Raw genomic sequence first — 115,343 nt, 5'->3', positions numbered from 1 at the left:
TTGCTATGGCAAGCAGAGTGTTAAGTGAATTACCAACATTTACCGCAAAAGCAAATGAATATAAGCAGGCCGCAACTGCCGCTTATCAATGGGCAATGTCTCACCCAAAAGCTATTTATAAGCAACCTGAAGATATAAAGACCGGTGAATATGGCGATTCAGAACTAAAGGGTGAATTTGCATGGGCAGCCGCTGAATTATTTTTACTAACCAAGGATTCAAATTACTTAGATAATTTTCAACAATTTGCCGATGAACTTACTACTCCTGGTTGGCAAGACACTATGACACTGGCTTATATTTCTTTGCTGTCAGAAGGAAAAACAGTAATGAAAGCACCTGACTACGACGTAATTGTTGAGAAAGTGCTTGAATATTCAGATGAACTTGTAGGACTAAAAGAACAGTCTGCCTATGGTGTACCCATGGTAAAGTCCGATTTTGTATGGGGTAGTAATTCGGTTGCATTGAATAAGGCATTCGTTTTATTGCAAGCTTATCGGCATACGTCAATCGAGAAGTATAAAACTTCAGCGTCTAGTTTAATAGATTATGTAATGGGCAAAAACCCGACGGACTATTCTTACATTACCGGCTTTGGATCAAAATCACCGATGGATCCGCATCATCGAGTTTCCTATGCTGATGACGTCAATGACCCCGTGCCTGGTTTTTTAGTAGGCGGGCCGCATACTGGAGAGCAAGATAAATGTACTTACGAAGGCTCGTTTGCGGCGACTACTTTTCTTGACGATTGGTGTAGTTACTCTACTAACGAAGTCACTATAAACTGGAATGCCCCTTTGGTTTACACTTTAGTTGCTTTACATAGCATGCAATAAAACGCGCAGATTAAAAGAAAACCCCGTGCTATTTAAACACGGGGTTTTTAGTTATCGATACCAACTAATTATTTTTTACGCTGGCACTTTCATATCAATTTCAGCTTCAATTACGGTCGCCGCGACGGGTCTACCCAAGTAAAAGCCTTGACCATGGTCGATGTTCAAGCTTTTGCACATATCGAGATGATCTTGGGTTTCAATCCCTTCAGCAACAATCGTCATATTCAAACGCTTTAGCATTTCAGCAAGCGCAACAAATACTTCTTTGCGTTTTTGCTTACCATGCTCTAACGAAAATAAAGATTTGTCCAATTTTACGATACTAATAGGATATTCAATTAAGTGCGAAATCGAAGAATAACCAACCCCAAAGTCATCTAGAGAAATTAAAAAACCATAGTTAGACAAGCGTTCAATTGACTGCTTGATTACCGCTTGTTTTTCGAACAAAGCCGTTTCTGTAATTTCTAGTACGATATTATTTGGATTTACTTTGTAGGCTTCAGAGCAGTCAATAATATATTGCGTTACTTCCAAATTTTGCAATTGGATAGGCGAGATATTAATCGCAATGAAGCGTTCTTGAGCATGCAATTTTTGCCATTGAGAAATCTGTTGGATAGCTTTATCTATTACCCATTCTCCAATAGCATGGATATCACTATTTTTCTCTGCAATTGGAATAAACTCATCAGGTACTATTTGTTGCTCTTCATCGGGCCAACGAATAAGTGCTTCAAAGCCAATTTTCTTATTATTATTTAAGTCAACAACTGGCTGAAAATGAATATTAAAACTAGATTCTTGTATATGCTTTTTTAAACCAACTTGTATATCAAACTGGCGGCTATACTGGTCACTCATTGACTGATCATACAGTCTTATTTCGCCCTTGCCGTCTGCTTTCGCTTTGTACATTGCAACATCAGCGCATTTAATTAATTGGTCCTTTTCTTGGGCTTGACTGGGGTAAATCGCGGCACCAATACTCGCTTTACAATATACTTCAGAACCACCTATATGAATTGGCTCTTGCATTGCTTGTTGAATGCGTTGGGTTACCAAGCGTACTTGCTGTGTTGACTTTATCCCCCCCAAAATAATAGCAAATTCATCACCGCCCAATCGGGCAAAACTTTCATGGCGGCGCAGTTGCTTTTTCACGCGTTTCGAGAATTCAATTAACAATCTATCACCTGCATCATGACCTAAAGTGTCATTAACATATTTAAAATCGTCTAAATCCATCAGAAGTAGTGCCACATCTGCTTTTCCGGAATTAGGACGAGCTAATAAAATGTCCATTAATTGATTGAAGTGGTGGCGGTTGGATAAACCTGTTAAGGGATCTTTTTCAGCTAAGTGTTTTACATTTAAATAATTTTGGTGCAGTTTGTGTTCTAATTCAAAACGTTTTTGAGAATGTATAATTGCACGATGCAAATTGAGGCGTTCAAGATCTGCTTTTTGAATAAAATCTTGAGCACCTGCTTCAATGCATTTCACGGCTAGTGATTCGTTTTCAGACGCACTCATCATTACAATTGCAGTGCTGCCTAAGTCAGGTCGCGAACGTAGTTCTTGAACCATTTCAATACCGTTCATTTCAGGCATTCTGTAGTCGAGTAACACCACATCAAATGTCTGACCTTGCATAATAGCAAGCCCCTCATTTACTGAAGAGGCTTCTACTACCTTAACCTCTGCGGCATTTTCAGCGAGTGTGCGACGAATTATTTTGCGATCTGCAATATCGTCGTCGACCAACAGTACATTGAGTCTTCTTCTCAGTTCCATTTTTACTTCTCTAAACAGCGATAAGCTGTGGTAAGTTAAAAATCAAAATCATTTGTTTACATTCGCTAGAATTGGTCTGGCTAAATTGGTAATTGGCCAATTTATCTCAAACTTTGTCCCTCTTGGTAAGTTATCGCTTACCTTTATACTGCCACCATAGTGTTCGACAATTTTTTTCACTACACTAAGGCCCATACCACTGCCTTCAACTTCGTCTCGTGGCTTAAGTGTTTCAAACAACTGAAAAATACGCTCTTTATTTTTTTCTGCGATACCAGGACCATTGTCTTCGATACTAATGATACTAGCGCGTTTTGTAACTTTTGCTTTTATTTGTATTTTTGCGTTCCCTGAATCGTGATGTTTTATAGCGTTGGAAACTAGGTTTAACATTACAACGTTAAAAGGCACCACTGGAACATGTATATCGACGTTATCGCAATTCACAACAAAGCCCATGGGTAAATCAAGTAGGGATAATAATTCAACTACCAGTTCACGCAGGTTAGTCTTGCTTGATTCTTGATAGTCTTTACCAATTCTGGAATAACTTAATAAATCTACCAGGAGTTTTTCCATACGAGCAACGCGATTTAATGTTAATTCTAGGTTGTCTTTGCTGTCTGGAGGTAAAATGTCGGCACAGTCTTCTGCGACCCACGATACCAAGCGTTTAATGACATTAAGCGGGGAACGTAAATCGTGTGACGCCACGTAGGCAAAGTTATCTAAATCGCTATTTGAACGTTTCAAATCGTTAATTAGAATTTCTTTTTCTGTTACATCACGCGATACGGACATTAAGTAAGTATTGCCATCTGAGGCGCTAAAAGCCTTTTTAGTGACATGTAAAATTTTCTCTTCGCCATTTGCAAAGATCATATGTTGATTTTTTGAGTATAAACCGTCTTTTAATGCTTGTAGATCGCTGTCGATCATTTGTGCACTTATTTCAGGCTCGTAATACTCAAAACTTGTACTTCCCAATATCATCGGTCTAAATTTAACAGGAAAAGTGTCAAGCATGGCTTGGTTGGCATAAACGATATGGTGATTGATATCTTTCACACAAATATAGTCTTGATTAAGCTCCGAAATTTGCATGTGACGTTCATCCAATTCTCGGGTTTGGATGACTTTTTGTCGTAGCCTATTTTCAATCTCAAACTGGCTCGCAATCAGCTTCAGCATCTCTATGGTTTGTTTGCTTATTGGCTTATTTGTATGGTCAAGCTTACTACCAATTAAGGCCAGAGGGCTATTATTTTCATGACTCGTTAATGCCAAAACTATGGGCTTATCTTGGGTATATATATCGTTTATTTGCTTGTCTAGAATGACAAAACTGCTATTTAAAGTAAGTATATGTTGAAGCAAAGCTTCAAAGTCTAGCGTTTCTATATGTGTTGAATTTCCTACACTTAAAAATTGCTTTTCGCTAATTAAGTATACAAAAGCGTTATCGCTGTTAGAGGCATGTGCAAACATTTGCATTTGATTATGAAAAAGAGAAGATGCGTCTTCATCGAGCACTAACAAGTCATGAGACGCATGATTACTAGCCAGACCATTATTTTCTGCGAACTTCAACTGCATGTAAAATCTCTAGGAAACGTTTACATCCGTGTTTTTAGGCTTTTTACTCAAATAGTCCGTGAGCTAAGCTTTTTATTATTATGTTATACAATGTAGCAGGAAGGATAGTGATGTCAACAACTAGGGGCGTTAACCCCTATATTGCTCAAATTATGATCATTAATAATTAGTTATTGACCTCAAATAATGCTGCCGCGCCCATGCCACCACCAACACACATGGTCGAGACAACATACCTAACACCCCTACGCTTGCCTTCTATTAATGCGTGAGCGACGGTGCGAGCGCCGGTCATTCCATATGGGTGGCCTATTGAAATTGATCCGCCGTTAACATTATAAATTTCCGGGTCAATATTAAGGTAATCGCGACAATATAACGCTTGGCATGCAAATGCTTCGTTTAATTCCCACAAACCGATATCTTGAATATTCAAGCCATGTACTTTCAACAATTTTGGTATTGCATAAATTGGCCCTATTCCCATTTCTTCTGGCTCATTGCCTGCAACCATCATGCCTCTGTAAGTACCAAGAATATCTAAATTACGCTGTTCCGCTAAACTGCGTTCCATTACTACGCATGCTGATGCGCCGTCCGAAAGTTGACTCGCATTACCAGCAGTTATACAACCACCTTCAACAACTGAATTTAACCCCTGTAAACTCTCTAAAGTGGTTGATGGTCTGTTTCCCTCATCCTTGCTTAATGTGACTTCTTCAAAACTAACTTCTTTTGTTTCTTTATTAAAATTAGCCTTCGTTGTGGTAATCGGAACAATTTCTTGATCAAAGCGCCCCGCCTCTTGTGCAGCGGCGGTTCTCATTTGCGACGCAAATGCATATTCGTCTTGAGCATCTCGGCTAATATTATATTTTTTAGCAACATGTTCAGCGGTATAAAGCATAGGCATGTAAGCATGCGGGGAGTTTTTGGTGACGTTTTTATCTAGGCACTTGCTTGCCCATTCAAAGTACTTCGCTTGAATTTCTGAAATGTTATCTTGCCCACCAGCAACCACTATATTCATGCCGTCTACCATGATTTGTTTTGCGGCAGTAGCAATCGCCATCACGCCAGAAGAACATTGACGATCAATTGTTTGACCCGACACTGTATTGGGCAACCCTGCAGCTAAGCCACTTAATCGACCAATATTTCCCCCTGCACTGCCCGCACACAAAACAGACCCAATAATAACATCGTCTACTTCGCCGCCTTCAACACCTGAACGCTCAACTGCATGCTGAATAGCGTGCGCAGTCATGGTAGGTGATTTAGTATTATTTAGTGCGCCTTTAAAAGCACGGCCAATGGGAGTTCGTGCTGTTGAAACAATCACGGCTTCTTTCATGAGATTTCCTTTTTACTGGTATATAAGTTGTGTCTAATTAGCATAACGAAGCTAATTATTAAGTGTACTTTATAATTCTTATGGAACACCATCTTGTTAGTGAATATACAGCCTACTACCCACCCGCTAGCAAAAGTTGTCCGGCGCAATTTCAATCGCAATATAAAGCACCTATTGTGAGGAACTGTTAATCTTGTTACAGTTTTTAGAAGGAAGTGTTTAAGGAGTCATACGTGTTTATAAGAATGCTAAGAATAGGGATAGTCGTTTCTTCACTATTGTTTGTTGTTACAACAGCAACGGCAGGTGATTTTTCGCGATATAAACACCATGAAGATTACGACGATTATTTTAGAAAATATTCCAAACGTTTTTTTGGGCCGGCATTTGATTGGCACTATTTTAAAGCGCAAGCCGTTGCAGAGAGTAATCTAAATCCTACTGCAAAAAGCCACGTAGGCGCAAAGGGTATTATGCAAATCATGCCGCGTACATATAATGAAATTCGTACCAAAAATAAATACATTTCAGGTAACTCAACCGAACCGCGTTGGAACATCGCCGCCGGAATTTGGTACAACAAACAGCAGTTCGAGTTTTGGCAGAAAGGCCGCGCATTAGAAGAGCGGCTCAAGTTCATGTATGGCTCATACAATGCTGGTCGTGGAAACATTTTGAAAGCTCAACGAAAAGCTATAGATGCAGGTTTAAACCCACGTGAGTGGCACTCTATGTACATCGCTTTACCTGAAGTCACAGGCAAGCATTCAAAGGAAACCTTGAATTATGTGGAGAAAATTTTTGATATTAAAGAGGACATTAAGTAATGGATTGGACGATTGTATTAGTTAATTTTGTATACGCAGTTTTAGGATGCTCAGTAACGCTTTTTTTTATGGTAGCGGGGTATAAATTATTCGACAAAATTACGCCTTTTAATACTCATGATGAATTGGCAAAAGGAAACCAAGCTGTAGGTATTGTTGTTGCGGCTATGATCGTTGGCCTCGGTATAGCAGTAGGTTTGGTGATTGGAATGGGTTTAAATTAATTTTAATAAATCTGTCTTAGTTATCAGTATTCCGTGATCTAAGGAAAACACCTTAGCTAATGTATTATGTGAGCAAAAAACTATATTGACCTATAAGGTGTACCATGAATAAATATTTACTTTTTATTTCAAGCTGTCTTTTTGTGATGAGTTGGCATGCAAATTCACAACAAGCGAATAGTATCTCCTCTCAAGATGCACAAATAATGCTACCCATAAACTCACTTTTTGATGGTATGAGAGAAGGTAATGTACAAAAAGTACGTTCAGTGTTTGTCCCTCAAACCCTTATTCATCGTGCACATGCCAGTTTAAGAGAAGATACTACAGTGGAGAATTTTGTCCAAGCTCTTGCATCAAAAGGAGATGCCGTGTGGGATGAGAAGATATGGGATATCCAAATCAATAGCGCAGACAAACTTGCGTCAGTGTGGACCAAATTTGCGTTTGTGTTAAACGGAAACCTTAGTCACTGTGGTGTAAATTCTTTTCAACTATATAAATTTGAAGACGGCTGGAAGATTATTTATTTGGCCGATACCTTCCAAAAAGAAGCCTGTAAAATGCCACCAGGAGTCCAATAAACCGACGGCAAACAAAAAAGTAAATTAAATAAGCATAAAAAAACACCGCAAGTTTATTAAACTGCGGTGTTTTTATTAATCGCTTAAGTCGCTATGTATATTGTCGAAATTATGCTTCTGCAATAATCGCCAATGTCACATTAGCCGTTACCTCTGAGTGGATTTGAATATCAACTTCAAACTCACCAATTTCACGGAGAGTTCCGTCAGGTAATTTAACTTCTGCTTTGGTGACTTCAACGCCAGCATCAGTAATCGCTTTAGCGATATCACGAGTACCAACAGAACCGAATAATTTACCTTCGTCTCCAGCTGGTGCTGCAATTGTCACGTTCTCAAGAGCATTGATTTTTTCAGCACGCGCTTCAGCAGCTTTAAGCTCTTCTGCGATTTTAGCTTCTAATTCAGCTCTACGTTGTTCAAATTTCTCTAGATTAGCCTTGGTTGCTGGTACTGCTTTTCCTTGCGGGAATAAGAAGTTACGAGCATAACCAGACTTAACAGTGACCTTGTCACCCAATCCGCCTAAGTTGGCGATTTTGTCTAGTAGAATGATGTTCATCTTTGCTACCTCTTTAAATTGCCAATCTTATTTATGTGAATCAGTGTACGGAAGCAATGCTAAAAAGCGCGCACGCTTTATTGCAGTTGACAACTGACGCTGATATTTAGCACTAGTACCGGTAATACGGCTAGGCACTATTTTACCACTTTCGGTGATGTAGTTTTTCAACAAAGCAATGTCTTTGTAATCTATTTGGCTTACGCCTTCAGCAGAAAAACGACAAAATTTACGACGTCTAAAAAATCGAGCCATTAGTTGTCTCCTTTTTCTTCAGTTGGTGCTGCTTCTGCCGGGGCAGTTTCTTGAGCAACAGGTGCTGCTGGTGCTTCAGTGCGAGCTGGTCTTTCTTTGCGCTCTTCACGACGTTCTTCTTTCGCCATAGGAGATTGCTCAGTTACTGCACCTTTAGTGCGCATAATCATATTGCGAAGAACGATGTCGTTGAAGCGGAAAGCAGTCTCTAATTCTTCAACGGCTTCTGCAGATGCTTCAGCGTTAATAAGAACATAGTGTGCTTTGTGAAGTTTCTCGATTGGATAAGCCAATTGGCGGCGGCCCCAATCTTCTAAACGATGAATAGTTCCACCGTCGGTTTCTAGAATACCTTTGTATTTTTCAATCATACCAGGTACTTGTTCACTCTGATCAGGGTGAACCATAAATACTATTTCGTAATGACGCATTACTGCTCCCTACGGTTAAAGTCTCGGATAGTGCAGCCGGCTATCATAAAGACAAGGAGGTTTGATGTAGCTGCAAGGGCGCGCATATTACAGAAAATTAGCGCGTAGAGCAAGCGTTTTTGTACTAAATTACTCGGTTTAATAAAGCACAGAAGATTAAGCACTTAAAAAAGTGTTAATTTGATTTGATTTCCAGTAAGTCAGCATAGTTCATGGTGTTTGGTGTTAATTCATTTTTTGCTGAGTGCAAGGTTAGATCAACTACTTGAAAAATACTCTTGGCATCAATACTGGTTTCAGCAGAATCTTGCACGAACATACCAATGTGTACTTTTAAATGAGCAAACCGGGATTCTATTGCCCGACTAATATTTTTGCATTGCTGTTTTGCTTTGTGTTCGTCAGTAGCACTAAAACATAATAAGAATTGCTTGTTTTCATTAAGGCCTAACATATCGGTTGCTGGGTGCAAAAAAACATGTATCAATTTGGCAAAAGATATTAAATTTTCTTGCTCAAGACATTGCTCAGAATTTTCAATAAATGAAACTTCTAATTTGGCTAAACATACAACAAGATCGCTACTTTTAGTATTTGAAAATTTATAAATTATTCTGTCGGCAAATGAGACAATTTTATGTTCAGAATATACTCGATTTAGATTTTCTACTACGTCATTTTCAGAGCCACTATTATCTAATTGAATCGTTGATTTAGCATTTATATCTTCAAATATTAAAGCAAAGGTAAGGCCTAAAACGATCGCAAGATTAAGCCAAAGAACTTTTGGAAAGAATTCATTTGAATTGGCTTCTTGATACGTGTAGTCAATTATGTGTTCGCGTAAATAACTGATTAATAACAAAAATCCTATCAAGAGTAATGTATAAATGATGGCCTTTTTCTTTCCAATTAGCAAACACGCCATAATGGGTAATATTGGAATTAAGCCAACAAAACGACTATAAACGCCGCCGGTAACCGTTGTTGCCAGTAAGATGGCAATAGTCATACCTATCATGAGTATTAAGGGGTTAGATGAACGATAAGAATATATGTGTATATAGATTGCTTGTACTAATAATAAAATACACACCAACAGGGCAATTAACGACATTTGAATAGGCTGTTGACCAAAAACATACATTAGGGTGGCACCCAAACATCCAATACCGGCCGACACCCAAGCGGTTTTTTTGACTATACCTAAAATGTAAATAGCACTGCTATGCACCGAGAACTCCCTTGTTATCCAAAGTAAATATCGGCTAACGCAATTAAGACTTAATAAGAAAGGAATTAAAAATCAGGAAACCATGCATAGCTCAGTTTTAAAAATATTGACTGATTATCAGGCCTAATTTTATCTAATGAATCGTCGTCAAAAGCGCTATGAGAATATCCAACAAAAAATTTCGTTAAAGGGTTTAGCTTATATGAATACAAAAGTTGGACACCTAAGTTTTTGCTATTTGCGTCGACATCAAAAGTATAATTTTGCTGATTTCTGTCTACATCTGAATAAGTCAAAATGAGTCTTACAAATTGCAAGGGGTCAAACTGATAAGTTGCTCGGACATCATATAAGTCAGCAACAAACAAAGCTTGTTCATCAACATCTAAACGGCTTCGAGTTTTTTCGATTTCAATGCGGGCATGTGTTCCTAAATTGAGCGTTACCTCATGCTCTAAAAAGACCTGATCGCCCAAACGATTATTGGCTAAGTCAACCCTATCGCCGATGCGAGCAAAAAATTCATAGCTAATAATTTGATTTGGCGTGGTTGTAAAGTAGAAGGAATTAGACAACTCATCAAAACGAGATGTATTGCCATCAATGCTTAATATCGAGTTATCAAATCTTAGGCCTACTCTGTTACGCTCAGTAAAACCAACCCTAGCGAAGGTTTGGTAGTCTCCCCTAACGCTAAAATAGCCCTCTAGCTCTTTTTCAATCAATTCGCCATTATCGTTGTGGGTAATATCCCAGTCGCCATTCACACGAATTTCATTCCACCACGAATTTTCATTACGCCAATTATAGCCGCCACCAAACACATATCGGGCCCGGTCAACGTTAGACACAAAACCCAAGTCCGCCCGAAAATCTGATTGAGTAGCACTGCGGCGTGCATTAAGGTAATAATTTTCAGTTTCCCGATTGTAGTCTATTCGATATGAATAACCTGAAAAGCGATCGGTCAAAGCCGTTCTTAATGCTGCCTCTGATAAATCTTCGTCTTCGCTACAATTGTTGTCACAAAACTCTGCTTGTAGAAATTCCGGATATTCAGTTTGAGAGCGTACATATTGAGCTCTAATGGTATCTTGTTCACTTAATCGATAGCGAAGGTCAATGCTGGCCACTGCATTTTGATATGAATCCGATTTACGAAAGGTTGTTAACCCTCCGATTGAAAAGTCATCGGAATAATCGTAGCGATATCGGCTTGCAATATTAATTGATTTTTCTTCAATAAATGCGACTTCAGAACCTAAATTACCCGGCACTAAAAATTGAGTAGTATTGTCGTTAGCAACCACCAAACCGAATGAATGCTCATCAACTCGCCCCGTTATTTTTGTACCGTAGTCTGGTTGATTAATATTTCGAGTATAAATAAGATTGAGATTTGAAGAAAAATATTCTGCATTTTCAACAAAAAAGGGCCGGCGTTCTTCAAAAAACAAAGCAAAAGTATTATTAATATTTAGCTGTGCGACATCAGCTTCTACCTGAGAAAAATCTGGATTCAAGGTACCCGACAAGTTTACTTCTGGTGTAAGGCTCCAATTAACGTCAAGACCAAACTCTTGGTTGTTTTGATATTCCCAATCGTTTGTCTCTACTGGGTCTCTGGTGCGCCCCGAACCGACCACTAAAGTAGGAACAAAAACAAAATCGTTAGCCTGCTTTGCATCCTTAAAACCATTGGCCTCGCCCATCTGACATAAACCACAAGAATTATTTCGGTCAAATGGTACATGCGATAAGCGGTACCTATCGCTACGTGGATAAAATCTAACAAATTCTATAGCCCACGTTTTGATGTCATCACTTTCTACAAAATTCATTAGCCTCAGCGGAATTTTCATTTCAACCACAAAGCCGGTTTCGGTAAGTTGGCCTGCAGATTCCCAAATGCCGTTCCAACTTGCGCTTTCGCTACCCGTCATTTCGTTTTCAATAGAATCGTTTTGCACCCCCAATGGATTGGCATAAAACTGGTAAGCTAACCGCCCATCGTTATATGGATCGAGTTTAATGCCCACTAGATCATTACCAAAACTGCTATCACGGTCGCGTAAAAATGCTCTAATCTGTTCTGGTTCTGGGTCAAATGCTTCAAAAAGTACATATAACTCACTGCCGTTTTCAAATACGCGAACATTGGTTTTAGCAGGCGGTGGGAGATTTTCGAAGGGTCTAGAAATATAAGCAAGCTCAACTAATTGCGAACCTTGCCATTCATCTTGAGAATAATTTCCATCAATTTCTATTTGGTTTTGTAAATTTGGAATATTTATGGAGGCTACATCCAACCCTTTTGCTTGATCATTGCCGGTTGATTGAGACGCCACACTTGTCGAAAGCAGAAGGCATAAGATTGTAAATAAAACATATATCGTTTTAGTGCCACTGAGCCTTGAACCATAGGAGCTTGGAGTCATAAAGAAATACTAATGCCATGTTAAAAACTAAAAAAAGAAACTAGAGCTGGTAAAACCGGTCAAGTGTAAATTCATTATTGTAGCCAAGCAAATTAAAAATGTTACACAATTTGTCGGCAAGTATAGGCCAAATTCAGAATTTGACATAAATACTTCCTTGAAAATCTTAGCGTCAAAGTTTAGGGTGGCGTTATGAATAAAATTTTACTCAGTATTGTTATTTTTCTCTATTGGTTTGCTGTTGTTTGCTCAGTAAGCACTGTAAAGGCAGTTACGGTGCAAAATGAACCTGAACAACCAGAAGTAAAATCTGGAAATTTAGGTAATCAAAGCACAGATAAATTTCCAAAAGCAGCATACGACATATACAAAGAACTTAACAAAGCTCTTGAGCTTGGCGAACTAGCAGAAACTTCAAAACAAAAAGTAATAGATAATTTTGCACCAGCACTTATAGGTGAATGGAGCCATTTCGCTATTGACAATGCAATATTGGCCGACAGTAAATTTATTGATAATCCGGTCAAAATTTACGATTTGACCATCGCTAATGAACAAAGAATTTATAACGTTTCTTTTACGTATTTTCCGACAGAAAAACAAATTTATTTCACGCGAAAAGAATATATAAACAGCAGTGCAGAAAATGTCCTGTTAGCACTTGATGAAGCGAAAAAAGATGACGAGCTGAATTTAAAGTTTGAGTCTGCCGCTACCCATTTTTTTGAGCGCGAAAACTACGCAGACTATTTAACAGTCAAAATAGCGGATGTTTCAGGCATGATTAGTTTTGTAAACAGTGGCATTATTAACGTAATAACTAAGGCTGAACTCAACAAAGAAACAGTCGAAGAAGATACGCGTGAAGATAAATCCAGCGAATCTGTCGCTGAAGGCTCCGCATCATTTTAATAATCGCCATGACAACTCTGTGTATAACAAACGATATTGATGGCTAAATCGTGAATACTCTTCTTGACCCATCGCTTTAGCTAAGGTTCTGATCTGATTTTTTGCTTTTGCGGCTTTGGTTTGCCATAAATCCAGTCTTTTTTCTGCCCTATCGCTAAAATCTTCAGCGCTAATACTTTCTGCTTTTTCTTTCGCTACAAAAAAATTTAAGGCCCAAGCTAGCAATTTTGTTTGAATACCTAATATTTTTTTTGACCCAATCGCGCGACCTAACTCTACGTTATCTAGTTCTTGGCTAAAGTCGAACTCAGAAAAGCCTGCAGCTTGCTCTAAAATGGCGTGTATTGCGTCGAGACACTGACTCAAAAGCTTTGCATGCTGTTCAGAAATTTCACTAAGTAACTCTCTGGACACACTTAAATCCTCAAGCTCTTGCTTAAGCATATCGAACGATATTAAACAACGCACTAGGGTAGACAACTAATTCCTACTTTTTAAATTGCGACATATTGCTATACTCAAATCCATACAAGAAAATACAGAGCTATGTCAAAGATGAAATTATACACCGTATTCGTTCTTTTTGTTTGGAGTTTTTTATCTCAAGCAAACACACTCGTAAAAGCCGACGCCATGCTAGACGTGAATAATGGCAAACTCATTAAAAACCCCTTACTTGTTATACAAGATGGGAAAATAGCCGCAATTGAAAATCACAAAAAATATGTTGTCGCTGACGGCGATACCTTAATTGATTTAAGTGGCCATACAATAATGCCAGGCTTGATGGATATGCACGTGCATTTAACCTCAGATGCCACTCAGCACGGTTATCGACGCTTAACTTCATCCTTACCTAGAGTAACACTTACCGGGGTGAAACATGCTGAACAAACCTTAATGGCTGGATTTACTACCGTCAGAAATGTTGGTGCACCCGGTTTTGCCGATGTTGCTTTAAAAGATGCGATTAACGATGGTGACCTTGTAGGGCCTCGTATGTTTGTTGCGGGTCGTTCAATTGGAGTTACTGGAGGGCATTGCGATAACAATTTTCTACCTTTTGAATACAAAGCAAAATCAGGTGGGGTAGCAGATGGTCCGTGGGAAGTGCGTGCAAAAGTGCGTGAAAACATAAAATATGGCGCTACTGTGATTAAGTTTTGTGCCACTGGTGGTGTGTTATCAAAAGGCACAAAAGTAGGCGTGCAACAATATACTTTTGATGAAATGAGCGCGCTTATTGAAGAGGCACACATGCGCGGTTTGACAGTTGCCGCTCATGCTCATGGTTTAGAAGGTATTAATACGGCCATTAGAGCAGGAGTGGATTCTGTTGAACATGTCAGTTTTGTTGATGATGAAACAATAAAATTGGCGAAGAAAATGGGCACATATTTTTCAATGGACATATACGTCACTGAATATATTTTAGGTGAAGGTGAAAAGGCAGGCATACTAGAAGAAAGTCTGAATAAGGAACGAAAAGTCGGTTCTATCCAGCGTGAAAACTTTCGCAAGGCAGTAAAGGCCGGTGTAAATATGGTTTTTGGAAGCGATGCTGGTGTTTATCCACATGGTGACAATCCTAAGCAGTTTTCACGTATGGTGCAATTTGGCATGACCCCCTTACAGGCTATCCAAGCCGCTACTATTAACTCTGCGTCCTTACTCAAACAAAATGAAGTGTTAGGATCACTTGAAGAAGGCAAAATTGCAGATATCATTGCAGTGAAAGGCAATCCACTAGACGACATCTCCGTGCTAGAAAGCGTGAGTTTTGTGATGAAAGAAGGTCGGGTATTTAAACAGCTCAACTAATATCGGTTGAGTCTTAATTTTAGAGTGCTAGAGGCACTTGGGTAATCGATTTAACTTTGAGTGAAAATTCGCCGGGGGTTTTGTCGGCTAACATAAAGCCTAGTTGAGAAACATCATCAAAAGTTAGCGCCTCGGCTCCTCTAACATAGCGACCGCGCCATAATGGCTCAAAGTCTGATGGCTCAAATGTAAACGATTGGCTTTTCCCTGCGACTGTTTGAAAGCCAACAACGTAAGCAACACCATCCATGCGGCGGTTGGTTCGAAGCCTAAATTGGTAAGCCCTACCATCACCTTCAATTGTTATCTGAAATGCTTGTTTTGGGTCCCACTCAACAGGTTTATACACTCGCCTTGTCGAAGCAAAGCCACCGTTATTCTGCAAAGATAAACTGCCGCTGAATATTAGCATGTTTTTCACGATATCAAGTTGTGCTTTAGAACGCCCACCCATAACAGTGTCATTTACTATAACCCAATTGTCTATTTCGTTTGTGAGAGAAAATTGAATATGTGAGTTTTGCATGTGTTGTTCCGTCGACTCAAGTGAAAATACAACAGGGCTATATGTGAATAAACAATATGCAAAAATAGGTAACAAAAAGCACAATGACGCGCGACTTAAAAGGGTGTTGTTCTTAATCATATATTAAAAGAAAAAATAAACATGATTATGCATATGCTTTAAGAGTACATTTTGATCACCTTTTGCTGGTGAAGTCTTTAATTCGCATATTATAGAGCTTAAATTTGAAATACACCTTAATGCTTAGCCAAGCAGCACTAGACTCCGCCCATTGCTTTTGGCTTCGTACAATAATTTATCGGCGCGTTTGTACATATCTTGTAAGTTATCGCCTTGCACATATTCAGTAATTCCTGCACTAAAACTTTGTGAAAACGTTGTTGATTTTGCTTCTGGGTAACGTGTTTCTTTGCATTTGCTCAGCAAATTATTAGCAACAACCATAGCGTCTTCTCCTTTAGTATCTTTCAAAAGGATAGCAAACTCCTCACCTCCCAGTCTTATGGGTAAATCAAAAGGCCTACGAGATGATTCAGTCAAAAGTTCTGAAAATCGAATTAGCACCAAATCACCAAACTCATGACCTTCCCTGTCGTTCACTTTTTTAAAGTGATCAAGGTCAATAATCACTAAACTAAAAGACTTATTTGTTCTGATTGCATCTTCAACAAGTTTATTCCCAAAAGAATTAAAATAACGTCTATTCCCTAGGTCTGTCATCGGATCTGTAAAGGTTTTTAGTTCCAATAATTTGAGGGCTACAAATGCTGCTTTAAACACTTTATCCAAATAATATGAGCCCGCTGCTCCCGATATCATGCATAAAACGAGGCTTGCCAAAAACATATTGGGGCTATGATCAGGCAAGTCTTTGAGCATAATATAATGACTTGCTCCAATGATTATCAATACCGATAAACCGAGTCTTATGGCTGAAGCGAAAGTCATTCCAATAGGTAACGTAAATAAAGGTACTACAATAACAATAGGCAACCAGGCTGATTGATATTCGCCTTGTTCATGATAAATATTGGAAAGGATTGCTGTTGCAGTGGCAAGCACAAAGTACGCAACCCACAAATAACCCACCTTGTATGTAACAGCGGCTCGTTGTAACCAAGCAAATAAACCTACAAGATAAAGTAAAACTAAAGAGCGAACACTCACAACGATGTCTATCATTGGCATGTTGCGATACTCAAATTGCTGGCCATATAGACGAAAAAAATCGGCGAGCCAAAAAATAGACCAGAAAAACAGCATAATCAATAATACATTTCTGGCTATGGATTCGTTCTTGCTTATCAACCAAGCCTTATACTCAGCATAAAGTCCAACGCTGAACCGCAGTTTTCCAGAAGTATTAAGTTGATGTCGCTTAAGTTCATCAACTGTGCTTAAAAAGTCCATAACGAACCCACATTCTCAAAATTTAAATACAAAATCGCGCAGAATAAAGCAAACAAGTAAATCGTTAAGCTTGCCTCATCATCACTTAAACATACTTATCGGCAAATATGATAGAACATGTTGCCAATAATTAAATTTTTACCATTTAAAACGACGAAAATATATAAGTGGTAACAACAAAAACAGACCCAAATTCAGCCCCCCGCCTCCCGAGGCGTTTTCAACCGACGCAGGCGGTGGCGTCACTACGGGTGCTACAACACTAATGCCAATGGTGTCACTAGCACTGACACCAAACTCGTCTGTAGCGGTTAAACGCAACTCAATATTACCTGACTGACTAGGTGCAACAAAGCTTATTTGTAAACTGTTTGGCGCATCTAAGGTGACGTTTGTGCCGGCAATTTGTTCCCAAACAAGCGATAAAGTCTCATCTTCATCACTTACATTAGCGGTAGATAATTGTACTGTTTGACGAGTATTAACTTGAATATCGCTTCCTGCATCTACTATTGGTGCTTGATTGGAATCATCATCTTTGATATTCACTTCCAGCACACTAAATTGGCCTAATAATGCCTGATTATCCGACAATAAAACAATTCTAAAGCTCTCTAAAGACTCGGAAAGTTCGTCATCTATTAGGTTTATACCGATACTACGGCTTGAAGTATCTCCCTCTGACCAGCTAAACTGACCTTGAGTAAGTGTTGTAAGAGTAAAATCTGCTTGCTCGTCTGCACTAACAGACTGCACGACATAGTTAACATTAATTGTTTGTTCTGAGCCGCCCAACCGATTGAGCTCTACGTTTACTGAATCTTGATTTTCAAGCAGAGTTAACTCATTGGTTTCAAAACTAATTCGTCCTGTTCTTGGCGCTGTTCCGCTAATAGTAATAAAAGCATTTGATTTGCCGTTGTATAAACTGCCACCTTGGGGGTTACTAAGGATGACTGCAAATTTTTCATCGCCTTCAACAATGTTGTCACCCAATATCTCAAGAAAAATACTTTGATCATCACTATCGTTTGCAGCCCAACTTAATTGGCCTTTTTTCACTTCAACATCGCTGGCATCAGCCGACAATAACAAGACTTCGTAATCAATTGTTTGGGCGCCATTGCCTTGTTTTTTTACCGGAATATTAGCCAGTGAATTCTCTGGAATAGTCAATGAGGTTTCTATAAAACCAACAGCATCTTGATCTGCGCTGATAGTATTATCTTTGAATATATACAAACCACCTGCAATATCACTGACCAAAATAATCCCACTGGGTAAAAAGGGATAAGCACCCCAAGCACCATTAAACACGGCATTATTAGAACCAGTCACAGTGTCGAAAAAACCGGCTTCTGAAGGATTAACAGGGTCGCTAATGTCTAATATAGTTAAACCTCGTTCATAGTTAGACATATAATATTTGTTGCCTCGAACAAAACCATTATGATCAACGGCTCGAGTTGGCCCTGTCCAAGTATTAGCCAAGAAAGGATTTCGTAAATCACTTATATTAAAAATATTAATAGTGGTGTTTAGTCTAAATGTGGTTTCGTCTAATTCATCATGCACATACACAAATTGTTTGTCTTCTGTCCACCAACCAGAGTGAACATAGTCAGCATTAGGATAAGTAGAACGACTTAATTCGACCGCACTATTAGAACGTGTATGATCCCACAAACGCATTTCATTTTCGTTAAAATCAATAATAACATTGCAAGTCTCGCCAGGGTCTTCGCCACAATCAGTTTGCGCTCGAGCATCACTAATTGGTAAGGAAGAAGCATCATGTGCATAATCTTGACGATTAGCCCCCTGATCATTATATGCTCTTAACAATGAAGGTGGGTTTTCAATTAAAAAAGTTCGCAGCGAACCTCCCAAAGATGCCCCTCCCATTACATGTAAAAAAGGACGAGTATTGTTCAGCGAAGTGTTGGTGGTGTAATTTACATTACTGATATAAACATTATGCGATGCTTCACCGTCAATCAAATCGCGCTCTACCAATGTGACTTCGTTTGGTAAATTATTCAAATCTAGAATAGTTAAACCTTCTGATACCGCATCAGCGCCAGAAATAGCATAAGACTGAAATTGTTGTATTTCTTCGTTATAAAATTGAACGACTTTAATATCACGCCAAATTGTTGCTTGGCCTTCGACTCTGCCCACCACAACTGGGTTTTCGGGGTCCGTTACATCAATAACAGATACCGCATCGCGAATACCTAAAATGGCATATTCGCGCATATTATTTAAATCAACATGGCCCCATACATCGTTCGCTCTTGTAGCAGAGCTCGATATTTGGCTAATAGGAACTCGGCCTAACAAATCGACATTGCGACACGAAAACCCGGCAGCTTCTCCGTCAATACATTCACTCGATGTCTGCGCGGTTTCGGCTTGTTGGCTAGCTCGAATACGGCTTTCTATAACAGTTTCGTCAATACTGCGAGCACCAAACCCCTTTGTATCCTGTATGACTGTGAACCCTTTACTATAGAGGGTTTGCAAGTACTGTTTAGGCACGGCTGTTAAGGTAGTAATAAATTGGTCAGGGGATTGTTGCTGGTAATTATCAAGCGTGTTAAATCCAGCTAACACCGGATTGATCTCTGAAATTAAATAACTAAGTTCTTCGTCACTCGAAACTTCGTAAAGTCCCATTGCTACTAATATTTTGTCGCCTTTGTTAGCGCGTCTCGCTGCAAAGCCAATTGTTTTGCATGGGCGAAATCTGTTTTTACAGTCGCCTTGGTCGGAGCCGTTTACAGACACAAAGCGAGCATTTTCTTCTTCGCTATGTGCTTGTGCTTTTTGCAGCAGCAATACTTGACTAAGCGTGACACTCAGGGTCATTATGAACACAGATGCAGCTAACAAGTGTTTTGTGAACACAAGGGTAAATAATTGCGTTAACCAACGATTGCACACAGAGACTGCTTGAGAACACTCTGTTTTATGAAATTGCATTATCGATTTCCTAAATAATCATTGCTAAACCCATGGCCTGCTAGATGCCTGCTTTTAATGGTGCATGTATGTTACTGCGTCACATTATCAGTTTAGACGCTTGTAAAATGAGTGTAGCAGACAATTATTATCAGGTGTTATTCATAGAGGAAAATGTGAACAAAATTTTATATTTACCATCTGCTTTAAGTTTACAAAAGCTGAGTAAATCGATACTAATCGGAATGACCGCTATGGTGCTTATGTCATGCGCTGAAGACACTACGCAAGACCATTTATCAAAACAAAAAAGTATTCAACAGCAATTGTTAACCAAAGTTGTTTACGGTGAACATGCGCTAACTTGCGATAATGAATTTATACATCACAATATACTCTGGCAGGCAAATTCTTTAGGCTTTTTCTTATCGAATTTTGAAATGCGAGAAGAGCAATCGGATACTTGGAAAAAGATAAGCTTAGAGGTAAACGATTGGCAAACACCAGACACTGCCTTACTATGGTTTGTTGCTAATTGTGGCGCCAAGGAGGGGTTTAATAAAACCTTAACTTTAAACTTACCTCTACAAGATAAACAATCATTTACCAACATCGCTCAACTGAGATTTAGCATGTCGGTGCCGTTTGAGGTCAATCATGCTAATCCGCTAACTCAGCCTAGTCCAATTAACTTGGCAGAAATGTTTTGGTCTTGGCGTTTAGGCCACAAGTTTTTTCGTATCGACATGTCCACAATGGATCAACCTAATAAGACCGCAATTTGGAATTTTCATTTGGGAAGCACAGGTTGTAGTAGCGCCTCAAGTTTAAGAGCCCCGGTAAAAGAATGCGAGCAAAGCAATCGTAATACGTATACGGTTAATGTAGGTGATAACGCCTCCAACTTATTAATGTTAGATTTGAAAATCTTGCTTGAAGGCATTAATGCAAACCGAGAAACTTCATGCATGTTCAAAGCTGAACAACTTAGTGCTTGCAACAATTTATTGAGCAAGCTCCGCCATTCGTCACTTTTCCGTATTGCGGCAAAGAAAAGTAAGGATTTATCAAATACTAGCCAAGAATCAGGTCAATAATTGTGTATATTGGCCGTTTTTTGCTCTTGACATTAATTATCGCGATTGCGTTTTTGTCACAAACTTCTTGTACGCCAAAACAGCAACAGTTTGAATGGCAAATCCCCCCAGGTTTTCCACTGCCCGAGGTACCAGCAAATAATCCAATAACGCAAGCCAAAGTCAACTTGGGCAAAGCGCTGTTTTATGAACCGGCTCTGTCGGGCAATAGGGCTATGTCATGCGCGACTTGTCATGATCCAGCTCATGCATTTAGTGAACCAAAAGCATTATCATCTGGGTCCACCGGTAAAATATTGCAACGCAATGCATTAGCACTGGTAAATGTGGCTTACAATAGCAATTTCACATGGGCACATAGCGGTTTAAGTAGTATTGAGCAGCAAATGATGATCCCTCTTTTCAGCGAAAGCCCCATTGAAATGGGCTTAAGTGGCCAACAATATGAAGTAATAAAACGCTTCCAAACCGAAGACTATGAAACACTATTTGAACAAGCTTGGGGAGACAAAACCATTACGCTTGATCGAATGGTTAAATCAATCGCCAGTTTTGTTCGTTCGCTTACTTCTTTTGATTCGCCTTTTGATGAGTATGCCTATCGGGCAAACGACGACGCCCTAAACGAGTCCGAATTACGGGGTTTAGATTTATTTTTCTCAGAGCGATTGGAGTGTTTTCATTGTCACGGTGGATTTAATTTTACTCAATCTAGCAAACATGAATTTCAACCACTTGATTTACGTCCGTTTCATAATACTGCCTTGTATAATGAAGATGGTGTAGGCAGCTATCCATTACGCGACCAGGGCCTTTATGAGCAAAGCTTAAACGCTAACGATATGGGAAGATTTAGAGCGCCTACCTTGCGTAATATTGAGTATACTGCTCCCTACATGCACGATGGAAGTGTTGCAACATTGCGTGACCTCATACAAATCTACGCAGATGGTGGTAGAGAAACAGGAGTAACGAGTCCGATAAAAAGCCCATTTATTAGTGGTTTTGAACTGACACAGCAAGAAAGTGATGATTTACTCGCTTTTTTGCATAGTTTGAGTGACAAAAAATTTATCAATAATCCTTCACATCATGCACCCATCAACCCACCTAAGGTGAATTGAACGCAGGTCTGTTTAGTTTCAAATCGACTAACAAATGGCGAGTTTAATCACTCGTTTTCCTTTTGCACATTAGCCAATTTAAATTAACATAATGAATACAAAGACTTAAGAACTGGCATCAATATTGATATAGAGATTTAATATAAACTAACAATCGATCATTTTTCGTAACTATCACATAGGGTTTTGGAATGAACAAAATAACAAAAATCGTTATCGCAGCAACATCAATATATGCATTGGGCGGCTGTGTCGTTGTTGTCGGCGCAAATAATATCGACGCCGATATTACGCTTGAGCAAGATTTATCACTTAGCGCTTCTGGCATTGATACAATGCGCATTGACGCCGGTGCAGGTAAGTTAGATATTGTCGGAGTTGAAGGACTCAATGAAATTGAAGTACGAGCAGATATTCGCACTAGCGATGAGGTTGACTATACACTTTCATTAGTAAAGAAGGGCGACACCGCTGTTCTTATTGCCAAGCATGACGAATATAAGGGGAGTTGGGGAAGTTGGAGCAGCAACTACCCAAAAATTGATGTTCAGGTTTCGGTACCTGCTAAGCTTTTGCTGAGAGTCAAAGATGGTTCTGGTGATTTAACAATAAAAGACATTGCAAGCGATGTATTCTTGGACGACGGTTCTGGAGATGCAAAAGTATCTAATGTCGAAGGCGACTTAAATGTAGAAGATGGCTCTGGCGACTTAATGATAAGTAATGTCGGAAAAGCACTCAAGATAGACGATGGTTCGGGTGACCTCCGTATTTCTGACATAGATGGAACTCTTGATATAGAAGATGGTTCAGGTGGTTTAACAGCTAAAAATGTTGCTGGCGATATCGTTGTGGATGACTCATCCGGAGACATTACCATTACAAACGCTGGTGGTAACCTAAATCTTGAAGATAGTTCTGGCGACATTGTCGTGACAGATGCAAGCGGTGATGTTGTGGTAGATGACAGCTCCGGCGACATTAGAGTCAACGGAGCAGAATCTGTACATATTACTGACGATGGTGGCGGCAGTACTTCGTTTAAAAATATCCGCGGTAATATTAGAAACGACGATTCATAGGAGCTTTAAATGAAGAAGTTGTTAATCAGCCTTGTTGGTGGTCTATTGGTTTTGCTGGGCCTAATATTTATTATTGTTCCAGGACCATCGTTGTTATTGCTAATACCAGGATTATTTATTTTAAGCTACGAGTATCCTCTGGCTAAAGTATGGTTACGCAAATGCCAACGTTTATTAAGAAAAGGGGCAGTATACCTAGATAAATTCTTTCGAAAACTTCGCTACTCGCGTTAGAACAAGTAATTAGTGTAAAAAAAGACTCAGAAGAGTCTTTTTTTATGCTTATCAACCTTTTTAAAGTTTACTTCCTTGCACAAGCGGAACATTGTGTCTTATCTCAAGTTCAGGTTATGATGCTGCTAAGAATGCTTTACCCTCATTAATAAAGCTTTGCGACAAAACAATAACAACAGCGACATTTAACTATGAAAAAATATGCCAACTACCCCAGTTTAGAAGGGAAAGCAGTATTTATTACCGGCGGTGCCACCGGCATAGGAGCCGTCATGGTAGAAGCTTTTTGTAAACAAGGTGCTAAGGTTTTATTTGTTGATATTGCCGAAAAAGAAGGTAGAGCTGTTTGTCTAGCAATAGAAAAAAAATGCGGCAACGCGCCCCAATTTCAACATATTGATGTGACCAACATTGATGCCTTAAAAACGTCAATTGAAAATTTTGCTAAGGCCGCTCATAAAATTGATGTTTTAATTAACAATGTTGGCAACGACAATCGCCATTCTCCTCTCGATATAGATCAAAACCAATGGCGAAAATGCATGGCAATTAATTTAGATGCTGCATTTTTTGCTTCGCAGGCAGCGATTCCCTTTATGCAAAAACAGTGCAAAGGCAATATCATAAATATGAGCACTATTAATGTCATAATCGCTCCTGAGCAAATGCCCGGCTATGTTGCGGCTAAATCTGCCTTGAATGGTTTGAGCAAGTCTTTGGCAAATGAATATGGTGTCGACGGTATTAGAGTAAATAGTATAATGCCAGGGTGGGTCGCAACAGAACGGCAAATCGAGAGTTATTTAACCCCCAAAGCCCAAGCCGATTGGCAAAAATCACTCGCGTTAAAAGAAACCTTAAGACCTATACACGTGGCCAATATGGCGTTATTTTTAGCCGCTGACGATAGTGAAATGGTCACTGGCCAAGCCTTTATTGTTGACGCAGGAAGAACCTAAAATGCGAAGTGATGGCATGTTAATACTTGGAGATTGGGGTACCACGTTCAACCGACTATACTTGTGCAAGTGGCAAAACGCTTCTCTTACAATTATTGATAGAATAGAAGGTTTAGGCACAAAAAATAACCCTGATCCAGAATCTTCTTTTTTTAATTTGGCAAAGCCATGGTTTGCGCAATTTGGAGATATGACGGTCTATTTAATTGGTACAGTCGGATCAAATATTGGCTGGAAAATGGTTGACTATGTCCCTTGCCCTACTGACCACTCACCCTCGTTAGAAAAAGCATTACGATTCAACGCCCGAGGTATAGATTTTGTCATTTTCCCAGGTTTATCATGCACAAATATGCATGGCCTACCCGATAGTATGCGCGGAGAAGAAACGCAAATTTTTGGCTTTTTAGCCACTCAAAAAAACCCGCCTGAGAAACAAATTTTATGCCTACCGGGTACACATACCAAATGGGTGCTTGTTGAAAATGGCCTAGTAAGTACTTTTTTAACAAGCCCTATTGGTGAGTTATATGAGGTATTATGCTTGCATTCTGTTTTACTAAAGTCAGCTACGGTAAAGGACTGGGATGACGATGGCTTTGTACAAGGTTTACACTTATCAAAAAGGCCTAGTAGCAGTTTATTGCACACTATATTTGCCACTCGTTCTCAACAAGTAATAGATGGCTATAATAATGCGCAGGCGGCAGGTTTTTTATCGGGCTTATTGATTGGCGCAGATGTCAAATCAGCTCAACGCAGTTTTGACTCATTTTCCCATGTAGTGTTAATCGGTACTTCTCATGTTAATTCGTTATACGAAGAAGCTTTTCATTTCAACGATATCACAACTGAGATTTGCTCAAGTGAAATAGCGACTACAAAAGGCATTATAAGAGTTGCATCTGAAGAATGGTCATAAAAATTTAATAACTTTTTTCTTAGCCAATTGGACAGATTATTGATTGTATCCGATACTTATTCGCATCTTTATGATAAACAATTTAAAGGAAACACGATGACCTCTAGACAGGCCCTTAAAACCAATAAACGCACATTATATGCATCAATTTTACTTGGAGCGACTTTATTTAGTGGATTATGTGCACAAGCATATGCACAAGCAGATCGCTTTGCTAATGTTCAAGTTTCAGCCGAAAAAGTTGCTGACTCTGTATATATGTTAGTCGGCTCTGGCGGCAATATTGGTGCTTCAGTTGGCCAAGATGGGCTTTTGATCATTGACGACCAGTACGCCCCTCTTGCCGAAAAAATTGCTACAACACTTTCTGGATTAACAGAAGAATCAGCAAAATATGTTATCAACACTCACTATCATGGTGATCATACTGGCTCTAATGCTTTTTTTGCAGAGAATCAGGGAGCCACTATTTTTGCCCATGACAACGTACGTATTCGCCTAGCTTCAAACGAAGAAGTAGCAAAGAGTGCACTCCCAGTTGTCACCTACGATACCGGTATTAAGTTCCATTTTAATGGCGATACTATTCATGTGTTTCACTTATCGGACGCGCATACTGACGGTGACAGCGCTATCTATTTTGAAAAAGCCAATGTACTACACACCGGTGATTTAATGTTCAATGCAATGTTCCCTTATGTTGACCTTAATGGGGGCGGTGATGTAAAAGGCTATATTGCAGCAAGCCAAGCCATGCTTGATATGATTAACGACAATACAAAAGTGATTCCCGGTCATGGGCCTTTAGCAAGCAAAGCCGATTTACAAAAATCAATGGATATGATTAAAGAAACTTACGCCTTTGTGCAAGCAAAGAAAAAAGCCGGTATGAGCGAAGAGCAAGTATTAGCTGAAGGTTTAGATGAGAAATGGGCTAGCTGGTCATGGCGTTTTATTACTGAAGAATTTTGGATTAAAACGCTATATCAATAAGCACAATTTAACAGGAAGCACTGTATTTAACCGGGAAGCAACGCGTGCAAATTGACGCAATCTTATTCGACAAAGACGGCACTATATTTGATAGCGAGCGCGTATGTTGTGATGCATGGGAACAAAGCGCAAATGAATTTGGCTATGAATTCGACCGCGAGTATTTTCTAAACTTTGTCGGCTTAAGTGCACCTGAAAGTCAAAAACTCGTTTACGCCTATTTTGGTGCTGATTTTCCCATACAAGATTTCTTGCAGAGAGCAAGAACACTCATTCATACTGAAAAAGCAAAAGGTTTACCTATTAAAAAAGGCTTCGATGCTTTTTTTACCCTTGCAAAAACCTTAAATATTCCTATGGCGGTTGTCACCTCATCTAATACCGAATCAGCTGAAAAAAGCTTTGCTAAAACTGATTATTGGCAGTCCTTAGCATTTGTGATCACCTCTGATGACGTTGACCACCCCAAACCCAATCCACAACCGTACTTGCGTGCTTGCAAGCGTATTGGGGCAAAACCACAACACACTTTGGTATTTGAAGATTCTAATATAGGCATCACAGCGGCGCTAGCAGCAGCTTGCCAAACTATTGCCATTCCCGATTTACTGCCCATTCAGAGCAAACTTGCGGAACAATGTTTAGCGGTGGTCGAGTCATTTGACGATGCTCAAAAGTTTTTGAACAAGCTTTAATGTTCCTAAAAAATAGTCATTAACGCGAACGCCAGCTACCTATCTTTTGGCAGTATATGCTGCTTAGCCTTTCTTGAGACTTCAAACGTGCTGAGATCTATTGGTTTATAAATGACTTCTGTAGACGCTGGATATTTAACTAAGTGTGCTTTTGGCCTAATTGGGCGTTTTTCAAACCCACCCCCACAGTTAGGGCAAACATTGAACAATACATTATTAACGCAATCTACACAAAACGTGCACTCAAAGGTACAAATCATTGCATCGTTAGTGAGTGTTTTGTTGCAATTTTCACAGTTTGGTCTTAGCTCTAACATACTCAATCCTCTACACCGTCATTTAGTTTGAATATTGGCGTTCTATTTTAGCCACTTCAACCGAATATTCGCTATACCATTTCGTCTTTCCATGCTGTTGAGCCAATAAGTGCTCAGCATCATTTCGCCAAGCCACAATATCTTCTTGTTTGTGCCAATAAGAAAGTGCAATTTCTTGTTTCCCCTCGGTTAAGGCCACAAAGTCAACGCAATTGTATTTTTTGAAGGCAAGAGATCTCATTTTTTCAACTGTATCTAAATAAAGCTGGTTTTGCTGCTTTGCAGTTGCTTTAAATATAACTACATACATCAACCTTCCCCTTGGCCTATTTGTTTATTGAAATACATTGCCACGTCACACCTTTCATAGCTTTTTCCATACTTTTGCATGATCAGCTTACTGTGTTCAAAGCCCAATTTTTCGTACAAGTGTATGGCGGCTTCGCACTTTTTATTTGTCAATAAAAACACCTCATGTATGTGTGGCATCTGACAAAACTCGAGCACATGGTGTAATAGCTTTTCACCAATTTTCAAGCCACGCACATCAGAACTAACCCCCATTTTAGTCAATTCAAACCAGCCCTTACCTTTGTTTACCAAAGCGCAAGCACCAACAATACCGAGCCTTGCATGCTTAACAAACCAAATATATCCTCCAGCATCTATTACATACATTTGTGGATTACTTAAGACTTGTTCATCTATAGATTCAAGTACAAACATGTCGTCAATCCACTCTTTATTAATGGTATAAAAGTAATGGGCCAATTCTGGTGAATAATCAACTATTGTGAGTTCATTCTCGTTCATACATCTGTACCTTGACTTGCTTGTTGTTATGACCTGTTCGTAAGTGATTTTTTATCTAAGGCTTTTTCTTTTTTAGCAATAGATAGTGTGGCAATTTACCTAGCGGCAATAAGGCAAAGTACATATATCCGGAAATAGTAACCAAGTTTTCTGGTAAAAAATAAGCTAATGTCATAGAGACCGCAGCGAAACCAATAGCGATTGTCCACGAGTACATTTCTGCTTTTGTCTTAAGGCGTTCAAAGTTATCTAGTAGCAATAGATCTGCACTTTTACTAGCTGCCCTATACAATAAAGCTATCATAAGCGACATGGCGCAAAACCCTGCTGAATAAAATATGAACATCCAACGAAATTCAGCATAGGTATTAAACTGATAGCTAGACGCTAAATATCCACTACTCAAATTAGTGAACATCCCCTCAAAAAGCATTCGTAGCGGATACACATAAACTAAGACGATAAAGATTAAAAGCAAGCTATATAAAATAGTTTGAGAATTTTCTAAACCGTAGCGCCGACTCCAATTTCGATGTTGACGCCAAAACATCATTAACACGGCAAAGCTAGCAGCAAATGCCGGAATACGTTTTATTGCGTCTAACATTTCTGTGTAGTTTGATGGGATCTCATCAAAAGAGATGACAAGTAAGGTCAACACAAAAGCAAACGCGGCATCTACAAAAGTATCTAAGCGAGTTACTTCCAAACCACGTAAGCGAAATCCTTGCTCAACGATGAGCGAATCTACCTCTTTTGGCGTCCATGTTCTGCTAGCACTTGCGTGTGTTGCCATTGTTGTTCCTTAAAAAGATGATTAAACATTCGAGAATGAATACACAAACAACTATTATTAGTAAATAAGTCCACGTTACATAAAGCAAAAAGTCCTAAAGAAGAATAGTCTAAAAATCATTTTTTTGCCGTCAAATTAAATCAACCAAAGTTTGGTTTGACTATAGTAAATATGTGTTTTAGTCTATTTTTGCGTTGACATGAACGTGATAATTTTTGTGTTGTCGCCACATTTACTTCTAAAAATAACGAGAATAAATCACATGAAATTGCTGCAAAAGATTTCCTGCCTATTGATTGCAGTGGGCCTCCAAGCCTGCGTCACAGGGCCAAAATATACACCTCTAACACAAGAAACTAAAGCCAACATTGGGACTGCTAGCACTTACAACCTTATCGTACAAGATGAAATCAAACCAGACGTAGACTTGATTAATACCACTGCTGCTCTTGGCGGCGGACTGATTGGGGCAATGATAGACTCGTCGGTTAATGACGATCGTGCTACAGAAGCGCGTTCTGGTCTGCAACCCTTATATGATGAAATTGTTGACCTCGACCATAGGAAAACTATCGCCGATAAGTTTAATCAAGCACTGGCTAGTTCGCTACCACTATCAGATATTAAAGATACTGCGGAATCTATCATTTTAGGTGACAAAGAGCTTGTTGCTAAAATTAAGAAATTGGCAAAAGGTGAAGCAATGGTGCTGACAAATACTTTTTATCAATTTCGTATGCAATCGAAAATGCTGCAAACTATTAGCACTGCATTTATTTTCTTAAATTCAGAGAATCCTAAAATTAGCAAACCGCATTATTTCAATACGTTCTATTATCAAAGCCCGTTAATAGGTAGTGGCGGACAAAATTCAATCAATGAGTGGGCTGCGGATGGAGCTGATTTATTTAGAAGTGAATTAGAAAAAAGCGCACAACAAACTGCAGACTGGATGCAGTACGACATGCAAACTATACGTGATGAAAAATGCATTGCCGGCGGAGTGATTACAGTACCAATGAATCAAGGTTCTTTAAAAGTCAAGGGCAACGTAATCAAAGATGAAAACGAAAATAAGGTACTACGTGGAAACAATGGACACCTCTACATTGTTGCATCAGAGTCGGTTACAAAAGCAAAAGTTAAAACATGTCAGGTTGGAGAATAATCATGAAAATAATCGTTGTAGTATTCCTTCTCATTAACTTTGCTTTCAATGCAAAAGCTGGACTTATCCTTGACGAAATTACTTTGGATGGTTTAACTGCTAAAGCTCAACAGAGAATAGCCAAAAAAGCACCTAGTGCTGATTCGTCTTGTTCATTTGTAATTAACGAGATTGGCGATGATAGGCAAAATAAAGAAACAGCAGCAATTTTAGGAAGAAATAGTTTAGGTATTACTAACTTACCAACCTACTTTGACGAAATAAAAGAGCTTGTTAACAATTTCACAATAGTTGAAAGTGCTGCAATCAAAGTCGAGGTTAGACCCAAACTTATCCGCATGTATACTTATTTTGAGTCTTTAAACATTCTCGGAGTTACCGCCTTTACAACTGATTTTGTTGTTAATGGGGAAGTATTAGAATCTCGTCAATATAGGGGATTTTACGCTAAAACTAATTGGGCCAATGGTCAAGGAGAACATCTGACGACTATAAACGATTCTATCGAGAATTGGATAGAAGTATATGTGTCTGATTTAAATAGAGTATGTAAGGAAATAAGTAAGCAAACTTTGTAGCAATTCATTAATATCAAAAGCCCCGAACTTTTCTGTTCAGGGCTCTCAGAGGTTTGGTAATGCGCCTTATATCCAAAGCGAACTTGCCCACTTCAAGATTAGCTATATATGAAGTAAAATAGCGGTCGTAGAAGTTAGTGTGTATAGCACTCTCTGCAATTACCAGTCACTTTTCCAATAATACTGTTACAGCCAATTTCAAACTAGAGTATTTTCATCAGAATGACTACCCATCAACAAAGAAAACGTTGCATAAGTTTGTTTTTAAAAGTAAGCCTTACGCTATTGCTTTTGAAAAATTCCCACTTGTTTGCTCAAATCGAAGAGGAACAAAAACTAGATACCACTGTGACTTATAGCGAAGAATACTTTGCTCAATATCAGGTCGTTACCCTTATAGATATGATTAGCTTAATACCCGGTGGTATCAGCATATTAAATAGCCTTGATGATAATCAACAATCTAGGGGACTAGGCGCTACGGGCGCTCAAATACTGATAGATGGCAAGAGAATGTCTGGTAAAGCAAATGACATGGAAACAAGGCTCGCTCGCATTCAGGCAAATCAAGTACTACGCATCGATTTAATTCGTGGCAATGCAGAAGGTCTCGATATTCGTAGTCAAGGCGTGCTGATCAATGTGATTTTAAAACCGAGTGTTAATGATTCAGTGAGTTACTTGTCAGAAATTAGACTTACTCATAATAACCAACAAAATACTTCACCTGAGTTTTTAATTACGGCTTCAGGGCAATACGGCCGATTTGAATACAACATTAGCCTAAACCATGATGTTTTTCCGAGGGTAACTGATTTTGTAGAAGATCGTATGGATGCTAACCGATTACTAGAAGAAACAAGGTTGATAAATACTGAATTATTAAGGAAAAACAATAGTATTACGACTAATTTGCAGTATAACTTGGAGAACGGTGATGTGTTTAGAATTAACGGTCTCTACAGTGAAGTTAGAAGCGACGAAGAAAACCTTGAAGACCAATTTGACGTTGACACAAATAACTTGCTTGCACAAGAATTATTGAATGTTAATCGGAACGATGACACGTGGGAAATTGGCGGGGACTACGAAACAACATTAGGTGATTTTGGCAAGTTCAAAACTATCTTTGTTGTTAACAAACTGTCCAACAATGACATTATTATTCAAGATGAAATTAGGAATGATGAAGGCAGACGCCTTTTTACATTCGCTGAAAACTCTGACGAGATCGAGAAAATTATCCGCAGTAACCTTAGCTTTGATATCTTTGGCGAGCAGAATGTGGAACTTGGATTTGAGGCCGCATTCAACCAATTAGATGCATTACAGTCATTTAATAATAGTTCCTTTGAATCATCAGATGTACAAGAAGACCGCTACGAAATTTTTGCAACTCATTCTTTTGATTTAAATAAGTCGCTGCATTTACAATCAGCGATTATTCGAGAAGCATCGACAGTGAAGCAAAATTTTGATGGCGAACAAAATGAGCGCTCTTTCAACTTTTGGAAACCACGATTTGAATTGCGCTATGACATGGACCAATCAAACCAATTTCGCTTTGTCGCCGACAGAAGCGTTTCTCAACTCAACCTCAGAAACTTTATTGCGTCGCGGAATACAAACGACGATACCATTGACTTTGGTAACCCTGATATAGAACCTGAAAAGGTCTGGCAATATCTTATTGCCTATGAACATCGGCTACCTGATGATGCTGGCACCATTGAGATCGAACTCTTCAAAGACAAGATAAATGACTTTATTACTAATACTCGACTTGCTGATGGCAGTTCAGGTATAGGTAATATTGGCGATGCAAGTCGGCTTGGTCTTAATTTTGAGGCCAGTGGAAAGCTAAGTTTCATTGGATTGGATAATGCCCAAGTGACCTTTACTTACCAAGTTCGTGATACCGAAATGATAGACCCATTTTTAAACACTCAAAGAAGCCTGAATGGGATACCGAAGGAAGCGTTTTTGTTGGATTTTCGCCATGATTTGCCAAAGTGGGGGATTGTCTATGGATTCGATGTTAACAAAAGAACTTATCGATTTAGCCAAAACAGAACCGTGACAGAGGTTCGCACCAACATTATCGATATCGACGAAGCCTATATTGAATATACCCTTAACCCAAATACACGGCTTAGATTCGAAATCTGGCGACCTTTCAAAGATAGAGAGAATTATGACCGAACGTTTTATGATGGCGACATAGCAAACGATATCGTCGACCGAGTAGAATATCGAGAGCGCAAAATTCGACCTACCTATTCCTTAATGATTCAGTCTACGTTTTGATTTTAATTGACTCAATTAAAACCAAAAAAGCCCCGCAATCTCTTGCAGGGCTTCAGAATAAATGGTGCCTCGACCCATCCTCGAATAAGTAAATTTAACTTATTGTTTTTATTGAATTTTGTTATATTTTTTATTTAATGATATCAACTTGTGTATCTACCTGTGTATCTAAAAATAATATTGATGTAGTAACGTTTAAACTTTTGTTAGAGCATATTGTTAGAATATACAGGAAAAAACATTGTCCGCTTTTGTCCTAACTTGCCCTTAACAACTGAGAACTTAGCGGACTACTCTTAGAGGCCGGACTTGAATAAACATAGTAACTAATTGTTAATAATAAATTCTTTATCTTTTGATTGTTTATGGTGTGACAATTGCGTGTTAGGCTCTAAAATTTTTATTGTCACCTGTCAATAACATTGTAGGAGCAAATCATTTTAAATCTAGTCTTATGCACATCATAGATGTTTTTAGTTGAGTTTCCGTCCCTAAACTGAATTTTATGCTTAAGTTCGAAGTTTGAAGTTTGAACGAGCAACTAAAAAGGTAATTGCATCGATATCTATAATAGACTGTTATTAATGAGTTTCTCTTGACGCATTGAAATATCTTCACTAATCAGTGCGCAATTTTGAAGTTCTTTAGCTAAGCAAGTGTCTAAATCGCAGATGTGCCTAATTACTGAGGTAAATTTTTTCTGTAACAATTCATTGTTATTGACCTCATAAAACTCATCTAAACATATCCAAGTGTTTTTCTTTAAATAGCAGGTGTTTACAGGTAAATAAAAGTTATGAAATCTGTCGTTTGGTTGGCAACCATATTCTATGTTTTTCCCATAACCGCTAGATGTGGTTTTGGCTACTACAGTTATGCTATTTTTTGTTCCAAGTACTACAAATAGCTTCTCACCAGACTCGCCATCATGAAAATGAAAATTAGTGTCAAAAAATATAGCACCTACTTTCAACCTAAAGCTTCTCGTACATCTTTTTTTTCCTTCGATATCTTCAGCATTTCATCAAACTCACCGCTTTTTAGTGCATACTCGTATGGAATTTCACCTTTTTTATTATTTTCCTTATTAAAAACTCTATCCCATGGAGAGTTTTCTAAATGAGTAGCTTCAATCATTTCTTCTGCATTTTTGTCGGCATATAGTTTTGCCATATTCACAATAATTTTAAGCTCTCGCTTAGTAAAATGTTCATCATTAAAGTGTGTCATAGGTTTAATAGTGAGCATTGGACGCCCAATATTCGTCGGCACCAAAGAGAACTCTAAAGCTTCAGCCATGTCAGGTTCAGGTTTATCTATTTCTTCAAACAGCTCAGTAGGGACAGGTCCCATCTTCCAAGCAGCGTATTTTAAACCAGTTACACTTCGACCGTTTATTTTGAAATGTTCGAAATCTATAAAATACAGGAGTTTGAATAGTTTGATTTTTCCACAGTTGTTAGTGTTATTAGACAAAAAAATAATTAAATTAATCAATTTTTCTCGTTCGTGATTAATCAGCATATTATGTTTCTCTCCCTAACATTTTCGGTGTATTACTCAATTGTACTCTTAATTTATGAACAACATAAAGCAACACATAGGTCATAGATAATATAGTGGTATCGGCCCAATTACCAATTTCTCACATATATTTTATAAATTCCAAAAAAGTTTTGAATATTGCGGGTGTATAAAATTTCTTGGGCGGCGGTACTATGTTACTAAAGCTATAGACTTTCGACCCACCCCTACCTAATGAACACACGTAACATCTTCAACCTAAGTATATCCAACAACATTCATTTATTTTTGTTTTAAGAAAGAATGTCTGCAAAATAAATATCAATGAACTTATCAAATGCTCGATGCTGTTCAAAGACTTCACAGCAATAGTTATAGTCGTGAGCTCTATTTAATTTTAAATTTGTGTCCTACCCATCCTTAACGCTCTTGTTAATTTCTTTACTTCGTTTTTTATGAAATTCGATAGCTTCAGGAATAGTTTTGTCGCAATTTTCTTTTACTTTAAAGCACTCTCCAGCGTGCACCACATTTTTTACATACTCTGAAAATAAGGGATCTAGCTTATAACAATCATTTTCTTCTATGGATAATGCGCAAGCGACAGCAATGATTTTATCATATTTCGGGTCTCCTAAACTCAATTCTTCAACCGTTAACCACGCAGCGTTAGCGGCTATGTAACTAATACGTTTCACATATGGTTGGCCTTTCATTGCGTATTTTGCTAAAGCTAAGGCAGATTCTATTTCCTTATCGTAAGCTTTCATATGGTAACTGTAGGCATCTCCATATGATTGTTTTACACCATAGCCATGTTCATATAGATAACCTAATAAGCTATAATTTTCTTTTAAAGTACTTTTCGCCCAACGAGGAGTTTCTTTTATATCTTTTCGCAACCAAGTATAAGCCTCTTTATAAGAGTCTGTACCACCAAGTTCAATTAGCGCTTTCGCAAGAGACACATATGCAACTCTAGAGTCTTGGAGAGCAGCCATTCTATAATAATGACTTGCTTTTTTGAGGTCTTTTTTAACTTGCTTACCTCTATAGTAAATTAGTCCAACCAATTGTTGGGACCCAAGGTCCCCTAGTTCGGCTCCTAGTTCATAAAAATAAATACTAACTTCTATATTTTTTGTTACTTTTCCAATATCTTGATAACTACCGTAATTGTATGCATTTCCTAGCATGCCAGCCATTTTGCCATCACCTTTTTCAGCTTGAAGCACTTTTGAATGTAATCTTTTGGGAATGAACTGAGCATATTTATGTGAAAAATCTTTTTCAATGCTTTCTGAAGTGGCTTTTTTTTCAGCGACCAAAGTTTCTAAAAGTATCTTTGCTTTTTTGTGACCTTGTAAAGCAGAATTTTTGAGCCATTTTATTGCTAGATCTTTGTTTTTCTCAACACCATAACCGCGAAGATAACTTAGACCAATTGCATATTTTGCACTTACATTTCCCGATCTAGCTGCTTTGGAAAACCATGAGAAAGCTTTTGGTAAGTCTGGAGCTGTTCCTTTACCTAGTTGCAACATATAACCAACAGAAAATTGCGCTTGTGATAAACCTTTATTTGCCGCTTTGAGGTACCATCTCAAAGCTTCACTGTCACTTTGACTTACTCCACTCCCGTAGTAATAGATGTTACCAACTCCATACATTCCCATAGGAAAGCCTTGCCCAGCGGCTGCTAGATACCACTTTAAAGCTTTAACATCATCTTTTTGTACACCATATCCATTTTGGTAAGTTGCTCCTAGATTACTCTGTGCAAATGCAATTCCTGCATTGGCTGCTTTTAGATTCAATTCTAGCGCTTTATCGTAAAATTTTTCTTTAAGCAGCGCTCGTGCGAAATATGCGCCTATTAAAGGGTCATTTGGCGCCACATTGTAAGCTTTTTCACAAGATAGTATCGCTGCATTCGAGTCAAGCTTAACGAATGGAACTGCTTCAGGAGAGGCAAGTCTGAAACATTCATCATCAGCTGTGGTTTTAAAAGCACTTAATAGTACTAAGAAGGTGAGGATTAATCTGATACCTTGCATTTAACGTCCTTATTTAACATCTACACTTATTAAATTACCATAACAAAAGTAAATCGAAAAATAATTGGTTAGAAATAGCGATATACTCTTTTTTCCTCAACCCATTAATACTGAATCTGCTTTATGCGCTTACTATTAGTAAGAACCTTGAAAACGTGATGTGCGTCAGGTCATTAGTTTGGTTTTATTGCTTTCTATTTGTGAATTGTTAACAGTGGGCTTACTCGGAATTAATTTTCATTTCGGATTAATTATTTAGGTAATCGATATTGTCGTTTTACGGCATTCAAAAATGCACTCTACGATACACACAACCAAGACGATAGAAAGACCTATTTTTCTATTGCAGAGGGTTGGGCATATGAAAAGTCTGCAGGTTTAAAAATATAGTACCGCTGCATAAGTTTATCTTTTCACCCGAGAAATTAAAAACTTTTTTCTGCTCAATAAAGAATCGTTATTCGTATTTTGCAAACTACTTGTGGTGGATCATCTATAGAATTTACAGCTAGAAAATAAACGAGGTGCGTATTACCCATATTTGTCAATAATGGGAAGGACCCAATTGCAGATTTATAAACATTTTAATCAGTAAGTTAATAAGTATTGTTCGTTTCTAAACAAAATATCTGTGATTAAATAACTTAAAACTAAAAAGAAAAATCCTACCGTAGCCAAAACTAATCCAGCATTCACTAATTGTTGTATAGAAAATCGATATATTAATTCTCTATTATAAATATCATCTAGGTTAAAATGTAATTTTCCATCATTTAGTGTCAATGACCTAACACATCTCAAGCAAAGCAGTAATAAAACCATGTATAAAAATATCTCTATTATCACTGCTATTTTAAAGAAAACATTTAGATCAACGTTTAATGCTAAAATTATCGTCATACTCATCATTATTGAAACATGACCTATTGCGGCTGCAGCTCTAGCATGAATTGCACCTAACATTGTATTTATATAATTTACTTTATTGGAGCCATCTTGCTTTTCAAAGAATGTTCTTTCAATTCTAATTGATGTGGTTACCAATTGTTGATTGACACAAACAGCAACTAACCAGCGGATAGGAGGGTCAAACAAAATAAAAATAAAAGTTGTAGGATCATATCTCTTCATTAAGCAGCATCACTGTGGTTTTTAATCTTTACTCTGAATTAATTTAAAAGCAATAGCAATGCTATTGTGCTTGAACATTAATCAAATGCCTTAAAGTCGAAACTTCATGCTAATGCACTGTCAGCAATAAGACACTCTCTAATCAATTCTAAGAGCATCATTACGTCATCATGAGGAAGTGCGAACCTATCTTCGTATTGTGTCTCTCTGCCGCTGTTTAAAAGTATGTTTAGCATTGTTTCTGCTTGTTGTTGATTGCTTAGTTTCATTTGATTATCCCAGTTAATGATTTGGGTAAAAGATATCAATGTTAGTCCAATAGCAAAACTGTACTTGGGTACGGTTTTTATATTTCCGTTTGGCTAGCGCTTTGTAATATGCAAGACTAAGTAAAAATAAAAACAAATTTAAAACCAATGCAAAAACTAACCTCGATACTTTGTCTAATATCAATCATCGGTATTACTGCTTGTGAACCAAAACAAGATTCAACCGCCAGCAAGCCAATAACAGCAAACGATTCTCAAGCAATCGAACCTGTTGTAAAACAATCCAATTCCGGCCTTTGCCATGATGCTAATAGCGGCTCATTTAAGCGCACAAAGAACTTTACTCCTTATGATTCCATGCCAAGTTGTATTGCGGCTGGTGGAAAGGCTTACAAAGGCTACCAGAGTGACTTTGATAAGGCAGAAGAGGAAGCTATTGAAGAAGGGCGTTCTTTTGTCTCTTTATACAATCGTAACGACTGGCCTCACTGGATTGATTCAGATAAAGATTGTCAAAATACTAGGCATGAATTGTTGATAGCAACATCAAAAAAGCCAGTGAAGTTTAAAACTGATAAAGACTGCAATGTGTTGTCGGGTGAATGGTTTGATTTTTACTCAGGCGAGACTTACAATGATTCCAAAGACTTAGACCTCGATCACGTTGTGCCGCTCAAATTTGCACATGGTCATGGTGGTGACAAATGGAGCAGGGAACGCAAGCAGGCCTTTGCTAATGACTTGGATAACCTTTTGCTAGTTCAAGCCTCATTAAACCGTCAGAAGGGCGCTAAGGGTTTAACAGAGTGGTTACCGCCTAATCATTCTTATCGTTGTGATTACATCGCACACTTTAATAAAGTAATGACCAAGTATGAATTGGATTTTATACCAAGTGAACGACGAATTGTTAATCGAATGGTTCAAGCGTGTGAGAATTAATTTATATTGTCTTTATTTTACAAATATAATAACCAGTAACCCGAAAAGGCATACTCCAATTAGACCAAAATAAGACGCTTTAAAAATAGGCTCATTCCATTTAGATGTGCCAAAATTCTTCCAGTTATCTGGAAAAAGTGTAGCGCCTTTTGCATAGACATTAACTTCAAATACACCGTAGATATTATCTATTTTGTGGACAACGCCAGCGACTTCTAGAAAATATATTTCTAACTTTCGGGTCATGTAAATAAAAAATACGATAAGAAGAAAGAAACCAAAACCCAAGACTAATCTTGCTTGAAAATCAAACGACTCAGCATATTTAACGATAAGACCTATAAGAACGGCTGATACACTCATAAAACCAAAAAGAAGCTTAGTCATTAATGTTCTAAATTCTTTTAATCTATCTTGAATGTTATCGTAAATTTGAGAAAGTGCTTTTTTACTTTCGTTGTTGTCACTATGAACGTCCACTGGCATAAACGCACCTGATTTATTTTTCACATCAGACTACACTTATATTTTAGCGCATTCAACCTGTATAGTGCTCGAGCGCTTTTGCAGCATATTGTTTTATCACACAAAATATTCAACTTGCGCGACAGGAGTCAGTGCTGAATAGAAATCTAATTGATGTATTTTTAGACTAATGAACTTATCTTGTTCGAATAGTAGGGGTGGGTCAAAAGTCTACAGCCTTTGTTGTGTAGTACCGCGGCGAAACACATTTTTTACACCCGCAACTTTGAAAAGGAAAAATCACCCAATACAGTTGTAGGCTTAATTCTAAATTCTCTTGATACCTATAATTCGTTCTTTTTATTTGCCATGTAATCACTCATTTTAATAGTGTAACTTAAACTCTCTTTTGAGCATGTTTCTATTTCATTTAACGTTACACTAATATCTTTGATGTCTTGTCTCAAATATTCGAACTTTTCTTGGGAGTGATATGTTTGAGGAAGTTTTGCATTTAATTTAATTATTTCTTGTAAAAGCTGTGCTCGCTTTACATTCCCTGAAATCACAAAATACATGAGAACAAATAACAAACTATCAATAAGCCTAAATTCAATATCAAACATTTTACTAGCCTAGTTTAAGATGCGAGACATAAGAATAAATCTTTATCGAACCGCTGTCACTTCATTCAACAATGATTGTAATTTTGAGTCTAATTGCTCGTCAGTTAGGTCTTGGAAATTCATAGTTACTTCACTTTTACTAGTAATATCTTGCTTGATTCTCGAACCTTCTTTGCGGTCAATTACCTTGTGAGCGGTTGCTAAATCGCCATCATCCAAGGCTTTATTGATTACCATTTTTGCTTTCATAATGGGCTTAGTTTTTAATGTCTCTTTTCGGTCGGTAAATCCAGGGTTTTTCTCACAATAAGAGTAAAGCGTACTTTTGTTGATACCCGCGTAAACACAAGCTTCAACGTCACTACAGCCTATTGCAAAAGCTTGCTCTAATAACTGGACAGTCGATTCTGTCATTTTAGTTGGTCTACCTACTTTGTTTTTGGTCATGTTTTATGCCTCGCGCGCGTATTGGTCCAGAAATTATTTTAAATAGTGCATGGTCTTGTTAAGTCTAACATTTGATATTGCCACCTTTTTTTGCAGCTTCAATAACGCTAAGCAAATATGTATTGAGAACTTGTACAAATGAATAGAAAATAAGTCGCGAGTCGTAAGCTTTAGCTTATGACCCGTTCTTACTAGTAGTTTTTATTTAGTAGATCTTACATAGTAGATATTAGATACCAGTTTTGAACATTCCTAAATTAGTTTTGAATAATCCTAAAATAGTTTTGAACAACCCTAAAACAGTTTTGAACATCATTATTTGTTTTAAGGTTGTTTTCCATGCGGTCATACTGGTTCTAAATGTCAGAATATATCCATAATACCAATGTGCCTTGATTCATTAATATCGAGCATATAAGATTCAAATTCTTCAAATATTTTAGAGTCTCTGTCTATGACGATGCTACAAAAATCATTATTAAGTTGAAAGGCAATGTACCCTAGTGAATTTAAGAGTTCGAGTTTTCTCTTAAGTGTGTTTCTATTGATGCCAAAAAATCTAGCCATATCAGAAAACCTACTTGCTCCAATCCCTTTTTTTTCAGGATCGTTAAACTCTACCCATACAAGTTTCCCGTAAATATAAGCAGTTGTTAAGTCTTTAAAGTGATCGATAGCACAAGTTAATAAGCTTAAAGTACGTGGTGTCATAGTTAGGTTAAATTCATATTCATCAGAGAATGTACCAAAATCAGAACGGCCTTTCCCATCATCTTTTATTAAGACTCTTTTAGCTTCACTTAAAAATTTATTAGCATCTGGTGAATCGCCAATAGTGTAATCATACGCAAGCTTACCACCGTGTATTTTTGAGAAGGAACGAGTTCTGTTAAATATACCTGCTTCAGTCAGCTTTTTATGATGGTTACCAATCGTAGTAGCTGATACATAGAAAAAATTACTATGATCCTCAAACTTTCTGAAAAACTTACTTTTTCCGGTAGCAAACCAAAAATACATTTCGCCAATGATTGCGGCATCTAATACTCCATACTTTTTTACAGCATCTTCGTTTATAAAAAATACATTAGGTTTCGTTGACGCCTTGGCTTTTTTATTTCTTGCGCTTAGGATTAAAGCAAAACCGTCCTTGGCAATAGCTTGATTGTTAGACTCCATATTTACCTCCTTAAAAAAGCCCCGAAGGGCTTAGATAATAGCATCATCAGTGATGTAAAGGTTTGTAAGAGCCTGTGAGCCTGTCTCGTGGTTTTCACTTAACACTATGGTTAAGTCACAAAGTAAGCTCATACATTGTTTTAGATGCTTTTCTGCGATCACTTCGCCACCTATGCCAATACGGATAATATTAGCTAGGGCTTCAACGTTTTTAATTTGCTTGGCTTGGTCATCGAACACTGGGAATAATTCACATTTTTTCATGCGGCTGCTCCTTCAGTTCGATTCGCTGCTGATGGTTCTGAAACCAGCACGTATAAGGCTACGTTGTTATGGACTCTCCCATCTTGTGACATCGCCCGTATTAGCTTAGTTCGTATGTTGTAGCCTCGTTCCCTTAATTCTTTGATGCGTGGCGCTGGTGATATTAGGCCGTGCAATTCCCTAAACTCAATAGTATGTATTGGCTTTAGTCGTAACAATGCTAAGATCTGTTTACGGTCTCGATTTGTGCTACTCTCTTGACTGGTAATAGGGGCATTAATTCTTTGATCGGTGTTGGTACTCATTTTCATAATAACCACCGATTATGCTACTAAGGACGACATAAGAGCGCTTGCTGACTCTTTGCGCTTTTGCATGAGTAGTTTAACCAGCTCTCTGATTCGCTCATCGTCATAGCCAGCAGCGCGTGCAGTAACAATTGCAGTTATTTCTGAACTTAAATAGCCAATTGCACGACTTCCCAATGCCATGCTTGTCGGGAATAAACCGCCTCGAGTTTGTTCATACAATACGGTTGACGATAAACCTGTTACTTTTAATACTTCTGGCTTCCGCAATACCCTTTCTGGATATGATCCAATAGTTGATAGTGGAAAGGTTGTTGTTTTAGTTTGCATTAGTGCTTCTCCGGTTACTAGCGGTATTGCTAGGTTTCGGAGGTCATTTTCTAGTATGAATTTCCTATAGTCATTGCAATTGCAATACAACTTTTTGCAGTTGCAGGGAATTGCAATAACAATTAAGTTGTTTTTAAAGCTTTGTTAGCTTTAGCAAATAGCTTTTCCAAATTGCTATTGCTAAATCCTAGAAGGCTTGTTTTATATTTAGTTTCAAGTTCAGCAACTATTCTTGATTGATTGTATTTTTGATTCGAACTTTCTTGGATAAGCTCGACTAGAGTAGCTATAACCTTCAGCGCAGTTTCTTCTTTTTCTAGGGACGTATTATTATTTTGTTGCAAATCTATAATTTTATTTAGTGTTGAATTTTCGCTTTTAAGAGCCTCAACATCCTGATGTAATTTATGTATAGTTTCTTCGATTTCGGCCTGTTTTTTTATTAATTTGATGACAACTTCTTTTTTAGTATCTTCAATTACCTTCATGGATAAATCGTCCACCGAATTTAAATTCTTATATTCATAATATTCTTTGTCTTTGCTTTCTCTAAGAATATGTCTCAGACTGAAAAGGCCTATGACATTCATGGTTCTTTCTAGAAGATCTAAACTGTACCCTGCCATTTGAGTCTTTTTATATTCAGCTATTAAAGTTTGTACTTCCTTTGGTGACTTGGCCCACTCAAACTCATATTTTTCAAAAACCACTCTTAAAAGGCTTTCAAATCGATAAGTATTTTCGCTAGCTGTAGTGCCAACTGATACTATTTTAATTTCAAATACTTTGTCATCCCAGTCTTTTAAAATTGTTTCCAAAGCTTTTTTAATCTCGTTCACTAATCCTACCTCAATGTCCTTTGGTCGTTCTCCTGTTGGAAGGTTAATTACTTCTTGGGGGTTAACGCCGTATATGAGTAAAAGGAACTGATAGAATGTGACATCAAGTCTTTCAATATTTACCGATTTTCTTTTTAACAATTTGCTTATCCTTGTAAGCCCCTAATAAATTCACCTAGCCAATCCAGTAGGGTTCTGGCTGTTCGGGAGCTACCCTAGGCTAAGTAAAAGTGCGGGAGGAGTAACGAAACGTTACACCCACGATTTCGATTTAAGAACTTAATCCATGTTCTGTCAACTTAACCATTGTCTAAGCGGCAATTTCTGTTGAGTTTTTAAGCACCGTTTCAAAATCCTCTCTCAATGTAACCGCCAGAATTTTTGCGCCATAAATAGTATTAAGTATATGTAAGCAGTCACCATCTAAATCAGATGTATCTAATTTTTCGAGCGTGTGCTGAATCAAACTTTCCAGGCTACAAGAAAGCGCAAACATAAATTCAAGACTTTCGGTACAGAAATAATTGTTTTCTCGGTGATAGACTAATAGTAGCTTGTCAGAAAGTTTTGAAGCTTTTTCGTATAGCGAGCTTACTTCAACGGCGAATTTATATCTATTCGTCGTTTTAATTGATTCACAAGCTTTTTCAAGCACAAAAAATATACTATGAATTTGTTCTGCTTGTGCAGAAAGATTGCAAGCGTTAGCGTCTAGTTCTGTATAGTTCATTTCCTTTCCCTTATTGATTAATCACTCTTAAATTTCTATTCAAATTTGCAGCACTCATATTGCCGGTGGCTGCATCTTCAATTTGTTGCGACCACCATTGCATTAATGGTTTTCTGCGTTCAAAATAATCAGTTCTTGTATAAGTTTGTTCTGTTTTACTACCTGTAACATGAGCAAGTGCCGCCTCAGTCACTACTCTGTCAAATCCGCCTATTTCTTCAGCTGTAGTTTTGAAAACAGCTCTAAAACCATGAGCAACTAACTTGCCTTTAAATTTAGTGCGCTGAATTGCTTTGTTTGCAGTCTCGACATTTACATGTTTATTTGTATTATATTTACTTGTAAATACGTACTTGTAATGGCCTGTGAGCGGTTTTAACATTTCTAGAATGATTAATACTCGATTAGATAGTGGAACTCTATGAGGGCGCTCTAAACCCTTTTTACCCTTCATGTTTTCCGCAGGAATATTCCAAACACTCTCTGAAAAATCAAAGTGTGACCACTCGGCTATCGCGGCCTCTTTTGGTCGAACCCCAACGTGCAATTGAAACTCTAAAAGTAAGCGTGTTTGCAAGTCAGTATTAGAATATTGGATAGTATGTAAAAAGTCTGGCAATTCGGAAAATGGAATCGATGGTTGTTTAACAGCCTCAGGTCTTGTTATTCTTTTTGCCAAATTTGCAAAGGGGTTAGGCTCTATTTCTGCATAAACCATTATTTGATTCATGTAGTTACAAACCTTACTAGCAATATCAAAAGCCCCTCTGTCTAAAATACGTTTACGAACTTTCTTTCCATGATCAGGGGTTAACTCCTTAATTGGGAATGAACCAATTACAGGGTAAACATCTTTATTTAGATAGCGCTCCCATTTGGTTATTGTACTTTGCTTAAGTTTTTTACGCTTAATTGCAAAATACTCCTCGGCGGCTTGTTTGAATGTGTTTTGCTCTTTGTCGATGTTTTCTAATATATCTCTATCGCGCTTGGCCTTTGGGTCAATTCCTTGTTTCACCAAGTCTTTATATTCTCTCGACTTGGTTCTAGCATCTTCTAATGTATATTGGGGGAAGTCACCTATTACTAAATTGTTACGAGCCTTCGTATAGGGGTGGTAATAATTATAAATCCAAGTCTTTAATCCAGTAGTTTTTACTCGAAGCAATAAACCATTACCATCATTTACAGAGTAAACTTTGTCTCTCGGTTTAAGTGCTTTTATCTGTGTCGTGTTTAATGGAATGGCTTTTCTAGGCATCGTAGGTACACGCTATTTAGTCAAAATCTCTTATGTGTATCTACAAGTGTATCTATAACATTGAGATTCGACAATAGTCGATAAGTGTCGATAAGCCACCGTATAGGGGGTAAGTTACTGATAGGCATAAAAAAAACGGTCGTTATAGACCGTTTTGGAATAAATAAATGGTGCCTCGACCCGGGATCGAACCAGGGACACGCGGATTTTCAATCCGCTGCTCTACCAACTGAGCTATCGAGGCAACAGCATTTTGCTGTGGACGCGTATTAAACGGATTTACGCGCCTTATGTCAACCGATTATTGGAATTTTGGCTGATTTTTTATGATTTTTTTTCTATCTTTGCCCATCATCATAAAAATTGATTATTTTGTAGGCGGTACATAACCTTCTATTGTTGGTTCGATGCCCTCAAACAAAAAAGCGACCATTTTTTCTTCCAAATACTTACGATCATTTGCTTCCATCATATTTAGCTTATTTTCATTAATTAACATAGTTTGCTTTTTTTGCCAGATACTAAAAGCTTCTTTTGAAATATTATCGAAAATACGTTTACCCACATCGCCTGGATAAAGCTGGAAGTCTAAACCTGGTGCTTCTTTTTTTAGATACTCACAATTAACTTGTCTACTCATGTAACTCTCTTTTTTAATTAACTTGATATTAATAAGCTCTCTAATAGTGAGCTTGGCATCAGCCAATGTGAACGATAAATTAGTGTCTTATATTAGCACATCGCACAAATTGTGATTAAACAAATTAAGCATACTAAGCATTAATTTAATACATTGCTTGTAGTTGTTTGAGTATTTTGACTGTTGGTGCGGCTAAGCCAACATCAGGCCCAGAATGGATATTAAACCATAACTTTTCATATATACCTTGAAGCTCTTTTATAGCACCATCAGGCTGTTTACCAACATTTGAATGTTGCCCGTCTACTAACAAAAGAATTGGCGTTATTTGTAAATGAAAATGACTAAAAGTATGTGTGAATTCAGGTAGAATTTGTGTTTGTAACAAGCTCTCAGAATCTGCCTCCATAATTGCTAAATCATCAGGTAAATCTTTAACACTTTCAAAGCTTTCTTTATCACTCTCATAAAAGCCCCATAAGCCACCCCAAATGCCACTAGAGGGCCTTTTATGCATCAACACACTGCCTTGGTAAAAAGGAATAAGCATACGGGTTGTTTTTGTGGGTATTTGTTTTTTTGGTTTTTTATGCGGTAGTTCAGCTTGCCGCCCTTGAGCATAAGCCAAACAATGAGTCTGCACAGGGCACATATCGCAATTTGGTTTTGATCGCGTACACAGTGTTGCGCCCAAATCCATTATCGCTTGAGTGTAATCACCAAAGCGCACTCGTGGCTTTAATGATTCGGCCATTTCCCACATACTGTCTTCGACTTTCTTATTGCCCGGCCAGCCTTCTACTGCTAAGTAGCGGGCAAGCACCCGCTTGACGTTGCCATCGAGTATCGCATAAGCCTGATTGTCAGCGAGCGATAGAATGGCCGCAGCCGTCGAGCGACCAATCCCTGGCAAAGACAATACATCCTCAAATGAATCTGGAAATTCTCCAGAAAACTCATCTCTCACTTTTTGCGCGGCTTTGTGCAAGTTTCGTGCTCTAGCGTAGTAACCTAAACCTGTCCATAAATGCAGCACGGCATCTTGTTTAGCATTGGCCAAGTCAACAACCGTAGGAAACTTCTTCATGAAGGTTTCGAAATACGGTATCACGGTGCTTACTTGGGTTTGTTGTAACATTACCTCCGACACCCAAACCGAATATCGCGTTTTATTTTGCTGCCAAGGCAAGTTTTTGCGTCCGTGTATGTCGAACCAATTCAACACTGCCGTGCTGAAATCATAGATCATTTGATTGCCCTGTATTTATTATTTTTGTTTTGTTACTCGCTATCATACAAGAGAGAAATATTTGCTCAAGCCTAATTGAAATTTGCATTTATAGTGAGTCACTGCATAATGCGCAAAGCAAATATAAGTAACCTAAAGAATTTTTAATGAGTCGGTTTAATTCAGAAGAAGAAGCGCGCGCCGCTGGCGTGTATATTTCGAAAGTAAAAAGTTATGTTAAACGCGAAGGCCGCCTTACTAAAGCGCAAGGTCGCGCACTTGAAGTTAATTGGCCGAGTATGGGTTTAAGTGTCGAACAAGGCTTAATAAATCTTGATGAGGTTTTCGGTCGTAACGCTACACGTGTATTAGAAATTGGCTTCGGCATGGGTAAATCACTTGTTGAAATGGCTGACCAAGCACGCGACACTGATTTTATTGGTATAGAAGTTCATCGTCCTGGTGTTGGTGCTTGTTTAGCCTCTGCAGAAGAAGCAAAACTAAATAATTTAAGAGTGTTTGAACACGATGCCGTTGAAGTACTAAAAGTATGCATTGAAGATGCAAGTTTAGACCGCCTACAGTTGTTTTTCCCTGACCCCTGGCATAAAAAGAAGCACAACAAACGACGCATAGTGCAAGTCGACTTTGTAGAGCAAATCAGGCAAAAGTTAAAAATTGGTGGTGAGTTTCATATGGCTACCGATTGGCAGCCTTATGCAGAACACATGCTTGAGGTTATGCAACAAGCCACACTATTTGAAAACACCTCGCCGACGAAAGACTATGTTGAAAGGCCTGCTTATCGGCCAATTACCAAGTTTGAAGTACGCGGCCAAAAATTAGGTCATGGTGTTTGGGACATTATTTATAAGCGAGTAAGCTAGTGTTGTCATCATCAAGTCAAGTTTTACTGCGCAACAAAGAACATTTTGAACAAGGCAAATGGGCTTTTATTAACCCAACTGAAGCGTTTATTTTTGAGCAAATAAATAATGATAATATTGTCGGTTTGCATCAAATGTACAACGACTATGAATCTTGCTTACAGCAAACTAAAAATAAGCAAGTTTTTGCTGCCAGTTTTTCGCTTGCTGATATTGACGATACCGGCACATCAAGACTCGACGGGGTTGTCATTTATTTACCTAAAGCTAAACAGCAATTAGTAATGCTCATTGAAAACGCTGCAGCCCTCGTTAAAGATAATGGCAGTATATTAATAATTGGGGAAAACAAAGCAGGTGTAAAATCTGTCTCTAAATTACTCGAAAAATTCGGTCAACACGTAAATAAAATAGATAGTGCAAAGCACTGTGGGTTGTATGCACTTACCCTTGAAAAACCTTTACCCGATTTCAATGTAGACAAATACAGCGAAATACGCAGCTACAATATTCACGACACCAGTATTAAAGTCTTTTCTTTGCCAGGGGTTTTTGGTCATAAACAATTAGATCCTGGTACAGACTTACTACTTAGTGAATTGAGCCCAACTTGGCTCTTAAAAGAAGCGGCACTAAAACGCAGCAGCCATGTATATGACTTTGCCTGTGGCACTGGGCTGATTGGTGTTTATGTCGCGAAGGTTATGGCTGTTTATTTTGCTGCAAAATTCCCTAAAAATAGTCACACAATAGAAACCCCTGATGATGAAAGCGAAAACATTGGGAATGTGCTAAAAATTAGTATGAGCGATGTATCAGCTTTAGCAATTTATTGTAGCCAAAAAACAGCGCAGTTGAACAACATAGATACGTCTTTTGCGACTTTAGATATAGTCCCCAAAGACGGCATGTTAAAACCTATAAAATCGTATAATCTAATTGTGTCTAACCCGCCTTTCCATGCAGGTATACAAAATGATTATAGTATTACACAAAACTTTATAAAAGCGTCGTTTAGCCTATGTAAACCCTATGCTAAGATGGTGTTGGTTGCGAACAGATTTTTACCTTACCCTGATGCATTACAACAGGTTTATGGCAAATTTCAAGAACTTAACGCCACCCCTAAATATCGGGTTTATCAAGTGGAAAAGTCTAAAAAATGAAAATTCTTTTTGTCATATCAGAAGTCGAAGACATTATTAAAACAGGTGGTTTAGCAGATGTTGGAAAGGCTTTGCCTATTGCACTAAAAAACTTGGGTCATGAAGTCGTTTTGGTATTGCCAAATTATAAGCAAGTTGCTGATAGTTTTTCTTTAGTTGATGCCATGCCCGAACAAGTTATACATATTAATCATCAAAATTTTTCATTTGGCGTAAAGGAACTTGATTTTCATGGCATAAAAACTTACTTGATTGATCACCCTTATTTTTCGCAAGCAGACACGCCCTACGGCGATAATGAATTAGCATCAAATGCTCAAAGATTCTCTTTATTTTCAATTTCTGCATTGTGTGTAAGCGCTAACATCAACTTCGCTCCTGATGTGCTCCATTGCAATGATTGGCATACCTCTATGGCACCCTACTTTATGCACAGTGGATATTTACACAGGCACAATTTAGTGGCTCAGGCAGATTTTTTTGCTCAAACTAAAAGCGTCATCACACTGCATAATGCAGCTTTTCAGGGGATTGAAAAACTTCATAAAATATCACTACTAGATCATGAAGACATACAAAAGGTCTATATTGATAACGATGACCTGAATATGTTGAAAACCGGGATTATGTTTTCAAACAAGGTGTGTGCTGTAAGCCCTACTTATGCAAAAGAAATTTTTAGTGTCATTGGTAGTCATGGTATTTGCGACGTTATCAACCAAGCTCCCTTTAAAGTAAGTGGCGTATTAAACGGCTGCGATTACACCCAATGGGACCCTGAGACTGATAGCATATTGCCGCAAAATTACACGGCAAATGAATTGTCTGGAAAGAGCACTTGTAAGGCCGCTTTGCAAAAGGAATCGGGTTTGCCCGTTGTCAAATCTATACCTGTCATAGGCATGGTTTGTCGTGCGACTCGACAAAAAGGATTTGACTTCATCATGCCAATTTTGTCTGAATTGCTCGAGCACAAAGTACAATTAGTAATTATGGGGACAGGCGACAAAACCATCACTTCACATTTACGTGAAATAAGTCAGGCCCACCCAGAAAAATTTAGTTTTGTTGAAGATTTCAGACCAGACTTTACGCACTTAATAGAAGCGGGCGCTGACTTCTTCTTGATGCCCTCCGAATTCGAACCTTGCGGGTTAAACCAAATGTATAGCTTAGCATATGGTACTTTGCCTATTGTCAGAAACGTAGGTGGACTGGCTGACACAGTAATTGATTATAGCTTACCCAATGCAAATGGTTTTGCCTTTGACAAACCGGAATCAGAAGCTCTGTTGGCGACACTTAGACGTGCTTTACTCATTTATAACGAATCCCCTGCTCGTATTAAGGAACTCATTAAAGAGGGAATGAATACGCGTTTTACATGGGAAGCCGCTGCCAAAGAATACGAGAAGGTTTATCTACGTTAGAGCGACATAATCGATTTGCGTTTTTCTAAAACATCCAAGATGCTATAAAAAAATATCAATTAGTCATTATCGCCATCATTTGCTCTAGTTTCTGCTGTTTGGCAATTTCAATTGCTGTAAGTTGAGGTGGTACGTAATCTTCTGTTTTAAAATTTGCTTCGTAGCGCCATTTCAGTTTTGAAGGTTCACTTCGTTGGTTAATGTCGGCACCTAAAACTAAAAGCGCTTTAACTAGGTCTGCTTGATTAGCCTGTACTGCAGCATGTATAAGTTGCTGGCCATTGCGATCGAAGGCAGTTATGACTTGCTTAACTTCATCCTCATTCATGAATGAATTGAGCTCACCAGCAATCCAAGTTAAAAAAGCATAATTTTTTGTATATACACCTAGCTGCATTGCCGTCGTGCCATCTTTAGCTTTGGCAAACAAATTAGCACCGAGTGCAACTGCCGTTTTTACCACGGGTAAATTTTGACTCTTAATGGCAAAAAATAGGACACTGTAACCTTGTTTGCTTTGCTCGTTGATGTCAGCGCCAATATTTACAAGATAATTTAGGTTTTCAACGTTCCCCGCATTAGCAGACCACATCAAGGCAGTTTGTCCTTTATCGTTTTTTGCGTTTATGTCGGCGCCCACGTTGATCATGTATTCAAGCACTTCGGTTGAAGCAGATCCAGCACATAAATGAAATGCGTTGGTACCATCATCTATAGAAATATTGGGGCTAGCTCCTTTGGTGAGAAGCGCCAGGATAATTTCAGTATTTCCGTATCTGCATGCTTGAATTAAGGGACTAAAACGATTGCCGTCTGCATTTTGTACATTTGCGCCATTTTCAAGGATGATATTTACTAAGATTGGATCTTGTGTTTCTGTTGCCCATGCAAGCAAACTTGACTTATCTGGTAGCAATCGATTTACATCAATTTGTGTAACAAGGCTTTCAAGTAAAGAACGATCTAAATTTAAAATAGCGCGCTTTGTTTTTAGCAGCAAGCGTTGATGTTCTTGTTCATCTAAACTTGATCCCACAGAGTTAAGTGCAGATTCACTTGTACAAGCAATAAGGCTTATCACCAAAAATATAGCCATGATTTTTTTTACCATTACTTTCCTCTTCAATAAAAACCTTAGGTTAACAAATTAGCCAAGGGCTCAGTGCTATCGCCAAACTTATTTGTAGGAACGCCCATTTGCTGTAAAACAGACAATAAAAGGTTACACATAGGAGTATCTTTTGTGCTTGCGATGTGTCGATTACCTTTAATTCCTCCACCGGCCAAGATTATCGGAAGATCCATATGATCATGATCATTAGATTCTCCAATACAAGCGCCTCTTACAACAAAGGTATTGTCGAGCAAATTTGACTCGCCATCAGAAATATTCGCCATTTTTTCAAGATAATCTGCAAACAACTGATTGTGATAAGCGTTTATGCTCACAAGCTTATTAATTTTTTCAGGATCATTAGCGTGATGGCTAAGCGCGTGATGTCCATCTGGGATACCTAAATTATTGTAGGCATGATTACTAAGCTCACGTCCGAGCATGAAAGTACTCACTCGAGTCATATCGGTTTGCAAGGCTAGCATTTGAAGGTCTAGCATAATTTTTACATGCTCTTCATAATCGCTGGGAATATTAGCAGGCACAGAAAAGCCATCTAAATTCATAGCAATCGTAGTTTCTCGTGCCTTAACGATTCGACGTTCTACATCACGAATGGATTCAAAAAATTGCCCCATTTTATGACGATCATTTATCCCTAGTTTTTTATTTACCCTTTTTGCGTCTTCATTAATAAAATCAAGAATGCTCGATTTATGTGCCAAGCGCATTTGACGATCTTTTTCGTCGATTTTATTACCACTACCAAATAAATGTTCAAATACATCACTCGGCGTAACCATAGCAGGTAAAGCTTGAGTTGGACTTCGCCAAGAAATAGTGTTGGTGTAAGTACAACTATAATTTATATCGCAACTACCCAACAAACTAGGCGGTTCAATACCCAATTCTAAGGATGCAAGTTGCGTGTCCTTAGCAAAATACTTGGCGGCTACTTGGTCTGCAGAAATGCCGCAATATATATCAGCGCCTTCAGTCGCTTTTGCATGCGCTCCGGTTAAAAATGCAGGACAACTTCTGCCATGGCCTGCTGGCGGCGCATCAAAAGCACTAGCCTGATAATGTGCTAATCCCGATATCACAACATGTTTGTCACGAACTTTTTCGAGTGGCCGTAAAATAGCTGTTGCTTCGTAGTTTGCACCTACTCTTTTAGGTGTGTAACTTTGCATTCTGACCCCATTGGGCGAATAAAATACCGTCATTCGTTTGGGGCGGTCTTGAATAGATTTAGCCATAGCTGATGGCAACAAGGATTCCATTATTGGAAGCGCTACAGCAGCGCCAAGACCTTTTAATAATAGTCGCCGTGATGACCGTTTATTATCGTGCTTGAGCAATTTGTCGTTCTTCATCGCTAGCCTCCTCCGGCGCCTTTTTATAATTAAATGGAATACTAGTAACAACAGCTTCGATAATGCTATGGATCTGATAATTTTCTAAACTAGCCTGCCTCGCTACTTGCCGTATTGTCGGCTTATCAAATGCTTTTAGGCCTCTGCCAAGTGCGTAGGTCATGATGCGGTCAATAAATGCTTGAGCAAAACGCTCTCGCCTATCCCACAAAACACTATGTAAACCAGGAAGGCCGTCAAAAACCGTACCGTCTGGCATTTGTGCATTAGTATCAATTATTTGTTTGGCATAAACAGTTCTAAATGCACCTACCGCATCGTATTTTTCTAAGGCTAAACCCAATGGATCCATGCGCACATGGCATGATGCACACACTGGGTCTTCTCGATGTCTAGCCAGTTGTTCTTTTGCACTCAGGGCAACGCCATCATGTTCGGCGATCAATGAAGGGACATCTGGCGGTGGCGGGGGAGGCGTTGCCGCAAGCAGGTTATCTAATATCCATTTGCCCCGTTTTACAGGAGAGGTATGATTGGGGTTTGACGTCAAGGTTAAAATACTGGCTTGCCCTAACAACCCTCCTCTATTTGAGTTTTCTCCAAAAAACACCTTTCGAAAAGCATGACCTTTGACCCCTTCTATGCCGTAATGAGCAGCTAGTCGTTCATTAAGATAGCTATAATTAGCATTAAGAAAATCAAAAATTGATAAGTTATCTTTTAAAATACGCGTGAAAAATAACTCAGTTTCACGTTTGATTGCTTGTTTAAGAGGGATATCAAAGTTTGGGAATTCAAATACATCTGGAAAATGGCGCGGCAAGTTACGAAGGTACAACCATTGACCCGCAAAATTGTCTGTCAATGCTTTCGACTTTTCAGATGCTAGCATGCGCTTGATCTGCTGACGAATAATAGCAGGTTCTCTTAAGCTGCCATTTTTTGCTAATTCGCTTAGTTCTTGATCGGGCAAGCTACTCCATAAAAAGAGTGCTAGTCTTGCAGCAAATTCATAATCGTTAATTTTGTATACACTGCCAGGTGCGATATCTTTGGGAGTATGCTCTTGCAAATACAAAAAGCTTGGCGAAACTAATAAGGCCTGGATAGTAGTTGCAATACTTGCTTTAAAGTCCAAATCTCTTCTTGTCTGTTTAAAAATTCCCATCAAAGGTTCAATGTCAGCTTCATCAATTGGCCGGCGATAAGCTTGCTCAACGAGGCTTGCAATAATCTGTTTTGCACAACTCAATTCGGATTTAACGCTTTGCTCAATTGTTGACAAAGTCTTTGGATAGCAGCTAAATATTTTGCTATAGCTAGGCGTAGTGTTAGCGCTATTTTCAACATTTGCTGTTTGTCCCTCATCCAGTTTTTCAAGAGGTCCAATTATTTCTATTTCAAGTACATCGCGTAAAAAAGCAGCTTGCGAAAATCGCGCAGACATATGATACGACGGCACTTTTTTTGTATGTACGCGACTGCCATCAACAATAAAATCTAAATCTAGCTCTGTAGGCTCTCTATCAGGCAGCACTACATAGCTAGTTCCTTCTCTAACTGTTGGCACATGTTCGCTAAGGGCTAACTCTTTGCGAAAAGTCATGCCTATTTCGTGGTTACCCGCTGGTAGAGATAGTGTATAACTATGTCGATGTATATCTAAACGGTCGACTTCATTATTTGTGTTTGCATTGATAAATCCAGCTATTTCATACTTGCCGGCAATAGGCGCATAAAAATCAACACTACCGCCGCCTCTCGAATCTAAGGGCAAGTCGTCGTGCATACGAAGATTGAAAGAAGGAACGCCACTATTTTTTACCGGCCCGTCTTTGGGTATAAGATAATTTTTTTTACTCGCCGTATCGCCAACTACCCCTGTTGCTTGGCGGCTAAGCTTGCCGGCAATTGATATATACCTTTCTAGTAGGGTCGTTGATACACCTAATACATCGGCGTTATTATCAAACCCATAGCCCGAATCATCGCCCGGTAAACTCTGGCTAATATCGATGTCTAAGGCGAGTAAATCTCTGACCGAATTAGCATATTCATTGCGATTCAATCGCCTAATGGTAGCTCGACCTGGATTGGGGTTTTGCTCGCTGTAGTGGTCTAAAGAAGTCTCAAGCCAATATAACAATGAAGCTTTCTTTTGGGTATCTAAAGGTTTTTTATCAGCTGGAGGCATATCGCCCAAGGCTACAGATTTTAATATTGCTTCCCAGAGGTGTTGATTTTTTCCCTGTTCAATATCGTTGACATCGATATCACTTACCGACCAATTAGTAGTAAAATCATAATCATTGTGGCAACTATCGCAACGATCTTGGATTGTATTGTCGACGATAACTTTTAGTGCATTCTGAGACGGCAGTGTTGAAAGCACACTTGGACTAAAGCCCAATAACAATGCATAACACATAACAGCAAATATAAAGCCCAATATCGAACTTGGATTAGACCAATTTGGTGAAACATTAAGGGGCATTTGCACTCTCTTTGCGCAATTACGCGATAAATATTGAAGATAACGCGCAAATACTGATTTAATACTAGAAACGAGCAATTATTGCGCCAAGCTTAAAATCAACGAATACCTGTGCAACTCATTTGAACAGTGGTCTAGCCTAAAATAATGTAAATTCGCATTCTATACTCAACGCAAGGCTATTAATTCCGCAGTATCATCAGCTTTGCTTGCACTTGTATTGGTTTCACCTAATAAGCAAGTAGTTTTGATTAATGTTATGCGCGCTCTTAGCTCATCATTATATTTCCCCGACGCGATTTTAGCCCTATTCGTATATTCACCCGCGATCAAATTGAACACAATAGAAGTTGGCAGTACACTTGCAACGCCATTAGCAAACTCTTCTGTACTAGAAATCCTGTTTGCTTCTAACTCTTGTATTTGCTCATTGGCAGTGTCGCAATTAATGCTATTGTCCAAATGAGCATTCAACTGCTCATAACGAGTATTTGCTGACGCACAACCGCCAACGATAGCGCATGCGGTCATCATAATTGCTATTTTGCTGCAAGGTGTTTTTAAAGTGCTTTTTTTATTTACCATTTGCTTCTCCGGGAATACACGAACAGATTCAAAGTCATAGAGCTGGACCCATACAAATAGATAATAATTCCCGTTGTGATAGATTTGTGTTTATATTGTGATTAACTTGCCTGAAAAGAAGCTGATTGGGATATAAAAGGGAGCGTTTGGCGCACGCACCCAAAATGTTTTCAAAAGCAATAATCAATAAGAATAAAAAAGTATGCAAGAAAACAAACTATACGACCAACTGTGGCACGAAAATGCACTCAAATTGAAGCAAAACATGCTCGAATTTGACCCATATTTAATGGGTAAACCAGACTCACGTATGGGTATAAGTTTAATACTGCGACTAAATGAAAATCCTACCCTAATGTCTAACATTAAAGAGTTTTATCAAACGTTTCATCAGCTTGATCCTAACCAACATATGTCTCAAACAGAGAGTTTGCACGTAACTCTATTGTCGTTAGTGACATGTCGAGAGCATTTTGAATTTAATGTTTTTAACTTAAACCAGTATGTTCAAGTCATACAAAGTGCCATTAACGATGCAATAAAAACGACTCAAAAAACCGAAGCCATTAACATTATGTTTAAAGGAATAACGATTTCCTCAAGCTGTATTTTATTGCGTGGTTTTGCAATGAACGATTTGTTAGCTGAGGTAAGAAAAAATTTGAGAATACACTTTAATGCTAGCGACTTAGAACACACAATCGACAGTCGTTATAGCATTCAAAGCGCACATTGCACCATGGTGAGATTTAAACAACCAACACGACTACCAATAAAGCTATACAAATTAATTAAACAAAATATCGATACTGACTTTGGCGAAGTGGAGTCTACGTATTGTGATTTAGTAATTAACGATTGGTACCACACAAAAGAAAAATCCACACTATTAGCTCGCTTCCCACTTTGTTAGAGATTAAAATAGATATCGAGTAAGTTTTTTACATTGACAAAGATATTATTTTTGATTGAAAGCCAAAAGATACTTTTCAAGTGTGTATTTTTTTGTATACTGAAGGTAGTGCAGTATTTAAGTCATGAAACATGAACTAAAATTGTGTTTTTAAAGCACTTTTTGTCAAATTTGCAAGATATGACGGATTTTAAAAACATTAAATATAAAAAAACGCTTTTTAATATAAATCGTTTTGAGAGGCAAGTACTACACAAAACCCATTGATTACAAAGTAGAAGAGAAAAATGCAAACCCCTAATATATTGATAGTAGAAGACGAAATCGTCACACGTACAACACTTAAAAGTCTATTTGAAGCAGAAGGATATAATGTCTTTGAAGCCGAAAATGGCGAAGAAATGCATGACTTCTTCGAAAATAACCAAATTGATATCGTAATTATGGATATCAATCTCCCCGGTAAAAACGGTTTGATACTAGCACGCGAAGTGCGTAATCGTAAAAATGTGGGTTTAATTTTCTTAACTGGCCGCGATAATGACGTTGATCGAATCCTTGGGTTAGAAATTGGTGCAGACGATTACTTAACTAAACCGTTTAACCCTCGTGAATTAACAATACGCGCGCGCAACTTACTGTCAAGAACAACAAATGCTGCTGAAGATGATGATTTGCCGAGCAAGGTCAAGTTTAATGGTTGGACGCTTGATGGGGATTCTCGTAGCCTTATCTCACCAACGTCCAACGAATTCAGATTACCACGTAGCGAATTTAGAGCTTTACACTTATTTTTAAGTAATCCAGGTAAAATACTTACACGTGAACAACTAATCATGGAAATGACTGGACGTGAATTAAGACCTAATGACAGAACTGTCGACGTTACGATTAGACGCATTAGAAAGCACTTTGAGTCTGAACCAAATGACGAAGAATTGATTGTGACTATCCATGGTGAAGGTTATCGGTTTTGTGGGTCAGTAGACTAACAAATACCATACGTAGCTAAAAAAAGTAAAAACGGCCGCTAATTTTTTAGCGGCCGTTTTGCGTTGAATCAGTATAAGAAGAAGATTAACTTCCTGCTATTTGCATGTTCTCAATTAATATAGACCCCGTTTGCAAAGCCCCTCTGGTTTCTTTTTGTTTCCCTATTGCCACGATGTTTTTGAACATATCTCGTAAATTGCCTGCTATTGTAATTTCATGCACGGGGTACTTAATTTTGCCATTTTCGACCCAAAAACCAGCGGCACCACGAGAATAATCGCCATTTACGATATTAACGCCTTGTCCCATTATTTCAGTCACCAACAAACCTGTTCCCATGGTAGCTAAGAGTTCACTATCTGATTGGCCAGTATCTGTCACGAGACAATTATGTATACCACCAGCATGGCCATTGGAGCGCAAACCTAACTTGCGACCAGAATAACTGGTTAATAAGTAGTGCTGCAACACCCCATTTTCGATAATATCGAGGTCTTTTGTTTGCACCCCTTCGTTATCAAAACTACTACTGGCTAAGCCTTGTTTGATATATGGCCGCTCCATAATACTCAACCATTCTGGAAACAATTGTTGGCCTTTACAATCTAGTAAAAAACTAGATTTACGATACAAACTACCTCCACTAATTGCTCCTATCAAATGACCAAATATACCCGACGCAATGTCACGATGGAATATAACAGGCGCTTTGGTAGTTGACATTTTTTGTGCCCCGAGGCGAGAAATTGTTTGCTTGGCAGCATCGATACCAACCTGTTTTGGGGTGTCTAGCATATTCGGCAATCGAGATACGGTATAAGCATAATCTCGTTGCATGTCGTCTTCTTTTTCTCCAATCAATACACAACTAAGGCTGTACCGTGTGCTGGGATATCCTGCATTTATGCCATGACTATTACCGTATACCTTCATGCCAATATTGGCGTTATACGACGCACCATCTGAATTAATAATGCTTGAAGAATAATCTAAACCTGCTGATTCGCATGCAAGTGCCTGCTCAATGCCTTGTTCAACATCTAGAGCTTGCGGGTGATATAAATCTAAATCAGGAAATTCTGTGGCAATTAGGTCCTTGTCAGCAATACCTGCACATTCATCATCGCTAGTATATTTGGCAATTTCTATTGCTTTGCTCACCGTGAGTTTAAGTGCTTCTGGTGATAGATCAGCAGTCGATGCACTGCCCTTTTTATTACCAACAAACACAACGATGCCTAATCCACCATCATTAGTAAATTCAATATTTTCGACTTCTTTTAGGCGCGTGCTTACGGCAATTCCTTGTACTTTAGACATACTCGCTTCGGCCGCCGTTGCACCGAGTTGTTTGGCATATTTTAAAGTATCGTCAACAACATTTTTAATATCATTTAGTTGTTGTTGCTTTTGTTGATCTAACTGTTGTTCTTTATCATCAGTAGAGGACATAAAATAAGTTTCGCTATTAAATTGGTCTTGCTATGGCTACAATTCATATAGTTTACCATTAATCAGACGAAATACGGTATATGCGCAATCAATCGACAGAAAATAAAGTCGCAAGTAATATTGCTAACGAGCAAGAATTTGAGAGCAAGACTCAACAAAAGCAAGCGGCTGAAAGACTAAAAAAATTGGGACTAGCCTTGGTAGATTTAACCAAAGGTGAACGTGAAAAGATGCCATTAGACGACGAACTACTTGGTATTATTGAGCTAGCAACTAAAATCAACAGAAAAAAAGATGGCTTTCGTCGCCAACTACAACTAATAGGTAAAAAGCTTAGAGCAAGGGACGTTGCGCCAATTGAAGACTCCCTGCAACGACTTAGAACTTCGCATTCAGACGCAAACAGGCATTTTCACAACCTAGAGCGACTGCGAGATGATATTGTTGCAAAAGGTAACGATGGCATTAACGACGCTGTTGCAGAATATCCTCAATTAGAACGACAAAAACTGAGGCAATTATTGCGCTTGGTACAAAAACAAGAAAAAGAAAATAAACCACCTGCCGCGGCAAGAGAGATATTTCAATACTTAAAACAAGAAATACCTGAGAGGTAGTGCTCGTTAGCACTACGCAGTTCATCGCTGTATACAGCCGCGGTGTCATTAGTGCCCGCTCTGTCTAAGCTCCCAAAACAACACAAGGTATTACTACTCGCCCGGATATGCTAGGCCCCACTGCTCTCTTATTTCATCCATTATCTTCATTACTCGCAAAGTACTGTCTGCCGAGTGGATATCGCTTTTGCAGTTATCATTTAGGAGAAAATCCGTCATATGTGCAATTTCAAAACTAAAGTTACTTCCATCTTCAAAATCAAAGTTGCAGGTTTCAGCAGACTCACCTTCTGTATTGATTTCAAATGTTTTTGCACCTAAAAAGAAGGGAATTCGGATAAAACCCTTGTCACCCATAATAGTTGCTTCTGTTGGACCACTCATTTTAAAGCCAGCTGACAATTGCGCTGTTTTACCTCCTTCATATTCCAAGGTGTAGAACGAATTTTCATCCACTCCGGTCTTTGTCATTATTACTGAGCTCTTAATCTTTTTTGGTGTTTGTGCAAATACAATGTCAGCTATAGTGATAGGGTAAATACCTAGATCTAACAAAGCACCGCCTGCCAATTTTTTGTTCTTTAAACGATGCGTATCTGGTAAGTCTCGATTAAGGCTGAAGTTAGCATGCACACTCAATACTTCACCAATCCGGCCGCTGCTCAGGAGCTGTTGAAAAGAACGAATTGCAGGTAAAAAACGAGTCCATACGGCCTCAACCAACATAAGATTATTGCTCGCTGCTAAGTCAAATGCTTGCTTTGCTTGTTTGGCGTTTAAGGTTAAAGGCTTTTCGCACAAAACATGTTTTCCATGTTGTAGACACATCATTATCTGTTCAAAATGAAAATTATGAGTTGTAGCTATATAAACCGCGCGAATATTGCGCTCAGCTAACATACTGTTGTAGTCACCAAAAGCCGATTTGATATCATGATCTAGTGCAAATTGCTGGGCTCTTTCTAGATGGGACGCTGCACATGCCACAACATTAGCAGCTTCGACTTTTTGTATAGATTGCATGAAGGTTTTAGCAATATGACCGCATCCGAGTACAGCCCAATTAATCTGTTGCATTGGTATCCTTTAAAGATTGATTACATGCAATCCTTCGCTTGCTTCACAAACGTAAATGTCGGCGTTTAAAGAAAAATTGGCATGATAGTGAGTGTCGACCGCGCTAATCACTTTATCAACATCATCATGTTCACACAAGCAAACAATCGCCCCACCAAAACCACCGCCGGTTTGTCTAGCTACACCTCTCACATGTGTTTGCTCAGGCTGAGAATTATTCCCTGAATCACTGTGTTGGTCTCGTAGTGCATTGTTGCAAATATCTACTAGACCGTCGGTCGCAGCAACTGTTATTTCAAAGTCGCATTTAAGCGAAATATGTGCTTCAGCCATTATCTTGTACAAGTTTTGTAAATCATTTTTCTCAAGCGCGTCAGCAGCGGCTACAACACGCGCATTTTCTGAAATGATATGTTTAGCGCGCCTGAAAGTAACGTCGTCAAGCTTGTCTTTAACAGCGTCTAACATTTGCATTGTCGCGTCGCGTAATTTAGGTACTTGCATTGTTTTAGCTGCTAGTTCGCAGGCCAAGCGGCGCTGGTTGTACTCGCTGTCAGCCAATTTACGTGGGTAATTAGAATTTATCACCATTAAAGTTAAATTAGACGGTAAAGGCACGGCACGGGTAGTTAAATCTCGGCAGTCAATCATCATTGCATGATTGTATTTAGCTTTGGCAGATATTAACTGGTCCATTATTCCGCATTGGCAATCAATAAAGTTGTTTTCGGCGGCTTGACCGACTCTGGCAATATCTTGCTCGCTTAAACCCAAGGCTGACAAATGATTCAATAGGCCAGCAAAAGCAACCTCCAACGCTGCTGATGAAGACAACCCACTTCCTTGTGGCACATCTGAAGTAATTAAAATATTACAACCTTTTAAAGCATAACCAGCCTTTTTAAGTTCGTTAACAACACCTCTAAGATAATTTCCCCAAGCTAATTGCCCTGGTACAAGTTCATGAGAAATATAAAACTGCTCATTCTCGCCAGGATATTGTACCGAATAGGCGTTAACTAAATCGTCGTCGCGCACACTGCAAAGTATTTTGGTATCAAACTGCAAAGCACAAGGCATCACAAAACCGTCGTTATAATCGGTATGTTCACCAATAATGTTTACCCGTCCCGGGGAGGTAGCTAAGGCGGTCGGAGCGGCGCCAAATAATTTTATAAATTCAGAAGATAAGGCTAAATCAACCATGTTAGCTTTCCTGTTTGTAATGGACTGTGCTGGCATCACGTAAAATCGTAGCTGCTTGCTCTGGAGTCAGATCACGCTGGCTTTCTGCCATCATTTCATAACCGACCATGTGTTTCTTGACCGACGCAGAGCGCAATAAAGGGGGAAAAAAATGAGCATGTAATACCCAATGTGATTTATCTTCAAGGTCGGCAGGCGCATTATGCCATCCCATAGAATAAGGGAAACTGCATTTAAAGATATTGTCATATTTAATAGTGAGCACACTCAATGATTCTGCTAATGTTTGCATTTGCGTTTGCTCCAAACTTGTAAAATCTGCGATATCAAATTTAGGCAAAATCAAGGTTTCAAATGGCCACTTAGCCCAATAAGGCACCAATACTATCCAATCGCTGTTTTCATATACAATACGAATTTTGTCTTTTAATTCTTGGCGTAGATAGTCTTTTAACAGGGGTCTACCATGCTCACTGAAATAAGCTTGTTGCTTTTTATTTTCTTTCTCAATTTCTGTGGAATAATGCTGGTGAGCCCAAATTTGACCATGCGGGTGAGGCTGCGAACAGCCCATTATTTCGCCCTTATTCTCAAAAATATGCACACAGCTAAATTCTGCGCTTAATGCGCTATATTCTTTTTTCCAGGTCTGCACAACAGGCACAATTTCTGACACCGGCAATTGAGCTAGGGTTTTATTGTGTTTGGGTGAAAAACAAATGACTTTGGCCATGCCCGTAGCTTCTTGACTTTCAAACAGTGGGTGTTCGTGATCATCGTTTACTCGATATTCAGTAAGCGCGCCAAAGTCATTAGTAAATACATAGGTATCTTGATAGTCCGGATTGCTTGCTCCGTTTACACGGTCATTCCGGGGACAAAGTGGACACTCACCCTCATGCACGGGTAAGGCTTGTTCGTTGGCTTGCTCAGTAGCTCCATGCCAAGGTCTATTATTGCGATGTGGAGAGACTAAAATCCATTCATCATTTAATTGGTTTTTACGACGATGTGAAGCTGGTTTTTGCATTACCCTTGCCTACTATTTACTGAATAATTTTTCTAAACTAAAAAAGAAAAGGTCACTTAAAATATTATTTATATGATAATATCTAAATTGTACTAATTTTCCAATCTTTTAAGCTCTTAAGATTATCATAAGCCAATAGATATGTGACTTTTATAATGCCTTAAACAATAAAAAAATACTCGATTTTTGTTATCGCTATGTTAACATCCATACGAAATAGCGTAAAAATCGTATCATTTATACGATAAATAAGCCCTTAAAATAAGAAGAACAACTATGTCTGACAATACCATTCAAATTGGCGTGTTTTTATTCGTCACTATTTTAATTGCCTTTTTGACTTACTTGCATTGCCGAGGCAAAGGGCATAGCCAAGCAAACCAAACAAAAGAATACTTTTTAGCGGGTGGTGGTCTAGCTTGGTATTTTGTTGCAGGTTCTATCACACTCACTAATTTAAGCACTGACCAATTAGTAGGAATGAACGGTAACCAAATGGCTTTATTGGCACTTTGGGAATTTTCTGCAGTAGTTGGTCTTATTGTTTTAGCAAAAGTGTTTTTACCAATATATTATCGATTTAATTGCACTACAACTACCGAACTACTAGAGCTGAGATACCATAATAAGCACATCCGTGCCGTCATCAGTATGTTATTCTTTTTAGGTAGTGCGCTTATTTTCTGCCCCGCTGTTATATATAGCGGCGCTTTGTTTATGCAGAAAATGTTCAATATAGATACGCAGTTTGTCAATATTTCGATAGGTTCTAGTGCTTTTGCTATCGATTTAATGATTATTTATATCGCTCTAATTTTTGGCATTATTGGTGCCCTCTATGCAATTTTTGGTGGCTTGAGAGCCGTCGCCGTATCTGATACTTATTCTGGTGTCATACTGCTAGTAATGGCACTCGTGGTTGTATTTTTAGCCTTACAAGCTGTCGATTTTAGTTTTGAAGGTATACCGGCTGAACGCTTAACCTTAATCGGCGATGACGACTCGCCTATTCCTTGGCATACCTTATTGACTGGCATGATTTTTATTCAAATGTTTTATTGGGGTACGAATCAAGTTATCACACAGAGAGCGATGGCAGCACCGAACATTAAAGAGGCCCAAAAAGGCGTGTTTGCCGCGGCTGGCATTCGGATATTAATTGTACCGGCTATTATCGTAATTCCTGGTATTGTGTCATACAAACTTTATGGCGATATTGGTGATGCAGCATACGGAACAATTGTAGGTGATTTATTGCCTACTTATTTAAGTGGTGTATTTGCAGCAGCTATGGCCGCAGCAGTATTAACTACCTTTAATAGTAACTTAAATTCCGCTACTGCATTATATGTGTGTGACGTACATCAAGCATATTTTAACAAAAAACCAAACGTACCAAAACTAAGTGGATTTGTAACCGCGTTAATGACTATTGTCGCGCTTATATTGGTGGTGGTTTATGCACAAGCAGAGAGCATTATTAATTTGATTCAGCAGTTATATGGTTTATTAAGTATGCCAATTTTGTCGGTATTTATTTTAGGCTTAGCGTTTAAGAATGTGCATGCTACCGCTGGATTGTTTTCGGTGATATTTGGTGTCATTTTATACTTCTTACTATCGTTTGAAGTTTCACCATTCCATGCGCCATTTGGTTTGCATTATATTCACTTAATGTTTATCACCTTAATTTCTTGTGTGACCCTTGCTTTGTTGCTCAATTGGATATTATATGGACAAGCGCCTAAATTTGAGTGGGTAGGAGAAAATAACAACGCTGAATCAGCCAAGGCGTAATTTTTCACTTCAATTTTACACGAGGGCAATAATGACATTGCCCTCTTTTTATTTAAGGAACATATTTTGGAATCTATAGGCGTATTTGTTGATGTACAAAACATTTATTACACCACCAGAGATGCTTACAGCCGTCCTTTCAATTATCGAGCATTGTGGAACGCGTTAAGCGAGCGATACACAATTAAAGTCGCTAATGCGTATGCTATTGCTAGCACAAATCTACAGCAACAAAAGTTTCAGCAAGCACTTCAACACATAGGATTTGATGTTAAAACTAAACCTTTTATACAACGGGCTGATGGCACAGCAAAAGGTGATTGGGATGTTGGTATTACCATCGACATGTTGGAGTCTAGCGCAGGCTTAGATAATATTTTATTAATGTCGGGCGATGGCGACTTTGCTTTATTACTTGACGCTATTAAACGTAAATACGCTTGTAACACTCATGTACTCAGTGTTGAGTCATTAACTGCCTTTAATTTGATCAGTTCTGCTGATCATTACCAAGCTATATCTCCTCAAAATCTTGTATAACTAAGCCGAGACTCTGCTCGGCTAGCTTGTTCTGAGGTGGTGCAACAGTCTCATTTGTATTGGTAAAAAAAGTCAAATCAACAATATTCGTCTTTTTGCTTAGTCGCTCGCCTTAGCGATCATATTATCTAGTGATAATTTACCAGCACCAGAAACAGCTACCGAGACAGAAATCACCATAAGTGCTAGGCCAAATGCGTAACCATTGTTAGCCATAAATAATCCATTTGGTAAATGCACTGTGACTATGGCAACTAACATCGTAAATGTTAAGGCGATGGCAACGGGTCGAGTTAACAAGCCTAAAACTAACAATATACCGCCAAAGAACTCTGCACTACCTGCTGCTAATGCCATTAAATAGCCTGGCTCTAGACCAAGAGAAGCCATAAACTGTCCTGTACCTTCAAGGCCATATCCACCGAACCAAGCAAACAGTTTTTGTGCGCCATACGCAGCAAAAATAATACCAGCCCCCAAACGTAAAGCTAATGGTGCAAAAGATGAGTTTTTAACAAAAGCGTGTGATAATAATGTATTCATGATGTTTCCTCTTTAATTGTAATTACTAGTGTAAACAAGCGGTTTAATAACTTGTCTCGATTTGATGATTACAATTTTACATCTATTTATTGAAATGAATATTGGTATAATTAGCAAATACCTTTCTATTTTATAGAACCTTTGATGAACTGTAATGTTTAATGTCACCTTATTAAAGGTAGATTTTAATTAAGGTCTAAGCATTCAATTAAGACTTTTTAGCAAAGCATTAGCAATAAAGGAATTTTTAACATGTTGGTTAGCGAAACCCTTGGTTTTATTGCAGCTCTATGCACTACATTATCTTTTCTACCTCAAGTCATTAAGGTGCTGAAAACCCGAGATACAAAAGCTTTATCGCTTAGCATGTATATTGTCTTTGTTTTTGGCGTGTCTTTGTGGTTGGTATACGGCATTCTGAAAAGTGATTTACCTATCACTATTGCAAATAGTTTTACCTTATTATTCGCTTGTATTATTTTATTTGTGAAAGTTCAAAATAGAAAACAAGATAAGCTCAGCTAGCATAGCTTTTGTTTTGCAATCGCCTTTATTAATAAGTCATTGTCTATAAAAAAAGCCAACCGCAAATACCGGTTGGCTTTTATCAAAAATACCTAACAACAAAGTTGTTGATTATTTAGTACACGTATCTTGCCTGTACATACCAAGTACCGCCATTAAATCCAAAAGGACTAGATTCTGAATACAATTGACCAGAACCACCTTGATTAGGATTTTCTTGAGGGTAAGTATCAAATAAATTGTCAACACCTACAACAAATTGTAGCTGCTCAGAATGTTGATATGACACTTGTGCATCGATTAACACTTCTGCACCAATACCAGGGACGCCATTACCGGTATCATCCCAACCACCGTAATAATTTGCACGCAATAAGGTGGTGAACTTGCCTTCAGTATGACTCCAAGAAATATTAGCGCGCGTATTAGGTAATAAATCTTCTATTGCACTAACACGTCCATCACTAATTGGATTCACTTCACCTACACTATCAACTTCGGTCTCATTATAGTTGGCAGCAACAGTTAGACGTGATTCACCGCCTAAAAAGTCAAAGTTTACATTACCGACGACATCAATACCCCAAGTAGTGGTATCAAAACTGTTTGAGAAGAATCTAAATTGCGATAGGTCATCTAAGCCAAGGAAGTCTTGGCGATCAATAACACCATTAGCATCTAATGTAGTTAACGCTTCTGAAACAGTAGCAAAGTCTGAACCTGTGCCACCCGCAAAATTAAGTGCCGACAAAAAGTCAACATTTGCGCCTAAGGCAACTCGGTCTTCTAGTTGTATATTATAGTAATCAACTGTCCAGTTAGACCCAGCAATTTCAAAACCAACACCAAATGAATAGTTAACAGCTTCTTCTGGTCCAAGTTGAGGACGGCCATTGCCGGCGCTCTCAACAAAGTCCGCTGCTAATTGACCCGCAACCGATGATAAAGGCAGAGTACCCTGATCGACCAAAACACCATTGACGTTTTGAGTGGTTACATTGGTTATGTTAGCTTGACCAGCAGTTGGTGCATGGAAGCCCGTTGAATAGGCAGCACGAACTCTTAACTCATCAGAGACATGATAGATACCGGCCAGTTTAAAGTCGGTAGTATTACCAAATTCGCTAAACTCTTCGACTCTCACTGCTGTTTGTAAGGTTAGGTTTTCAGTGACATCAGCTTCGAGGTCGACATAAACTGCAGTACTGTCTTGCGACGCTGAAGTCGTTGCTGGAAACCCACCAAAACCATTTGAGCTAGAAGCAAAACCTTGACTAGCCAAAGGTCCTAAAGCATATGAGGCCTCATCACCTGCAAACAAATCAAACTCTTCTTCACGATATTCAGCACCAAAGGCTATGTTTAGCTCAGATTCTAAACCCACATCAACTGAGTAAACAAAATTCGCGTTGAATAAGGTTTCGGTTTGTTCTTGGCCACCAGGCACAAAATCACGTGGCGAATCTGGACCTAAAGAAGCATTGAGTGTATTTTTGATGAAAAAGTCTGTTCTGTTAGAGCCACGTTGCGCGCTCACATCGTAATACAAACCTGATCCAATATCTAAATCACCTTTAATACCAACGGTAATTGCCATGTCTTCATTCGTGCCACCAAAACGTGGGACAAAGCCTGAAGGTATTGTTTCAATAAAAGAAAAACAATTAGGATCGGCAACAACTTGTGCTAAGAATGTAGGATCTGGATTAACGCCACCTTGTCCACCAAGTGGGATACCTGCAATACATGAACCGCCAGCATCCAAGCCATCTAAATCACCTACCAATACAGAAGGTACACCATCATCATCTACCAAGCCAGTTGTGGGATCCACTAATGGGCCACGATATACTCCACCGCGCTGGCCAGATGGGCCACCAACAACATTACGATAGAAAAATCCACCCGTTACCATACGCTCACCATAGTTACCAAACAAGTAAGCAGTCGTCTGATCACCAAGATCATATTCTGAGTTCACAAAAAACTTAATATCGTCTTCAACATCGGGTTGACCCCAATATTGTGGCACGTCACTGGTGTAACCGTTAATTAACGCAAAATCAGAAACAGCGGTGTAACCATTTTCAATTTGAAATGCAACGTCGTCTCTTACGACTGAGCGTATGGTACCGTCTACTTCTCTAATTTCAGCTGTGACATTCACAAATCCTTCGTCACCTAATGGTAGGCCGGCATTTGCAGAAACGATAAAATTATCACCATCTCCTTCGTATGTTGAACCATAGCGTGCTTGTACCTCAAATCCTTCAGCATTGTCTTTAAGAATAAAGTTAAGTACACCCGCGATAGCGTCAGAACCATACTGTGAAGAAGCGCCATCTCTTAATACTTCGACCTGTTTTAGTGCCATTGAAGGGATCGCAGAAATATCTACCCCTTGCGCACCATCAGAAATACCACCACCTAAAAATGATATAATTGAGCCACGATGACGTCTTTTACCGTTGACTAACACCAATACATTGTCAGGTGATAGACCACGCAAGTTAGCTGGACGAACAATAGTCGCTGCATCACTTATCGGCTGAGTATTAATATCAAAAGAAGGAACGGCTGTACGCAACATATCCTGTACATCAGATGAAGAGTTTTGGCGGAATTCCTCGCCACTGATAACATCAACCGGAACTGGTGAATCCGCCGCTGAACGGTCGGTCATTCTTGTTCCTGTTACAATGATTTGCTCAAATTTTTTATCTTCTGCTTGTTCTTCTTCCTGAGCATTAACTGCAAACGGTGCAGTCGTCGCCAGTGCCATAGAACATGCTAAGCAAAGCATATTTTTTTTAAATTTTATGTGTTTGAAAGGTTGTTTTTCCACAGAGTTCCCCGTAATTTCTATCTATTGCAAATAGTTTAATTTGCACTACTTATTTTATTAATCCAACTTTGACGTGCAAAAAGCCGATAAGCACTACACTTATAGCGTCAAGTCGTCTATTACGTTTTGCAATTAATGCGCCAAATCAGTCACTTACATCGCCCAAACATTGCGCCTAGCAATTGTAAGATAAATCATCTAATAGGCATTCGTATAGGCCCTTGATTTATATAACTTTTCAAGGTCAAAATGATTGCTTTTTAAATTTGACTGATGAGGTTATTACAAACAAATATCTTGCAAAGAAAGGAGTGATTAATGCAAAAATTCATAATTCTGCAACATACTTGTGCATATAAGGTACTCATTTCACCGAAACAATGCAAATATTATTGAACATCTAACTAAGTATTTTTACTGTTATCAGATTCTTTGATCTCATATTTCAATAATGTAGTTGACTTTGTAATCCGAGATTTTATTAACCCGATGTCAGTAGCTCTAAATTAATCTCATGCTCGGTTATTTCATTAAAAACACGAGATTGAGTAATGCACTCAATGAAAACACAGATTAATCAAAACATAGATTAATAAAAACATAGTGACGTAATACCTGTCTGCAAAAACTTAAATCAGAGTATCGTCTTTAGCAACTTCCATTTTCACGTTACTAACTTTAGGTTTACCATCAATTAAATTATTTTTTGTCAAAAGACTGTTGAGCTGAAATAGTGAAATCAACATCGCGTAAATTGGGCTCAAATACCCTAATTTATGGAGCTTTTCCAACTTATCTGCTTCGAGACTGTTCAGCACGTCTTCATTTATTGTATGCAAACCTTTTATCACGTTAACTGTGCCATCTTGATAGATCACATGAAGATCAATGGCTCGCAATAATCCCAATTGTTCGAGGGTTTTACCAAATTCATATGTTTGCTGCATATCAGTAATTTGGTTTTCTAACATTTTTGTTATTTCAGACAAATGTTGCGTAGCTTTACCATTATCATCAAACAAGGGTATACCTTCGATTTCATTCAAAGCGTCACTGGCAGCATCAAAACCAATGGTGTAAGCCTTTTCTCCATTTGCGACTTTCATTAGATATAAAGGATAAGTTCGTAGGTTACTGGGCTGAAAAATACTTTGCCAAATGCCTTTCTCTACAAATAAATTTTGTTCTATTTCAAAACTTGTCATTGCAGATACAGCCCAAGCTCCATTTTGCGTATTACGCGTTATAAAAATGGGGAAGCAAGTGGCTCCATGCGCAATTTCAATAGCATTTAAATTTATGACATGTTGCTTAGCAGCATATTTAATATGAGCTCTTGGCGATATTTTAAAACTTTTGTGATTCTTAGTAGTGAGTTCTGTGAGTGTTGCCATAAATTTATGCAGATCCTATTCTTTAAAAAACGTCTGAAGATTTTTTGGCCTCGTTTAGCCATGTATTAATATAATCCCTATGCTTGGGAAGCGTTTGCAACATTTGTTGAGTTAATTTTTGGTTACGTTGTTTAATTAGCTCAGCCTGCTTTTGCTGGTCATATAAATGACCGTGTTGCTTAAAATCAGGTTTAAAGCCCATGCCATATAAAACATATTGGTAACTAGCCGCGGGAAACAATTCAAGGGCACTTGTAAAATCAGCATGAGTAGGACCCCTGTAACCCCATATAGCCAAGTCCTCTTTCAAGCTTTCAGGTATTGATTCTGCTTGCGTATGCGCTTGCCAATATGGTTCTGGTCGCTTTGTTAACATGTAGTGCAATTTCAAAAAATCAATAATACGCCCCCATTTATATTCCATTTGTTGGTTAAAACGCTTGGCGATGGTTGGCATCAGTGCAGAATTAGGAGGTAAATTTTCTGCGACAAAACGCGAAGAAATTTCAATCAGCATGATAGCAGTGGCTTCTAAAGGCTCCACAAAACCGCCTGCCATACCAATAGCAATACAGTTTTTGTGCCACCATTTTTCCCTATGTCCGGAATGAAAACTAATTTTTCTTGGTTCAATATCTTTACCTTGAAGGCCAAGATAGTTGCGCAGATTATCCACAGCCTCATCATCACTTAAAAATTCACTCGCATAAACATGTCCAACCCCTCGACGACTTGTTAAACCGATATCCCAAATCCAACCAGCATTTTGCCCTGTAGCAATAGTATGTGACGGTATTTCACTATTTTCGTTTTCATAAGGCACATGCAAAGCCATTGCACTGTCGTTAAACAAATATTTATCCATAGGTTTAAAAGCTACACCTAAGGCTTTACCCAATAAGAGTGACTGGAATCCGGTACAATCGATAAATAAGTCTGCCTCAACACTTTTACCATCAGATAGTGCAACCGAATTAATATTGCCATTATCGCTCAGTAACACATTTTCGACTGTGCCAATCTGGTGCTTAACGCCTAAATTATTTTTGCAATGATTTTTTAGCAATTCGGCAAATGCACCAGCATCTAGGTGGTAAGCATAGTTACATTGACCAGAGTATTCGCCCTCAGAAATAGTGCGAGGAGCAAGGTTAGCCTCGCATATATGATGTTGATAGTTCGATTCTACGGCATAATTTTCGATGTCGTTAACATAAGGAGCAAGGTCTATACGGCCATAACCTAAAGGCACTGTAAAAGGATGGTAATAAAAATCGCCCTCTCCCTTTACCCAATCAACAAACTTACCGCCTTGTTTAAAAACTGCATGGCAATGCGCAAACATGTCACTTTCTTTTATACCAATATCTTTAAGCGTATTCTTCATGGTTGGCCAAGTTCCTTCACCAACACCAACAGTCGGAATATCGGAAGACTCTACCAAAGTGACAGCAATAGAATAGTCAGAACCACTCGAGTTTGTCGCCTTTTTATGATGTGAAGCTATTATCGCTGCTGCAAGCCACCCTGCCGTGCCTCCGCCTACAATAGCGATTTTTTTAATACTTTTATTCATTTCTACACCTAATATTGATTCTCACATTAGCACAAACAAGCACCTTACAATTTTCCTAAATACCATTATATATGAGAAAAATAAATCGGGTTAATGCATCTACCCAAACAAAATAGATTAACCATTTGAAGCGTAAACATAGCTTTATATTTTAGTCGAAAATATTTTTTAGTAAGACTAATAAGACATTGAAGACTAAAAAGGGTGGAAGCAAAATTTTTGCTACCACCCTCGTTTCTTACTCTTCAGTCAATTAAAACGAAGCTCGTACACCAATTGCGTAACGAGATCCGTTGTCTTCGATAGAATATGTTTGATTAGCAAAACGACCTGTTTGTCTAAGTTCTTGTTCAGTAATATTAATTCCCTCAAAGAAAACAGTCACGGTTTCGTTTATGTCATAACTTGCACTTATATCAACCTGACCAAAAGTATCGGTATTGATTGGCTCACCATTAAAGCCATTATCAATTTGACGTAAGAAACCTTCACGGTTGTTATAAGCGATACGTGCTTGCCAAGTATCTGTTTCGTAAAACAATATCAAGTTTTGAGAATCACCTAAACCTTCAAGTGCAAAACTTTGACTTGCATCTGCTCCAAGCTCTGCTGTGCTGTCAACCACTGTAGCATTGGCAGTAATACCAAAGCCATTTTCAAAAATATGTGTTACAGCAATTTCAAAACCAGTAACTGAAGCAGACTCACCATTTGATGGACGCGTTACATTAAATACTTCAGAAACACCAAATAGCTCTTCAGAAGTAGTAAAGGTTGGGTCACTACAAAGTGGGTCTTGACTACAAATAAAGTCTGGCGCGGTACGAGCAGACAATGCATAAGTCTCTTCGCCCGTTAGAGTCGTAATAAAATCTTCAATTTCTTTATTGAATACAGCAAAAGTAAACAAGCTTGCGTCGCCGTAATACCATTCGTATGAGATATCCCAATTTTCAGACTTAAATGGTTCAAGACCAGGGTTACCACCGCTAGCGGTTAAGTTCTGACGACGGGGCTCATTAAATACTGTGGATGGCGCCATTTCACTCATTGTTGGACGAGTAAGAGAGTCATACACAGCAAAACGTAATACCATATCGTCGGTCAATTCAAATTTAACGTTCACGTTTGGCAATAAACTTGAGTAATCAGCTGTGCCATTGATATCAATAGGTTCTTCAAAACGGTTAGCAAATAAGGTTCTATCTGCAGTAGGCACTATATCACTTAAGAATGCCTGACGAGCAAATACGTTGACACTAGTTTGAGAATAACGCGCACCAATATTCATATATACCGGCATATCACCGAGTTCAGCTTCAAAAGTGAAATCGGCATATAATGCATTAATCTCTTCGTTAACACTGTAACCATTGTTTTGGCGAACTGGGTTGATTGGAGCCCCTTGTGATGCTAAGTAATCCACCATAGCGTCGCCATCATAGGTGTAGAATGTATCGATCAATCCTGGAAAGAAGTTATTTGCTGTAAATGGTCTAAAGTTAATTACATCATTTGGAGCCGGCTCATTATAACCACAGAATGCACATTGAGAAGCAAAGTCTTGGAAAGCCGTTTTTTCACGTTCTTGACGGAATATTCCAAATTTAGCGCCTGTAAAAACTTCACTGTCTGAACGATAAGTAAAATCAGCCTTATACTCTGTAATTTCATCTTCGAAAGTAGGTTGATTTCCTTTTTCATTATAGTGCAATCTTGAACGGCTTGGATCTGGTAAAGATCCTCCGCCAAAACCATCATGACTTACTGTAGGTACACTTCCTGTTCCGTCAAAATCATAATTATTTATTATACCAACAACATTAAAACGGTCACGACCAGCACGGTCATTTTCGGCAGTTGAATTTGAAATATCAAATTCAGCATTTAGTGAGTCACTAATTTCCCAGTCAACATTTAAGCCAAATGCTTTATTGGAGACATCACGAGAGTTACGTGTTGTTGACACGAAATCAGATGCAGGGTTACCAGAACCTAACATGTCACCTGTATCAGCATTACCTGAAACGCCAATTTGCTGATTAAATGTTAATAAAGTGCCAGTTGCAGCATCAATACTTCCTTGCGTTACTCTGTCTGGTTCAAACCAAGACGCTAGGTCTGTTACTAGTGAATCAACTTCAAATTTTGAAATCGATCCGTCTAAAGTAATCGTTACGTCCTCAGATGGAGCAAACTGAACAACAAGATTGGCGTTAGTTCTTGTGCGTTCTTGTTGGTCGACTATTTGATCCCAGTTTCTTGGGATATAAGCGTTTCTAAATAAGGTTTCGTTTCTGTTACCTACCGTATCTAGTAAACGCCAGCCTGCGGTAGAGATTTGGTTAATTTGGACATCGCGCTCAGCATGCGTTAATGAAAATAAAACACCGACGGTGTCGTCATTAAAGGTGTTGCTAACTAAACCTGAAAATTGGGGTGAAGTCTCTTCTGACAGACTTTCATACATGCCCTTGACTGAGGCTACTGCAGTAAAACCCTGGTAGTCAAAAGGCCTAGCCGTAATCAAGCTTACCGTACCACCGATTCCGCCTTCCTGCATACTAGCTGTTGTTGTTTTAAATATGTCAGCGCCTACAATAGTTTCAGCAGCTACTGAATCAAAAGCGAACTCACGGCCACCCGTTTCGGAGGCCATTTGACGACCATTTACTAATACAGTGTTAAATTGTGGGCCAAAACCACGGATAGTAACTGATTGCCCTTCACCGCCACTACGATCAATAGAGACACCTGTTATACGCTGAAGTGACTCCGCTACGTTAAGGTCTGGAAACTTACCTAAATCTTCAGCTTTTATTCCGTCAGACACGATGCCGGAATTTTTCTTATCGTCCATACTTGCTTTAAGACTTGACCGAATGCCGCTGACGGCGATAACTTCCACGTCGTCCGCACCGGATTGTTGCGCGAGAGCCACGTTAGACGCTAATAGTGCGCCAGCAACTGCTGATGCGACTGATGTGTATTTAGCAAATTGTTTTATGTTTTTATCCATCTTTTTCCCCTGTTTTTTGCTTCCTAATTACATCGAAGCTAGTGTGTGTTTATTTAACCAGATAGGAATTAACCCTATTTATACTATAAATACTAGAAACTTCGTCATTTTTCAATCAAAAGTAGAAAATAAGTACAAATTTAGTAAATGTTTGTACGCTATATTAACATGCCTTTAACAAATGTGTTTGCTATTTTTAGAATTAATTTGCTGAAAAAGCCAATAAAATTGGCACTTGAGCCTATTTAAGCGCTTTTACTTTCCTTTTTTCCAATAGTGAAAAAATTAAATCATATAAATCGTATTTATATGAAATTATTGGTTGTTTTGATGTTTTAGATCGTAAGTTGTTGGTTTTATTGTTCTAAATTGGTGGGATGGGGATTATTAGACTGTGAATATTTTTTACACAAGGCTAAGAACTAGTAATTTACTCATGGTGAATAAATTATGTTCTACTTTAATACTTTTTTTTGCCTAAATTATAGCACCGCGATGTTGCACAACTTCGCGTGCAACATCAGTTGCATTTTTAACACTAGTAGCCGCACTTTCACCAGCTAGTCGACTTGCTAAATAGCTACCTGCAAAGGAGTCTCCAGCGGCAGTTGTATCAACCTGTTTAGGTGCTGGTTTAAATGCTTCATGACAGTCTAGTTGATTATCGATGCAAATATACACGCCTTGATCGTCGCATTTAATAATTTGCTCTGGAATATTAAAGGAAGCTAGAAACTGATTAATTTCTTCGTAAGAATTATGCCCATACATTGTATTGTGATCTTCTAGCCCAGGAAATGCAATATCCGATAATCGATATGCTTCTTCAATATATTGCTTTGCAACAGCTTCTGATTCCCAAAGTCTTGCACGATAATTTGGATCAAACGCAATGCGCGCACCTTGTTTTTGTTTTTCAGCCAACGATTGTAAAAATATATCGCGGTTGCTGGCTGTCAAAATCGCCAAAGTAATTCCTGAAAAATAGATGACGCCAACTTTACTATCTTGCCATTCTGCAGCTTCAAACAAAGTGCATATTTGAGTAGCCGCAGAGCCTTTGCGCCAATAAAAAAATTGTTTTTCGCCTATGCTATCTGTTGTAACCGCATATATTCCTAGATTGGCACTGTCAGTAACACTAAGGAGGCTGACATCAAGTTCATGCGACTCGCATGTTTTGCGCATTTTTATACTAAAGGGGTCGCGACCAATAACTGAACCGAATCCAACATTCAAAGAGGGTACCTGTCTTTTAGCATACACTGCAGTATTGTATGTATCACCAGCAAAACTATGCACTAAATCGCCATTAATGCCTGCTGCTTGGTTTTCATTTTCATTACCTACTGCGCGCGGTGCTTGTAGTTCTAACATACATTCACCAAGTGTTAACAACGACAACATAGTCCCTTTTTTCCTTTTTCAGTTTACGAACGCTTAGTTTACCACCAAGTTAAATATAATGCGGCTAAAATAATTACAAGTAGTAGAGCAAAAATATTAAAACTGCTACTTGTTTTAAAGTTAACTTCGCTTATATCCACGGTATCATTGGCCACCACTTTATTGCCTGAAATCGAAACGATATAAGAAAGAATAATACAAGCTAAAAACACAATACCAACACGGTCAATAAATGGGACGTCTGGCAAAACAAAGAAGAAGAACAAGGAAATAGTAAAAGATGATAAAGCCGCAGTAAGCGCACCTGCAGATGTCATTCGTTTATAGAACATACCCATTAAAAATATAACTACGATACCTGGTGAAAACATGGCCGAAAAATCTTGAATATATTGGAAAGCTTGGTCAAAGCTACCAATAAGAGGTTTAGCGGCAATAATAGCAATTATCAATGATATAACGCCTACTAAGCGTCCTACATTTACATAGTGGTTTTCGTCTTTACCCTGCTTCAAGGGGCGATACAAATCCATTGTGAATATGGTCGAAATACTATTTGTCATCGACGCCAAAGAAGATATTATTGCCGCTATTAAAGCTGCAAAAATTAGACCTTTTAAACCCACCGGCATAAGGGTCATCATGGCTGGGTATGCCATATCGTTTTTCTCAAGATTTGGAAATAGTAATAGTGCAGCAATGCCCGGTAAAACAACGATTAGAGGCATTAACAGTTTTAAGAAAGCGGCAAACATAATGCCTTTTTGCGCTTCTTTTAGGCTTTCTGCTGCTAGCGCTCGTTGAATGATATATTGGTTAAATCCCCAATAGCCAATGTTAATCACCCACATACCGCCGATAAGCACAGAAATACCGGGCAAATCCTTATAAAAAGGATTGTCTTGGCTTAAAATCATGTCAAAGTGACCCGGCACCTCTTGAGTCAAAATTGCAAAGCCAGCAAACACTCCACCTTGGTCGGAAATAGCTTGTAAAGCCAAATAGCTCAGCACTAAACCACCAAAAACGAGCAATACAACCTGTATAATATCGGTGTAAGCAACCACTTTTAAGCCGCCATAACTAGCGTATAAAACTGAAAACATAGCTAAAAAAATCATACCGTAAAGCCAATTAACACCAGCAACGCTTTCAATTGCTAAACCACCCAGCCATAGTACTGAAGTAAGATTCACAAATACGAATACACCCAACCAAAAAATCGCCAATACGGTTTTGACGCGGCTATCAAATCGTTGCTGTAGATATTGTGGAATAGTATAAATTTTATTTTTAAGAAAAATGGGGAGTAAATACTTACCTACAATAATCAGCGTTGCAGCTGCCATCCATTCGTAAGTCGCTATACCCAGGCCAAGGGCATAGCCTGAACCAGACATACCGATGATTTGTTCTGCGGATATATTAGCGGCAATTAGAGAAGCGCCTATTGCCCACCAAGGTAGCGAGCGACCCGCCAAAAAATAGTCTTTTGTATCTACATTGTTTGCGGCTTCCTTTTTAGTCATCCAAAAGGCTATTGCTAACAACATTATCGCGTAACACGCTACTACAATAAGATCTATCTGTGCCAATGATCCCGACATTATGCTTCCTCTTATTTTTATTTTTTTATAAGACGTGTTTAACCACTAAACCAGCCTGCTTGATAGTTTTGATCTTTACTGCGGCTAAATTAGGGTAAAGAGTGTCAAGACAAACACTTGTCTTAGGTCAGCATTGATAAATATTACAGAGTAGTCAAAAATATGCCAAGAATTTTTAAATAAGAAATGAATAATTCAAATTATTTTAACATATTTATATGATTTATTTACACGCTTACATTTTTTGTGTAGATTCGCAAAATAAGTAACACTATCCAAACATAATTTCTTGGAAACGCCATGAAAAACTACCCTGACTACACACATTTATGTAGCGATACAACAAGCCTAATTGTAGATTGTCGTCGCCAAACACCAATAGTCCTCTATTGGGGAAGTAAACTAAGTGATACAACTTTGCCTTCTATGCTTGGATTATTATGCACACGCCAAGAGGCTAAATGTGCTTTGGTTGTTGAAACACCCATTAGTTTATCTCCCTGTTTGGGTGACGGTTTTACTGGCCAGCCAGCGCTTGATCTATTTAATGATGGATTGGCGTGGAGCGCGGGCGCTAAATTAATAGATGTTAAGCAAGCGAATAAATCTTCGGTAATATTTTTATCAGTTGATGAAGTTAGAGATATAAGCTTAGAACATCGTTTAGACCTAGATTACGAAACCAATGTACTATCGGCCAGTACCAGCATTACCAACCAATCTACCACCAAATTAAATGTTAATTATTGCGCAGCCCCTACCTTTACAATGCCTGACCATATCAACAAAATTTTGTCATTTGAGGGACGCTGGTCAATGGAGTTTCAAACCAACAGTATCGACCTATTTTTAGGCGCTTTTGTGCGAGAGAACCGAAAAGGTAAAACCTCCCATGACAATTGGCCTGGGGTAGTATTGCATGCAGAGCATACAAACGAGCAGCAAGGTGAATGCTATGGTTATCATTTAGGCTGGAGTGGAAATCATAGAACAAGAGTTGAATTATTGCCGGAACAACGCACATATGTGCAAATGGGAGAGTTACTCGGAAATGGCGAAATAAGCTTAGAAAAAGATCAGACATATACTAGTCCGACACTTTATGTGAGTTATTCTCAACATGGCTTTAGCGCCTTGTCGCATAATTTTCATCGATTTGTCAGAAAGCACATATTGAGCGATAGAATTACAAAAATGCCGCGACCAATCCATTACAACACTTGGGAAGGCATTTACTTTGATCACGATGTAACTACTCTTAAACAACTTGCCAATATAATGTCTAATGCAGGTGCCGAAAGGTTTGTTTTAGATGATGGCTGGTTTTTAGGCCGCAGAAACGACAATGCGGGCTTGGGTGATTGGGTAGTAGACAAGTCTATTTATCCCGATGGATTAAATCCTATTATTGAACATGTCAATGACCTGGGTATGGCTTTTGGTATATGGTTTGAACCTGAAATGGTAAATCCTAATAGCGAGCTATATAGAGCCCACCCAGATTGGGTATTGAGTACAACAGGCAACCCTCAAATAGACTTTAGAAATCAATTGGTGTTAGATTTAACGCGTTCCGAAGTGTGTGACTATTTATTTGAACAAATTAGCGATGTATTAACCGAGTATCCTCAAATTACTTATATTAAATGGGACATGAATCGCGATATTAACCATACTGGAAATGCCAAAGGTATAAGTGCTATTCACAATCAAACTAAAGCAGTATATGCCCTAATCGATAGAGTAAAACACGCGCATCCAAAAGTTGAAATTGAAAGTTGCTCATCAGGAGGTGCTCGAGTTGATTATGGCGTTTTGGCCCACACCGACCGCATTTGGACTTCTGATTCAAACGATGCACTAGACCGCTTGATGATTCAGCGCGGATGTTCGTTTTTCTTCCCAAGTGAAATAATGGGGTCGCATGTAGGACCACGTGAATGCCATATTACTGGCCGTCAAATATCCCTGGAAACGCGAATAGCCGTTGCCTTTTTTGGTTCCATGGGCATGGAAATGGATCCTCGAGAATTAAGCGATGATGATATTGCGATGCTCCAAAGCGGAACACAATTATACAAAGATTACCGTCACCTTATTCATTCAGGACGACTATATCGCAGTGAATTAAATGGTCACTCTGTTGATTTTGGCATTGTATCTGATGATAAAAGTACTGGCTTATTTGCCTATAATAGTGTCGTGGAAACTCGCCGAACTATGCCTCGGAAATATCGTTTCGACGGTCTCGATAAAGCGGCCAACTATAAGTTAAATATGATTTGGCCAACACAATTAAAGGAATATTCAAGCTCTATATTATCGGTTGTCGAAGACCAAATATTTAGTGGTGAAGCCTTAATGAAATTTGGCATGCAATTGCCTATAGTGTTTCCACAAACAAGCTTAATATTCAAATTAAGTAAACAATAGTTCTTTGTGGTGGAACGTAACTAAGATATTCATTTACATTACTTGAGTAATGGGCTCAACACGGCCAAGCGACTCTACTAATTGATAAACAAAAAGGTTACCGGCTTTTGGCTGTCTTACTAATTGTTGTGCGCTTAACCCATCTTTTGCGCTAGTCACAAATAACCAGTCCATATTTGGCCCGCCAATACATACACACGTTGGCTGGGTAATTGGTAAAGGGTAAGAAAACAACTTTTTGCCGTCATTGCTAATGCAAGCAAGATGGGCTCCGCCCCAAATAGCAGTCCATAAGTTTTCATTAATATCCACACATGCGCCGTCTGGGAAACTATTTTTTTCAAACTTAGCAAAAAGCTTTTTGTTAACAATTTCGCCATTTCTATCAAGTGAATAAGCATAAATTTTATGTTTCGGCGAGTCTGCGTGATACATAATAGAACTGTCTTTGTTGAAGGCTAAACCATTCGATATATGTAAACCCGAAAGTACTCGTTTTGACTTGTATTTATTTGCACCTTCACACTTTAGACAATACAAGGCTGCCTTTTCGCTTTCGTCCAATTTATTGTAGTTACCATTTTCTACCATTGAACCTACCCAATAACGTCCTTGCGTATCACATTTACCATCGTTAAAACGGGTATGTTCGTTATTTGATTCAGGTGAAGATAACCAATTCAATTCGCCATTTTGAATATTGTATAATCCAATACCTTGCTCAAATGCAGCCAATAACACGCCTATGTTGGCAGTAAAAGCAAAACTGGTCATTCTAAAAGGGAGTGAAATACTACTTGTTCTGCCGCTTTCAGCATTCCACATGTAAAGTTCTTTTTCTTGAATGTCTGTCCAATAAAGTACTTGCTCGGAGGTATGCCATAAAACATTTTCGCCCAAGGTATTTTGGCATTCTATTTGAAATAAAAATTGTTTAACTAACAATAGCCACCCTTCTTAAGCTGCTCAGTAACACCCCGAGTATAGACTATACTGATTTATTATAGGCCTTTAAAAGCCAATCATTAAGCTCTGCATTTATATCAGAAACCGTCTTCAATTGTATTCGATGCGTACACATGGTCCCAAAAGGCCCCGAGGGTTCAAGGATACCTTGTGGCTCAACATCCTTTAGTTTCAAACCCAGGTCAATACGGGTTTTTGTCGCAGGTTTAATCAATACAAATTGATGCTTTCTAATTACACTAACACTCGTTTTTTTTGGTGTAATTAGCACATCTTCACCGAAGGATTTAAGGGTTGAAATGAGGGCATCATACAAGGGCAAAAGCGCTTCTTTACCCTTATACTGTGCACTTACTAGGTCCTCAGCAGAGTCGGTGTTTTGTTTAGAAAGAGTAACTATTGTATTTGCAAAGCCGTGCGATACACCATGTTGCTCCTTGAGGAATTTCACTGCGACTGAATGTTTTTCGATAGCTTGTTGTTTAAGCAACTCTTTCCATTCGTCTAAGTTTTTACCAGTTTTTTCAGGCATATTTGCTATCATTGTCTTTAAAGCTTGATCCATACAGCATTCCTCTTCCAATCTTTTTTTAAAACTATAATACAGATTAACAGTTAGTCTTCTTAAGCTCAAAATTACTCGTTAGATGTTTAATTTAAGCTAATTTTTCTATGATTATGTCGATTAATATGATAATTATTATTAAAAAACGCATTAATATTTAACAAACAAAACACCTTGTTTGTCTTTTTAACAGGGAAAATAATGAAACAAGCACAAAATTTAACCCAACAACTCACCCATAAGTTAGGTTTAGCTATTGTTAATGGGCACTACCCCGTTGGAGAAGGTATGCCCTCTGAAGCAAACTTATGTGAAGAGTTTGAAGTCAGTCGGAGTTCAACACGCGAAGCGGTTAAAATGCTCTCTGCTAAAGGTTTGGTATCATCTAGGCCCAAACAGGGTATTAAAGTATTACCTGAAAGCAGTTGGAATATGTTTGATACCGACGTGTTGTCTTGGATATTACAGAGCAAACCTTCGTTGAAACTCCTCAAGGAGTTTACCCAAGTTCGGTTTGCAATAGAGCCACTCGCCGCTGAATTGGCGGCAAAAAATGCTACCCCTATTCAGCTCCAGCATATTGATAAAGCGCTAAAAAGAATGGCTGATGCTGAAAATGGCTTAGATGATCCACTCGATGCAGACATCAGTTTTCATAGTGCTATTCTCGAAGCGAGTGGAAATCGTTTTTTCTTACAACTAACTCAGTTTATAAATACTGCTTTACGCGTAAGCATTCGATATACCAATCACGTGAAAGGCGTTAAAACCGCCGATGTAAATGCACATGCACAAATATACGAATGCATTAAGTCTGGCGATGCTACAGGTGCAAGGGCCTATGTACATAACATATTGGAAGAAGCATTAAGCTTAATAGAATTAAAACTTTAAGTGGTCAGCGTGAGCATAAAGCCTGTCGATCAAATCACTTAATTGGTTTTGCTCTTCTTCATTTAGACAAGCCAACAGTTGTTTTTCGTACTCATATGAAAGCGGCACAATTTCAGAGTAAACAAGATAACCTGTCTCTGACAAGCTTATCTCGGAGCGCCGCTTATCTTCTTTTGATGTTTGTCGGTCAATTAAATTTCGTTTCAGTAATTGACCAATTGCTCTACTAATTAATGACTTTTCAATTTGTGTTTTTAGCGATATCTCGTCAGCTGAAACCCCAGGATACTCGCCTAAAACAGCCATTATTCGCCATTCAGTAATAGATAGCGCAAACTTGTCTTTATAAGACTGTGCAACCAAGGTACTAACTTTGTTGGATAAAATTGATAAGCGATAGGGTAAATAACGTTCTAAAGTAAGCAACACTGTTTGCTTATTATTATCACTCATTTCTTACCTTCTGCTTTTATACCGTCACCAAAAATATGCGTATTAATATAGAACAACTTGACATTAGTTGCAATAACAACTAAATTAGTTGCAATTTCAACTAATGCGCATTTTGGCCAAAAAATTCAAGCCAATTGTAATTCGAATTAGTTTTCGTCTTTATTATATTAAGGGTAAGTTAATGGCAGATTTGTTTGAAAATCCAATGGGGCTTGATGGTTTTGAGTTTGTAGAATTTACAGCACCCGAAAAAGGCTTGTTAGAAAGCGTTTTCACTGCCATGGGTTTTACCCATGTTGCCAATCATAAATCAAAAGAAGTCGCCCTTTGGCGTCAAGGTGATATTAATTTTATCACTAATTATACCAAAAATAGCCCAGCATTTTATTACGCCCAAGAACACGGCCCTTCTGCATGCGGTATGGCCTTTAGGGTAAAAAATTCGAAAAAAGCATACGCGTTAGCATTAGAAAATGGGGCTCAACCCATAGATATGCAAACTGGCGCAATGGAGTTGAAATTGCCAGCAATTAAAGGTATTGGTGGCGCTGCTTTGTATTTAATTGACCGTTATAAAGAAGGCGAAACCATATACGACATCGACTTCGAATGGTTAGACGGGGTTGACCAACATCCTGAAGGTTGTGGTTTCCATACTCTCGACCACCTAACCCACAACGTCTACCGTGGCCGCATGGACTACTGGGCTAGTTTTTACGAAGATTTATTTAACTTCCGTGAAATACGCTATTTCGACATTAAAGGCGAATACACAGGCTTGTTATCTAAAGCAATGACTGCGCCAGATGGTAAAATCAAAATACCATTAAATGAAGAAGCAGGTGGCGGTGGCGGCGGCCAAATTGAAGAGTTCTTAATGCAATATAACGGTGAAGGTATTCAACATATTGCCTTTGCATGCGACGACCTTCCTGCTTGTTGGGATAGGCTTAAAGCCATGGGTATGGAATTTATGACGCCTCCTCCTGGCACCTACTACGAAATGCTAGAAGGACGTTTACCTGGACATGGTGAGCCAACTGACGAACTGCAAGCACGTGGCATATTGCTCGACGGCACAACCGCAGACGGCAAACCTCGTTTGTTATTGCAAATATTTTCAGCCGCTATGCTTGGCCCTGTGTTCTTTGAATTTATTCAACGCAAAGAAGACGACGGCTTTGGTGAAGGTAACTTTAAAGCTTTGTTTGAATCGATAGAGCGTGATCAAGTGGCTCGCGGTGTTATTGCTGGCAGCGAAAGTGCAGGTGTTGAAGGTGCTGACGAAAACGTGGAGAAAGCGTAATGATATCGCGTATACATCATGTTGCGTATCGATGTAACGACGCAAAAGAAACCGTTGAGTTCTATCAAAACATGCTCAACATGGACTTTCAACTTGCAATAGCAGAAGACAAAGTACCTTCTACACAGGCGCCCGATCCCTATATGCATGTTTTTTTAGATGCTGGCAATGGAAACGTACTCGCGTTTTTTGAACTACCAAATTCACCTGCTATGGGTAAAGATACGAACACACCTGAATGGGTACAACATATTGCTTTTGAAGTCGATTCAATGGACGACTTGTTGAAAGCCAAAGAGCGTTTGGAAGCTCATGATATAAGTGTGCTTGGTCCTACAGACCACAGTATATTCAAATCAATTTACTTTTTTGATCCAAATGGCCATCGAATAGAGCTTGCTGCCAATACCGGCACACCCGCCATGATGACTGAACTAAAGCGAGTTGCTCCTGCCATGCTAGATGAATGGGCTGAAACTAAAAAAGCCCCCAAGCATGCTGATTGGTTGCATAATGGCAAGGGTTTTCCTGGCTAACATTTGGTGATGGATACAAAAGACTTAAACAAATTCTGTAAAAGGTGTTTTAAATGAAATTAGCAAGCTTAAAAAATGGTCGTGATGGCAAGTTAGTTGTCGTTAATAGTGCACTAACAAGCATGGTCAGTGTCGCGCATATCGCGCCCACTTTGCAGTTTGCGTTAGACAATTGGTCAGAAATTTCGAGTCAATTAGCCAAAATTGCAAACCAACTCGAAGACGGCGAAATACAAGGAGAAGCGTTTGATCAAAGTCATTGCGCTTCACCTCTGCCTAGAGCTTATCAATGGGCTGATGGCAGTGCTTATGTTAACCATGTTGAACTGGTTCGCAAAGCACGTGGTGCTGAAATGCCTGAGAGTTTTTGGACTAACCCACTTATGTACCAAGGTGGCTCAGATACGTTTTTGGGTCCCAAAGACGACATATTAATGCCTCAAGACGACGGTTTTGGGATTGATTTTGAAGCCGAAGTCGCTGTTGTGACAAGCGATGTCCCCATGGGCGTAAGCGCTGAAGATGCTGTTGCTTACATTCAGTTGATTATGATTGTAAATGATGTTTCCTTGCGTGGTTTAATTCCAGGTGAATTGGCAAAAGGATTTGGATTTTTCCAATCCAAACCGTCTAGTGCTTTTAGCCCCGTTTGTGTAACGCCAGATGTTTTAGGCGATGCATGGCAAGGTGGTAAATTGCATTTACCGCTGATATCACATTTAAATGGCGAGAAATTTGGCGAACCTCATGCGGGAGTTGATATGACCTTCCACTTTGGTGAACTAATTGCACATGCCGCTAAAACTAGAGAGCTCTGTGCGGGCAGTATTATTGGTTCGGGCACTGTATCGAATAAACTCAATGATGGTCCAGGTTTACCCGTTAAAGAAGGCGGCGTTGGTTACAGCTGTATTGCCGAAATTAGAATGATAGAAACTATCCAAAATGGGACTCCATCGACGCCATTTATGAAATTTGGCGACCATATCACAATTGAGATGTTGGACAAAAATGGGCAAAGTATTTTTGGTCAAATTACTCAAACGGTAAAAAAATACTAAGCCGTTTTGGCTAGAAAATGTTAGGCATATTTCACAAAAAAAGGGACTCACTATACACAGTAAGTCCCTTTTATATGCAGATTAATTTAGACAGCTACAACTGAGTTGTCTTCATAGGCAAGCGCTGATGGGACATACTGATCAGCTTCCCAATCATTCTCCCACTCGTTATCGTCAAGCAAATATCTAAATTGGTAGTCATTGCCTTTGTCTAAATTTACGGTCGCTGTAAAACCACCGCTTTTTAGCTTTTTCATAGGTTGACTGGATTTGTCCCATCCGTTGAAATCACCAAGTAACTTAACCGAATCAGCATTTTTTGCTTCTTCTTTTGTTAATTTAAAAGTGACTTTACATATGGGTTTAGTTTTTAAGTATTGTTTCTTAAAGCTCATGAGTTTTTCCTAAAGTTGTAAAAGAATGTTGTTAAACGATATGTATGCAGTGTCTTTTGTGCTCATCTTTAAAAGACTTATACAAATTTTTGACACTTTTTTTACAAATACTTTAAATTACGACTATTTTTGCTCTTATTTGTTGTAATATTACATCATAAAAATAAAAAAGCATCGCTTTATTGTATGTTATTTAAACTTTAGTATTTTATTTCATAAATAATTGCAAATTTGTGTAATAAAATAACAAAATTCATACTGTTTTTTATTTTGTACTGGAAGTAGCTGATAGACTTTGCCTAAAACCCCGCTCAACATCTCAATTACCCGTTAGTCATATAATTATGTTTAGTAGAATGTAAAAAGGTAATCTAAGCTGGAATTTACAATATCTACTCGGAGCACATTATGTTTTTTAACGTTAAAGGACTACTACCTGCATTTTTAGTTAACTCTATTTTGTTATTCTTGTTGTGCGGTTTAAGCAAGGCTTTTGCAGAAGCTGACGGCAACTGGCGTGGCGAATTAGTGATCCAAGACAATATCGTACTGCCCATAGGCTTAGTCATAAACACCAAAAACAATACTCTTAGTCTGGATAGCCCCATACAAGAGATGTTGGCACATGTACCGAGCAAATTTTCAGTTGAAGGGAATAAAGTCAGCTTTAATGACGAAAACCTAAAAGCTACATTTGAAGGAGAAATTGTAGGGGATGTGCTAGAAGGGGTTTTTACGCAAGGTAAATCAAGACCTTTAACTTTGCATAGGCTTAAGCAAAAAGATCTCAATAGAATGTCGTTCGAAGGGAAATATTCAGGCGATTTAGTCATTAATAGCGAAAACTCATTGCCCATTGTGCTGAGAGTGGCAGTTATTAAAAATGGCTATTCTGGCGTATTGGACAGCCCTGCTCAAAATTCTTTTGGCATTCCCGTACAAGACATCAAACTTGACAATACTAGCTTAAGTTTTTCGTCAAAGATGCTAAATGCAACTTTTGCAGGAAAATCAAATACCAATTCTGAAGCCGACATGGCCTACGCTGGAACCTTTATACAAGGGATGCCTATGAGCTTAACGCTTACCAAAGTCACTCCTGAAAACGCGTCTCAGCAATTTAAAACCCCTACTTTTGGTGAGAAAGGGGGCAGTATTGCCATCATTTCACCTAACAAATCTGTTACTCGGTTTTTTCAAAATACTAGTAACGAAACACGCTACGAAATTGGTTCAGTAACTAAAACATTCACCGCATATTTGTTGGCAAAACAAGTAGTGTCTGAAAAGCTCAGTTTAGACAGTCACTTAGAAACCGTTTTCCCAATTGCTGCAAACTCAAAAAATAATAAAATTAATAAGATAAGCATGCAGTCACTAGCTGCACATATCAGTGGTTTAGAGCGCAACCCTCCTAGTCTAGAAAATCGCAAGGACCCAAGAAATCCCTTTGCCGATATTACACAATCGCAACTCAGTGAAGATTTAAAAAATACACAACTTGGTAAAACGTCATATCAATATTCAAATTTTGCTTATGCTATTTTAGGAGAGGCACTAGCAATAAACGAACGCTCAACATTTGCAGCAGAAATATCGGAGCATATATTAAATCCATTAGCCATGAATAACACCTATGTGGCAAGTGACACTAGTAGTGACAGTGATAAGCTAATTACAGGATATACCCAAACAGGTCAAAGCGTCATTCCTTGGCATTTTGGTGCGGCATCCGGCGCTGGTGCTATAGTTTCGAATATAGACGATATGATCGCTTACACAAATCATATGATGACAATAGCCAAAGAAAACACGTCGCTTGCAACACTACTATTTACCCCAGTTACTAGTATTTCGTGTTGTGAGCAAGGTTTAGCCTGGCTAATTATGGAAGACAGCGAAGGCAAAAAGTTCGCTTGGCATAATGGCATGACAGGTGGTTTTAGTTCGTTTTTAGGTTTTTATTTAGATGGCTCTAGAGCGGTTGTTTTACTCAACAATCAAGCGGTATCTATTGACGCACTTGGCCATAAGTTGTTAACTGACACAAGCGTTAACATTCAAGAAATATAAAAAGCTATGCAATCTAACTATTTCTACTGGCTTCAATTACTCTTTTGGTCAATCGTCTTTACGCTCATCACTGGCACTATTTTACTCGGTAGAAGCTTGGGTGAATACGAGATATATTTAGCGATTTCACTTATAGGCACAACCGCTCTTTACTCGTGTCTATCTAGGCACCTTTACAAAAAATGGATAAAAGGCCACTCGCTGGGTAAGGAAATAGCCTACTTTACGCTACAGTCACTTATGGGCGGCGTTGCTGGCGTTTCTGCAATGATCACAGTTGTATTGCTGTTAGGCCTTTGGGGTTTTATCCCGGCAGTTCCGAGAGAAATTATGCCTCAAGCATTGAGTAGTATGTTTTGGGGCAACTGGTTAAACATGATGTCAGCCAGTTTATTTTGGAGCATTGGCTATTTACTAGTGGTAAAAGTCAGGCAGATATATGAAGTAAAAGAAGCACTGGCTAGCAGTCAATTAGATGTGCTCAGTCAACAGCTTAACCCACATTTTTTGTTCAATACACTCAATAATATAAGGGCTGTGATATTAGAAGACCCAGAAAAAGCTCGTAACGCGCTAACGCAACTCTCTGAAATGCTCAGGTACACATTAAATCATCAAGATGGATTTAATAAACCAGATAAAGTCTCACTGTCAGAAGAATTAAACATTACGCACGAATATATTTCTCTTTGTGAGATTCAATTTGAACAAAGGCTTCAATTTGAAGTGAATGTACCGGAAGCGGCAAAAACAGCATTGATACCTAAAATGTTGCTACAATTGTGCATAGAAAACGCAATAAAGCATGGTATTGCAAAACTACCTGAAGGGGGAATAGTTTCTGTCGTTGTTCGTTTACAACCATCTATTGATGAAGCTTTGCAAAATGATAACCCCGGCAGTATTTGCATTGAAGTCATTAACCCAGTTACAACAACGCCTACTTATGAGCGTTTACAAACAAATGAGTCTAACACCAAGTTAGGTATTAAAAATATTCAAAAAAGACTAAAGCTGCTGTACAACAAATCAAAACAAGTCGCGAGCTTCACCTTAAATATTGAGCAAAACACTGCTAGAGCAACGATATTACTACCTTTAGAGTTTGCTGAAGAAAAAGGAAACCGTATATGATCCGGGTGGCTATAGTTGACGATAGCAGACTGGCTAGGGTAGAGCTGAAAAATCAGTTGTCACAAAGCAATAATATTGAAGTATTAGCAGAAGCTGGGAGTATAAAGGAAGCCCTTAGCGTGCTAGACAATACTTGTATAGATTTACTCTTGCTCGACATCGACCTACCTGACGGAACAGGCTTCGATATGCTAGAACAGTTAAACCATGTACCACAGGTTATTTTTGTCACCGCGTTTAATCAGTACGCGGTGCAATCATTTGAATATAATGCGCTTGATTATTTACTAAAACCAGTGCGCCTTGAACGCCTGCAAAAAGCACTTGCCAAAGTGTCATCAGAAAAAGCACAAACAAAGCTGTCACCCGACAAACGCATATTTATAAAAGATGGTGAAAAATGCTTTTTTGTTAGTGTGGACGATATTTTTGCTTTTGAAGCTATGGGCAATTATACCCGCGTGCACACAGCTGAAGGCGTACCCTCGGTATATCGTCCTATCGGATCCATATATACGCGACTGAACACCGACTCCTTTTTTAAAGCAAGTCGCAGTTGGATAATTAATACCCATTACATAGAAAACATAGACGCATTAGAGAATGGCTCATTTGTAATTGAACTTAAAAATAATTTAAAAGTGAATATTTCTAAACGACAAGCAGTCGAATTTAAAAGGCTTTGGTCATTGTAGCGATATTTTTATTCAAAAAACCGCCAGTTTTCATATAGTAAATTTACCAATTATGACTATGCTTTAAATAGTACTTTTATAGGATTTGCATATGCTTGAAAATAAACATGGTGAGGCAGCAGAAATTACTCGCCACAAAATATTACGGCTTGAGCTTGATGAAATAGTAAAAAAAGCTAATCACGAATTTAAAAGTACCGATCAATTGTTTGGTACCGAATACGAGTATGTCGACCAAGCAAAAGCAGAATTTAGGCATTTTTTATACTTGTTATGGTGGAATAGAAAAGCCGCCAATTTGCTACCGGTGGTCCCCACAAAAAGGGCTGATATTATATGGCATGGCTTTTTACTATTTAACGGTGCTTACAATGAGTTTTGCATGGATTTGTATGGCGAAGTAATAGAACATAATCCTGGTTTGGAAGAAGGCAGTGCTCCTTTCAATGAGGCGGTAATTCATACAAAAAGCTTGCATGATGCCATCGGTGATGGAGGTTTTGATGAACATTACTTTGATTATGTTGATACTGAAGACCCCTCAACATTAAACGCCAAACGTGCCAGTACCTGCGGTGGCGGATCTGCTGGCTTTAGTCCAGGTGATAGCGGCTCTAGTTGCGGCGCCGGATGCGGTGGTGGCGGAGGTGGTTGTGGAGGTTAATATAAATGTCTGATAAATCGAATAATTTGATCTCTTATATAGCAGTTGGCTTGTCGGTTTTTGCTCTTGTTATTTCTATTGTAGAAGTTACGTTTACGCGCGATGAACTGCGATCACAAGCATGGCCATATATCGAAATAGAAAATGCCTACTCCGCTGACGGCTTTACTATGACGGTTTCTAACAAGGGTGTGGGGCCTGCAAAAGTTAGAAGCCTAACATTGATACTCGACAATAAGCCTATACAAAATTTTGATGAGGCAATCTTAAAAACGGTTGGAACAGAAAATGCGTTTAGCTTTGATGTTTATAAAAGCAGTAATCCCTCACCCGGCGTAATGAGCTCCAACGAAAGCATCACCCTATTTAGAGTACCATGGGAGTCACGCACTGAATTGTTGCTCGAAAAATGGCGCGATAGGTTCAGGGTACAAATCTGTTATTGTTCTATATTTGAAGACTGTTGGCTAAGCGATACCAGCGAGGTGGAGCCTAAAGAAGTATCTGCTTGCCCAGCGGTTTAGCTTTTGCAGCCGTTATAAATAGCTTGAAATATAAAGATTTGTTGTGCTTTAATTTTTCTAACGCCTTTAATTACCTAAATTTCGTTTGAGGAAAGATAAATATACCTCGCTCACCTCTTTAGGTTTATCGAGCATGGGCACATGCCCACAATTTTCCAATATAGTAAGCTTCGAATTTGGCAGAACGCGGGCTAGGGTTTTTGCGCCACTAACGTGGAATATTCGGTCTTGCTGGCACCAGATAATTAGTGTTGGCATGCTCAGGAATGGTGCGATTTCTAATAAAGTACGAGTATCTGAAAAGTCATTTACAGCATGCCAAATTTCTTCATTTCTGACCGAGTTTGTTAGTTCTTGGTGCATCCATGTTTTCATAATTGGACTAGGTATCGCTGGTGTTTTTGGAAATAACCAGTTATTGCGCTGTTCAAAGTCAGCTTCGGTTTTTACAAGCAGAGGAATATTGCCATTGATCAATGCATTTTCCATCTCACTTTTTATGGGGCTTGTTACACCTAATGGACTTCCAATAAATGCCAAGCTCTTTATTACCTCAGGCCTAGCAATAGCTAACAAACTCACCACTTGAGCTCCCATAGAGTTAGCGCCAATATGCGCCGATTCTATATTTAAAGACTGTAAAACCACATCGAGATTATTCGCTTGGGTTTTTAGGCGATACTGTTGAGGTTGGCGAATTTGATTATCACCAAACCCAGGCAAATCAATGGCAATCACACGGAACCGCTTGGTAAGCTCGCGAGCTAAATCAACCCAATGCTCTTTTCTCGCATAAATGCCATGAAGCAAAACAATGGTTTCACCTTGACCTCCTTCCAAGTATTGGATGTCGCCGATAGTGGTGGTTAAAGTTTTAGAAGATAATCCTGCAGATGTGTTATTGAGATTCAATAAAAACCGACTCACTGGTTCGGGTAAAGCAAACCAAACAAATGCAAAAGTAATTGCTAACAGCATGACAAATGGTGCGATAAGTCGTTTCATTCTACCTCCAGTTTTTGTAAACTCTATCAGTAAAATTGAGAAGTCGATTGAAGAAACGTGCAATTATTTGGGAGTAAAGTTATGTCACAACAATATACCCACTATAGGTCGCATATGTTTTCTTTGGCTGAGTCTGAGCTTGAATTACACGAAAATCTAATCACATGCGTCATTTTCAGTAACAATGAATTAGTTTGTGTTAGTAACGACAATAAAGAACTTAAAGCCAAAATAATTTGTATCAAGCCCGGTGTAAACCACCGAGTATCAATTCCTGCTGGGGGCGCTGAAATCCTTTATTTCGACGGGGTTAATCTAAGTGCTAACTTTACCGCGTTTGAATCCCTTGAGTCTGAATGGGAGCACATCCCAGCAGCGTTTAAAAAATATGAATTCGACATAATTGAAAGTTTTCGCATTTTTTTAAATGGCGGAAAAACATCTCCTAACTTGCCAATTTTAGCTGTAATTGAAGAGCTATATTCAAGTCCTTTAGATCGAATGACACAAGATAAACTCGCAGAAAAGCTTGGATTGGAGCGAACACAAGCGTTGAAGTATTTTAAAAGTGTGACCGGACAAACTTTCCGCAGATTCAAAAAATGGGCAGCGAGCGTAACAGTAATATCGAATGTTTTTAATGGACAAAACATAAGCCTAGCAGGAATAGATGCCGGTTTTTCTGATGCCGCACATACATCTAGGACCGCAAGAGAATTGTTTGGTTTAACCCCTTCAAGTGGAGCCAATAGCCTTCGCAACATTACAACATTAGTTCAACGGAGCTGAGTTTTGCACGCTTAAATACTTTGCAAGCTGTGCCTATGCTCTAAAAGCATACATGAATGCCCTCATACTTTTAATAATGTCAAACAAAATAGACAACGTTCTATCTTTTTTCTTTTTCAACAACCAACACTCTATCCATTAGATAGGTAGATGTATTTTAAGATTCGATAAACTGTCTTTGACTTTAAAAACAAATCAAAATAAAAAGAAAGCGCTTTCATATTATGTAAAAAACATGTTATAACTTGAATATTCTAGTTTTTCACTTTCAATAGCATCATTTTATGTAATCGTTTACTTAATTTTGCTGCAAGACTTAACCCAATTAAAAGATATATAACATGCAAAAACTCGCTCTACCTTTCAACTCCCCTATGCAACAAAAAGATTTTCTATACGGGGTTGCAACGGCCTCTTTTCAAATAGAAGGTTCTGCGGATTCTCGATTACCCTGTATTTGGGATACTTTTTGCGCCACACCTAACAAAATTGCAGACGCATCGGATGGCCTTATTGCATGTGACCATGTCAATAGATGGCAAGAAGATTTGGACATAATAGAGTCTTTAGGTGTAGATGCTTATAGGTTTTCAATTTCTTGGCCTCGCGTTATTAAAGAGGATGGCTCCTTAAATCAAGAAGGGGCCAATTTTTATATTCAACTTTTAGACCAGCTTAAGTCAAAAAACATAAAGTCCTATGTCACACTTTACCATTGGGATTTACCTCAACACCTTGAGGATAATGGAGGCTGGCTAAATAGAGAAACTGCATATAAATATGCCGAATATGTTGACTTAATTACCAAAGCGCTGGGCAATCGTGTTCATTCTTATGCGACTTTCAACGAGCCTTATTGCTCCGCATTTTTAGGTTATGAAATTGGGGTACACGCCCCGGGAAAAGTTGGGCGAAAGCATGGACGAACTGCCGCACACCATATTTTATTGGCTCATGGCTTAGGCATGCAAGTATTGCAAAAAAATAGTCCAGATACCATCAACGGCATCGTTTTGAACTTTACGCCATGCTACCCCGTGAGCCAAAGCAAGGCCGATTTGGCTGCCACACAGCTAGCAAACCAGTATATTAATTTATGGTATTTGCAGCCACTTATGGAAAAGTCATACCCAGCAATTATTGATTTATTAGATGAAAATGATAAACCTGATATTCATCCTGGTGATCTTGACATTATTGGTCACAAGATTGATTTTTTAGGAGTTAATTTTTATACACGATTAACCTATTCTGCGCCTACAGAAACGGGCAGTTTTTATACAGAACATGAACATCTTTATCCTCGCACAGACATTGGTTGGGAAATTTTCCCACAAGCTTTAACAGATTATCTTGTGGAATTGGATGCACGTTTTAGTTTACCTCCCATTTATATTACCGAAAACGGTGCCGCTATGGCTGACAAGCTAGAAAACGGCCAAGTACATGATACAGATAGGGTCAACTACTATGACCAACACCTGAATGCTTTACATAAGGCAATTGATCAAGGTGTGAATATAAAAGGATATTTTGCGTGGAGTTTGATAGATAATTTTGAATGGGCGGAAGGTTATTTGAAAAGATTTGGTTTGGTACATGTCGACTACAAAACTCAAAAACGCACCCTAAAAGACAGTGCAAAAGCATACCAGACGCTATTAGCATCTCGAATTGAACAATTAAAAAATAATAAGAAGTAAAACACAGAGGGACAGGTGAACATGATTAAATTACCCATATATGAAAAAGTTGGTTATGCAATGGGTGACGCCGCAGCCAATTTAGTTTGGCGAGGTGCGCTAGCATATCTTGCTGTATTTTACACCGATACCTTTGGTATCGCCGCATCATCGGCCGCAATTTTATTTTTGATAGTGCGTTTATCTGATGGTATTACCGACATTATTATGGGGATGATCGCAGATAGAACTAACACTAAATGGGGTAAATTTAGACCTTGGATTTTATGGTCAACTCCGTTCTTGGGTTTATTCATGGTTTTAAGCTTTACCACACCCAACATTAGTGATTCGGCAAAATTAGTTTATGCATACGTCACCTACATCGGTTTAACCCTAGCTTATACTGTTAACAACGTGCCCTACTCCGCCTTAATGGGCGTTATGACAAACGATGACAACGAACGCACTAGCCTTTCAGGGTTTCGCTTTGCAGGTGCCTTTTTAGGTGGTTTATTGGTAATGGGGTTTCTGCCTAGCTTAGTAAAATATTTTGGTGACGGAAACGACGCCATGGGATATCAATACACAATGTATCTGTTTGCCAGTTTGCTGTGCTTTTTAATGTTGGTTACTTTTTTTAGTACAAAAGAACGCGTTGTGCCCCTTGCAGAAACTAAAGAAAGTGAAACTCAAATACCACTCAAAGAAGCGTTGTGGGATTTAACCAAGCAGTTACCAATTATCACCATTCCTCTTATCAGTATTTCTTTATTTTTCTACTATCGAAATTTATACGCGGGGGTATTTTTTGTTGTTGTCATGTTGGTCACATTTGTTGTTATTCGTAAAGCTATCAACAATAAAGAAAACGTATCTCAAACTCAGCGAGATATGATTGATTTAGTTACCAATAAACCATGGTTAATTTTAATTGGCATTGGCTTTTTAACCATGATGTTTAACGGCATAAAATATGGTGTTATTGCGTATTACTTCAAATATTACATAGGCGACGAAATTATGGCTGGTCAATATTTTATTGGCTTACTGGTTGTTTCGATAGCCGGAGCATTAGTTACCAGTACCTTAGCAAAACGTTTTGGACGCAAGAATTTGTTCTTTATTGCACTTATTGCTGCAAGTTTATTGACATGTGGTTTTTACTGGATCCCACCAAACAATATAACTTACGTATTTATATTAGGCTGCAGTGCAGAGTTCTTTGCTGCCATGATCCCTACCTTGTTTTTCTCTATGCTTGGAGATGCAGCCGACTATTCAGAATGGAAAAATGGCCGGCGTGCCACTGGCTTGTTTTATTCAGCTGGCACCTTTGTACAAAAAACGGGCGGTGGCTTTGCTGGCGCTTTAGTGCTGGTTGTGCTTGCCACATATGGATACGAAGGCATGGATCCATCAACAATAGAGGCTTCATTACCTGGCATGGTTCAGCTAATGAGCTTCATACCTGCCATATTTGGCTTTTTAGCAGCCGGCTTAATTTTGCTATATCCACTAACTAAGGAGAAGCAAGACAGAATGACCAAAGAGCTTATTGCCCGCCGAGAGGCTGTCTAAACGGAATTTCGGCGAGCTCTGATCAAGCCAAACATGCCAATACACAGCAATACTGCTGTGGCTGGCGCCGGAACTGGGATCGAAGATGAAGCAAACCGGTTGTTGGTGATCCCTAAAGAAGAGCTGTTAGCTGTGTAACCGGCAGGTAATTGAAATTTTCTACTTTAACTATTCCGACTAGTCCATATGGATGATTCTAGTATATAACCTCGATGCGAATGGAGATAATTATGCTTCCGATCAGAAAAATAAATACAAATCTAAATCCTCAGGTGTAGCCGCTACAGGGGCTTAAACAATTTTGAAAGTATTAGACAATATCTAAACTGTATAATATAGTTTAGCTAAACTTAGCTATGGAAATAAAAGTCATGCAAGCAAATATGCACGAGGCAAAAAGTAAACTTTCTCAATTGGTGGAATCGGCACTAAATGGTGAAGAAGTTATCATTGCAAAATCAGGAAAACCTGCTGTTAGGTTGGTTCCCTGCAAACCGTCAAAAAAGAGAGTGTTTGGGCAATTTAAAGGGAAAATAAACTTAGCTGATAATTTTGATGCTAAAGAAGTTTCCGATGATATAGCAAAAGAGTTCGGTTTATAATGAAAAGAGTTCTCCTCGATACTCATGCACTTCTATGGTGGTTAAACGGCAACCAGCAATTGGGCAAGAACTCAATTGAAACTATTTCTAATCAAGATAATGACATTTTTGTTAGTGCTGCCTCTATATGGGAAATCGCGATCAAAAAGAAAAAAGGGCTGCTAGAAGCTCCTGATGATTTCGATTCAATTATTACAGAGGAAGGGTTTAAACACTTACCTATTAGTTCATATCATGCCGAACAAGCTGGAGAGCTTGAATTGCATCATAAAGACCCATTTGACAGAATGTTAGTTGCACAAGCGCAGGCTGAAGGGCTTATATTGATGACAAACGACAATGAAATCCCAAAGTATAGTGTTAAAGTAATTAATGCCAACGACTGAGAATGTAAAAATGATTTCATAGGCAGTTTGGGACGTATCTGTATGTAATGGCATTGTCCCTTAAGCTAAAAGCCTGATATTGCTAGCCTAGAGCGATAAACAAGCTATTAGTCCATATGAATGGACGTATCTATGATCCAACGTTGAGTCAAGCTAAACCTTTTATTTGATCGCTAAATTACAAAGTTATTACTCTATAATCCCTCACGCACCATGTTATTCAGCCCCTATATTGAAAAATGCGCAATTCATTTGGAACATCTTCTATCATGGGTAACACTATCCATTCACAACTATTTATTTTAAAAGTATGAATGAACTCACTTTTGGTGAAACAAGCTTGCACATGTCTATTTTGGATATTAGTGTATTCTGAAAAAGTCCAGGTTTCCTCTCCTTTTCGAAATAATAATAAGGTAAAATCACCATAACCAATTCCTAAATGCTCTTTACTATTTAGCGATAAAGATATGTCATATTCACTGATAACGTCTTGGTCAATCATGATTTGTTGTGACGTAGTGTTAATAACTTTCCATTCTTGAGAATATTCGTCAGTTTCAATAAGAGGGTTACTACTAATTTTCAACCCAGCAAATCGAACTAATGAGCCTGACTCGGGATTTCTTTCTTGAAACAATACCCATTCGTCCATACCTACCGTAATAGTGTTTGAGTCGTTTTTTGCGCAATTAGTTATAAATAATAAAATCGAGCATGATACTAAGATTTTTATTAATCGCTTAAAGGTGGTGTTTGCAAAATTCATAAATATGTTCCCGATTTCAATTTAGTTACTATTTAGTATTCAAACAAATCTTCGCAAGCTTGCTCCATACATAAAGAAATCGCCTTATTTCGAGAAAAAGTTCGCGTCCCTCGTATATTCAGTTTTGTTTCCTCATTACGTCTAGTGGAATGCAAGATACCAACTACTTTATGTCGTTTGAATATATTATTTGGATCGCGTTCCATTAATACGTCTACATCATAATATTTAAAAACAGGGATCGCGTGTATTATTTTATCTGTATATACAATTTCTGGCAGTGGTAAACCTGGCTTTCCATCATACAGATCAATCTTTTTTACTCTAAGAGCTGATATTGACGACATTGCAAGGGCTGTAATTTGGTCCATATCGGAATTTTTATATAGTCCAGCACCACGTATTACTGCGCGTGTAGACAACGATACGCAAGCACTGCTTACTCAAGCCGCTGCAATTTCAGGTATGTCGAGTATCAATTCGTTTGTGCTTAGTGCAGCGTTAGAAAAAGCTAAGCGCCTTATTGAGCAAGAGCAGCGTATTGAACTTACCGCTCGAGATACAAAGAAGTTAATAACGGAACTAGATAAGCCCGCAAGTGCTAATAAGCGTCTAGCGCAAGCGTTTAAGAAACATAATGATTGAATATGCACACGATATTATTAGATAAGCGTGTTCATAACAGAAAAATTTCGATTGTGGTGAAAAGGCTCTTAACAACTATATTAAATCAATAGCGAGCCAACAAGGTGCGAAAGATAGTTCTAGAACTTATGTGCTTATTGATACCAACAAGATAAATAAGGGATCCACAATCATAGGGTTTTATACGTTAACAATGTCAACGTTAACTCTGTATGGATTACCTCCGAAACTGCAAAAAAACATCAATCAGCGCAAACTGCAGGCTTAGTAGCTCGTATGGCTGTAGATATTAAATACCAAGGCAAAGGATTGGGTGAGTGGCTCCTTGTAGATGCACTTAAAAGATTATTAAGTGCTAGTAATAAAGTTGGATTTCCGTTGGTTATCGTCGATGCAAAGCGCAGCGCATTGGCGTTTTACGAAAAATATGGATTTTCTGCATTTTTAGACCAAGACAATAAATTATTTATGACGGTAGCAGACATTCGTCTCAGCTCAGATAAATAATACTGACCAATACTTATAAAGCCATATATATTTCGCGTGGGAATAATTCCAAAAAATAAAGGATTGTTGGATTGTAGTTGTGTCATTGTAAAACTAACTACTTGTCCATATGGTGCGGTATTACTAATCTGTAGAAGTATTTAACAAAACTAGCACATATCAATAGTCGGATACACGCCCCGACTTTGGAGTCGGTTTATAAAATTCCCTTTAACGCTTGCTTAAGACAAAATTAAATTTTATATTTCGAGTAATAATCAAGCTTATTTATCAACCTACTTCCCAATAAATAAAGGTATATTATGCAAGTGCTAGCTATTGCCCGGTTTACTGACGAAGCAAAACCAAATGAGTATGAAAAGTATCTCTCACTAAACCACTCATCCATAGTGAAGTTGCACAACAAAGGCATTATAAGAGCATTCTGGTCTAGAGGAGATCAACCTGGCACTGTACTTATGTTAGAAGTAGCTTCGGTAAAAGTGGCATATGCGGCCCTTGAAGCACTCCCGTTGGTTGAAAAAAATATTCTTCAATTCAAAGCTTTTCCATTAGAACCTTACCAAGTTAGCGATTTATTGCCAGAAAATGACAATATATTGTTAGTTTATGTAAGTGCTGCAACAGATGAGATGACTGACACTTCACTTGATGAAATTCTTACAATATCTAGACGAAATAATCAAAAGCTCGGCGTATCAGGCATGCTTCTTTATGTTGGGGGTTCATTTATGCAGATTCTTGAAGGGCCATTGAATAAAGTAAATGTTCTGTATAAGAAAATATCAAAAGATACTCGCCATACTAAGGTCGCTAAAGTATTGGCCGTTCGTTCACCTAATAAAATATTTGAAGACTGGACAATGGGAAAACTTGATGCTGAACCTGAGGAAATCCAAAAAATTGATGGAATGAATGATTTTTTTCAGAATGATAAATGCTTGGAAAATATTTCTGAAGAACAGGTGAAGAAAATCTTAGATGCTTTTAAAGATGGAAAGTGGCGTCAGAAATTGAGTTGATGAATTAACATTACATACTAGCCCTTCTCTCAGCTATTCCAAAAAACTTGCTCGTTTATACAAACAAAGGCTGACGCCTTCATGTTAGCTTACTCGCCCTAGCGTAAACGGACTAGCGTAAATGCAATATACATTGATACAACTTGATACAGATAGACAATACTCGTTACTACTCGCCTATTCGAATACCTATATGCTTTAGGCATGATTAATAACTTGAGTACAACGATGAAAAAAATAACCCTTCTACCATTAATAACCGCCACTATTTTTGCATGCTTTAATAGCACGTATGCGCATGCTGAAAATGATCGAGAAAACAATCAGTCACATGGCTTTGATTCATTTTTTGCAGTAAGTGCAATTGCGGGCGTTTCAGAGACTAATTTAATAGGTGACAGTTTTGAAAGGATAGATGATACCGATATTTTTTTAGAATTTGATATTGAACTGCAAGCTCGCTGGAACGGCTTTTTTGTCGAAAGCCCGGGTCGTAGTCAAGAAAATATTAATGGTTTGTTTTCTGGTGTAGCCGTTGGATACAATTTTTATAATACTGAACATTGGGCACTCGATTTATACGTAGTTGAAGCATTTCAGGGCGGCGAATATTTTTTTAACTCAAACACCGATAGTTTAATAATTGAAAAAGACAGCAACTCTCGCGTCGGCGCAAGAGCCACCGGCTACTTTTCAGACTACTTAATACAATTTATTGCCAGTCCAATTAGCTTACAAGATGAAATAAAAGGCTTTAGTGCCTCAGCCTCGTTGCGCAGAACATGGCAAATTAAAAACTGGAATGTCTATGCGACTGTAGGTGCTTTTTATCAAAGTGACGAAATTGCAGACTACTACTATGGGATCTCAGAAAGCGAATCGGCTCAAATAAAACAATTGTTTAATGACAATAATGCACCCTACGACCCATATACCGCAGATGGCGGTGTGCTGATAGTTGGAGAAGTTGGATTTGAATATCCCGTATCTGAAAACATTGTGTTTGGAGGATTCTTCTCTGGCGTTCAACGTCCCAGTGGAATCAGCGATAGCCCTTTGTCTGCAGAAGGCTCTTCGATTTTAACCGCTGGTTTGTCGTTGACTTACGTATTTTAGGGGGCAATGATGACAAACATTCGCCTAAATAAAATAAATCATAATTATCTAATAAAATATACCTTAGCGGCTTTTCTTTCAATGTTTAGCTTTGTTGCTAGCGCAGATGAAAGCAAACAAAAACAAAGCGTTTTAACAATTCAGCCACAAAAATGTGTAGCTATGCGCGAAGGTCAAACTTGCTATGTTGACCTTGAGATAAAATGGGCAATGGAGACAACTGGCAATTATTGTTTGTACGCTTCAACTAAAAATGAACCTTTACGTTGTTGGTACGATGCTCAAAATGGCAGGTTTACCACCGAGTTTTCAAGCAATGAAAACACGCTTTTTTACCTCAAAAATGAGCAAGATGAATTAGCACAAGTTGAATTAAAAATGGCTTGGGTATATAAACGCAAGCGATCTTCAGTTTCATGGCGAGTGTTTTAGATAATGATTGAAACCAATGATATGAAAATCTTATTAGTAGAAGACGACGACGAACTAGCCCTTTGGACAAATGAATATTTGAGCACCAAGGGTTTTGTTGTTGAAGTAACAAGTTCCGGTATTGACGCTATAGCTAGAATAGCTAATTCACCACCGGACCTTATTCTACTCGACGGCATGTTGCCCGACATTGATGGTTTAGACGTATGTCGACAAATACGACCACTTTATAATGGTCCAATTATCATGCTTACCGCGCGCGATGAAGAGATTGATGAGGTTTTAGGTTTAGAAGTAGGGGCTGACGATTACGTTACAAAACCCGTTAGAGCAAGAGCACTACTTGCGAGAATTCGAGGACAAATAAGAAGAAGCCAAACAATATCCAGCTCGCCACAAACACAAAACAAGCATACAAAAAAAATAGTATTAAATTCATTGGTCATCGATAAACAAAATATGACCGTAGTGTTGCGTGGTGAAGCAATTTTGCTTTCTACCGCAGAGTTTGAAGTCCTATGCTTTTTAGCCGAACGTGCTGGTGAACTTGTGCTTCGGAAAGACATGATCAGTCACTTGCGAGGCTTTGACTACGATGGCTTTGATCGCTCGATTGATTTAAGAGTGTCTAGGATTAGGAAGAAACTTGGCGACGATCCCAACGAACCGTTTTTAATCAAAACAGTGTGGGGAAAAGGCTATTTATTTACTAAGGATGGATGGTAAGTGCGCTATCTGAGCCTATCTTTAGTTGTGGTGGTGCTTGTCGCCACTATTGGTCTTGGCTGGGTGTTTGATTTTGTTTATCAGCAATATAGTGACCCAAAACAAAGCCCATCTGAAGATAAAATAGAATATGCCGAGATACTCACAAAAAAAATGGCGGTTGCTTTATCTAGCAGCAACAATGCAAATGCATTTATAACAGCTTGGCAAGCAAATGATGGTTACTCACTGCAAATAGATAGTATAAACTCGCTTGCACTTCCAGCACCTTTACTCTCTGATCTACGATTAGGAAAATCCCTCAATATCGAGTCAGATTCAGACCTAAATATACACTACGCTATTCCAAACTCTAGCGATGTGCTTATTCTGCAAATTCCTTACACAATCGAGGACAATAAAAAATTTATCAATCGCTATTGGGTCACATCACTTTTTTATTTACTTCTCATCGTACTATTTTTGCTATGGGCAAAGCCCTTGATTTCGCGTCTGATAAATTTGCGTGAAACTGCCAAAGCTTTTGGGAAAGGCGAATTATCGCAACGCATTACAGTCGGCAAAGTGTCATATATAAGCGATTTAGAATCTGAGTTTAACCATATGGCTCAGCGTATTGAAGATTTAGTATCAGATGTAAAGTTATTAAGTACCGCTGTATCTCATGATCTCCGTACTCCGTTGGCTCGCATCCGTATGGGGCTAGATACTCTAAGCGAAGAAGAAGAACCAGCACAACGAAGGGTATATGAAAAACGTATCAATGCTCATATTGATGATATGGTCGAACTAGTAGAAACCCTTTTAGCCTATGCAAGACTAGATCAATCCATGTTAGCGATAGAAAAAACGTCTATCGATTTGTTCGCGCTTACCGAAAAAATTATCAAAAATAAACAAAAAGAAAGACCTGCTGAACACGATAAGTCAATTTTGTTAGAAGCCGATGCATCACTTGCCCATTGTTTTGCTGTTGGCGACAACACATATTTAAAAATGCTAGTTAACAACTTGCTACTAAACGCCATACAACATAGTAAAACAACAGTATTAGTCAAAATATGTTGTAGGCCTAACAGTTTAGTATTAGTTGTAGAAGATGACGGTGATGGCATACCCGAAGATATTAAAGTAGATTTGTTTAAACCATTTGTTCGAAGCAAAGCTAACAAAAATAAAGGGCATGGCGTGGGTTTAGCAATATGCAAACGTATCGTTCAATGGCATCAAGGCAGTATCACAGTAGAAAAAAGCGAGCAGTTGAAAGGTGCTAAATTTATTGTGAACTTGCCGTCAGTAGAGAATTAATTAGGAATATTTTTATGCAACGACGCAAGTTTCTAAAGGTGTTAGGTAGCTCGGCAGTCATTGCATCACCGTTAATGTTAGGGTGTACTAGCTCGGGCGGACTTGTCGACCCAGCTAAGCCGTGGACCGATGCGGGTCAGGGTAATTCACCCATTATACAGGCCCTATCTTGGGCCTTACTTGCACCGAATCCTCACAATCGCCAGCCATGGCAAGTCGCTTTGCATGGGGAACGGTCAGCTACCTTGTATGCAGACCCTAATAGAAAACTTCCAATTACAGACCCTTTTGAAAGGCAGATAACAATCGGCCTTGGCGCATTTGTAGAATTGTTACGCTTGGCAGCTGCAAACCACAAAGAATTATTGTCTATCGAGTGGTTTCCCGACGGAACTAGCACGTCGGGACTTAACAATCGTCCTGTTGCACATCTATCTCTAAAACCAAACTCAACTTCACCTAATGCGCTGTTTACAGCGGTTTCAAAGCGCCGAACTACTCGCGGTAAATACAATTCGACACCCGTTGAACAATCACTTATCAACGACCTGGTAAATTCCATAGGGCATTGTAAAGGCTTACGCTGGGGCACAACAACAACGTCCAATCGTGTTTTGGAGTTAAACAGCCTTGCAAAGCGTGCTTATGAGCGCGAAATAGATACCGATGCAGCTTACCTCGAAAGTGCTAAACTGATGCGTATTGGCAAACAAGAAGTAGCTGCTAATCCGGATGGAATATCACTTACGGGAGTCTTTTTTGACTGGCTCAATTTATTTGGACTGATTTCACATAAGGATTTACGTGACCTCAAAGGTCGTAGTCGGCAAACCGCAAGGAAAACAGCGCAAGAACTGACGACCGCCAGAGCTCATATTTGGCTATTAACCACTGGTAATAGTCGTTTAGACCAAGTAACAGCAGGCGCACATTACCTAAGGCTGAACCTAGTAGCAAGCCAAATGGGCTTAGCGATACAACCTCTTAGCCAGGCTTTACAGGAATATCCTGAAATGACCCAAGAATATGCTGAAGCACGCAAACTCCTTGGAGCTGAAAATGATGAAAAAGTGCAGATGTGGGCTCGTTTAGGTTATTCTGACATAACCCCGCCCTCACCGCGCTGGGCCTTATCAACGAGAATAATATAGCAATAAACATTTTATAGATACATACAGATACAAAGTCTATACACCTGCATACAGCACCCATTAACAACAAACATTAAACTGCTTCTAAATAGTTTATATAGGAAGCAACACAATGATAAAACATCTCTTTTTAGGCGCAATTGTCGTTTTAAGTCTCAGCGCATGCGGGGGTTCATCAAACAAAAACACAACTATCAACGTGCCTGATTCTGCTTTTATAGCAGTCGGTGAAGCAGCAAAAGAAGAAATGGCCGCCAACGAGTCGGCTGCAGTATCGATTGCTATTTATCACAATGGTAATATTGTTTATGCAAACGCGTTTGGCAATACTAAATTAAATGGTGGCGTACCAGTTACCAAAGATACTCTTTTTCAATTAGGTTCAACTACAAAAATGTTGACTAGTTTAGCGACCTTGCAGTTAGTAGACGAAGGAGTAATCACTTTAGACGATACGCTTACTATTGCACTGCCCGATTTACAATACCCGGTTGAACAAGCCAACGAGTGGCAAGGTATTAGTGTGCACCATTTAATGACGCATCAAGGCGGTTTATCAGATGACTATAAAGAAATGGCTGATGATGCGCCACTTTCTGACATGTTAGCGCAATATGCTAATGCGAACCCCTTAATGGTTGAACCGGGCCGTTTTCATAACTATACAAATCCCCACTATACTTATCTTGGTGTTATTTTGGAGTATTACCGACAACAAGACTATAGAGATATTATGGCGCAGTCGGTGTTTACGCCTTTGGGGATGGAAAGAACAAGTATGCATACTAATGTGGTTCTAGATGATGGTGATTATGCCTTAGGGGTTTATCAAGATGAAAATGGAAACGCCACTGCTTACACTGATTTATTTGAGGTAGAAAACCTTCCCATAATGACCCCTGCTGGCCTTTACACTTGGTCTACACCCACTGAAATTCTTAAAATGGCTGAGTTTTTATTAAATGGAGACTCTGATGTTCTATCCAATAATTTACGTGAAGACATACTTAAGTCACAAGTATCTGTAGAGTTTGCTGGATTACCTGAGCAGTATGGATATGGTATTTATATTGATGAGGGTTTCATCTACGAAGATAAGTGGTATCCAATAAAACTCTGGCAACATGGTGGCGATACACTTGGCTATACGTCTAAATTCTGGATACTCCCTGAACAAAATATTGCAATTTCGATTTTAAGCAGTGGGCGCTTAGATGATTACACTAATACTTTTGTTGAAGCATTAAAAAGTCTGACGACTTTGCCTACGCCAACAGATATACCTTATGGAGACATCGATGTTAATTCTTTTAACAAACACGTAGGCACATATGATACTGGTAATTACACGCTAGAAATTACAAATAACGACGGCCAACTAGAATTGAATATCCCAGAACTGAATAGTCAAAACATAGAATATGAGAGGTCCTTACAACCCATTGGTAAAGACACCTTTATTGCAGTCGTGGGCCCAGAAGTATTTCAGCTTACCTTTTTCCCAGAGGTAGAAGGTGGCGAATCAGTTTATATTCGAGACCGTTCATTTGTTGGAGTGCGAATTGGAAGATAGCTTAGTCGGCATAACGAGCCCGCTTCAAACTATATAACTTTGCTTTATATCGTTGCTGATGTTCTGGTATATATGCTAAAGCAAATGCTTGCTCTAAATACTTTTTAGCTGCCCCCATTTTTAATTGTTGAGCATATAATTTTGCTAATTGAAAATGGGGTTCATGTAAATAAGGTGCTAGGGTTAGACTCTTTTTAAACTGTGATTCTGCTAGTTTAAGTTTGCCTTGTTTGGCGTTATCTATACCTCTATGTAACCATGTGTAAGGATTATCATTGGTGATGTGAATTACTAGCTCTGCAATGCCATCTGCCCGCCGATGCTCGCCGCGGGTTCTCAACAAACTAGCAAAGTTATCGATAGCAGTAAAAGTATATAGTTGATTTTTCAACATGAAATCATAAATGGCATACGCGCGTTCATGGTAGCCTCTACGATTATACAAAACGGCTAAAAAGTTGAGCGTTTCAGGATACAGGGGATCCAGATTGTAAGCTTTTTTAGTGTAAGTAAACGCCAAATCGATATTACCGGCTAGCAAGGCATCTGCGGTTAGATTATGCCAATACATAATGCTGAGCTCTTTCTCACTAACTTCGCTTGACGTAACTGCCGAACTTGTTCTGAAATAATCGATAGTGACTTTGCCAAGTGCATAGAAAAAACCTGGTTCCACCTTTTTCTTGTCATAAATAGTAAAATTAACGTGAGATGAAAGTACTTGAATATCACCCAATTCTTCATAAATTGGCGCGACGTGAACGAGGTTAAATTTATAGTCTAGGTCGGTCAATTTTGTAAACGCCGTCGACAATATCGCCAATGACAAACAATTTCCGCTTTGGCTATCAAGGGCCTGGCGCGCATTAAAGGTTTCCCCTCGATAATCAAACTTATTTAGATATTTTTCTAAGTATTTTTTAATACGCCTGTGAGGCCTTTCGGTACTATGAATCGGATGGTTAAAATAGTCTAAAAAATGAGCCTGATGCTCAGCAGATAGCGCGAATATATTTTCGCTAGGGATGTCTTTTAACGTAAATCCATCGTCAATGATTAAGGGGGGTGTGAGTATTTGGTCAGGTATTTCTTGTATCGTCTGTGTGTCAGTCCGCAAGGTATGATAACGATTGCTCGATGTGCAAGCACCCAGTATTAGAACACTAATTAATAAAAAAGCTCTCATAACAAAGACCCCCTTTACACTACCTTACTAATTTATTTCGTTTTGGTAAAGATTTCGATATCGCTTGGTCAACTTACGCGTTCTTATTTGATCAACTAATAAACTCCAAATAGGTGATGCAGAAGGTTTGACTTTTTTACCTGCCCCCAAACGTCTAAGTTGTCGTTTAACAAGTGCCATATTGGCCAAGCCGCTTAGCGTTTTATCTTTCCACGCAACTGCGGGAATTTCACCCACCTTTTCTGGCTCTGATACCCATTGATGAACAAGATCAGGTGTATAAGCTAAAGCTGATGCCATACCCGCTAAAGCGATGTCTTTTGCAATCACACTTTCTGCGACAGACAAACGCTTAATCCCACCAGTTGTCATAATAGGTGTGCTTGATTGACTTGCAATCACTTCTGCGAATTCTAAAAAGTATGCTTCACGCGCTAAGGTTCGTTGATCTGCAGTTTTACCTTGCATGGCTGGCGCCTCATAACTACCACCAGAAAGCTCAATCATATCAAGTTGATAATTGGCTAGCATGTCAATAACTTTAGAGGCATCATCGATATCAAAGCCGCCACGCTGAAAATCTGCAGAATTTAGCTTAATCGCAAGCGCAAATGTATCACTGCATTTGGCTTGCACCGCTTCAATTACTTTGCATAATAAGCGCGCCCTATTTTCAATGCTACCGCCCCACTCGTCATTGCGTTTGTTAGTTAACGGTGATAAAAATTGTGCTAATAAATACCCATGGGCAGCGTGAATTTCAACGCCATCAAACCCGGCACTTTCGGCTAGTTTTGCTGTTGTTGCAAAGCGTTCGATGACATCCAAAATTTCACTTTCGCTCATGGCGCTTGGCTGCCCAAAAAGCGTTGAATGTTTACCCAAATTAAGCGCCACATTAGAAGCTGAAAGTACTTTTCCACCCATGCGTTTATAAACCTGTCTGCCCGGATGATTAATTTGCATCCATACTTTACAGCCATCTTGCTTAGCAATATTTGCCCAATGCTCGAAGGGCTTTATATCGCTGTCTTTTTCTAAAACAACACCTCCTGGCCCAGTCATAGCGAGGTGGTCAATCATCACATTACCAGTGATAATAAGCCCTACACCGCCTTTTGCCCAAGCGTCGTATAAATTAAATAAGGCGGGCCCTGGATGCTGCTTTTCATTTGCTAGGTTTTCTTCCATTGCGGCTTTCACCATTCTATTTTTAAGCACTTGACCACATGGTAGCGTGTATGGTCGAAAAACTGTCGACGTCATGTTGTTGCCTTATTTGGATATTGTTCAATTAACCATCGCCAATCGCTTTTTACTTGCTCAGCATAAGCAATGGCAATATCAGTCAATTCTTGCTTGCAAAGTTCAAGCGCTTTATGCATTTTTTCCTCGAAAAGTGTCTGAATTAAATCATTACGACTATGTGCTTTGGCTAACTCTTGCGCGCAAGCCCGAGCATAATTTTCAAAACCATTTTTCTCTGCATTTTTGGCACCAAAGCCAATATGCTCTGGGTCAATACCCACTTTTGCATGATGCCTGGACCGAATCAACCAATGTGCGTCCTCAAATTCAACCTCGTCTAAATAGCGGTCTTGGCAGCGCTGCATAATACGCTGACACTTAAAAGTTAAATGAGCGGGGTTCAAGGTGTTTTTAGCATGCAAATTACTAAAATAATATAGGGGAGCTGCCGTTCTTTGTTGCTTCACTTCTACAATATGACAGTGTGCAATGCTGGCTTCATGCTTTGGGCCTATTAATAAATAAAGTCTTGGCATATTGACTGAACCTGTACCTGATTCAACACGATATACAATATCTAAAATATCATGGTAAAAATAAGGTGAAAGATGCCCTTTGATTGCCTCAAGGCTATTGCCAAGTGGCGTAAATTTTGATTTGGATGTCATAAACTTAAGCGCAACCTTATTGACATCGACCGCCTTCGACAAAGCACTTTTGATTAAAAACTCTTCACCGCCAATTGCGCGTGATTTGGCTTTTTCAAAACGTTTTGATAGACACGACGGGCTGGCAAAATCCTCAAAGGCCTTATCAATAAAAGGTGGACTACCCTTTTTATCGTCCATACATTGAACAAGGCTTTGTTGGTAACTTAAGATAAATTGTTTACACGCTTGGGTTGCATGATCAGGCGTAATTTGCAATTTGTCCACATAGGGATTGATACCCTCTAATATGGGATTTTTTTTACCCGCATACAAGCCTTTTTTAAGGCCATCACAATAGTCCACAGTCAGAAAGAGGCTTACTAAAAATCTTAATATGTCCCAACTAGCGTGGCCAATACAAGCATCATCAAAATCATTTAAGCTAAACACCACCTCATCACCATGCGAGCTTTCTTCGGTAAAAAAACCAAAATTTGATACGTGGCAATCGCCCATTATAGTGGTAAAAGGCACATCATGAAGGGCTGCAGGTAAGGCTAAGTTAGCCGCAGCAATATCAGCATAAAAAATTTGTGCACTGCCTCTTAAAAAAACAAAGGGACTGTTGCACATTTTTCTATGTTTATTTAATTTTCCACCGGGGTAATCACCATCGACTAGAAAAAATTGTTGGTTGAGAAAATCCGCTCTCGATGTCATATCTAGCTTCTATTTAAAGTAACGTAAAGTTTTTACTTGCCCATATCTTACCATTAATTAGCACTTCAAGTTTATGTTCGCCAGGGTAATATTTCCGCGTAGTTATAGCCTTAAAACTATGATTTTTTTCAAATGCTAGTGTTTGTTGAGCCTCTATTGTAGCTGTTTTCCACTTAAAAACTTTCGCGCTCAGTGTGCCATTTGCTTTTTGATGATGGACGATATAATCAATCAATAAGGCTTGCTGTGCGGTAGCTTTTGACCCTGAATTTATAAGAAGCCTGAAGTTCAAAATATTTTCTGTTTCACTTGCCAATTTAACTGTATTTGAATTTAGCGACAATTCGCAAGTCTGCAATTGAGCGGGCGGGTACCCAAAAAGAGCCAACACCTTTGGATGCCCATTTTTTAATAGCGTCCGACAAGCATGTTTCACCATTCTGTGTCTGTTTTTATGATCTAATTTAGCGTCGTTTTTACTAATCTCAGTTAACCATTGTTCTGCTATTTCTGCAACATAGTCAGGATGATCCTTTGCAATATCATTAAGACTATTGGCCACTGAACGACGTACATATTCAGACTCATCGTATTTTAATATTTCGAGTAAATCTATTACCGGCTTTGGGTCTTTTGCAAACGCCTTAAGTCTTATCCCCCACGGTAAATAAGGACGTGTTCCTTCTGACACCAAACGCCGAACGTGCAAGTCAGTATCTAGTGCCCACTCTCTAAAAATACGCAAACAATTCTCTGGGTATGCGTCTAAAAATGGGCGCACAGCAAACTCCGCAGTAAAGCGTTTTGTGCAGGCTTTCAAAAGATTCATCGCCAGCGACATATGCTCTGCTTCATTTTCCATCCCTTTTTGAGCGATATAATCACACACAGGATGCAAGACCCAACCCGCCAGTCCCGTTGGTTGGAAATCATGAAATATTGTATCGTCTTGGCTAGGATTGGCCAATGACATCTGTATTATCGACGCCGAAATAACAAAGTCAGTAGGCAGATAAGCATGTAACGCTTCACAGATTTGCACTGAACGCGCTTTTAACTCTAGGTCTTCTAAATCATGACTTGCTTGCTTAACAAAGCCTTCACTATTAAAAGTGTCTTTGTCAGTTAGCGATTGTTTTTGACAGCTATCATGCAAACAAGAAGCAAGTTTTTTAATTAAGGCGAGATTGAATTTGTGTTTAAACAGCTCGGCCATGAGCAAGCTCCTTGATTGTATTTAAAGCGCCTTTTTTGTGGGCACTAACACATTTGCAAATATAAGACCCGCCACCAACGACATAAAAATGACAAAGGTTTCTTGTCCTATATGCTCAGCTTGCACAAAGTCTTGCCCAGATACAAATGAATTTAAGCCGATATACGTTTTAGAACCGGGCACCAAAACAATTAACCCTTGCATCAAAACAATGGTAGCGGGTGCGTTAGTAAAACGAGTGAATAAATTAGCGAATATACCAACTGCAAAGGCGCCTACAAATGTGCCTAAACCAAACTCTAGATATTTTGACGCCCAATAAGTCGAAAAGTAACTCAAAAAGCCACACATAATGCCCCATGGAGCATGTTTGAGTTTTATATTAAATATAGGAACTAAAGCAGCGCACAATAATAATACTGCCACAAATAAACTCCATTCAGGCATTTTAATTATCGGGTTATGTTCAACTTCACTGAAAAGAAAAAAGCCCAAACTGATACCAAGAAATGCCCCAAAATATAACTTGAATAATTGCATGATCGCGTCCATGACTCTCGCTGTGCCACTTACCACATGGCGCGCAGACAACTCAGCCAAGCCAATCGCCAAGGCCAAGCCTGGGATAAACACAATGATGGAAGACAACACCACTAAACGGATATTAATACCTGGTTCTAAATAATGCGCTATTGCGCAGGCCATTAGCCCCGCAACAATCGCCACTGCTGGCTCTAGCATCAGCAATACGCGCTTTGAATGCTTAGACCAAAACACAAACAAATACATCACAAAACCAATTGCCATAGTAGCAATAGCGTCTAGTAAAGAGGCGCCCATTAGAACGGCAAATGCTCCTGTCGCTACTCCATAGGAGATGGTCATAATAGCTGGGTGTAAAAATTTGGCTTTTTGTTCAATTTCGGTCAACCTTTCGTCGGCTTCAATTAAATTCATATCACCTGCAATAAGCGAACTTACCAACTCGTCCGTCCGTGCAAGTGAGCCTAAATCTAAATCGCCAGGCTCAACTCTTGCCGCATGGTTGTATTCTTCCTCATGCATATCGGTCCATATAACAAAGGTAAGCGATGTCGGCGTAGAAATAAAACTAGCATGCACCCTTAAATACGCTGCAACCTCCGCTAAATGCGCTTCTAAACGAAACGCAGGGGTGCCATATTTGTGCAACATCTTGCCTAATTTAACTATAAAACGCCTTGTGCGCCTAAATTCAGAAGCTTCCAATTATTTACCTTAACAAACTGACAACACTAATTTTCCGGCACTATACCACGTTACCAAGAAATCACGAGCCTTTGCCGCAAATGGCTTTATTTACAGAGCCAGGTGAAAAATAAAAAATAAATTTGACCCGTTTTAGTCAATTTATACGCCATTAAATATAGCGGCCTAGTTAACGTAAATAATTGGGTTTTAATAAGGTCGCTCGTTTAATAATTAGTATAAAGGGATAACAAAATTTAAGCGTTCTTTGAGTATGCCACGATTTTAATTCAGTACCAAAACAAGATGAAATTATTGTAATGTTTAGATAAACAAATTGCTTTTCAGGTCGATAAAGTCAGTTATATCGGTGCAATGAGTGCATCAATGTACTTCATATTAGTAAAAGGTCATTAATGTTCGCATATGTCGCACGTCAGGCAATTTATAACAAGGCTAAACAAGTATTTGGCTACGAGCTACTCTTTCGTGATGGTATCAAAAACTGTTTCCCCGATGTTGACCCTGACGAAGCAACCAGTAGTATGCTGGCAGGCAGTCATCTATCTGTGGGCGTAGAGACAATTACTCACAACAAAGTAGCTTTTATTAACTTCCATACCGACACTATTATAAATCGTTTTCCGTCAACCTTAGACCCACTAAACGTAGTTATCGAAATAATTGAAACGGTAGAGGTAACACCAGAACTTATTGAAGCTTGCAAACAAATTAAGAAGCAAGGTTATAGAATTGCTTTAGACGATTACGATTTTTCCCCTAATTGGGAAAGATTAATGCAATACGTAGACTATATAAAATTTGAAGTCCAAATGATCGATCTACAAAATGCAAAGCAACAAGCTATTTTAAAAAAATTCAAAGAAAGAGGTATTACCTTGGTTGTTGAAAGGGTTGAAACTCACGAAGAATTTGAACTTTTTAATGCCGCTGGGTTTGACTTTTTTCAAGGCTATTTTTTATCTAAACCCGAAATGGTTAAACATAAAAATATTGATGTGTCGATGACCTCAATTATAGAGTTATTGAGTATAAGTGCTTCGGCTGATTTTGATGCTCGTAAAGTCGTAGATATTTTTGAAAAAGATGTTGGACTCACTTTTAAATTGATGCGTTTTATTAATAATCCTACCGTCAACAAGAAAAATAATATCGAATCTGTTACCCATGCGATCAATTTTTTGGGCCAAAACGAAATGAAGAAATTTATTGCATTGTTAGCGTTAGCTAATTTAAAAGGCAATAAGCCAGAAGACTTACTGGTTTCTAGTTTGACCCGCGCTCGGTTTTGCAGACAGTTATCTGCCAAAATCGGTGTGGCTGAGGACCCCCCAAATGGCTTTATGTTAGGTTTGTTTTCGCGCATAGACGCTTTGCTAGACAC

At 38.7% G+C, this 115,343-nt stretch carries 112 protein-coding genes, 1 tRNA gene and 1 pseudogene (1 of these 114 running past the window's edge); 52 read left to right on the top strand and 62 right to left on the bottom strand.

Annotated elements, in window-relative coordinates; all coding sequences use genetic code 11:
- On the top strand, positions 1-842 hold the final stretch of the coding sequence (locus tag RM552_RS14920) for a glycoside hydrolase family 9 protein (protein ID WP_311369669.1). Its footprint begins 928 nt before the window's first position; only the last 842 of its 1,770 coding nucleotides appear in the window; its start codon lies off the left edge, out of view; it ends in the stop codon at positions 840-842.
- Positions 843-917: 75 nt separating this feature from the next.
- Here RM552_RS14920 and RM552_RS14915 read toward each other — a convergent pair whose 3' ends face one another.
- From RM552_RS14915 to RM552_RS14905, 3 genes are all read right to left on the bottom strand, one after another.
- Positions 918-2,642, bottom strand: a complete 1,725-nt coding sequence (locus RM552_RS14915) for a putative bifunctional diguanylate cyclase/phosphodiesterase (RefSeq protein ID WP_311369668.1) — start codon at positions 2,640-2,642, stop codon at positions 918-920.
- 48 nt (positions 2,643-2,690) lie between these two features.
- Entirely contained in the window at positions 2,691-4,238 is a 1,548-nt protein-coding gene (locus RM552_RS14910; protein WP_311369667.1) for a PAS domain-containing sensor histidine kinase, read from the bottom strand.
- Between the two features lie 166 nt (positions 4,239-4,404).
- Positions 4,405-5,592, bottom strand: a complete 1,188-nt coding sequence (locus RM552_RS14905) for an acetyl-CoA C-acyltransferase (protein WP_311369666.1) — start codon at positions 5,590-5,592, stop codon at positions 4,405-4,407.
- A 233-nt stretch (positions 5,593-5,825) separates the two neighbouring features.
- On the opposite strand from RM552_RS14905, the gene RM552_RS14900 reads away from it, so the two are divergent.
- The 3 genes from RM552_RS14900 to RM552_RS14890 all read left to right on the top strand — a co-directional run bounded on the left by RM552_RS14900 (position 5,826) and on the right by RM552_RS14890 (position 7,227).
- Positions 5,826-6,419 carry a transglycosylase SLT domain-containing protein gene (locus RM552_RS14900; RefSeq protein ID WP_311369665.1) on the top strand — a complete coding sequence of 198 codons (594 nt, stop codon included), beginning with the start codon at positions 5,826-5,828 and terminating at the stop codon, positions 6,417-6,419.
- Entirely contained in the window at positions 6,419-6,643 is a 225-nt protein-coding gene (locus RM552_RS14895) for a DUF350 domain-containing protein (RefSeq protein WP_311369664.1), read from the top strand. Before RM552_RS14900 ends, RM552_RS14895 begins: the two co-directional genes overlap by 1 nt.
- 104 nt (positions 6,644-6,747) lie before the next feature.
- A complete protein-coding gene (locus tag RM552_RS14890) occupies positions 6,748-7,227 on the top strand; it encodes a nuclear transport factor 2 family protein (protein ID WP_311369663.1) in 480 nt (159 codons plus the stop codon).
- Positions 7,228-7,336: 109 nt separating this feature from the next.
- Here the strand turns inward: RM552_RS14890 and rplI are convergent, their stop codons facing one another.
- The 5 genes from rplI to RM552_RS14865 form a co-directional block, all read right to left on the bottom strand.
- Positions 7,337-7,789 carry a 50S ribosomal protein L9 gene (gene rplI / locus RM552_RS14885; RefSeq protein ID WP_311369662.1) on the bottom strand — a complete coding sequence of 151 codons (453 nt, stop codon included), beginning with the start codon at positions 7,787-7,789 and terminating at the stop codon, positions 7,337-7,339.
- A 27-nt stretch (positions 7,790-7,816) separates the two neighbouring features.
- Positions 7,817-8,044 carry a 30S ribosomal protein S18 gene (gene rpsR / locus RM552_RS14880; RefSeq protein WP_311369661.1) on the bottom strand — a complete coding sequence of 76 codons (228 nt, stop codon included), beginning with the start codon at positions 8,042-8,044 and terminating at the stop codon, positions 7,817-7,819.
- On the bottom strand, positions 8,044-8,475 hold the full coding sequence (gene rpsF / locus RM552_RS14875; RefSeq protein WP_311369660.1) for a 30S ribosomal protein S6: 432 nt from the start codon (positions 8,473-8,475) through the stop codon (positions 8,044-8,046). The genes rpsR and rpsF overlap by 1 nt, the downstream gene beginning before the upstream one ends.
- Before the next feature lie 175 nt (positions 8,476-8,650).
- On the bottom strand, positions 8,651-9,709 hold the full coding sequence (locus tag RM552_RS14870; protein ID WP_311369659.1) for a hypothetical protein: 1,059 nt from the start codon (positions 9,707-9,709) through the stop codon (positions 8,651-8,653).
- A 65-nt stretch (positions 9,710-9,774) separates the two neighbouring features.
- Positions 9,775-12,147, bottom strand: a complete 2,373-nt coding sequence (locus RM552_RS14865) for a DUF5916 domain-containing protein (protein ID WP_311369658.1) — start codon at positions 12,145-12,147, stop codon at positions 9,775-9,777.
- 192 nt (positions 12,148-12,339) lie between these two features.
- Between RM552_RS14865 and RM552_RS14860 the strand changes: the two genes are divergently transcribed.
- Positions 12,340-13,059 (top strand): hypothetical protein, encoded by a 720-nt coding sequence (locus RM552_RS14860; protein WP_311369657.1) that lies wholly within the window; start codon positions 12,340-12,342, stop codon positions 13,057-13,059.
- Here RM552_RS14860 and RM552_RS14855 read toward each other — a convergent pair.
- Positions 13,051-13,539 carry a hypothetical protein gene (locus RM552_RS14855; protein ID WP_311369656.1) on the bottom strand — a complete coding sequence of 163 codons (489 nt, stop codon included), beginning with the start codon at positions 13,537-13,539 and terminating at the stop codon, positions 13,051-13,053. The two genes, RM552_RS14860 and RM552_RS14855, sit on opposite strands and share 9 nt — an antisense overlap.
- Before the next feature lie 66 nt (positions 13,540-13,605).
- On the opposite strand from RM552_RS14855, the gene RM552_RS14850 reads away from it, so the two are divergent.
- Positions 13,606-14,880, top strand: coding sequence for a Xaa-Pro dipeptidase (locus tag RM552_RS14850; protein WP_311369655.1), 1,275 nt, complete (start codon positions 13,606-13,608; stop codon positions 14,878-14,880).
- 19 nt (positions 14,881-14,899) lie between these two features.
- On the opposite strand, the gene RM552_RS14845 is transcribed toward RM552_RS14850, so the two are convergent.
- From RM552_RS14845 to RM552_RS14835, 3 genes are all read right to left on the bottom strand, one after another.
- Positions 14,900-15,406, bottom strand: a complete 507-nt coding sequence (locus tag RM552_RS14845; RefSeq protein WP_311369654.1) for a CIA30 family protein — start codon at positions 15,404-15,406, stop codon at positions 14,900-14,902.
- Between the two features lie 243 nt (positions 15,407-15,649).
- Positions 15,650-16,816: a GGDEF domain-containing protein gene (locus RM552_RS14840; protein WP_311369653.1), complete on the bottom strand. Its 1,167-nt coding sequence runs from the start codon at positions 16,814-16,816 to the stop codon at positions 15,650-15,652.
- A 138-nt stretch (positions 16,817-16,954) separates the two neighbouring features.
- On the bottom strand, positions 16,955-19,801 hold the full coding sequence (locus tag RM552_RS14835) for a choice-of-anchor B family protein (protein ID WP_311369652.1): 2,847 nt from the start codon (positions 19,799-19,801) through the stop codon (positions 16,955-16,957).
- Between the two features lie 44 nt (positions 19,802-19,845).
- On the opposite strand from RM552_RS14835, the gene RM552_RS14830 reads away from it, so the two are divergent.
- The 8 genes from RM552_RS14830 to RM552_RS14795 all read left to right on the top strand — a co-directional run bounded on the left by RM552_RS14830 (position 19,846) and on the right by RM552_RS14795 (position 26,886).
- Positions 19,846-20,877, top strand: a complete 1,032-nt coding sequence (locus tag RM552_RS14830; RefSeq protein WP_311369651.1) for an MbnP family copper-binding protein — start codon at positions 19,846-19,848, stop codon at positions 20,875-20,877.
- 26 nt (positions 20,878-20,903) lie between these two features.
- The gene (locus RM552_RS14825) at positions 20,904-22,001 is read left to right on the top strand and encodes a methanobactin export MATE transporter MbnM (protein WP_311369650.1); all 1,098 of its coding nucleotides are present in this window, start codon (positions 20,904-20,906) and stop codon (positions 21,999-22,001) included.
- A gap of 191 nt (positions 22,002-22,192) precedes the next feature.
- Entirely contained in the window at positions 22,193-23,083 is an 891-nt protein-coding gene (locus RM552_RS14820) for a DUF4097 family beta strand repeat-containing protein (RefSeq protein WP_311369649.1), read from the top strand.
- A gap of 9 nt (positions 23,084-23,092) precedes the next feature.
- Positions 23,093-23,317 (top strand): PGPGW domain-containing protein, encoded by a 225-nt coding sequence (locus RM552_RS14815; protein WP_311369648.1) that lies wholly within the window; start codon positions 23,093-23,095, stop codon positions 23,315-23,317.
- Between the two features lie 191 nt (positions 23,318-23,508).
- Complete coding sequence (locus RM552_RS14810) at positions 23,509-24,276, top strand: SDR family NAD(P)-dependent oxidoreductase (protein WP_311369647.1); 768 nt, start codon at positions 23,509-23,511, stop codon at positions 24,274-24,276.
- A gap of 1 nt (position 24,277) precedes the next feature.
- Positions 24,278-25,198, top strand: a complete 921-nt coding sequence (locus RM552_RS14805; protein WP_311369646.1) for a 2-dehydro-3-deoxygalactonokinase — start codon at positions 24,278-24,280, stop codon at positions 25,196-25,198.
- A gap of 96 nt (positions 25,199-25,294) precedes the next feature.
- Positions 25,295-26,191 carry an MBL fold metallo-hydrolase gene (locus tag RM552_RS14800; protein ID WP_311369645.1) on the top strand — a complete coding sequence of 299 codons (897 nt, stop codon included), beginning with the start codon at positions 25,295-25,297 and terminating at the stop codon, positions 26,189-26,191.
- Positions 26,192-26,235: 44 nt separating this feature from the next.
- Positions 26,236-26,886 (top strand): HAD family hydrolase, encoded by a 651-nt coding sequence (locus RM552_RS14795; RefSeq protein ID WP_311369644.1) that lies wholly within the window; start codon positions 26,236-26,238, stop codon positions 26,884-26,886.
- A gap of 35 nt (positions 26,887-26,921) precedes the next feature.
- On the opposite strand, the gene RM552_RS14790 is transcribed toward RM552_RS14795, so the two are convergent.
- From RM552_RS14790 to RM552_RS14775, 4 genes are all read right to left on the bottom strand, one after another.
- The gene (locus RM552_RS14790; protein WP_311369775.1) at positions 26,922-27,146 is read right to left on the bottom strand and encodes a DUF1272 domain-containing protein; all 225 of its coding nucleotides are present in this window, start codon (positions 27,144-27,146) and stop codon (positions 26,922-26,924) included.
- A 79-nt stretch (positions 27,147-27,225) separates the two neighbouring features.
- On the bottom strand, positions 27,226-27,513 hold the full coding sequence (locus tag RM552_RS14785; protein WP_311369643.1) for an antibiotic biosynthesis monooxygenase family protein: 288 nt from the start codon (positions 27,511-27,513) through the stop codon (positions 27,226-27,228).
- Positions 27,513-28,016 (bottom strand): GNAT family N-acetyltransferase, encoded by a 504-nt coding sequence (locus tag RM552_RS14780; protein WP_311369642.1) that lies wholly within the window; start codon positions 28,014-28,016, stop codon positions 27,513-27,515. Before RM552_RS14780 ends, RM552_RS14785 begins: the two co-directional genes overlap by 1 nt.
- A gap of 55 nt (positions 28,017-28,071) precedes the next feature.
- Entirely contained in the window at positions 28,072-28,812 is a 741-nt protein-coding gene (locus RM552_RS14775; protein ID WP_311369641.1) for a TMEM175 family protein, read from the bottom strand.
- A 262-nt stretch (positions 28,813-29,074) separates the two neighbouring features.
- On the opposite strand from RM552_RS14775, the gene RM552_RS14770 reads away from it, so the two are divergent.
- The 3 genes from RM552_RS14770 to RM552_RS14760 all read left to right on the top strand — a co-directional run bounded on the left by RM552_RS14770 (position 29,075) and on the right by RM552_RS14760 (position 32,865).
- Positions 29,075-29,980: a hypothetical protein gene (locus tag RM552_RS14770; RefSeq protein ID WP_311369640.1), complete on the top strand. Its 906-nt coding sequence runs from the start codon at positions 29,075-29,077 to the stop codon at positions 29,978-29,980.
- Positions 29,981-29,982: 2 nt separating this feature from the next.
- A complete protein-coding gene (locus RM552_RS14765; protein WP_311369639.1) occupies positions 29,983-30,558 on the top strand; it encodes a hypothetical protein in 576 nt (191 codons plus the stop codon).
- A 291-nt stretch (positions 30,559-30,849) separates the two neighbouring features.
- Entirely contained in the window at positions 30,850-32,865 is a 2,016-nt protein-coding gene (locus tag RM552_RS14760; RefSeq protein WP_311369638.1) for a TonB-dependent receptor plug domain-containing protein, read from the top strand.
- A gap of 565 nt (positions 32,866-33,430) precedes the next feature.
- Here the strand turns inward: RM552_RS14760 and RM552_RS14755 are convergent.
- The 5 genes from RM552_RS14755 to RM552_RS14735 all read right to left on the bottom strand — a co-directional run bounded on the left by RM552_RS14755 (position 33,431) and on the right by RM552_RS14735 (position 37,846).
- The gene (locus RM552_RS14755; RefSeq protein ID WP_311369637.1) at positions 33,431-33,838 is read right to left on the bottom strand and encodes a hypothetical protein; all 408 of its coding nucleotides are present in this window, start codon (positions 33,836-33,838) and stop codon (positions 33,431-33,433) included.
- Entirely contained in the window at positions 33,835-34,389 is a 555-nt protein-coding gene (locus tag RM552_RS14750) for a Panacea domain-containing protein (RefSeq protein WP_311369636.1), read from the bottom strand. Before RM552_RS14750 ends, RM552_RS14755 begins: the two co-directional genes overlap by 4 nt.
- A gap of 410 nt (positions 34,390-34,799) precedes the next feature.
- Complete coding sequence (locus tag RM552_RS14745; RefSeq protein ID WP_311369635.1) at positions 34,800-36,446, bottom strand: tetratricopeptide repeat protein; 1,647 nt, start codon at positions 36,444-36,446, stop codon at positions 34,800-34,802.
- A gap of 588 nt (positions 36,447-37,034) precedes the next feature.
- A complete protein-coding gene (locus RM552_RS14740) occupies positions 37,035-37,577 on the bottom strand; it encodes a hypothetical protein (RefSeq protein WP_311369634.1) in 543 nt (180 codons plus the stop codon).
- Between the two features lie 104 nt (positions 37,578-37,681).
- The gene (locus tag RM552_RS14735; protein ID WP_311369633.1) at positions 37,682-37,846 is read right to left on the bottom strand and encodes a hypothetical protein; all 165 of its coding nucleotides are present in this window, start codon (positions 37,844-37,846) and stop codon (positions 37,682-37,684) included.
- A 147-nt stretch (positions 37,847-37,993) separates the two neighbouring features.
- Here RM552_RS14735 and RM552_RS14730 point away from each other — a divergent pair, with 147 nt between their 5' ends.
- Entirely contained in the window at positions 37,994-38,788 is a 795-nt protein-coding gene (locus RM552_RS14730; RefSeq protein ID WP_311369632.1) for a GmrSD restriction endonuclease domain-containing protein, read from the top strand.
- 12 nt (positions 38,789-38,800) lie between these two features.
- On the opposite strand, the gene RM552_RS14725 is transcribed toward RM552_RS14730, so the two are convergent.
- From RM552_RS14725 to mutY, 13 genes are all read right to left on the bottom strand, one after another.
- The gene (locus RM552_RS14725; RefSeq protein WP_311369631.1) at positions 38,801-39,298 is read right to left on the bottom strand and encodes a hypothetical protein; all 498 of its coding nucleotides are present in this window, start codon (positions 39,296-39,298) and stop codon (positions 38,801-38,803) included.
- A gap of 299 nt (positions 39,299-39,597) precedes the next feature.
- Positions 39,598-39,879: a hypothetical protein gene (locus RM552_RS14720; RefSeq protein WP_311369630.1), complete on the bottom strand. Its 282-nt coding sequence runs from the start codon at positions 39,877-39,879 to the stop codon at positions 39,598-39,600.
- A 42-nt stretch (positions 39,880-39,921) separates the two neighbouring features.
- A complete protein-coding gene (locus tag RM552_RS14715; protein ID WP_311369629.1) occupies positions 39,922-40,326 on the bottom strand; it encodes a hypothetical protein in 405 nt (134 codons plus the stop codon).
- A 363-nt stretch (positions 40,327-40,689) separates the two neighbouring features.
- Complete coding sequence (locus RM552_RS14710; RefSeq protein ID WP_311369628.1) at positions 40,690-41,505, bottom strand: hypothetical protein; 816 nt, start codon at positions 41,503-41,505, stop codon at positions 40,690-40,692.
- Positions 41,506-41,535: 30 nt separating this feature from the next.
- Positions 41,536-41,769, bottom strand: coding sequence for a hypothetical protein (locus tag RM552_RS14705; RefSeq protein WP_311369627.1), 234 nt, complete (start codon positions 41,767-41,769; stop codon positions 41,536-41,538).
- Positions 41,766-42,080 carry a helix-turn-helix domain-containing protein gene (locus tag RM552_RS14700; RefSeq protein WP_311369626.1) on the bottom strand — a complete coding sequence of 105 codons (315 nt, stop codon included), beginning with the start codon at positions 42,078-42,080 and terminating at the stop codon, positions 41,766-41,768. The genes RM552_RS14705 and RM552_RS14700 overlap by 4 nt, the downstream gene beginning before the upstream one ends.
- Before the next feature lie 12 nt (positions 42,081-42,092).
- Positions 42,093-42,407 (bottom strand): helix-turn-helix transcriptional regulator, encoded by a 315-nt coding sequence (locus RM552_RS14695; RefSeq protein ID WP_311369625.1) that lies wholly within the window; start codon positions 42,405-42,407, stop codon positions 42,093-42,095.
- Between the two features lie 122 nt (positions 42,408-42,529).
- Complete coding sequence (locus RM552_RS14690) at positions 42,530-43,387, bottom strand: hypothetical protein (RefSeq protein WP_311369624.1); 858 nt, start codon at positions 43,385-43,387, stop codon at positions 42,530-42,532.
- A gap of 169 nt (positions 43,388-43,556) precedes the next feature.
- A complete protein-coding gene (locus RM552_RS14685) occupies positions 43,557-43,976 on the bottom strand; it encodes a hypothetical protein (RefSeq protein ID WP_311369623.1) in 420 nt (139 codons plus the stop codon).
- A 10-nt stretch (positions 43,977-43,986) separates the two neighbouring features.
- A complete protein-coding gene (locus RM552_RS14680) occupies positions 43,987-45,237 on the bottom strand; it encodes a tyrosine-type recombinase/integrase (protein ID WP_311369622.1) in 1,251 nt (416 codons plus the stop codon).
- Positions 45,238-45,405: 168 nt separating this feature from the next.
- A tRNA-Phe gene (locus tag RM552_RS14675) sits at positions 45,406-45,481 on the bottom strand.
- Between the two features lie 123 nt (positions 45,482-45,604).
- Positions 45,605-45,877, bottom strand: a complete 273-nt coding sequence (locus RM552_RS14670) for an oxidative damage protection protein (protein WP_311369621.1) — start codon at positions 45,875-45,877, stop codon at positions 45,605-45,607.
- Positions 45,878-46,022: 145 nt separating this feature from the next.
- On the bottom strand, positions 46,023-47,126 hold the full coding sequence (gene mutY, locus RM552_RS14665) for an A/G-specific adenine glycosylase (protein WP_311369620.1): 1,104 nt from the start codon (positions 47,124-47,126) through the stop codon (positions 46,023-46,025).
- Between the two features lie 146 nt (positions 47,127-47,272).
- On the opposite strand from mutY, the gene trmB reads away from it, so the two are divergent.
- The 3 genes from trmB to RM552_RS14650 are packed head-to-tail and all read left to right on the top strand — an operon-like array spanning position 47,273 to position 50,588.
- Complete coding sequence (trmB, locus tag RM552_RS14660) at positions 47,273-47,992, top strand: tRNA (guanosine(46)-N7)-methyltransferase TrmB (protein WP_311369619.1); 720 nt, start codon at positions 47,273-47,275, stop codon at positions 47,990-47,992.
- On the top strand, positions 47,992-49,158 hold the full coding sequence (locus RM552_RS14655; protein ID WP_311369618.1) for a methyltransferase: 1,167 nt from the start codon (positions 47,992-47,994) through the stop codon (positions 49,156-49,158). The genes trmB and RM552_RS14655 overlap by 1 nt, the downstream gene beginning before the upstream one ends.
- The gene (locus RM552_RS14650; RefSeq protein ID WP_311369617.1) at positions 49,155-50,588 is read left to right on the top strand and encodes a glycogen synthase; all 1,434 of its coding nucleotides are present in this window, start codon (positions 49,155-49,157) and stop codon (positions 50,586-50,588) included. The genes RM552_RS14655 and RM552_RS14650 overlap by 4 nt, the downstream gene beginning before the upstream one ends.
- Before the next feature lie 55 nt (positions 50,589-50,643).
- Here the strand turns inward: RM552_RS14650 and RM552_RS14645 are convergent, their stop codons facing one another.
- From RM552_RS14645 to RM552_RS14630, 4 genes are all read right to left on the bottom strand, one after another.
- The gene (locus RM552_RS14645) at positions 50,644-51,699 is read right to left on the bottom strand and encodes an ankyrin repeat domain-containing protein (protein ID WP_311369616.1); all 1,056 of its coding nucleotides are present in this window, start codon (positions 51,697-51,699) and stop codon (positions 50,644-50,646) included.
- Between the two features lie 23 nt (positions 51,700-51,722).
- A complete protein-coding gene (locus tag RM552_RS14640) occupies positions 51,723-53,078 on the bottom strand; it encodes a DUF1552 domain-containing protein (RefSeq protein WP_311369615.1) in 1,356 nt (451 codons plus the stop codon).
- Complete coding sequence (locus RM552_RS14635) at positions 53,047-55,572, bottom strand: DUF1592 domain-containing protein (RefSeq protein ID WP_311369614.1); 2,526 nt, start codon at positions 55,570-55,572, stop codon at positions 53,047-53,049. Before RM552_RS14635 ends, RM552_RS14640 begins: the two co-directional genes overlap by 32 nt.
- Positions 55,573-55,740: 168 nt before the next feature.
- Positions 55,741-56,157 carry a hypothetical protein gene (locus RM552_RS14630; protein ID WP_311369613.1) on the bottom strand — a complete coding sequence of 139 codons (417 nt, stop codon included), beginning with the start codon at positions 56,155-56,157 and terminating at the stop codon, positions 55,741-55,743.
- A 202-nt stretch (positions 56,158-56,359) separates the two neighbouring features.
- Here RM552_RS14630 and RM552_RS14625 point away from each other — a divergent pair, with 202 nt between their 5' ends.
- Together RM552_RS14625 and arcA are read left to right on the top strand one after the other, a co-directional pair.
- Positions 56,360-57,070: a hypothetical protein gene (locus tag RM552_RS14625; RefSeq protein ID WP_311369612.1), complete on the top strand. Its 711-nt coding sequence runs from the start codon at positions 56,360-56,362 to the stop codon at positions 57,068-57,070.
- Positions 57,071-57,357: 287 nt separating this feature from the next.
- Positions 57,358-58,062: a two-component system response regulator ArcA gene (arcA, locus tag RM552_RS14620; RefSeq protein WP_311369611.1), complete on the top strand. Its 705-nt coding sequence runs from the start codon at positions 57,358-57,360 to the stop codon at positions 58,060-58,062.
- An 85-nt stretch (positions 58,063-58,147) separates the two neighbouring features.
- On the opposite strand, the gene pmbA is transcribed toward arcA, so the two are convergent.
- Positions 58,148-59,515, bottom strand: a complete 1,368-nt coding sequence (gene pmbA / locus RM552_RS14615; protein ID WP_311369610.1) for a metalloprotease PmbA — start codon at positions 59,513-59,515, stop codon at positions 58,148-58,150.
- Between the two features lie 80 nt (positions 59,516-59,595).
- On the opposite strand from pmbA, the gene yjgA reads away from it, so the two are divergent.
- Positions 59,596-60,132, top strand: a complete 537-nt coding sequence (yjgA, locus tag RM552_RS14610; RefSeq protein WP_311369609.1) for a ribosome biogenesis factor YjgA — start codon at positions 59,596-59,598, stop codon at positions 60,130-60,132.
- A gap of 93 nt (positions 60,133-60,225) precedes the next feature.
- Here yjgA and RM552_RS14605 read toward each other — a convergent pair whose 3' ends face one another.
- Genes RM552_RS14605 through RM552_RS14595 form a run of 3 tightly spaced genes read right to left on the bottom strand, consistent with a single transcriptional unit; the run spans position 60,226 to position 63,445 of the window.
- Complete coding sequence (locus RM552_RS14605; protein ID WP_311369608.1) at positions 60,226-61,209, bottom strand: Gfo/Idh/MocA family protein; 984 nt, start codon at positions 61,207-61,209, stop codon at positions 60,226-60,228.
- 9 nt (positions 61,210-61,218) lie between these two features.
- A complete protein-coding gene (gene galK / locus RM552_RS14600) occupies positions 61,219-62,415 on the bottom strand; it encodes a galactokinase (protein ID WP_311369607.1) in 1,197 nt (398 codons plus the stop codon).
- Between the two features lies 1 nt (position 62,416).
- Positions 62,417-63,445: a UDP-glucose--hexose-1-phosphate uridylyltransferase gene (locus tag RM552_RS14595; RefSeq protein ID WP_311369606.1), complete on the bottom strand. Its 1,029-nt coding sequence runs from the start codon at positions 63,443-63,445 to the stop codon at positions 62,417-62,419.
- A 276-nt stretch (positions 63,446-63,721) separates the two neighbouring features.
- Here RM552_RS14595 and RM552_RS14590 point away from each other — a divergent pair, with 276 nt between their 5' ends.
- Positions 63,722-65,242, top strand: coding sequence for an SLC5 family protein (locus RM552_RS14590; RefSeq protein WP_311369605.1), 1,521 nt, complete (start codon positions 63,722-63,724; stop codon positions 65,240-65,242).
- 66 nt (positions 65,243-65,308) lie between these two features.
- Complete coding sequence (locus RM552_RS14585; protein ID WP_432277230.1) at positions 65,309-65,782, top strand: LabA-like NYN domain-containing protein; 474 nt, start codon at positions 65,309-65,311, stop codon at positions 65,780-65,782.
- Between the two features lie 99 nt (positions 65,783-65,881).
- On the opposite strand, the gene RM552_RS14580 is transcribed toward RM552_RS14585, so the two are convergent.
- Complete coding sequence (locus RM552_RS14580) at positions 65,882-66,325, bottom strand: DoxX family protein (RefSeq protein WP_311369604.1); 444 nt, start codon at positions 66,323-66,325, stop codon at positions 65,882-65,884.
- 252 nt (positions 66,326-66,577) lie between these two features.
- On the opposite strand from RM552_RS14580, the gene RM552_RS14575 reads away from it, so the two are divergent.
- Entirely contained in the window at positions 66,578-66,850 is a 273-nt protein-coding gene (locus RM552_RS14575; protein ID WP_311369603.1) for a SemiSWEET transporter, read from the top strand.
- A gap of 115 nt (positions 66,851-66,965) precedes the next feature.
- Here RM552_RS14575 and RM552_RS14570 read toward each other — a convergent pair whose 3' ends face one another.
- From RM552_RS14570 to RM552_RS14545, 6 genes are all read right to left on the bottom strand, one after another.
- A complete protein-coding gene (locus RM552_RS14570; RefSeq protein WP_311369602.1) occupies positions 66,966-69,632 on the bottom strand; it encodes a TonB-dependent receptor plug domain-containing protein in 2,667 nt (888 codons plus the stop codon).
- Positions 69,633-70,324: 692 nt separating this feature from the next.
- Complete coding sequence (locus RM552_RS14565) at positions 70,325-71,089, bottom strand: SapC family protein (protein ID WP_311369601.1); 765 nt, start codon at positions 71,087-71,089, stop codon at positions 70,325-70,327.
- 22 nt (positions 71,090-71,111) lie between these two features.
- Complete coding sequence (locus RM552_RS14560; protein WP_311369600.1) at positions 71,112-72,665, bottom strand: tryptophan halogenase family protein; 1,554 nt, start codon at positions 72,663-72,665, stop codon at positions 71,112-71,114.
- A gap of 253 nt (positions 72,666-72,918) precedes the next feature.
- Positions 72,919-75,684, bottom strand: a complete 2,766-nt coding sequence (locus tag RM552_RS14555) for a TonB-dependent receptor (RefSeq protein WP_311369599.1) — start codon at positions 75,682-75,684, stop codon at positions 72,919-72,921.
- 477 nt (positions 75,685-76,161) lie between these two features.
- Positions 76,162-77,091: a sugar kinase gene (locus tag RM552_RS14550; protein WP_311369598.1), complete on the bottom strand. Its 930-nt coding sequence runs from the start codon at positions 77,089-77,091 to the stop codon at positions 76,162-76,164.
- Between the two features lie 38 nt (positions 77,092-77,129).
- Positions 77,130-78,698: a sodium:solute symporter family transporter gene (locus RM552_RS14545; protein ID WP_311369597.1), complete on the bottom strand. Its 1,569-nt coding sequence runs from the start codon at positions 78,696-78,698 to the stop codon at positions 77,130-77,132.
- A gap of 300 nt (positions 78,699-78,998) precedes the next feature.
- Here RM552_RS14545 and RM552_RS14540 point away from each other — a divergent pair, with 300 nt between their 5' ends.
- Positions 78,999-81,131, top strand: coding sequence for an alpha-galactosidase (locus RM552_RS14540; protein ID WP_311369596.1), 2,133 nt, complete (start codon positions 78,999-79,001; stop codon positions 81,129-81,131).
- 33 nt (positions 81,132-81,164) lie between these two features.
- Here the strand turns inward: RM552_RS14540 and RM552_RS14535 are convergent, their stop codons facing one another.
- A complete protein-coding gene (locus RM552_RS14535) occupies positions 81,165-82,076 on the bottom strand; it encodes an SMP-30/gluconolactonase/LRE family protein (RefSeq protein WP_311369595.1) in 912 nt (303 codons plus the stop codon).
- 43 nt (positions 82,077-82,119) lie between these two features.
- Positions 82,120-82,662 (bottom strand): DUF5655 domain-containing protein, encoded by a 543-nt coding sequence (locus tag RM552_RS14530; RefSeq protein ID WP_311369594.1) that lies wholly within the window; start codon positions 82,660-82,662, stop codon positions 82,120-82,122.
- A gap of 201 nt (positions 82,663-82,863) precedes the next feature.
- On the opposite strand from RM552_RS14530, the gene RM552_RS14525 reads away from it, so the two are divergent.
- Positions 82,864-83,556, top strand: a complete 693-nt coding sequence (locus RM552_RS14525; protein ID WP_311369593.1) for a FadR/GntR family transcriptional regulator — start codon at positions 82,864-82,866, stop codon at positions 83,554-83,556.
- Here the strand turns inward: RM552_RS14525 and RM552_RS14520 are convergent.
- Positions 83,545-84,009 carry a MarR family winged helix-turn-helix transcriptional regulator gene (locus tag RM552_RS14520; protein ID WP_311369592.1) on the bottom strand — a complete coding sequence of 155 codons (465 nt, stop codon included), beginning with the start codon at positions 84,007-84,009 and terminating at the stop codon, positions 83,545-83,547. The two genes, RM552_RS14525 and RM552_RS14520, sit on opposite strands and share 12 nt — an antisense overlap.
- A gap of 181 nt (positions 84,010-84,190) precedes the next feature.
- On the opposite strand from RM552_RS14520, the gene hppD reads away from it, so the two are divergent.
- The 3 genes from hppD to RM552_RS14505 are packed head-to-tail and all read left to right on the top strand — an operon-like array spanning position 84,191 to position 86,912.
- Positions 84,191-85,315 carry a 4-hydroxyphenylpyruvate dioxygenase gene (hppD, locus tag RM552_RS14515; RefSeq protein ID WP_311369591.1) on the top strand — a complete coding sequence of 375 codons (1,125 nt, stop codon included), beginning with the start codon at positions 84,191-84,193 and terminating at the stop codon, positions 85,313-85,315.
- Positions 85,315-85,851, top strand: coding sequence for a VOC family protein (locus tag RM552_RS14510; RefSeq protein ID WP_311369590.1), 537 nt, complete (start codon positions 85,315-85,317; stop codon positions 85,849-85,851). The genes hppD and RM552_RS14510 overlap by 1 nt, the downstream gene beginning before the upstream one ends.
- Before the next feature lie 53 nt (positions 85,852-85,904).
- Positions 85,905-86,912 carry a fumarylacetoacetate hydrolase family protein gene (locus RM552_RS14505; RefSeq protein ID WP_311369589.1) on the top strand — a complete coding sequence of 336 codons (1,008 nt, stop codon included), beginning with the start codon at positions 85,905-85,907 and terminating at the stop codon, positions 86,910-86,912.
- A gap of 86 nt (positions 86,913-86,998) precedes the next feature.
- On the opposite strand, the gene RM552_RS14500 is transcribed toward RM552_RS14505, so the two are convergent.
- Complete coding sequence (locus tag RM552_RS14500) at positions 86,999-87,307, bottom strand: isoamylase early set domain-containing protein (protein ID WP_311369588.1); 309 nt, start codon at positions 87,305-87,307, stop codon at positions 86,999-87,001.
- Between the two features lie 408 nt (positions 87,308-87,715).
- Here RM552_RS14500 and RM552_RS14495 point away from each other — a divergent pair, with 408 nt between their 5' ends.
- The 5 genes from RM552_RS14495 (at position 87,716) to RM552_RS14475 (ending at position 92,397) form a co-directional block, all read left to right on the top strand.
- Entirely contained in the window at positions 87,716-89,380 is a 1,665-nt protein-coding gene (locus tag RM552_RS14495; protein ID WP_311369587.1) for a serine hydrolase domain-containing protein, read from the top strand.
- Between the two features lie 6 nt (positions 89,381-89,386).
- Positions 89,387-90,514, top strand: a complete 1,128-nt coding sequence (locus RM552_RS14490) for a sensor histidine kinase (protein ID WP_311369586.1) — start codon at positions 89,387-89,389, stop codon at positions 90,512-90,514.
- On the top strand, positions 90,511-91,209 hold the full coding sequence (locus RM552_RS14485) for a LytR/AlgR family response regulator transcription factor (RefSeq protein ID WP_311369585.1): 699 nt from the start codon (positions 90,511-90,513) through the stop codon (positions 91,207-91,209). Before RM552_RS14490 ends, RM552_RS14485 begins: the two co-directional genes overlap by 4 nt.
- A gap of 91 nt (positions 91,210-91,300) precedes the next feature.
- A complete protein-coding gene (locus RM552_RS14480; protein ID WP_311369584.1) occupies positions 91,301-91,873 on the top strand; it encodes a glycine-rich domain-containing protein in 573 nt (190 codons plus the stop codon).
- A 5-nt stretch (positions 91,874-91,878) separates the two neighbouring features.
- Positions 91,879-92,397 (top strand): hypothetical protein, encoded by a 519-nt coding sequence (locus RM552_RS14475; protein ID WP_311369583.1) that lies wholly within the window; start codon positions 91,879-91,881, stop codon positions 92,395-92,397.
- Between the two features lie 66 nt (positions 92,398-92,463).
- Here RM552_RS14475 and RM552_RS14470 read toward each other — a convergent pair whose 3' ends face one another.
- Positions 92,464-93,402, bottom strand: coding sequence for an alpha/beta fold hydrolase (locus tag RM552_RS14470; protein ID WP_311369582.1), 939 nt, complete (start codon positions 93,400-93,402; stop codon positions 92,464-92,466).
- An 81-nt stretch (positions 93,403-93,483) separates the two neighbouring features.
- On the opposite strand from RM552_RS14470, the gene RM552_RS14465 reads away from it, so the two are divergent.
- The 3 genes from RM552_RS14465 to RM552_RS14455 all read left to right on the top strand — a co-directional run bounded on the left by RM552_RS14465 (position 93,484) and on the right by RM552_RS14455 (position 97,454).
- Positions 93,484-94,191 (top strand): AraC family transcriptional regulator, encoded by a 708-nt coding sequence (locus RM552_RS14465; protein WP_311369581.1) that lies wholly within the window; start codon positions 93,484-93,486, stop codon positions 94,189-94,191.
- 341 nt (positions 94,192-94,532) lie between these two features.
- Complete coding sequence (locus RM552_RS14460; protein WP_311369580.1) at positions 94,533-95,894, top strand: GH1 family beta-glucosidase; 1,362 nt, start codon at positions 94,533-94,535, stop codon at positions 95,892-95,894.
- A gap of 21 nt (positions 95,895-95,915) precedes the next feature.
- Positions 95,916-97,454 (top strand): MFS transporter, encoded by a 1,539-nt coding sequence (locus RM552_RS14455; protein ID WP_311369579.1) that lies wholly within the window; start codon positions 95,916-95,918, stop codon positions 97,452-97,454.
- Here RM552_RS14455 and RM552_RS17775 read toward each other — a convergent pair.
- Positions 97,451-97,504 carry a hypothetical protein gene (locus RM552_RS17775; protein WP_432277234.1) on the bottom strand — a complete coding sequence of 18 codons (54 nt, stop codon included), beginning with the start codon at positions 97,502-97,504 and terminating at the stop codon, positions 97,451-97,453. The two genes, RM552_RS14455 and RM552_RS17775, sit on opposite strands and share 4 nt — an antisense overlap.
- 321 nt (positions 97,505-97,825) lie before the next feature.
- On the opposite strand from RM552_RS17775, the gene RM552_RS14450 reads away from it, so the two are divergent.
- Positions 97,826-98,056, top strand: a complete 231-nt coding sequence (locus tag RM552_RS14450; RefSeq protein WP_311369578.1) for a type II toxin-antitoxin system Phd/YefM family antitoxin — start codon at positions 97,826-97,828, stop codon at positions 98,054-98,056.
- Positions 98,056-98,442 carry a type II toxin-antitoxin system VapC family toxin gene (locus RM552_RS14445; protein ID WP_311369577.1) on the top strand — a complete coding sequence of 129 codons (387 nt, stop codon included), beginning with the start codon at positions 98,056-98,058 and terminating at the stop codon, positions 98,440-98,442. The genes RM552_RS14450 and RM552_RS14445 overlap by 1 nt, the downstream gene beginning before the upstream one ends.
- A gap of 220 nt (positions 98,443-98,662) precedes the next feature.
- On the opposite strand, the gene RM552_RS14440 is transcribed toward RM552_RS14445, so the two are convergent.
- Together RM552_RS14440 and RM552_RS14435 are read right to left on the bottom strand one after the other, a co-directional pair.
- A complete protein-coding gene (locus RM552_RS14440; protein WP_311369576.1) occupies positions 98,663-99,097 on the bottom strand; it encodes a hypothetical protein in 435 nt (144 codons plus the stop codon).
- A 146-nt stretch (positions 99,098-99,243) separates the two neighbouring features.
- Positions 99,244-99,633 carry a hypothetical protein gene (locus tag RM552_RS14435; RefSeq protein WP_311369575.1) on the bottom strand — a complete coding sequence of 130 codons (390 nt, stop codon included), beginning with the start codon at positions 99,631-99,633 and terminating at the stop codon, positions 99,244-99,246.
- On the opposite strand from RM552_RS14435, the gene RM552_RS14430 reads away from it, so the two are divergent.
- The 9 genes and pseudogenes from RM552_RS14430 (at position 99,581) to RM552_RS14390 (ending at position 107,691) form a co-directional block, all read left to right on the top strand.
- The gene (locus RM552_RS14430) at positions 99,581-99,856 is read left to right on the top strand and encodes a type II toxin-antitoxin system TacA family antitoxin (RefSeq protein ID WP_311369773.1); all 276 of its coding nucleotides are present in this window, start codon (positions 99,581-99,583) and stop codon (positions 99,854-99,856) included. The genes RM552_RS14435 and RM552_RS14430 overlap by 53 nt on opposite strands.
- Before the next feature lie 2 nt (positions 99,857-99,858).
- A pseudogene (locus RM552_RS14425) lies at positions 99,859-100,363 on the top strand (GNAT family N-acetyltransferase).
- A gap of 302 nt (positions 100,364-100,665) precedes the next feature.
- On the top strand, positions 100,666-101,385 hold the full coding sequence (locus RM552_RS14420) for a BLUF domain-containing protein (RefSeq protein ID WP_311369574.1): 720 nt from the start codon (positions 100,666-100,668) through the stop codon (positions 101,383-101,385).
- A 228-nt stretch (positions 101,386-101,613) separates the two neighbouring features.
- Positions 101,614-102,501 (top strand): MipA/OmpV family protein, encoded by an 888-nt coding sequence (locus RM552_RS14415; protein ID WP_311369573.1) that lies wholly within the window; start codon positions 101,614-101,616, stop codon positions 102,499-102,501.
- Positions 102,502-102,507: 6 nt separating this feature from the next.
- Entirely contained in the window at positions 102,508-102,933 is a 426-nt protein-coding gene (locus tag RM552_RS14410; RefSeq protein WP_311369572.1) for a DUF3019 domain-containing protein, read from the top strand.
- A gap of 3 nt (positions 102,934-102,936) precedes the next feature.
- On the top strand, positions 102,937-103,659 hold the full coding sequence (locus RM552_RS14405; protein ID WP_311369571.1) for a response regulator: 723 nt from the start codon (positions 102,937-102,939) through the stop codon (positions 103,657-103,659).
- A complete protein-coding gene (locus tag RM552_RS14400; RefSeq protein ID WP_311369570.1) occupies positions 103,660-104,967 on the top strand; it encodes a sensor histidine kinase in 1,308 nt (435 codons plus the stop codon). It begins immediately after the preceding gene.
- A gap of 14 nt (positions 104,968-104,981) precedes the next feature.
- The gene (locus tag RM552_RS14395; RefSeq protein ID WP_311369569.1) at positions 104,982-106,118 is read left to right on the top strand and encodes an Acg family FMN-binding oxidoreductase; all 1,137 of its coding nucleotides are present in this window, start codon (positions 104,982-104,984) and stop codon (positions 106,116-106,118) included.
- Positions 106,119-106,230: 112 nt separating this feature from the next.
- Positions 106,231-107,691 carry a serine hydrolase domain-containing protein gene (locus RM552_RS14390; protein WP_311369568.1) on the top strand — a complete coding sequence of 487 codons (1,461 nt, stop codon included), beginning with the start codon at positions 106,231-106,233 and terminating at the stop codon, positions 107,689-107,691.
- Between the two features lies 1 nt (position 107,692).
- Here RM552_RS14390 and RM552_RS14385 read toward each other — a convergent pair whose 3' ends face one another.
- From RM552_RS14385 to RM552_RS14365, 5 genes are read right to left on the bottom strand one after another with little or no spacing between them, the layout of a single operon-like run.
- A complete protein-coding gene (locus RM552_RS14385; protein ID WP_311369567.1) occupies positions 107,693-108,877 on the bottom strand; it encodes a tetratricopeptide repeat protein in 1,185 nt (394 codons plus the stop codon).
- A 27-nt stretch (positions 108,878-108,904) separates the two neighbouring features.
- Positions 108,905-110,143, bottom strand: coding sequence for an NADH:flavin oxidoreductase/NADH oxidase family protein (locus RM552_RS14380; protein WP_311369566.1), 1,239 nt, complete (start codon positions 110,141-110,143; stop codon positions 108,905-108,907).
- The gene (locus RM552_RS14375; protein WP_311369565.1) at positions 110,140-111,495 is read right to left on the bottom strand and encodes a DUF2252 family protein; all 1,356 of its coding nucleotides are present in this window, start codon (positions 111,493-111,495) and stop codon (positions 110,140-110,142) included. Before RM552_RS14375 ends, RM552_RS14380 begins: the two co-directional genes overlap by 4 nt.
- A gap of 13 nt (positions 111,496-111,508) precedes the next feature.
- Positions 111,509-112,711, bottom strand: a complete 1,203-nt coding sequence (locus RM552_RS14370; RefSeq protein ID WP_311369564.1) for a DNA alkylation repair protein — start codon at positions 112,709-112,711, stop codon at positions 111,509-111,511.
- Between the two features lie 21 nt (positions 112,712-112,732).
- Positions 112,733-113,959 carry a threonine/serine exporter family protein gene (locus tag RM552_RS14365; protein ID WP_311369563.1) on the bottom strand — a complete coding sequence of 409 codons (1,227 nt, stop codon included), beginning with the start codon at positions 113,957-113,959 and terminating at the stop codon, positions 112,733-112,735.
- A 395-nt stretch (positions 113,960-114,354) separates the two neighbouring features.
- Here RM552_RS14365 and RM552_RS14360 point away from each other — a divergent pair.
- Positions 114,355-115,343, top strand: a 989-nt coding sequence (locus tag RM552_RS14360) for an EAL and HDOD domain-containing protein (RefSeq protein ID WP_311369562.1), incomplete at its 3' end; no start/stop codon positions are given.

The sequence above is a fragment of the Glaciecola petra genome, from assembly GCF_031846345.1.
GTDB classification, from domain to species: domain Bacteria; phylum Pseudomonadota; class Gammaproteobacteria; order Enterobacterales; family Alteromonadaceae; genus Glaciecola; species Glaciecola petra.
Note: the sequence above shows the minus strand (reverse complement) of the source record. Positions and strands in the feature narration are given on the sequence as shown.

Excerpts from the sequence above, each read along its gene's own strand:
- RM552_RS14915 (WP_311369668.1), bottom strand. The coding sequence starts at position 2,642 with ATGGAACTGAGAAGAAGACTCAATGTACTGTTGGTCGACGACGATATT.
- RM552_RS14910 (WP_311369667.1), bottom strand. The coding sequence starts at position 4,238 with ATGCAGTTGAAGTTCGCAGAAAATAATGGTCTGGCTAGTAATCATGCG.
- RM552_RS14905 (WP_311369666.1), bottom strand. The coding sequence starts at position 5,592 with ATGAAAGAAGCCGTGATTGTTTCAACAGCACGAACTCCCATTGGCCGT.
- RM552_RS14895 (WP_311369664.1), top strand. The coding sequence starts at position 6,419 with ATGGATTGGACGATTGTATTAGTTAATTTTGTATACGCAGTTTTAGGA.
- RM552_RS14890 (WP_311369663.1), top strand. The coding sequence starts at position 6,748 with ATGAATAAATATTTACTTTTTATTTCAAGCTGTCTTTTTGTGATGAGT.
- rplI (WP_311369662.1), bottom strand. The coding sequence starts at position 7,789 with ATGAACATCATTCTACTAGACAAAATCGCCAACTTAGGCGGATTGGGT.
- rpsR (WP_311369661.1), bottom strand. The coding sequence starts at position 8,044 with ATGGCTCGATTTTTTAGACGTCGTAAATTTTGTCGTTTTTCTGCTGAA.
- rpsF (WP_311369660.1), bottom strand. The coding sequence starts at position 8,475 with ATGCGTCATTACGAAATAGTATTTATGGTTCACCCTGATCAGAGTGAA.
- RM552_RS14865 (WP_311369658.1), bottom strand. The coding sequence starts at position 12,147 with ATGACTCCAAGCTCCTATGGTTCAAGGCTCAGTGGCACTAAAACGATA.
- RM552_RS14860 (WP_311369657.1), top strand. The coding sequence starts at position 12,340 with ATGAATAAAATTTTACTCAGTATTGTTATTTTTCTCTATTGGTTTGCT.
- RM552_RS14850 (WP_311369655.1), top strand. The coding sequence starts at position 13,606 with ATGTCAAAGATGAAATTATACACCGTATTCGTTCTTTTTGTTTGGAGT.
- RM552_RS14845 (WP_311369654.1), bottom strand. The coding sequence starts at position 15,406 with ATGCAAAACTCACATATTCAATTTTCTCTCACAAACGAAATAGACAAT.
- RM552_RS14840 (WP_311369653.1), bottom strand. The coding sequence starts at position 16,816 with ATGGACTTTTTAAGCACAGTTGATGAACTTAAGCGACATCAACTTAAT.
- RM552_RS14835 (WP_311369652.1), bottom strand. The coding sequence starts at position 19,801 with ATGCAATTTCATAAAACAGAGTGTTCTCAAGCAGTCTCTGTGTGCAAT.
- RM552_RS14830 (WP_311369651.1), top strand. The coding sequence starts at position 19,846 with ATGCCTGCTTTTAATGGTGCATGTATGTTACTGCGTCACATTATCAGT.
- RM552_RS14820 (WP_311369649.1), top strand. The coding sequence starts at position 22,193 with ATGAACAAAATAACAAAAATCGTTATCGCAGCAACATCAATATATGCA.
- RM552_RS14815 (WP_311369648.1), top strand. The coding sequence starts at position 23,093 with ATGAAGAAGTTGTTAATCAGCCTTGTTGGTGGTCTATTGGTTTTGCTG.
- RM552_RS14810 (WP_311369647.1), top strand. The coding sequence starts at position 23,509 with ATGAAAAAATATGCCAACTACCCCAGTTTAGAAGGGAAAGCAGTATTT.
- RM552_RS14805 (WP_311369646.1), top strand. The coding sequence starts at position 24,278 with ATGCGAAGTGATGGCATGTTAATACTTGGAGATTGGGGTACCACGTTC.
- RM552_RS14800 (WP_311369645.1), top strand. The coding sequence starts at position 25,295 with ATGACCTCTAGACAGGCCCTTAAAACCAATAAACGCACATTATATGCA.
- RM552_RS14790 (WP_311369775.1), bottom strand. The coding sequence starts at position 27,146 with ATGATTTGTACCTTTGAGTGCACGTTTTGTGTAGATTGCGTTAATAAT.
- RM552_RS14785 (WP_311369643.1), bottom strand. The coding sequence starts at position 27,513 with ATGTATGTAGTTATATTTAAAGCAACTGCAAAGCAGCAAAACCAGCTT.
- RM552_RS14780 (WP_311369642.1), bottom strand. The coding sequence starts at position 28,016 with ATGAACGAGAATGAACTCACAATAGTTGATTATTCACCAGAATTGGCC.
- RM552_RS14775 (WP_311369641.1), bottom strand. The coding sequence starts at position 28,812 with ATGGCAACACACGCAAGTGCTAGCAGAACATGGACGCCAAAAGAGGTA.
- RM552_RS14770 (WP_311369640.1), top strand. The coding sequence starts at position 29,075 with ATGAAATTGCTGCAAAAGATTTCCTGCCTATTGATTGCAGTGGGCCTC.
- RM552_RS14765 (WP_311369639.1), top strand. The coding sequence starts at position 29,983 with ATGAAAATAATCGTTGTAGTATTCCTTCTCATTAACTTTGCTTTCAAT.
- RM552_RS14750 (WP_311369636.1), bottom strand. The coding sequence starts at position 34,389 with ATGCTGATTAATCACGAACGAGAAAAATTGATTAATTTAATTATTTTT.
- RM552_RS14745 (WP_311369635.1), bottom strand. The coding sequence starts at position 36,446 with ATGCAAGGTATCAGATTAATCCTCACCTTCTTAGTACTATTAAGTGCT.
- RM552_RS14740 (WP_311369634.1), bottom strand. The coding sequence starts at position 37,577 with ATGAAGAGATATGATCCTACAACTTTTATTTTTATTTTGTTTGACCCT.
- RM552_RS14735 (WP_311369633.1), bottom strand. The coding sequence starts at position 37,846 with ATGAAACTAAGCAATCAACAACAAGCAGAAACAATGCTAAACATACTT.
- RM552_RS14730 (WP_311369632.1), top strand. The coding sequence starts at position 37,994 with ATGCAAAAACTAACCTCGATACTTTGTCTAATATCAATCATCGGTATT.
- RM552_RS14720 (WP_311369630.1), bottom strand. The coding sequence starts at position 39,879 with ATGTTTGATATTGAATTTAGGCTTATTGATAGTTTGTTATTTGTTCTC.
- RM552_RS14715 (WP_311369629.1), bottom strand. The coding sequence starts at position 40,326 with ATGACCAAAAACAAAGTAGGTAGACCAACTAAAATGACAGAATCGACT.
- RM552_RS14710 (WP_311369628.1), bottom strand. The coding sequence starts at position 41,505 with ATGGAGTCTAACAATCAAGCTATTGCCAAGGACGGTTTTGCTTTAATC.
- RM552_RS14705 (WP_311369627.1), bottom strand. The coding sequence starts at position 41,769 with ATGAAAAAATGTGAATTATTCCCAGTGTTCGATGACCAAGCCAAGCAA.
- RM552_RS14700 (WP_311369626.1), bottom strand. The coding sequence starts at position 42,080 with ATGAAAATGAGTACCAACACCGATCAAAGAATTAATGCCCCTATTACC.
- RM552_RS14695 (WP_311369625.1), bottom strand. The coding sequence starts at position 42,407 with ATGCAAACTAAAACAACAACCTTTCCACTATCAACTATTGGATCATAT.
- RM552_RS14685 (WP_311369623.1), bottom strand. The coding sequence starts at position 43,976 with ATGAACTATACAGAACTAGACGCTAACGCTTGCAATCTTTCTGCACAA.
- RM552_RS14680 (WP_311369622.1), bottom strand. The coding sequence starts at position 45,237 with ATGCCTAGAAAAGCCATTCCATTAAACACGACACAGATAAAAGCACTT.
- RM552_RS14670 (WP_311369621.1), bottom strand. The coding sequence starts at position 45,877 with ATGAGTAGACAAGTTAATTGTGAGTATCTAAAAAAAGAAGCACCAGGT.
- mutY (WP_311369620.1), bottom strand. The coding sequence starts at position 47,126 with ATGATCTATGATTTCAGCACGGCAGTGTTGAATTGGTTCGACATACAC.
- trmB (WP_311369619.1), top strand. The coding sequence starts at position 47,273 with ATGAGTCGGTTTAATTCAGAAGAAGAAGCGCGCGCCGCTGGCGTGTAT.
- RM552_RS14650 (WP_311369617.1), top strand. The coding sequence starts at position 49,155 with ATGAAAATTCTTTTTGTCATATCAGAAGTCGAAGACATTATTAAAACA.
- RM552_RS14645 (WP_311369616.1), bottom strand. The coding sequence starts at position 51,699 with ATGGTAAAAAAAATCATGGCTATATTTTTGGTGATAAGCCTTATTGCT.
- RM552_RS14640 (WP_311369615.1), bottom strand. The coding sequence starts at position 53,078 with ATGAAGAACGACAAATTGCTCAAGCACGATAATAAACGGTCATCACGG.
- RM552_RS14635 (WP_311369614.1), bottom strand. The coding sequence starts at position 55,572 with ATGCCCCTTAATGTTTCACCAAATTGGTCTAATCCAAGTTCGATATTG.
- RM552_RS14630 (WP_311369613.1), bottom strand. The coding sequence starts at position 56,157 with ATGGTAAATAAAAAAAGCACTTTAAAAACACCTTGCAGCAAAATAGCA.
- RM552_RS14625 (WP_311369612.1), top strand. The coding sequence starts at position 56,360 with ATGCAAGAAAACAAACTATACGACCAACTGTGGCACGAAAATGCACTC.
- arcA (WP_311369611.1), top strand. The coding sequence starts at position 57,358 with ATGCAAACCCCTAATATATTGATAGTAGAAGACGAAATCGTCACACGT.
- pmbA (WP_311369610.1), bottom strand. The coding sequence starts at position 59,515 with ATGTCCTCTACTGATGATAAAGAACAACAGTTAGATCAACAAAAGCAA.
- yjgA (WP_311369609.1), top strand. The coding sequence starts at position 59,596 with ATGCGCAATCAATCGACAGAAAATAAAGTCGCAAGTAATATTGCTAAC.
- RM552_RS14605 (WP_311369608.1), bottom strand. The coding sequence starts at position 61,209 with ATGCAACAGATTAATTGGGCTGTACTCGGATGCGGTCATATTGCTAAA.
- galK (WP_311369607.1), bottom strand. The coding sequence starts at position 62,415 with ATGGTTGATTTAGCCTTATCTTCTGAATTTATAAAATTATTTGGCGCC.
- RM552_RS14595 (WP_311369606.1), bottom strand. The coding sequence starts at position 63,445 with ATGCAAAAACCAGCTTCACATCGTCGTAAAAACCAATTAAATGATGAA.
- RM552_RS14590 (WP_311369605.1), top strand. The coding sequence starts at position 63,722 with ATGTCTGACAATACCATTCAAATTGGCGTGTTTTTATTCGTCACTATT.
- RM552_RS14580 (WP_311369604.1), bottom strand. The coding sequence starts at position 66,325 with ATGAATACATTATTATCACACGCTTTTGTTAAAAACTCATCTTTTGCA.
- RM552_RS14575 (WP_311369603.1), top strand. The coding sequence starts at position 66,578 with ATGTTGGTTAGCGAAACCCTTGGTTTTATTGCAGCTCTATGCACTACA.
- RM552_RS14570 (WP_311369602.1), bottom strand. The coding sequence starts at position 69,632 with ATGGCACTGGCGACGACTGCACCGTTTGCAGTTAATGCTCAGGAAGAA.
- RM552_RS14565 (WP_311369601.1), bottom strand. The coding sequence starts at position 71,089 with ATGGCAACACTCACAGAACTCACTACTAAGAATCACAAAAGTTTTAAA.
- RM552_RS14560 (WP_311369600.1), bottom strand. The coding sequence starts at position 72,665 with ATGAATAAAAGTATTAAAAAAATCGCTATTGTAGGCGGAGGCACGGCA.
- RM552_RS14555 (WP_311369599.1), bottom strand. The coding sequence starts at position 75,684 with ATGGATAAAAACATAAAACAATTTGCTAAATACACATCAGTCGCATCA.
- RM552_RS14550 (WP_311369598.1), bottom strand. The coding sequence starts at position 77,091 with ATGTTGTCGTTGTTAACACTTGGTGAATGTATGTTAGAACTACAAGCA.
- RM552_RS14545 (WP_311369597.1), bottom strand. The coding sequence starts at position 78,698 with ATGTCGGGATCATTGGCACAGATAGATCTTATTGTAGTAGCGTGTTAC.
- RM552_RS14540 (WP_311369596.1), top strand. The coding sequence starts at position 78,999 with ATGAAAAACTACCCTGACTACACACATTTATGTAGCGATACAACAAGC.
- RM552_RS14530 (WP_311369594.1), bottom strand. The coding sequence starts at position 82,662 with ATGGATCAAGCTTTAAAGACAATGATAGCAAATATGCCTGAAAAAACT.
- RM552_RS14525 (WP_311369593.1), top strand. The coding sequence starts at position 82,864 with ATGAAACAAGCACAAAATTTAACCCAACAACTCACCCATAAGTTAGGT.
- RM552_RS14520 (WP_311369592.1), bottom strand. The coding sequence starts at position 84,009 with ATGAGTGATAATAATAAGCAAACAGTGTTGCTTACTTTAGAACGTTAT.
- hppD (WP_311369591.1), top strand. The coding sequence starts at position 84,191 with ATGGCAGATTTGTTTGAAAATCCAATGGGGCTTGATGGTTTTGAGTTT.
- RM552_RS14510 (WP_311369590.1), top strand. The coding sequence starts at position 85,315 with ATGATATCGCGTATACATCATGTTGCGTATCGATGTAACGACGCAAAA.
- RM552_RS14505 (WP_311369589.1), top strand. The coding sequence starts at position 85,905 with ATGAAATTAGCAAGCTTAAAAAATGGTCGTGATGGCAAGTTAGTTGTC.
- RM552_RS14500 (WP_311369588.1), bottom strand. The coding sequence starts at position 87,307 with ATGAGCTTTAAGAAACAATACTTAAAAACTAAACCCATATGTAAAGTC.
- RM552_RS14495 (WP_311369587.1), top strand. The coding sequence starts at position 87,716 with ATGTTTTTTAACGTTAAAGGACTACTACCTGCATTTTTAGTTAACTCT.
- RM552_RS14490 (WP_311369586.1), top strand. The coding sequence starts at position 89,387 with ATGCAATCTAACTATTTCTACTGGCTTCAATTACTCTTTTGGTCAATC.
- RM552_RS14485 (WP_311369585.1), top strand. The coding sequence starts at position 90,511 with ATGATCCGGGTGGCTATAGTTGACGATAGCAGACTGGCTAGGGTAGAG.
- RM552_RS14480 (WP_311369584.1), top strand. The coding sequence starts at position 91,301 with ATGCTTGAAAATAAACATGGTGAGGCAGCAGAAATTACTCGCCACAAA.
- RM552_RS14475 (WP_311369583.1), top strand. The coding sequence starts at position 91,879 with ATGTCTGATAAATCGAATAATTTGATCTCTTATATAGCAGTTGGCTTG.
- RM552_RS14470 (WP_311369582.1), bottom strand. The coding sequence starts at position 93,402 with ATGAAACGACTTATCGCACCATTTGTCATGCTGTTAGCAATTACTTTT.
- RM552_RS14465 (WP_311369581.1), top strand. The coding sequence starts at position 93,484 with ATGTCACAACAATATACCCACTATAGGTCGCATATGTTTTCTTTGGCT.
- RM552_RS14460 (WP_311369580.1), top strand. The coding sequence starts at position 94,533 with ATGCAAAAACTCGCTCTACCTTTCAACTCCCCTATGCAACAAAAAGAT.
- RM552_RS14455 (WP_311369579.1), top strand. The coding sequence starts at position 95,916 with ATGATTAAATTACCCATATATGAAAAAGTTGGTTATGCAATGGGTGAC.
- RM552_RS14450 (WP_311369578.1), top strand. The coding sequence starts at position 97,826 with ATGCAAGCAAATATGCACGAGGCAAAAAGTAAACTTTCTCAATTGGTG.
- RM552_RS14445 (WP_311369577.1), top strand. The coding sequence starts at position 98,056 with ATGAAAAGAGTTCTCCTCGATACTCATGCACTTCTATGGTGGTTAAAC.
- RM552_RS14440 (WP_311369576.1), bottom strand. The coding sequence starts at position 99,097 with ATGGACGAATGGGTATTGTTTCAAGAAAGAAATCCCGAGTCAGGCTCA.
- RM552_RS14420 (WP_311369574.1), top strand. The coding sequence starts at position 100,666 with ATGCAAGTGCTAGCTATTGCCCGGTTTACTGACGAAGCAAAACCAAAT.
- RM552_RS14415 (WP_311369573.1), top strand. The coding sequence starts at position 101,614 with ATGAAAAAAATAACCCTTCTACCATTAATAACCGCCACTATTTTTGCA.
- RM552_RS14410 (WP_311369572.1), top strand. The coding sequence starts at position 102,508 with ATGATGACAAACATTCGCCTAAATAAAATAAATCATAATTATCTAATA.
- RM552_RS14405 (WP_311369571.1), top strand. The coding sequence starts at position 102,937 with ATGATTGAAACCAATGATATGAAAATCTTATTAGTAGAAGACGACGAC.
- RM552_RS14395 (WP_311369569.1), top strand. The coding sequence starts at position 104,982 with ATGCAACGACGCAAGTTTCTAAAGGTGTTAGGTAGCTCGGCAGTCATT.
- RM552_RS14390 (WP_311369568.1), top strand. The coding sequence starts at position 106,231 with ATGATAAAACATCTCTTTTTAGGCGCAATTGTCGTTTTAAGTCTCAGC.
- RM552_RS14385 (WP_311369567.1), bottom strand. The coding sequence starts at position 108,877 with ATGAGAGCTTTTTTATTAATTAGTGTTCTAATACTGGGTGCTTGCACA.
- RM552_RS14380 (WP_311369566.1), bottom strand. The coding sequence starts at position 110,143 with ATGACGTCGACAGTTTTTCGACCATACACGCTACCATGTGGTCAAGTG.
- RM552_RS14375 (WP_311369565.1), bottom strand. The coding sequence starts at position 111,495 with ATGACATCGAGAGCGGATTTTCTCAACCAACAATTTTTTCTAGTCGAT.
- RM552_RS14370 (WP_311369564.1), bottom strand. The coding sequence starts at position 112,711 with ATGGCCGAGCTGTTTAAACACAAATTCAATCTCGCCTTAATTAAAAAA.